General features: G+C 70.6%; 106 protein-coding genes and 3 tRNA genes (2 of these 109 only partly in view). 84 read left to right on the top strand and 25 right to left on the bottom strand.

Features of this window, described 5'->3' with window-relative positions; translation table 11 throughout:
- A protein-coding gene (locus NFR49_RS04760) for a class II fructose-bisphosphate aldolase (RefSeq protein WP_251158495.1) crosses the window boundary here: on the bottom strand, nucleotides 1-612 show its 5' portion. It extends 240 nt beyond the left edge of the window; the window shows 612 of its 852 coding nt (coding positions 1-612); it begins with the start codon at nucleotides 610-612; its stop codon lies off the left edge, out of view.
- Nucleotides 613-674: 62 nt separating this feature from the next.
- On the bottom strand, nucleotides 675-1,616 hold the full coding sequence (locus tag NFR49_RS04755) for a 1-phosphofructokinase family hexose kinase (RefSeq protein ID WP_251158494.1): 942 nt from the start codon (nucleotides 1,614-1,616) through the stop codon (nucleotides 675-677).
- Between the two features lie 258 nt (nucleotides 1,617-1,874).
- Here NFR49_RS04755 and NFR49_RS04750 point away from each other — a divergent pair, with 258 nt between their 5' ends.
- The 4 genes from NFR49_RS04750 (at nucleotide 1,875) to lacB (ending at nucleotide 4,705) form a co-directional block, all read left to right on the top strand.
- Entirely contained in the window at nucleotides 1,875-2,684 is an 810-nt protein-coding gene (locus NFR49_RS04750; protein WP_251158493.1) for a DeoR/GlpR family DNA-binding transcription regulator, read from the top strand.
- A 241-nt stretch (nucleotides 2,685-2,925) separates the two neighbouring features.
- Nucleotides 2,926-3,690, top strand: a complete 765-nt coding sequence (locus NFR49_RS04745) for a DeoR/GlpR family DNA-binding transcription regulator (RefSeq protein ID WP_251158492.1) — start codon at nucleotides 2,926-2,928, stop codon at nucleotides 3,688-3,690.
- 40 nt (nucleotides 3,691-3,730) lie between these two features.
- Complete coding sequence (gene lacA / locus NFR49_RS04740) at nucleotides 3,731-4,159, top strand: galactose-6-phosphate isomerase subunit LacA (RefSeq protein ID WP_251158491.1); 429 nt, start codon at nucleotides 3,731-3,733, stop codon at nucleotides 4,157-4,159.
- A gap of 27 nt (nucleotides 4,160-4,186) precedes the next feature.
- Complete coding sequence (gene lacB, locus NFR49_RS04735; RefSeq protein WP_251158490.1) at nucleotides 4,187-4,705, top strand: galactose-6-phosphate isomerase subunit LacB; 519 nt, start codon at nucleotides 4,187-4,189, stop codon at nucleotides 4,703-4,705.
- Between the two features lie 199 nt (nucleotides 4,706-4,904).
- On the opposite strand, the gene NFR49_RS04730 is transcribed toward lacB, so the two are convergent.
- Nucleotides 4,905-5,669 (bottom strand): DeoR/GlpR family DNA-binding transcription regulator, encoded by a 765-nt coding sequence (locus NFR49_RS04730; protein WP_251158489.1) that lies wholly within the window; start codon nucleotides 5,667-5,669, stop codon nucleotides 4,905-4,907.
- A 348-nt stretch (nucleotides 5,670-6,017) separates the two neighbouring features.
- Between NFR49_RS04730 and NFR49_RS04725 the strand changes: the two genes are divergently transcribed.
- The 8 genes from NFR49_RS04725 to NFR49_RS04690 are packed head-to-tail and all read left to right on the top strand — an operon-like array spanning nucleotide 6,018 to nucleotide 13,075.
- Nucleotides 6,018-6,449 (top strand): PTS sugar transporter subunit IIA, encoded by a 432-nt coding sequence (locus NFR49_RS04725; RefSeq protein WP_251158488.1) that lies wholly within the window; start codon nucleotides 6,018-6,020, stop codon nucleotides 6,447-6,449.
- Between the two features lie 46 nt (nucleotides 6,450-6,495).
- A complete protein-coding gene (locus NFR49_RS04720; protein WP_251158487.1) occupies nucleotides 6,496-6,978 on the top strand; it encodes a PTS sugar transporter subunit IIB in 483 nt (160 codons plus the stop codon).
- Between the two features lie 51 nt (nucleotides 6,979-7,029).
- The gene (locus NFR49_RS04715; RefSeq protein ID WP_251158486.1) at nucleotides 7,030-7,872 is read left to right on the top strand and encodes a PTS mannose/fructose/sorbose/N-acetylgalactosamine transporter subunit IIC; all 843 of its coding nucleotides are present in this window, start codon (nucleotides 7,030-7,032) and stop codon (nucleotides 7,870-7,872) included.
- Nucleotides 7,872-8,753, top strand: coding sequence for a PTS system mannose/fructose/sorbose family transporter subunit IID (locus NFR49_RS04710; RefSeq protein ID WP_135978272.1), 882 nt, complete (start codon nucleotides 7,872-7,874; stop codon nucleotides 8,751-8,753). The genes NFR49_RS04715 and NFR49_RS04710 overlap by 1 nt, the downstream gene beginning before the upstream one ends.
- 34 nt (nucleotides 8,754-8,787) lie before the next feature.
- Nucleotides 8,788-10,308 carry a sulfatase gene (locus tag NFR49_RS04705; RefSeq protein WP_251158485.1) on the top strand — a complete coding sequence of 507 codons (1,521 nt, stop codon included), beginning with the start codon at nucleotides 8,788-8,790 and terminating at the stop codon, nucleotides 10,306-10,308.
- Nucleotides 10,305-11,441: a radical SAM/SPASM domain-containing protein gene (locus NFR49_RS04700; RefSeq protein WP_251158484.1), complete on the top strand. Its 1,137-nt coding sequence runs from the start codon at nucleotides 10,305-10,307 to the stop codon at nucleotides 11,439-11,441. Before NFR49_RS04705 ends, NFR49_RS04700 begins: the two co-directional genes overlap by 4 nt.
- Nucleotides 11,432-12,241, top strand: a complete 810-nt coding sequence (locus NFR49_RS04695; protein ID WP_251158483.1) for a sulfite exporter TauE/SafE family protein — start codon at nucleotides 11,432-11,434, stop codon at nucleotides 12,239-12,241. Before NFR49_RS04700 ends, NFR49_RS04695 begins: the two co-directional genes overlap by 10 nt.
- Before the next feature lie 39 nt (nucleotides 12,242-12,280).
- On the top strand, nucleotides 12,281-13,075 hold the full coding sequence (locus NFR49_RS04690; protein WP_251158482.1) for a sulfite exporter TauE/SafE family protein: 795 nt from the start codon (nucleotides 12,281-12,283) through the stop codon (nucleotides 13,073-13,075).
- A 572-nt stretch (nucleotides 13,076-13,647) separates the two neighbouring features.
- On the opposite strand, the gene NFR49_RS04685 is transcribed toward NFR49_RS04690, so the two are convergent.
- Both NFR49_RS04685 and NFR49_RS04680 read right to left on the bottom strand, forming a co-directional pair.
- Nucleotides 13,648-14,643 carry a hypothetical protein gene (locus NFR49_RS04685; protein WP_251158481.1) on the bottom strand — a complete coding sequence of 332 codons (996 nt, stop codon included), beginning with the start codon at nucleotides 14,641-14,643 and terminating at the stop codon, nucleotides 13,648-13,650.
- Between the two features lie 920 nt (nucleotides 14,644-15,563).
- The gene (locus NFR49_RS04680; protein WP_251158480.1) at nucleotides 15,564-17,999 is read right to left on the bottom strand and encodes a glycyl radical protein; all 2,436 of its coding nucleotides are present in this window, start codon (nucleotides 17,997-17,999) and stop codon (nucleotides 15,564-15,566) included.
- A 118-nt stretch (nucleotides 18,000-18,117) separates the two neighbouring features.
- Here NFR49_RS04680 and NFR49_RS04675 point away from each other — a divergent pair, with 118 nt between their 5' ends.
- From NFR49_RS04675 to NFR49_RS04640, 8 genes are all read left to right on the top strand, one after another.
- Entirely contained in the window at nucleotides 18,118-19,086 is a 969-nt protein-coding gene (locus NFR49_RS04675; protein WP_251158479.1) for a glycyl-radical enzyme activating protein, read from the top strand.
- A 105-nt stretch (nucleotides 19,087-19,191) separates the two neighbouring features.
- Nucleotides 19,192-21,579 (top strand): LuxR C-terminal-related transcriptional regulator, encoded by a 2,388-nt coding sequence (locus NFR49_RS04670; RefSeq protein WP_251158478.1) that lies wholly within the window; start codon nucleotides 19,192-19,194, stop codon nucleotides 21,577-21,579.
- Between the two features lie 113 nt (nucleotides 21,580-21,692).
- Nucleotides 21,693-22,238 (top strand): hypothetical protein, encoded by a 546-nt coding sequence (locus NFR49_RS04665; RefSeq protein ID WP_251158477.1) that lies wholly within the window; start codon nucleotides 21,693-21,695, stop codon nucleotides 22,236-22,238.
- A gap of 60 nt (nucleotides 22,239-22,298) precedes the next feature.
- Nucleotides 22,299-22,988 (top strand): hypothetical protein, encoded by a 690-nt coding sequence (locus NFR49_RS04660; RefSeq protein ID WP_251158476.1) that lies wholly within the window; start codon nucleotides 22,299-22,301, stop codon nucleotides 22,986-22,988.
- Complete coding sequence (locus NFR49_RS04655) at nucleotides 22,988-23,878, top strand: hypothetical protein (RefSeq protein WP_251158475.1); 891 nt, start codon at nucleotides 22,988-22,990, stop codon at nucleotides 23,876-23,878. Before NFR49_RS04660 ends, NFR49_RS04655 begins: the two co-directional genes overlap by 1 nt.
- A gap of 245 nt (nucleotides 23,879-24,123) precedes the next feature.
- Nucleotides 24,124-24,705 carry a hypothetical protein gene (locus NFR49_RS04650; protein WP_251158474.1) on the top strand — a complete coding sequence of 194 codons (582 nt, stop codon included), beginning with the start codon at nucleotides 24,124-24,126 and terminating at the stop codon, nucleotides 24,703-24,705.
- Between the two features lie 38 nt (nucleotides 24,706-24,743).
- A complete protein-coding gene (locus NFR49_RS04645) occupies nucleotides 24,744-25,388 on the top strand; it encodes an ATP-binding cassette domain-containing protein (RefSeq protein ID WP_420840266.1) in 645 nt (214 codons plus the stop codon).
- Nucleotides 25,385-26,002 (top strand): DUF5028 domain-containing protein, encoded by a 618-nt coding sequence (locus NFR49_RS04640; RefSeq protein ID WP_251158472.1) that lies wholly within the window; start codon nucleotides 25,385-25,387, stop codon nucleotides 26,000-26,002. Before NFR49_RS04645 ends, NFR49_RS04640 begins: the two co-directional genes overlap by 4 nt.
- A 50-nt stretch (nucleotides 26,003-26,052) precedes the next feature.
- Here the strand turns inward: NFR49_RS04640 and NFR49_RS10145 are convergent, their stop codons facing one another.
- On the bottom strand, nucleotides 26,053-26,175 hold the full coding sequence (locus tag NFR49_RS10145; RefSeq protein ID WP_275557135.1) for a hypothetical protein: 123 nt from the start codon (nucleotides 26,173-26,175) through the stop codon (nucleotides 26,053-26,055).
- Nucleotides 26,176-26,262: 87 nt separating this feature from the next.
- Nucleotides 26,263-27,039, bottom strand: coding sequence for a GntR family transcriptional regulator (locus NFR49_RS04635; protein ID WP_251158471.1), 777 nt, complete (start codon nucleotides 27,037-27,039; stop codon nucleotides 26,263-26,265).
- Between the two features lie 136 nt (nucleotides 27,040-27,175).
- Between NFR49_RS04635 and NFR49_RS04630 the strand changes: the two genes are divergently transcribed.
- From NFR49_RS04630 to NFR49_RS04620, 3 genes are all read left to right on the top strand, one after another.
- Nucleotides 27,176-27,928: an N-acetylmannosamine-6-phosphate 2-epimerase gene (locus NFR49_RS04630; protein WP_251158470.1), complete on the top strand. Its 753-nt coding sequence runs from the start codon at nucleotides 27,176-27,178 to the stop codon at nucleotides 27,926-27,928.
- A 68-nt stretch (nucleotides 27,929-27,996) separates the two neighbouring features.
- Nucleotides 27,997-30,303 carry a pyruvate formate lyase family protein gene (locus tag NFR49_RS04625; RefSeq protein WP_251158469.1) on the top strand — a complete coding sequence of 769 codons (2,307 nt, stop codon included), beginning with the start codon at nucleotides 27,997-27,999 and terminating at the stop codon, nucleotides 30,301-30,303.
- 71 nt (nucleotides 30,304-30,374) lie between these two features.
- Complete coding sequence (locus tag NFR49_RS04620) at nucleotides 30,375-30,572, top strand: hypothetical protein (protein ID WP_251158468.1); 198 nt, start codon at nucleotides 30,375-30,377, stop codon at nucleotides 30,570-30,572.
- Nucleotides 30,573-30,673: 101 nt separating this feature from the next.
- Here the strand turns inward: NFR49_RS04620 and NFR49_RS04615 are convergent, their stop codons facing one another.
- Nucleotides 30,674-31,465 carry a GntR family transcriptional regulator gene (locus NFR49_RS04615; protein ID WP_251158467.1) on the bottom strand — a complete coding sequence of 264 codons (792 nt, stop codon included), beginning with the start codon at nucleotides 31,463-31,465 and terminating at the stop codon, nucleotides 30,674-30,676.
- 165 nt (nucleotides 31,466-31,630) lie between these two features.
- Between NFR49_RS04615 and NFR49_RS04610 the strand changes: the two genes are divergently transcribed.
- The 6 genes from NFR49_RS04610 (at nucleotide 31,631) to NFR49_RS04585 (ending at nucleotide 38,553) form a co-directional block, all read left to right on the top strand.
- Entirely contained in the window at nucleotides 31,631-32,389 is a 759-nt protein-coding gene (locus tag NFR49_RS04610) for a DeoR/GlpR family DNA-binding transcription regulator (RefSeq protein ID WP_135978290.1), read from the top strand.
- A gap of 338 nt (nucleotides 32,390-32,727) precedes the next feature.
- A complete protein-coding gene (gene pheS / locus NFR49_RS04605) occupies nucleotides 32,728-33,786 on the top strand; it encodes a phenylalanine--tRNA ligase subunit alpha (protein ID WP_251158466.1) in 1,059 nt (352 codons plus the stop codon).
- Nucleotides 33,787-33,835: 49 nt separating this feature from the next.
- Nucleotides 33,836-36,298, top strand: a complete 2,463-nt coding sequence (gene pheT, locus NFR49_RS04600) for a phenylalanine--tRNA ligase subunit beta (RefSeq protein ID WP_251158465.1) — start codon at nucleotides 33,836-33,838, stop codon at nucleotides 36,296-36,298.
- A 170-nt stretch (nucleotides 36,299-36,468) separates the two neighbouring features.
- On the top strand, nucleotides 36,469-36,900 hold the full coding sequence (locus tag NFR49_RS04595) for a hypothetical protein (protein ID WP_251158464.1): 432 nt from the start codon (nucleotides 36,469-36,471) through the stop codon (nucleotides 36,898-36,900).
- Between the two features lie 277 nt (nucleotides 36,901-37,177).
- On the top strand, nucleotides 37,178-37,882 hold the full coding sequence (locus NFR49_RS04590) for an ATP-binding cassette domain-containing protein (RefSeq protein WP_251158463.1): 705 nt from the start codon (nucleotides 37,178-37,180) through the stop codon (nucleotides 37,880-37,882).
- A 2-nt stretch (nucleotides 37,883-37,884) separates the two neighbouring features.
- Nucleotides 37,885-38,553, top strand: a complete 669-nt coding sequence (locus NFR49_RS04585) for a hypothetical protein (RefSeq protein ID WP_251158462.1) — start codon at nucleotides 37,885-37,887, stop codon at nucleotides 38,551-38,553.
- A gap of 612 nt (nucleotides 38,554-39,165) precedes the next feature.
- Here NFR49_RS04585 and NFR49_RS04580 read toward each other — a convergent pair.
- Nucleotides 39,166-39,627 carry a NanQ anomerase/TabA/YiaL family protein gene (locus NFR49_RS04580; protein WP_251158461.1) on the bottom strand — a complete coding sequence of 154 codons (462 nt, stop codon included), beginning with the start codon at nucleotides 39,625-39,627 and terminating at the stop codon, nucleotides 39,166-39,168.
- Between the two features lie 228 nt (nucleotides 39,628-39,855).
- Between NFR49_RS04580 and NFR49_RS04575 the strand changes: the two genes are divergently transcribed.
- Entirely contained in the window at nucleotides 39,856-40,680 is an 825-nt protein-coding gene (locus NFR49_RS04575; protein ID WP_251158460.1) for a hypothetical protein, read from the top strand.
- A 91-nt stretch (nucleotides 40,681-40,771) separates the two neighbouring features.
- Entirely contained in the window at nucleotides 40,772-41,509 is a 738-nt protein-coding gene (locus tag NFR49_RS04570; RefSeq protein WP_251158459.1) for a GntR family transcriptional regulator, read from the top strand.
- Here the strand turns inward: NFR49_RS04570 and NFR49_RS04565 are convergent.
- Together NFR49_RS04565 and NFR49_RS04560 are read right to left on the bottom strand one after the other, a co-directional pair.
- A complete protein-coding gene (locus tag NFR49_RS04565) occupies nucleotides 41,506-42,615 on the bottom strand; it encodes a hypothetical protein (protein ID WP_251158458.1) in 1,110 nt (369 codons plus the stop codon). The genes NFR49_RS04570 and NFR49_RS04565 overlap by 4 nt on opposite strands.
- A 361-nt stretch (nucleotides 42,616-42,976) precedes the next feature.
- Nucleotides 42,977-43,816, bottom strand: a complete 840-nt coding sequence (locus NFR49_RS04560; RefSeq protein ID WP_251158457.1) for a DegV family protein — start codon at nucleotides 43,814-43,816, stop codon at nucleotides 42,977-42,979.
- Between the two features lie 297 nt (nucleotides 43,817-44,113).
- On the opposite strand from NFR49_RS04560, the gene NFR49_RS04555 reads away from it, so the two are divergent.
- A complete protein-coding gene (locus NFR49_RS04555; protein ID WP_251158456.1) occupies nucleotides 44,114-45,313 on the top strand; it encodes an iron-containing alcohol dehydrogenase family protein in 1,200 nt (399 codons plus the stop codon).
- 395 nt (nucleotides 45,314-45,708) lie between these two features.
- On the opposite strand, the gene pyk is transcribed toward NFR49_RS04555, so the two are convergent.
- A complete protein-coding gene (pyk, locus tag NFR49_RS04550) occupies nucleotides 45,709-47,154 on the bottom strand; it encodes a pyruvate kinase (protein WP_135978301.1) in 1,446 nt (481 codons plus the stop codon).
- Nucleotides 47,155-47,265: 111 nt separating this feature from the next.
- Entirely contained in the window at nucleotides 47,266-48,264 is a 999-nt protein-coding gene (locus tag NFR49_RS04545) for a 2-hydroxyacid dehydrogenase (protein ID WP_251158455.1), read from the bottom strand.
- Between the two features lie 374 nt (nucleotides 48,265-48,638).
- Between NFR49_RS04545 and NFR49_RS04540 the strand changes: the two genes are divergently transcribed.
- From NFR49_RS04540 to NFR49_RS04350, 38 genes are all read left to right on the top strand, one after another.
- Nucleotides 48,639-51,314, top strand: a complete 2,676-nt coding sequence (locus tag NFR49_RS04540) for a calcium-translocating P-type ATPase, PMCA-type (protein WP_251158454.1) — start codon at nucleotides 48,639-48,641, stop codon at nucleotides 51,312-51,314.
- Between the two features lie 258 nt (nucleotides 51,315-51,572).
- On the top strand, nucleotides 51,573-52,769 hold the full coding sequence (gene rsgA, locus NFR49_RS04535; protein ID WP_251158453.1) for a ribosome small subunit-dependent GTPase A: 1,197 nt from the start codon (nucleotides 51,573-51,575) through the stop codon (nucleotides 52,767-52,769).
- A gap of 286 nt (nucleotides 52,770-53,055) precedes the next feature.
- Nucleotides 53,056-53,775 carry an SAF domain-containing protein gene (locus tag NFR49_RS04530; RefSeq protein ID WP_251158452.1) on the top strand — a complete coding sequence of 240 codons (720 nt, stop codon included), beginning with the start codon at nucleotides 53,056-53,058 and terminating at the stop codon, nucleotides 53,773-53,775.
- Between the two features lie 14 nt (nucleotides 53,776-53,789).
- The gene (locus NFR49_RS04525) at nucleotides 53,790-55,100 is read left to right on the top strand and encodes a CpaE/TadZ family protein (RefSeq protein ID WP_251158451.1); all 1,311 of its coding nucleotides are present in this window, start codon (nucleotides 53,790-53,792) and stop codon (nucleotides 55,098-55,100) included.
- Entirely contained in the window at nucleotides 55,100-56,410 is a 1,311-nt protein-coding gene (locus NFR49_RS04520; RefSeq protein ID WP_251158450.1) for a TadA family conjugal transfer-associated ATPase, read from the top strand. The genes NFR49_RS04525 and NFR49_RS04520 overlap by 1 nt, the downstream gene beginning before the upstream one ends.
- Nucleotides 56,389-57,300 carry a type II secretion system F family protein gene (locus NFR49_RS04515; protein ID WP_251158449.1) on the top strand — a complete coding sequence of 304 codons (912 nt, stop codon included), beginning with the start codon at nucleotides 56,389-56,391 and terminating at the stop codon, nucleotides 57,298-57,300. Before NFR49_RS04520 ends, NFR49_RS04515 begins: the two co-directional genes overlap by 22 nt.
- On the top strand, nucleotides 57,297-57,932 hold the full coding sequence (locus tag NFR49_RS04505; RefSeq protein WP_275557134.1) for a type II secretion system F family protein: 636 nt from the start codon (nucleotides 57,297-57,299) through the stop codon (nucleotides 57,930-57,932). The genes NFR49_RS04515 and NFR49_RS04505 overlap by 4 nt, the downstream gene beginning before the upstream one ends.
- Nucleotides 57,933-57,980: 48 nt before the next feature.
- Complete coding sequence (locus NFR49_RS04500; RefSeq protein WP_251158448.1) at nucleotides 57,981-58,196, top strand: hypothetical protein; 216 nt, start codon at nucleotides 57,981-57,983, stop codon at nucleotides 58,194-58,196.
- Nucleotides 58,160-58,669, top strand: coding sequence for a hypothetical protein (locus tag NFR49_RS04495; protein ID WP_251158447.1), 510 nt, complete (start codon nucleotides 58,160-58,162; stop codon nucleotides 58,667-58,669). The genes NFR49_RS04500 and NFR49_RS04495 overlap by 37 nt, the downstream gene beginning before the upstream one ends.
- A complete protein-coding gene (locus tag NFR49_RS04490; protein ID WP_251158446.1) occupies nucleotides 58,662-58,883 on the top strand; it encodes a hypothetical protein in 222 nt (73 codons plus the stop codon). Before NFR49_RS04495 ends, NFR49_RS04490 begins: the two co-directional genes overlap by 8 nt.
- A gap of 64 nt (nucleotides 58,884-58,947) precedes the next feature.
- Nucleotides 58,948-59,358 (top strand): pilus assembly protein, encoded by a 411-nt coding sequence (locus NFR49_RS04485; protein ID WP_251158445.1) that lies wholly within the window; start codon nucleotides 58,948-58,950, stop codon nucleotides 59,356-59,358.
- Nucleotides 59,330-61,384 carry a hypothetical protein gene (locus NFR49_RS04480; protein WP_251158444.1) on the top strand — a complete coding sequence of 685 codons (2,055 nt, stop codon included), beginning with the start codon at nucleotides 59,330-59,332 and terminating at the stop codon, nucleotides 61,382-61,384. Before NFR49_RS04485 ends, NFR49_RS04480 begins: the two co-directional genes overlap by 29 nt.
- On the top strand, nucleotides 61,381-61,857 hold the full coding sequence (locus NFR49_RS04475) for a TadE/TadG family type IV pilus assembly protein (protein WP_251158443.1): 477 nt from the start codon (nucleotides 61,381-61,383) through the stop codon (nucleotides 61,855-61,857). Before NFR49_RS04480 ends, NFR49_RS04475 begins: the two co-directional genes overlap by 4 nt.
- Nucleotide 61,858: 1 nt before the next feature.
- A complete protein-coding gene (locus tag NFR49_RS04470; protein ID WP_251158442.1) occupies nucleotides 61,859-62,242 on the top strand; it encodes a DUF192 domain-containing protein in 384 nt (127 codons plus the stop codon).
- Nucleotides 62,239-62,913: an FHA domain-containing protein gene (locus tag NFR49_RS04465; RefSeq protein ID WP_251158441.1), complete on the top strand. Its 675-nt coding sequence runs from the start codon at nucleotides 62,239-62,241 to the stop codon at nucleotides 62,911-62,913. Before NFR49_RS04470 ends, NFR49_RS04465 begins: the two co-directional genes overlap by 4 nt.
- A 34-nt stretch (nucleotides 62,914-62,947) precedes the next feature.
- Nucleotides 62,948-63,023: transfer RNA gene (locus NFR49_RS04460), tRNA-Phe, on the top strand.
- A gap of 243 nt (nucleotides 63,024-63,266) precedes the next feature.
- Nucleotides 63,267-64,310, top strand: a complete 1,044-nt coding sequence (locus NFR49_RS04455; protein WP_251158440.1) for a glycoside hydrolase family 5 protein — start codon at nucleotides 63,267-63,269, stop codon at nucleotides 64,308-64,310.
- Complete coding sequence (rsmI, locus tag NFR49_RS04450; protein WP_251158439.1) at nucleotides 64,310-65,191, top strand: 16S rRNA (cytidine(1402)-2'-O)-methyltransferase; 882 nt, start codon at nucleotides 64,310-64,312, stop codon at nucleotides 65,189-65,191. Before NFR49_RS04455 ends, rsmI begins: the two co-directional genes overlap by 1 nt.
- An 80-nt stretch (nucleotides 65,192-65,271) precedes the next feature.
- Entirely contained in the window at nucleotides 65,272-66,915 is a 1,644-nt protein-coding gene (metG, locus tag NFR49_RS04445) for a methionine--tRNA ligase (protein WP_251158438.1), read from the top strand.
- The gene (gene rsmA, locus NFR49_RS04440; RefSeq protein WP_135978320.1) at nucleotides 66,912-67,817 is read left to right on the top strand and encodes a 16S rRNA (adenine(1518)-N(6)/adenine(1519)-N(6))-dimethyltransferase RsmA; all 906 of its coding nucleotides are present in this window, start codon (nucleotides 66,912-66,914) and stop codon (nucleotides 67,815-67,817) included. Before metG ends, rsmA begins: the two co-directional genes overlap by 4 nt.
- Nucleotides 67,814-68,788, top strand: coding sequence for a TatD family hydrolase (locus tag NFR49_RS04435; protein ID WP_251158437.1), 975 nt, complete (start codon nucleotides 67,814-67,816; stop codon nucleotides 68,786-68,788). Before rsmA ends, NFR49_RS04435 begins: the two co-directional genes overlap by 4 nt.
- 64 nt (nucleotides 68,789-68,852) lie before the next feature.
- The gene (locus NFR49_RS04430; RefSeq protein WP_251158436.1) at nucleotides 68,853-69,572 is read left to right on the top strand and encodes a ComF family protein; all 720 of its coding nucleotides are present in this window, start codon (nucleotides 68,853-68,855) and stop codon (nucleotides 69,570-69,572) included.
- 350 nt (nucleotides 69,573-69,922) lie between these two features.
- Complete coding sequence (locus NFR49_RS04425; protein ID WP_251158435.1) at nucleotides 69,923-70,909, top strand: substrate-binding periplasmic protein; 987 nt, start codon at nucleotides 69,923-69,925, stop codon at nucleotides 70,907-70,909.
- A 150-nt stretch (nucleotides 70,910-71,059) separates the two neighbouring features.
- A complete protein-coding gene (hpf, locus tag NFR49_RS04420) occupies nucleotides 71,060-71,647 on the top strand; it encodes a ribosome hibernation-promoting factor, HPF/YfiA family (protein WP_251158434.1) in 588 nt (195 codons plus the stop codon).
- A 148-nt stretch (nucleotides 71,648-71,795) separates the two neighbouring features.
- Complete coding sequence (locus NFR49_RS04415; protein ID WP_338032523.1) at nucleotides 71,796-72,911, top strand: DegV family protein; 1,116 nt, start codon at nucleotides 71,796-71,798, stop codon at nucleotides 72,909-72,911.
- Between the two features lie 59 nt (nucleotides 72,912-72,970).
- Nucleotides 72,971-74,017, top strand: a complete 1,047-nt coding sequence (locus NFR49_RS04410) for an NAD(P)-dependent oxidoreductase (protein ID WP_251158433.1) — start codon at nucleotides 72,971-72,973, stop codon at nucleotides 74,015-74,017.
- Entirely contained in the window at nucleotides 74,007-74,450 is a 444-nt protein-coding gene (locus NFR49_RS04405) for a hypothetical protein (protein ID WP_251158432.1), read from the top strand. Before NFR49_RS04410 ends, NFR49_RS04405 begins: the two co-directional genes overlap by 11 nt.
- Before the next feature lie 48 nt (nucleotides 74,451-74,498).
- Nucleotides 74,499-75,065 (top strand): hypothetical protein, encoded by a 567-nt coding sequence (locus NFR49_RS04400; protein ID WP_251158431.1) that lies wholly within the window; start codon nucleotides 74,499-74,501, stop codon nucleotides 75,063-75,065.
- A gap of 31 nt (nucleotides 75,066-75,096) precedes the next feature.
- A complete protein-coding gene (locus NFR49_RS04395; RefSeq protein ID WP_251158430.1) occupies nucleotides 75,097-76,191 on the top strand; it encodes an isocitrate/isopropylmalate dehydrogenase family protein in 1,095 nt (364 codons plus the stop codon).
- Nucleotides 76,192-76,301: 110 nt separating this feature from the next.
- A complete protein-coding gene (locus NFR49_RS04390) occupies nucleotides 76,302-77,228 on the top strand; it encodes a SurA N-terminal domain-containing protein (RefSeq protein WP_251158429.1) in 927 nt (308 codons plus the stop codon).
- 25 nt (nucleotides 77,229-77,253) lie between these two features.
- Nucleotides 77,254-78,450, top strand: coding sequence for a purine-nucleoside phosphorylase (locus NFR49_RS04385; RefSeq protein WP_476727400.1), 1,197 nt, complete (start codon nucleotides 77,254-77,256; stop codon nucleotides 78,448-78,450).
- 48 nt (nucleotides 78,451-78,498) lie between these two features.
- A tRNA-Thr gene (locus tag NFR49_RS04380) sits at nucleotides 78,499-78,574 on the top strand.
- 342 nt (nucleotides 78,575-78,916) lie between these two features.
- Nucleotides 78,917-79,984, top strand: coding sequence for a macro domain-containing protein (locus tag NFR49_RS04375; protein ID WP_251158427.1), 1,068 nt, complete (start codon nucleotides 78,917-78,919; stop codon nucleotides 79,982-79,984).
- Between the two features lie 164 nt (nucleotides 79,985-80,148).
- Nucleotides 80,149-80,826, top strand: a complete 678-nt coding sequence (locus tag NFR49_RS04370; protein ID WP_251158426.1) for a vWA domain-containing protein — start codon at nucleotides 80,149-80,151, stop codon at nucleotides 80,824-80,826.
- A 68-nt stretch (nucleotides 80,827-80,894) separates the two neighbouring features.
- Nucleotides 80,895-81,662, top strand: a complete 768-nt coding sequence (locus NFR49_RS04365; RefSeq protein WP_251158425.1) for a copper homeostasis protein CutC — start codon at nucleotides 80,895-80,897, stop codon at nucleotides 81,660-81,662.
- A 486-nt stretch (nucleotides 81,663-82,148) separates the two neighbouring features.
- Nucleotides 82,149-82,233 (top strand) — tRNA-Leu (locus NFR49_RS04360).
- 204 nt (nucleotides 82,234-82,437) lie between these two features.
- On the top strand, nucleotides 82,438-83,400 hold the full coding sequence (locus tag NFR49_RS04355; protein ID WP_251158424.1) for a DMT family transporter: 963 nt from the start codon (nucleotides 82,438-82,440) through the stop codon (nucleotides 83,398-83,400).
- Nucleotides 83,390-84,034, top strand: a complete 645-nt coding sequence (locus NFR49_RS04350) for an HAD family hydrolase (RefSeq protein ID WP_251158423.1) — start codon at nucleotides 83,390-83,392, stop codon at nucleotides 84,032-84,034. Before NFR49_RS04355 ends, NFR49_RS04350 begins: the two co-directional genes overlap by 11 nt.
- On the opposite strand, the gene NFR49_RS04345 is transcribed toward NFR49_RS04350, so the two are convergent.
- The 5 genes from NFR49_RS04345 to NFR49_RS04325 all read right to left on the bottom strand — a co-directional run bounded on the left by NFR49_RS04345 (nucleotide 84,031) and on the right by NFR49_RS04325 (nucleotide 88,065).
- Nucleotides 84,031-84,735 carry a nucleoside/nucleotide kinase family protein gene (locus NFR49_RS04345; RefSeq protein WP_251158422.1) on the bottom strand — a complete coding sequence of 235 codons (705 nt, stop codon included), beginning with the start codon at nucleotides 84,733-84,735 and terminating at the stop codon, nucleotides 84,031-84,033. The genes NFR49_RS04350 and NFR49_RS04345 overlap by 4 nt on opposite strands.
- Nucleotides 84,714-84,974, bottom strand: a complete 261-nt coding sequence (locus NFR49_RS04340; RefSeq protein WP_251158421.1) for a zinc-ribbon domain-containing protein — start codon at nucleotides 84,972-84,974, stop codon at nucleotides 84,714-84,716. The genes NFR49_RS04345 and NFR49_RS04340 overlap by 22 nt, the downstream gene beginning before the upstream one ends.
- A gap of 132 nt (nucleotides 84,975-85,106) precedes the next feature.
- Entirely contained in the window at nucleotides 85,107-86,030 is a 924-nt protein-coding gene (locus NFR49_RS04335) for an alpha/beta fold hydrolase (protein ID WP_251158420.1), read from the bottom strand.
- Between the two features lie 59 nt (nucleotides 86,031-86,089).
- Entirely contained in the window at nucleotides 86,090-86,935 is an 846-nt protein-coding gene (locus NFR49_RS04330; RefSeq protein WP_251158419.1) for a DMT family transporter, read from the bottom strand.
- A gap of 92 nt (nucleotides 86,936-87,027) precedes the next feature.
- Nucleotides 87,028-88,065, bottom strand: coding sequence for a threonine aldolase family protein (locus tag NFR49_RS04325; RefSeq protein WP_251158418.1), 1,038 nt, complete (start codon nucleotides 88,063-88,065; stop codon nucleotides 87,028-87,030).
- Between the two features lie 167 nt (nucleotides 88,066-88,232).
- Here NFR49_RS04325 and NFR49_RS04320 point away from each other — a divergent pair, with 167 nt between their 5' ends.
- A complete protein-coding gene (locus NFR49_RS04320; protein ID WP_251158417.1) occupies nucleotides 88,233-89,270 on the top strand; it encodes a branched-chain amino acid aminotransferase in 1,038 nt (345 codons plus the stop codon).
- 199 nt (nucleotides 89,271-89,469) lie between these two features.
- On the opposite strand, the gene NFR49_RS04315 is transcribed toward NFR49_RS04320, so the two are convergent.
- From NFR49_RS04315 to NFR49_RS04305, 3 genes are all read right to left on the bottom strand, one after another.
- Nucleotides 89,470-90,240 (bottom strand): amino acid ABC transporter ATP-binding protein, encoded by a 771-nt coding sequence (locus NFR49_RS04315; RefSeq protein WP_251158416.1) that lies wholly within the window; start codon nucleotides 90,238-90,240, stop codon nucleotides 89,470-89,472.
- A gap of 9 nt (nucleotides 90,241-90,249) precedes the next feature.
- Nucleotides 90,250-90,903 (bottom strand): amino acid ABC transporter permease, encoded by a 654-nt coding sequence (locus NFR49_RS04310; protein ID WP_251158415.1) that lies wholly within the window; start codon nucleotides 90,901-90,903, stop codon nucleotides 90,250-90,252.
- Between the two features lie 73 nt (nucleotides 90,904-90,976).
- The gene (locus NFR49_RS04305; RefSeq protein ID WP_251158414.1) at nucleotides 90,977-91,804 is read right to left on the bottom strand and encodes an amino acid ABC transporter substrate-binding protein; all 828 of its coding nucleotides are present in this window, start codon (nucleotides 91,802-91,804) and stop codon (nucleotides 90,977-90,979) included.
- A gap of 240 nt (nucleotides 91,805-92,044) precedes the next feature.
- Here NFR49_RS04305 and hisS point away from each other — a divergent pair, with 240 nt between their 5' ends.
- From hisS to NFR49_RS04270, 7 genes are all read left to right on the top strand, one after another.
- Complete coding sequence (hisS, locus tag NFR49_RS04300; RefSeq protein WP_251158413.1) at nucleotides 92,045-93,364, top strand: histidine--tRNA ligase; 1,320 nt, start codon at nucleotides 92,045-92,047, stop codon at nucleotides 93,362-93,364.
- Nucleotides 93,365-93,383: 19 nt separating this feature from the next.
- Nucleotides 93,384-94,235: a hypothetical protein gene (locus tag NFR49_RS04295; RefSeq protein WP_251158412.1), complete on the top strand. Its 852-nt coding sequence runs from the start codon at nucleotides 93,384-93,386 to the stop codon at nucleotides 94,233-94,235.
- Nucleotides 94,236-94,249: 14 nt separating this feature from the next.
- On the top strand, nucleotides 94,250-95,164 hold the full coding sequence (locus tag NFR49_RS04290) for an RluA family pseudouridine synthase (protein WP_251158411.1): 915 nt from the start codon (nucleotides 94,250-94,252) through the stop codon (nucleotides 95,162-95,164).
- Nucleotides 95,165-95,595: 431 nt separating this feature from the next.
- Complete coding sequence (locus NFR49_RS04285) at nucleotides 95,596-96,045, top strand: MarR family winged helix-turn-helix transcriptional regulator (RefSeq protein ID WP_251158410.1); 450 nt, start codon at nucleotides 95,596-95,598, stop codon at nucleotides 96,043-96,045.
- Nucleotides 96,046-96,072: 27 nt separating this feature from the next.
- On the top strand, nucleotides 96,073-97,809 hold the full coding sequence (locus NFR49_RS04280) for an ABC transporter ATP-binding protein (RefSeq protein WP_251158409.1): 1,737 nt from the start codon (nucleotides 96,073-96,075) through the stop codon (nucleotides 97,807-97,809).
- Entirely contained in the window at nucleotides 97,806-99,581 is a 1,776-nt protein-coding gene (locus tag NFR49_RS04275) for an ABC transporter ATP-binding protein (protein ID WP_251158408.1), read from the top strand. Before NFR49_RS04280 ends, NFR49_RS04275 begins: the two co-directional genes overlap by 4 nt.
- A gap of 224 nt (nucleotides 99,582-99,805) precedes the next feature.
- Nucleotides 99,806-101,458 (top strand): 4Fe-4S dicluster domain-containing protein, encoded by a 1,653-nt coding sequence (locus NFR49_RS04270; protein ID WP_251158407.1) that lies wholly within the window; start codon nucleotides 99,806-99,808, stop codon nucleotides 101,456-101,458.
- Nucleotides 101,459-101,717: 259 nt separating this feature from the next.
- Here the strand turns inward: NFR49_RS04270 and aspS are convergent, their stop codons facing one another.
- Nucleotides 101,718-103,472: an aspartate--tRNA ligase gene (gene aspS / locus NFR49_RS04265; protein WP_251158932.1), complete on the bottom strand. Its 1,755-nt coding sequence runs from the start codon at nucleotides 103,470-103,472 to the stop codon at nucleotides 101,718-101,720.
- A gap of 185 nt (nucleotides 103,473-103,657) precedes the next feature.
- Between aspS and NFR49_RS04260 the strand changes: the two genes are divergently transcribed.
- Nucleotides 103,658-104,308 carry an HAD family hydrolase gene (locus NFR49_RS04260; RefSeq protein WP_251158406.1) on the top strand — a complete coding sequence of 217 codons (651 nt, stop codon included), beginning with the start codon at nucleotides 103,658-103,660 and terminating at the stop codon, nucleotides 104,306-104,308.
- Nucleotides 104,309-104,444: 136 nt separating this feature from the next.
- On the opposite strand, the gene NFR49_RS04255 is transcribed toward NFR49_RS04260, so the two are convergent.
- Entirely contained in the window at nucleotides 104,445-104,783 is a 339-nt protein-coding gene (locus NFR49_RS04255; RefSeq protein ID WP_251158405.1) for a CDP-alcohol phosphatidyltransferase, read from the bottom strand.
- A 176-nt stretch (nucleotides 104,784-104,959) separates the two neighbouring features.
- Nucleotides 104,960-105,709 (bottom strand): GntR family transcriptional regulator, encoded by a 750-nt coding sequence (locus tag NFR49_RS04250; protein ID WP_251158404.1) that lies wholly within the window; start codon nucleotides 105,707-105,709, stop codon nucleotides 104,960-104,962.
- Between the two features lie 305 nt (nucleotides 105,710-106,014).
- Here NFR49_RS04250 and NFR49_RS04245 point away from each other — a divergent pair, with 305 nt between their 5' ends.
- From NFR49_RS04245 to NFR49_RS04230, 4 genes are all read left to right on the top strand, one after another.
- Nucleotides 106,015-106,281 (top strand): FeoA family protein, encoded by a 267-nt coding sequence (locus NFR49_RS04245; protein ID WP_251158403.1) that lies wholly within the window; start codon nucleotides 106,015-106,017, stop codon nucleotides 106,279-106,281.
- Between the two features lie 50 nt (nucleotides 106,282-106,331).
- Nucleotides 106,332-106,568 (top strand): FeoA family protein, encoded by a 237-nt coding sequence (locus NFR49_RS04240; RefSeq protein WP_251158402.1) that lies wholly within the window; start codon nucleotides 106,332-106,334, stop codon nucleotides 106,566-106,568.
- Between the two features lie 102 nt (nucleotides 106,569-106,670).
- Nucleotides 106,671-109,304, top strand: a complete 2,634-nt coding sequence (feoB, locus tag NFR49_RS04235) for a ferrous iron transporter B (RefSeq protein ID WP_251158401.1) — start codon at nucleotides 106,671-106,673, stop codon at nucleotides 109,302-109,304.
- Nucleotides 109,305-109,455: 151 nt separating this feature from the next.
- The gene (locus tag NFR49_RS04230; protein ID WP_251158400.1) at nucleotides 109,456-109,716 is read left to right on the top strand and encodes a hypothetical protein; all 261 of its coding nucleotides are present in this window, start codon (nucleotides 109,456-109,458) and stop codon (nucleotides 109,714-109,716) included.
- Nucleotides 109,717-109,931: 215 nt separating this feature from the next.
- On the opposite strand, the gene NFR49_RS04225 is transcribed toward NFR49_RS04230, so the two are convergent.
- The gene (locus NFR49_RS04225; protein WP_251158399.1) at nucleotides 109,932-111,113 is read right to left on the bottom strand and encodes a PucR family transcriptional regulator; all 1,182 of its coding nucleotides are present in this window, start codon (nucleotides 111,111-111,113) and stop codon (nucleotides 109,932-109,934) included.
- Nucleotides 111,114-111,273: 160 nt separating this feature from the next.
- On the opposite strand from NFR49_RS04225, the gene NFR49_RS04220 reads away from it, so the two are divergent.
- Nucleotides 111,274-112,041 carry the 5' portion of an ornithine cyclodeaminase family protein gene (locus NFR49_RS04220; protein ID WP_251158398.1) on the top strand. It continues 255 nt past the right edge of the window, so only the first 768 of its 1,023 coding nucleotides appear in the window; the start codon lies at nucleotides 111,274-111,276; its stop codon lies off the right edge, out of view.

Below are 112,041 nucleotides of genomic sequence, written 5' to 3'. Positions count from 1 at the left end.
CAGCGGCACGTCCACGCGCTCGCGGATGGCCTTGAGGATGTCCTGCTCGATGTGGGGCGTGCCGTGGTAGACGCCGTGGGCCGTGCCCACGCCCACGGCCAGGGAGGTGCAGCCGGTGCGGCGCACGAACTCCTCGGCCTCGTCGGGGTCGGTGAAGGGGTTGCCCTGGCCGGCGTCGGGGCCGTCGTCCTCCTTGCCGCCCACCTTGCCGAGCTCGGCCTCCACGGGGATGCCGATGGAGGCGCCCACGCGGGCCACGGCCTCGGTCTTGCGGATGTTGTCCTCGAAGGTGTCGTGGCTGCCGTCGATCATGACGGAGGTGTAGCCGGCGTGCATGGCGTTCATGCAGAGGTCGAAGTCGCTGCCGTGGTCCAGGTGCAGGGCCACGGGCACGTCGGCGTTCTCGGCGGCGGCGTAGACGAGGCCCACGAAGTAGTCGAGGCCGGCGTACTTCACGGTGCTGGGGGTGGTCTGCATGATCACGGGGGAGCTCTGCTCCTCGGCGGCCTTGATCACGGCCATGACGAACTCGAGGCTCTCCACGTTGAAGGCGCCCACGGCGTAGTGGTTCTCCTGGGCGTCGAGCAGCATCTCACGGGTGGTGACGAGCATGGCGGTTCCTTTCCGGTGCGGGGTGTCGGTCTTGTCTCGGCGGGTGGCCCGCCGTCGTTCTGTCACTCGCCGTCGGCGATTCGTTCGACGACGGTCCGGCCGCGGAGCTCCTCGGCCACGGCGGGGTCGAAGTTGCCGGTGGCGGGGGAGAGGCAGTTGGCCGTGGCGGCGGCCATGGCGAACTCGAGGGCCTGGGCCGCCCCCATGGAGCGCTCCATGGCCACGGCGAAGGCGCCCACGAGGGTGTCGCCGGAGCCGACGGGGTTCACGACGTCGATGCTGGGCGCGATGCCGCGGAAGGTGCCCTCGGGACAGGCCATGACGGCGCCGTCGGCGCCCAGGCTCACCACGACGAACTCGATGCCGGTGCCGTGGAGGGCGCGGGCGGCCTCCACCACCTGGGACAGGTCGTCGCAGGGACGGCCCGTGAGCTGGGCGAGCTCGTCGGCGTTGGGCTTGACCATGGTGGGCAGCGCGCGGATGCCCTCCTCGAGGAGGGGGCCCGAGGTGTCGAGGATGACGGGCCTGTCCTCGGCCTTCACGGCCGAGACGATGCGGGCGCAGGCGTTGGCGCCGAGCCCGGCCGGCACCGAGCCGTCGACGGTGACCACGGCCGCCTTGCGGGCGAGGCGGCGCACCCTCACGAGAAGCTCCTCGAACTCCGTCTCGGTGACGGGGCGGCCGGGCTCCAGGAACTCGGTGGAGGTGCCGCTCGGGTCGAGGACGTTGATGCAGGAGCGGGTCTCGCCGGCCACCTCCACGAAGTCGTGGGGCACGCCGTCGCGGTCGAGGAGGTCGCGCAGCAGGGCGCCTGCGTGGCCGCCGGCGAACCCGCTGGCCACGACGGACGAGCCGCAGGCCGCGACGGCGCGGGCGGCGTTGAGCCCCTTGCCGCCGGCCACGTCGATGACCTCGGTCACGCGCTGGACCTCGCCCGCGGCCACGGGCGCGGCGATGCGGTAGGCCTTGTCGATGGACGCGTTGGGTGTGACGGTGACGATCATGGGCTTCCTCCCGGTGCCGTGGGGGCACGGCCTCTGTGCCTGTCGGCTGGAATGTACCGCGGCCCCGGGCGGGGGAGCCGGCGGGGCGCGGGGGCCGCGTCGCAACCAAACGAAACGCGCCGGGGTTTTCAGGGCCTGCAAAGCTTGGGTGGGTGCTGTCGGCTGCTTGCTTAGGAAGCAAAAAGCAAGTCGATTCCTTGCTAAAATGCAAGGCAAGGAAAGGAAAACGTCCACAGAACCTGCGCAAAGGAAAGAACCATGGCCCACCAGGAGTCGCAGCACGGCCGTTCGTTCGGCGAGGAGCGCCGCGCCGCCATCATGGAGCTGCTCGACCGCGAGGCCTCGGTCCAGGTGGCCGACCTCGCCGCGCTCTTTGGCGTGTCGCGGGTGACCGTGCGCTCCGACCTCGACGAGCTCGAGGCGGCCGGCCGGCTGCGCCGCACCCACGGCGGCGCCGTCTCGCTGTCCCGGGCGCTCACGGTCTCCATCCAGGACCGCAGGGTCAACGTGAACGTGGAGGCCAAGCGCGCCGTGGGCCGCGCCGCCGCCGACATGGTGGCCGACGGCGACTCCGTCCTGGTGGACTCGGGCACCACGGCCCTCGAGCTCGTGCGCGCTTTGGGCGGCCACAGCGACGTGACGGTGGTGACCTGCGACTTCACCGTGGCAGACCTCATCGACCGCTCCATGCCCTCCGTCGACGCCATCCTTTTGGGCGGCGAGCTCCGCAAGGGCCACCGCTACACCTACGGGCCCATGACCGAGCAGGCCCTGGCGTCGCTCCACCCCCAGATATCGTTCGTGTGCCCCACGAGCTACGTGCCCGGCCGCGGCCTCATGACCAACTACGCGCCCATGGCCCAGATCAAGCGGGCCATGATGGCGTGCGCCGCGCAGACCGTGGTGCTCATGGACGCCACCAAGGTGGACGCCCCAGGCCTCCTGCTGGTGGACACGCTGGCCGGGGTGGACGCCGTCGTCATGGACCGCGACCCTAACGGGCTGGTGGGGGCCGACCTCGCGGAGCAGGCCCCGGGCGCGCGGCTGGTCCTCACCGGCGAGGTCTGATCGCCGCCTGCCGTCCCGGGGCACCCTCGCTCCGGCGCCCCTCGCTCGGGTCCATCATCTTCTTGATAGGAGAATTGGCAGATGGGCCAGGCCCCTCTGTCACGCGAGGCGTCCCTGTGGCACCGGCCCTCCTCCACGGCTTCGCCATAGGTGCGCGCCGTCCCGTGCATGTGTTTGTTTTTGTGCGATAGTGCTTGATAGAACAGAGAAGAACAAAGACGAACATCCAGGAGGGACCGTCGTGCTCAAATCGGAGCGTCAGGACGCCATCCAGCACCTGTGCGACACCTTGGGCACGGTCACCGTCCGCCAGATAGCCGAGGAGCTCGAGGTCTCCGACATGACCGTGAGGCGCGACCTCGAGGAGATGAGCGGCCAGGGGCGTGTGGTCCGTGTCCACGGCGGCGCCCGGTGCGCCGTCGGCGAGCCGGGCCTCACCGTTCCCCGCGAGTTCACCCACCGGGAGAAGCGCTCCCTGCACGTGGAGGAGAAGCGCGCCGTGGCCGCCCGCGCCGCCGCCCTCGTGGAGCCGGGGCAGACGGTCTTCCTCGGTGCCGGCACCACCATGGAGCGGCTGGCCCAGGCCCTGCCCACGGGGCGCCTCCGGGTGGTCACCAACAGCCTCTCGGTCTTCGACCTCCTCCGCGACCGCCCCGACACCGAGCTCTGCCTCGTGGGCGGCATCTACCGCGCGTCCACCGACGCCTTCGTGGGGCCCATGGCCGAGAAGTCCCTGGAGCCCCTGGGCATCGACGTCGCGTTCATAGGCTGCAACGGCGTCGTGGACGGCGCCGTGTCCACCTCCAACATGGAGGAGGGTCGCTTCCAGAACGAGGTGCTCGAGCGCTCCGAGCGCCGCTATGTGGCCTGCGACTCCTCCAAGGTGGGGCGCCGCGACTTCTACACCTTCTACTCCCTCGACAGCGTGGACGCCCTCGTGACCGACCCCGGCCTCGCCGCCGAGGAGGTCGGGGACCTCTCCGCGTACACGGAGGTTCTCAACTAGTCGTTCCAGGGGCCGGTCCCCTCAGAGAAAGGATGCACCAATGCGTATCGTCATCGGTTCGGACGCCGAGGGCATGGCCCTCAAGGAGATCGTCAAGGCCCACCTCCTGGAGTCGGGCCACGAGGTGGTGGACCACTCCGAGGAGCCCTCGGCCGACCTGGTGGACTCCACGGTGGCCGTGGGCCGCGACCTCCTCGAGCACCCCGAGAGCCTGGGCTTTGCCTTCGACCGCTACGGCGCCGGCAGCTACATGGCCGCCTGCAACATGAAGGGCCTCGTGGCCTGCGAGTGCTCCGACGAGCGCAGCGCCTTCATGACCCGCCAGCACAACAACGCCCGCCTCATCTGCATGGGCGCCGGCATCACCGGCCCCGATGTGGCCCGCGGCATCGTCGACGAGTTCCTGAGCGAGCCCTACGCCGGCGGCCGCCACCAGATCCGCGTGGACATGCTCGAGAAGATGGCCTAGGCCACCCCGATCCTTAAGGAGACACCCATGATCATCGCCATCGGATGCGACCACATCGTCACCGACGAGAAGATGGCCATCGCCGACCACCTCAAGGCCGTGGGCCACACCGTTATCGACTGCGGCACCTACGACCACTCCCGCACCCACTACCCCATCTACGGCAAGAGGGTGGGCGAGCTCGTGGCCTCCGGCGAGGCCGATGCCGGGGTCGTCATGTGCGGCACCGGCGTGGGCATCACCAACGCCGTGAACAAGGTGCCCGGCGCCCGCTGCTGCCTGGTGCGCGACATGGCCCCGGCCGTCTACGCCCGCGAGAACCTCGCCGCCAACGTGGTGGGTTTTGGCGGCAAGATCTGCGGCGAGTTCCTCATCGCCGACATCGTGGACGCGTTCCTCGGCGCCGAGTACCACGCCACCCCCGAGAACGACGCCCTCGTGGCCAAGATCGACGGCGTCTGGCAGGGCGACGCCGAGGCCCAGGCGGCCCCCGACTTCTTCGACGAGTTCATCGTCAAGTGGGACGAGGGCTACTACCACGACTGACATCGCGTGACACCGGCGTGACACCGGTGCCTGGCCCATCTTACACTTCGCTAATTACATGATTGAAGACAGCGGCTGCCGGGAGGGGGACTCCCGGCAGCCGCTGCCGTGGGTGACGGACGCGCCCGGTGTGACACCGGGGCCTGGCCCGTCTGTCACTTTGCCTATTGCAGGGTTGATGGTGTGACGGGGGCGGGTCTCAGGTGAGGACCGCGGTGTACTGCTCGGTGGCCGTGCGCACGGCCTCGGCCAGGCCGCCCTCGCTCACGACGGCCGTGAGGCCGTCGAGGGAGTAGAAGCTGTAGAAGTCGCGCCGGTCGAACTTGCTGGCGTCGGCGAGCAGGTAGCGCTCGTCGGCGGCGTCCAGGGCCACGCGCTGGAGGGCGCAGGCGTCCATGTTGCTGGCGTAGGCCTTGTCCTCGTGGATGCCGTTGACGCCAACGAAGGCCTTGGTGACGCCCATGCGGGAGAGGGTCTCCTCGGCCAGGGGCCCCGCCAGGGCCCCCGTGCCCGGGCGGTAGAGGCCGCCGAGCAGGAACAGCTCCATCCCCGAGCGCTCCTCGAGGACGGCGAAGATGGGGAGGCTGTTGGTGACCACGCGCAGGGTGAGGTCGGGCAGGTTCGCGGCCATGGCCTCCACCGTGGTCCCCGACCCGAGGAAGACGGTGTCCCCCTCGTCCACCAAGGTCGCGGCCCGGGCGCCGATCTCGCGCTTGGCCTCCCGGTGCAGCAGCTGGCGCTCGGTGCGCGTGCGCTCCCGGGACAGGGTGAGGCCGTGGGCCGGCGCCGCGGAGGTGGCCCCTCCCCGCACCCGCACGAGCCGCCCTGCCTCGGCGAGCTCGTCGAGGTCGCGGCGCACCGTCATCTCCGATATGTCCAGGAGCCGGGCGGCCGCGCGCACGGAGAGGTTGCGGTGTTCGTCGGTGAGGCGCACGAGGGCGTCTTGGCGCTCCGATTTGAGCATGGCTCCTCCGATGGTCGGCCCTGGGTCCCCGCGGGGTCTCTTCCATAACAATATAGAACATGGTGCGGAGCGGCGACGGGTCCTGTTAGCAAAGATTCGCACAATGGGAGGACCGGCGGAACCGGGGTCCCAAACAAGTTGTTAGGTAGCCAAATACCTTGTCTACCTAGGGTTTTCTTTCAGATATACCACTTACCGACGAAAATCGACCGTCGGTCTCCCCAGAGGGTCATGGCGTCCCACGGATTTTTGCCGGGGGCATAATAGGCACAGATTCAAACAAAAGCTCTCTATTCCAAACAACACATCACAATTAAAAGACACCGTGACCAACGAGAAGGGGATCCGATGAAGGTAGGAGTCATCCTCGCCAGCCATGGGGAGTTCGCCCGGGCGGCCTTGGGCAGCGTCGAGATGATCGCCGGCCCGCAGCCCGACGTCCAGGCCCTGGCCCTGGGCGCCACCACGTCCCTCGAGGACTTCGAGGCGGCCTTCCGCGAGGCATGGGGGTCCCTGTCGTCTTCCTGCGACCACGTCGTGGTCCTCTGCGACATCCTCGGCGGCACCCCGTTCAACGTGGTGGCCCGGGCCAAGGCGGCGGGCCTCCCCCTCACCGCCTATGCCGGCCTGTCCCTGCCCGTGGTCATCGAGCTCCTCCTCTGCCGCGACCAGTGGGCCGACCCCGAGGAGCTGTCCCAGGCCGTCGAGGCCGCCGCTTCCCATGCCTTCCAAGCCATCGAGGTGCCCGGCACCGACGAGGGCGACGAGGGCGACCTGTAGGTTCGCCGAACCGGCGGCGCCAGCCGCCCGAAGAAGGGAGGGCTCCATGCCCATCAAGCTCGTGGACATCGACGACCGCCTGATCCATGGGCAGATCGCCACCACATGGATTCCTGAGTACGGCATCGAGCAGGTCGTCATCGTGGACGACAAGGTGGCCTCCGACCCCGTGCAGAGGTCCGTGGCCGGTCTCGCGGTGCCCCAGATCAAGGTGAGCGTCTTCGGTGTGGACAAGTTCATCGACGTGCTCAAGAAGACCCAGATCAAGCGCGACACCCTCGTGCTGTTCACCAACCCCGTGGACGCGGAGCGCCTGCGGGAGGGCGGCATGGACTTCGACTACCTCAACGTCTCGGGCATGCGATTCAACCCGAGCCGCACCCAGCTCCACAAGAACATGTCCATCACCCCCGAGGAGCGCGCCGCCCTGGAGCGCCTCATCGAGGCCGGCGTCGAGGTGTGGATGCAGCCCACATGCCGCGACCCCAAGGTGCTCGTCTCCGAGCTCCTGGCCGCCCACCCCGCCTGATCAGCAGTGAGCGGGCCCCGTCCGGCCCGTCCGTAGAGTAAGGAGCGTTCCATGATTCAAGCCCTGCTGCTCGCCGTGTGGGCGGGCCTGTGCACCTGGGACCAGTACGGTCCCCACCTGGGATTCCGCAAGCCCCTGCTCGCCTCGGTGGGCGTGGGCATCATCCTGGGCGACCTGCCCACCGCCATCATCATCGGCGCCACCATGGAGCTCATGTGGCTGGGCGTCAACAACATCGGCGCCTATGTGCCGCCCGACGTCATCTCGGGCACCATCGTGGGCTGCGCCCTGGGCATCATGTCCGGCGGCGACGTGGCCTCCGACACCGCCCTCGCCGTGGCCATCGGCATCCCCTGCGCCACCCTCGTCCAGCAGCTCAACATCCTGGTCATGACCACCAACATCACCTGGCTCCACAAGGCCGACAAGGCCGCCCTGTCCGGTGAGTTCAACGCCGTGAACAAGTGGTTCTGGGCCGCCGCCGCCTCGTTCTTCCTCACCCGTGCCGTCCCCGTCTTCATCGCCTGCGGCGTGGGCTCCTTCGTCATCGAGGACATCATGGCCTTCCTGCAGACCCAGGTGCCCTGGGTGCTCACCGGCTTCTCCATCGCCGGCGGCATGATGCCGGCCGTGGGCCTGGCGATGCTGCTCACCATGATGCTCAAGAAGGAGATGTGGGTCTTCCTCGTCGGGGGCTTCGTGCTCGCCGCCTACCTGGGGGTTCCCACCATGGGCATCGCCCTTGTGGCCGTGGCCGTGGCCGGCTTCTACGACTTCGTGAGCGAGGGCTTCAAGCGGGTCGAGGACAAGCAGGCCGTCACCAAGGGCGTCCTGTCCACGGGCCCGGTCGTGACCGATCAGGACATCGAGGAAGAAGAGGAGTACGACCTCTAATGGCTGACAACACCTGCACCCGCGCCGCCGAGTCGCCCGTCGTCTCCCAAGGCCGCGCCATCACCCGCCACGCCCTCAACCGCACCTTCGTGCGCACCCTGGGCTGCCAGTTCGCCCACAACTACGAGCGCATGCAGAGCCTCTCGCTGGTCTACTGCTTCGCGCCGGTGCTCGAGGACCTCTACCGCGACCGCCCCAAGGAGGAGCGCGTCGCCGCCATGCAGCGCCACCTCGAGTACTTCAACACCCACCCGCTGGCCATCCCGTTCATCCTCGGCATCTCGGCCGCCCTGGAGGAGACGTGCGACGAGGACCAGAAGGAGACCGTGGTCGCCATCAAGACCTCGCTCATGGGCCCCTTCGCAGGCCTCGGCGACTCCCTGCTCAACCTCACCTGGACCCCCATCGCCGGCTCCATCGGCGCCTCCATGTGCCTGGCCAACGGGTCCATCCTCGGCCCCATCGTGATGTTCCTGCTCATCAACGCCCTGTACTGGCCCCTGCGCATCTTCGGGCTCTACGGCGGCTACGCCAAGGGCATGGAGATGGTGGAGCGGTTCGGCGTGGCGGTCTTCGAGCGCCTCGGCAACCTCGCCAACGTGCTCGGCGTCATGGTGGTGGGCGGCCTGATCCCCACCACCGTCAAGCTCGCCTGCGCCATCCAGGTGCCCCTCGGCGAGGGCGACCCCCTGGTGATCCAGGACCAGCTCGACAAGGTGCTCCCCTGCGCCCTGCCCATCCTGCTCACCTTCATCTGCTACCGCCTGCTCAAGCGCGGCCAGGGCAAGAACTCCGCCCAGATCATCATCGGCTGCATCGTCTTCGCCCTCGCCTTCGCCGCCCTCGGCTACTACGTGCCCGGCCTCGCCATCTTCGGCTAGGCCACCGTCACACCCCGTCCGTCAAGGAGCCCCCATGCGCTGCGTCCTCGTTCTGCTCGACACCCTGCGCCGCAACAACCTGCGCTGCTACAACCCCGAGACCCGCGTGCAGACCCCCAACATCGACGCCTTCGCCGCCGAGTCCTGCACCTTCGACGAGCACTGGATCGGGTCGGCCCCCTGCATGCCGGCGCGGCGCGACATCATGTGCGGACGGCTGAACTTCCTGGAGCGCGGGTGGGGCCCCATCGAGCCCTTCGACGTGACCCTGCCCGCTCTCCTGCGCGACCACGGCATCTACACCCACATCACCACCGACCACTGCCACTACATGCGCACCGGCGGCGAGGGGTACCTGCAGCTCTTCAACACCTGGGACTACCATCGCGGCCAGGAGGGTGACCCCTGGGTGAGCCGCATCGACGACCCCGCCAACATGCCGGGGACCTTCTACGGCCGCGTGCGTCGCCAGTACCAGCTCAACCGCGGCCGCTGGCCCCGCGAGGAGGACATGCCGAGCCCCCAGACGTTCCAGAGCGCCTGCCGCTGGCTCGACGACAACGCCGACGCCGACGACTTCTTCCTCATGGTGGAGGCATTCGACCCCCACGAGCCCTTCGACGTGCCCGAGCGCTACATGGACCTCTACGGGGGAGAGGAGGGGCTCGACCGCGACTACTTCGAGATCCCCCAGTACAAGCGGGTGAGCGAGGCCGAGGTCCCCGCCGAGGCGGTGGACTACGTCCAGCGCCGCTACGACGCCCTCGTCACCTGCTGCGACCACTGGTTCGGGACCTTGATGGACAAGCTCCGCGAGCGCGGCGTCTTCGACGACACCCTCGTCATGCTCACCACCGACCATGGCTACTTCCTGGGGGAGCGCGACTTCCTCGGCAAGAACTACATGCCCCTCTACAACGAGCTCGCCCACCTGCCCCTGCTGGTGCACTACCCCGGCGGCGCCCGGGCCGGCGAGCGCGCCTCCCAGATCACCCAGAACATCGACGTCATGCCCACGGTGCTCGACCTGGCGGGGATTCCGGTGCCCGAGGAGGTCCAGGGCGTCTCCCTGATGCCGCTCGCCACGGACCCGTCGGCGCCCACCCGCGACTACGCCCTCTTCGGCTACCACGCCATGGACGTCAACATCACCGACGGGCGCTACACCTACATGCGGGCCCCCGTGCCGTCCAACGAGCCCTGCTTCGAGTATGCCGCCATCCCCACCACCATCCGCCGCTACCTCGGTGCCGACAGGCCCGCCGACATCGAGTGCGGGCGCTTCCTGGCGCGGACCGACTGGCCCGTGTTCAAGGTGCCCGTGGACAGGCCCGGCATCATCGACCAGTCCGACGACGCCCTCAAGGAGGTGTCGGACACCAGGCTCTTCGACCTGGCCGTGGACTACGCCCAGCTCGACGACCTCACCTCCCACGACGACCCCGCCGCCAAGGAGGCCGAGGGGCGCATGGTGGGCCTGCTGCTGCGGGCCATGGACGAGTGCGACGCGCCGGCGGAGCAGTACGAGCGCCTCGGCCTGGGCGGGGCGGCATGAGGTACCTCAGCATGCTGGTGAAGCCCGCCTCGGCGGCGTGCGACATGGCGTGCTCCTACTGCTTCTACCGCGACCTCGCCCGGGGCAGGGAGCGGGGGTGCCGCCCGGTCATGGACCGCCCCGTCATGGAGGCCGTGGTCTCGCGGGCCTTCGAGGCGGTGCCCGACGGGACGGTGGCCTTCGACTTCCAGGGGGGAGAGCCCACCCTGGCCGGCCTCGACTTCTTCGAGGCCTTTATCGAGGAGGTGGAGCGCCGCCGCGGCGGCCGCCGGGTCTCCTACGCCATCCAGACCAACGGCCTCGCCCTCGACGAGCGCTGGTGCGAGTTCCTCGGACGCAACCGGTTTCTGGTGGGGGTCTCGCTGGACGGGACCCGCCGCCTCCACGACCGCCTGCGCCCCGCCGCCGACGGCGGGGCCACGTGGTCGCGGGTGGCCGCGTCCCTAGGGCGCCTGCGGGGGCACGGGGTGGAGCCCGCGGTGCTGTGCGTGCTCTCCTCGGAGCTGGCCCGCCACCCCCAGCAGGTCTACAGGGGACTGGCCTCCCTGGGGGCCCGCCACGTCCAGTTCATCCCGTGCCTGGGGCCCGCCGAGGGCGGGGACGGCTCCCCGCGGTCGGCCGAGATGGCGTCCCACGCCCTGACCCCCGAGCGGTTCGCCCACTTCTACCGGGGCTTCCTCGACGCCTGGGAGCGGGGCCAGGCCGAGGACGGCCCCATGGCGGTGGGGCTCTTCGACGACGTCATGGGCCTCTCCCTGGGCCGCAGACCCAGGACCTGCGGCGCCCTGGGGGCCTGCGCCCCGCAGTTCGTGGTGGAGTCCGACGGATCGGTCTACCCGTGCGACTTCTACGCCTCCGACCGGTGGTGCATGGGCAACGTGTGCTCCGACCCCATCGAGGCCATGGCCGCGGGCGCCGTGGTGGAGGGCTTCCTGTCCCGTCCCCGGCGCGCCGGCTGCGACGCCCCGTGCGCCGACTGCGGCTTCGAGGGCATCTGCCACGGGGGGTGCCCCCGCCTCTCCACGGCCTTCGCGGCTGACGGCCGCTGCGGCTACCGGGAGTTTCTCGAGTACGGCTACGGGCGGCTGGCCCGGCGGGCCCGGGAGCGCGTGGGGAGGATGCCATGGGCCTGAGCCCTGCCGACGGCCTCGTGGCCCTTGTGAGCCTTGTGGCCTCCACGGTGGGGGCCGTCTGCGGCGTGGGCGGCGGGATCCTCATCAAGCCCGTGCTCGACGCCGTGTCCTCGATCGACGTGGCCACGGTCAACTTCCTGTCGGGGGCCACGGTGCTGTCCATGACCGCCTACTCCGTGGCCCGGTCGATCCGCGCGGGGTCGGGGTCCATGGACCTCTCCCGGGACACGCCCCTGGCCGTGGGGGCCGCCTTCGGAGGCCTCGCGGGCAAACAGCTCTTCTCGGCCGTGAGCGGCCTTTTTGGGAACCCCGACAGGGCCGGGGCCGTGCAGGCGGCCGTGCTGTGCGCGGTCACGGCGGGGGCGCTCGCCTACACCCTCGCCAAGGACCGCGTGGCCACGCGCCACGTGGAGAGCCGTGGCGCCTGCGTCGTCATCGGCCTCGCTTTGGGCACCTGCTCGTCGTTCCTCGGCATTGGGGGAGGGCCCATCAACCTGGTGGTGCTGTTCTACTTCTTCTCCATGGACACCAAACGCGCCGCGGCGAGCTCCCTCTACATCATCCTGTTCTCCCAGGCGGTGAGCACGGCGGCGTCCCTCCTCACCCAGGACCTGTCGGCCGTGAACCCGGCGGTGCTGGCGCTCATGGCCGCCTGCGGCATCGCGGGAGGCGCCTTGGGACGTCGGCTGAACGCCCGGGTGGACGCCCGCTTCGTGGACCGGCTGTTCGTGGCGCTCATGGTGGTCATCATCTTCATAAACGTGTACAACCTGGCGGCCTTCGGGGCGGTGCGTGGGTAGAAGTCGAGAGGCCCTGTCCCCTCCAACCGAAAGCGCCCCATGTATTGGATCATCTGGCCCGTCTGCCTCGCCGCCTGTCTCATAGGCTCCATCTGCGGCCTGGGGGGCGGTGTCATCATCAAGCCGGCCCTCGACCTGTTCGGGTCCATGGACGTGGCCCAGGTGAGCTTCCTGTCGGGGTGCACGGTGCTGGCCATGGCCCTCTACTCGGTACTCCGGGCCCGGGTCAAGGGGACGCTCTCGGCCGAGGCCCGGGTGGACACCTCGGTGGCTGTCGGCGCCGTGGTGGGCGGCCTCGCGGGCAAGCAGCTCTTCTCGGCCCTGTCGGCGGCCTTTCCCTACCCGCGCATCGTGGGCTGCAGCCAGGCGGCGGCGCTCTTTGCCGTGTGCCTGTTCACCATCGTCTACACCGTCGTCAAGGACCGCCGCGAGATCCATGGCCACAGGCTCTCGGGGTGGCTCCCGGGGTGCGCGGTGGGCGTGGGGCTGGGTGCGGTCTCCGCCTTTCTCGGCATCGGCGGCGGCCCGCTGAACATCGTGGCCATGACGTTCTTCTTTGCCATGGCGAGCAAGGACGCCGTCCAGGCCTCGCTCTACATCATCCTGTACTCCCAGACCGCCGCAACGGTCATGGCCCTCGCCACCCAGGACCTCTCCGGTGTCGACCCGGTGCTGCTGGTGGGCATGGTGGCCTTTGGCATAGCGGGTGCGGCCGGCGGGCGCACCATCAACGGGCGCCTGTCCAACGCCACGGTGGACCGGCTCTTCATAGGGCTTCTCGTGGCGATCATGGCCATCACCGTGGCCAACTTCCTCGGCTTCGCGGCGATGTAGGGGGTGGCGGGCGGTGGCGGCGTGCGGCCGGTGGCGGCCGGCGGCGGGCTTGTGGCGGCCGGCGGCCGGCGGCGGGCCTTGGCGGGCTTGTGGCGGCTGGTGGCCGGCGGCGGCGCCCGCTGACCGGCGGCAAAGGCGCTCGGGTGCGCGGACGTGCGGCGGACGTGCGCCCGGTCAGCCGGTAGGCGGCTCTCAGTGCGCGGATGTGCGGCAAAGGCGCTCGAGTGTGCGCGATGATCACGCCAAAAGCCACCCGATGCGCGACAGTCCGGTGAACGCCGCCCAATGCGCGACAAGGTCGCGGCGAACGGGCGCGGATGAGCGGAATCAGGTCCAAATCGCCCACTCGAGGCCGTTCGCCGCGGCCCGGCCGCGCACTGGACGCCTTTCGCCGGGGCGTCGCGCGCTGGACACCCTTCGCCGCAGGGACTCGCGCACCGGGCGCCCTTCACCGCAGAGAGCTGCATGTCGAACGGCCTTCTCCACAGGGAGCCGCACACCGGACGCCCCTTGCCGGCCCGTCGCGCACCCAGGGCCCTCCTCCGCAGGCAGCCGCGCACCCTCCCCGGCGATCACCACCATCGGTGGCGGCCGAAGCAGGCCCCATGGAGGGAGCTGCGGCGCCGGGCCGACGACGGCGAGAGCGGGTCGGGCCTCCGGCCGCGCAGGATGAGGGCGAGGTCGTCGACGAGCACGTCGGTCATGGACGGGATGGAAAGGGTCTCCCTGGCCATGCCGACGAGGTCGTCTCCCAGGGCCCGCGCGGCCAGGCGTCGCTGGTCGTCGCTTCCGCGGCGCCGGGGGTCGTCGTGCCACCAGCTCGAGTCGTACTCGCAGGCGAGGCGCTTCTCGGGCCAGTAGAAGTCGTAACGGATGGCCTGGTTCTCAGGGAGATGGACCCGGGCGCGCGGCGTGAGCTCCACGCGGTGGTTGAGCAGCGGGCTGGGGAGTCCGGCGCCCCCGGAGCGCCGCGGCGTCACGGCAAAGGCGGCGAACCCCGACTCCCGGGGCGACGCCGACCCGTCGATGACCCGGTCGGCGGCGCTGCGTGCGACATCCGCCCCAGGCGCCCCCGGGGCGAGGCTGTGAACCGCCTGCCGGAGGGCGTCGCCGTGGGTCTGCGGGGTCCTTGTCCCAAAGCCGCAGTCGAGGTCGGCGCGCAGCTCGTAGGTGCCGCAGAGCTGGAAGGCCAGGAGCAGCGTCTGGATCGCGTCGAGCTCGCGGCAGCGCAGCAGGAAGTGGAGGGCGGGGGAGACCACGTGGATGGGCTCCTCGCCGGGCCCGGTGCGCACGCGGCAGATGGCCCCGGGGAACAGCGGGCCCGACCACACGGGGCAGCGCAGCCTCGGCCGCCGTCGCCGTGCGGCCGCGGACGGGACCAGCACCTCCACGGGGACGTCTTGCTCGGGCACGCCGAGGAGCGCCGACGTCATGGCGAGGCAGTCCCGGTAGCGCGGCTTGCCCTCCAGGGCGCGGACCGCCCGGAGGGTGGGGAGGGAGGCGGAGAGGATCTGCGCACACTCCTCCTCCGAGTGCACCGGGGTGAGGGTCGCGTGCGAAAGGTACACGTTGCGCGCGCTTATGCCAGCCAGAACCAACGCCATGGCCGGAGCCTATCAAGGGTTCCGGGCTTTTGGGACGAAGGGGGCCGAGGTCGTTACAATCCGGTAATTTAAGTTAAGTATCTGACATATATAGTCAGAAATATGTCGAGTTGAGGTCAGTTATCAGTCGGAATTCTGCTGCGTGTTGTTGGGATGCGGCGGACGGTGGCAATCGATGGGGAGGGGCCGTTGCGGGGTCTTGGGGCTCCCTGCGGAGAAGGTCCTGGGGGTACGGGGCGTCGCGCGGAGAAGGGCGTCCGATGTGTGGCCTCTGCGGCAAAGGCCGTCCAATGCGCGGGTCCCCGGCGGTTCCCCGGCGAAGGCCGTCCGGTGCGCGATTTCTCACGGCAAAGGCCGTCCAATGCGCTGGTCCCCGGCGGGTCCCCGGCGAAGGGACCTGGGTGCGCGACAAAACCGCGGCGAAGGCGCCCGAGTGCGCGGCCCTGCGGCCAAGAGGCGTCGATGCGCGATTCAAGTGCAGCCAAAGGCGACGGATGAGCGATTTCCGGTCCTTTTCGCGCATTGGGAGGGGTTCGACGAGAATTTCCCGCGCATTCGGACGCCTTCGCCGGGCCGCCGCGCATCGAGGGCCGTTCGCCGGGCCGTCGCGTACCGGGGGGGGGCGCTCGCCGCAATCCTGCCGCAACCCACCGCGCACCGGGGCCATTCGCCGCAACTACATCGCGCACCGGGAGCCATTCGCCGTGCCGTCGGCCTCCCGACGAGGGCCTTTGCGGGGATGCGGCCCTCCGCCCCCGCCTGCCGGAGCGCGTCTTGTGCTCCAGACGGGCGGGGGCCGGGGCGTTTTGCGGTGCTCGGGCTGGGGCCGCGGCCAAGCCGGCACCCGCGCCGCCGTCCGTCCGCCGGCCCGCCCCGTCTGCCGCCTAGAGCGCCTGCTCGGTGCGGGCGATGATGTCGTCCTGGGTGGCCCGGGAGAGCACGTTGAAGAACGCGGAGTAGCCGGCCACCCGCACGATGAGGTCGCGGTGGTTCTCGGGATGCTCCTGGGCGTCCAGCAGGGTCTCTCGGGACACCACGTTGAACTGCACGTGGTAGCCGTGGAGTCGGTTGAAGTAGGCCCTGAGCATGGACTCGAGCTTGATCTTGTTCTCGGGCCTCTCCAGCGTGGACGGGTTCACCTTCTGGTTGAGCAGCACGCCGCCGGTGATCTTCTCGGTGGGCAGCTTGGTGACCGACTTGAACACGGCGGTGGGGCCGTGGAGGTCGCGGTTGTGGGCCGGGCTGCAGCCCTCGGCGAGCGGCTCGCGGGCGTTGCGGCCGTCGGGCGTGGCCATGGTGCCCATGCCCTGACCCACGTTGGCGCTGATCGAGCTCGTGCCGGCGTAGCGGATGCCGCCCACGGGCCCGCGGCCGTGGCGGGTGCTCGGGTACTTGGCCACCTCGTCGATGTAGGAGTCGTAGGCCTCCACCACCAGACGGTCCACGTAGTCGTCGTCGTTGCCGTACTTGGGGGCGTCCTGCTGCAGCATGCGCTGGATGCGCTGGTTCTCGGGGCTCTGGAAGTCGTCGAGGATGGCGTCCCACAGCTGCTGCGGGGTGATCCGCCCCTCCTCGAAGACCAGCTTCTTCATGGCCGCCAGGGAGTCGGCCATGTTGGCGATGCCCACCTGCAGGCCGCTGATGAAGTCGTAGACGGCGCCGCCCTCCTTGATGGTCTTGCCGCGTCCGATGCAGTCGTCGGTGAGGGCGCTGCACAGCACGTCGGGGACGTCGCGCTCGCTGGCCAGGTCGATGGCGTTCTCCACGATCACGGAGTAGCGGCACATCTCGCGGATGGTCTTGTCCCAGGCGTCGAGGAGCTCGTCGTAGCTGGTCATCTCGGTGAAGCGACCGTAATCCTCGGTGAAGCGGCGGCCGGTGGTGAGGTCCACGCCGCCGTTCATGCAGCACAGGAGCAGACGCGGGAAGTTGAGGTAGCTCATGCCGGTGCAGCGGTAGCCCCACTTGCCGGGCACGGCGGTCTCCACGCAGCCGATGGCGGAGTAGTCGTAGGCGTCCTCGCGGGCCACGCCCCAGTCGATGAAGCTGGGGATGATGACCTCGTCGTTGTTCATGGCCGGCATGCCAAAGCCCAGGCGCATGACCTCCACGCACTCGTCGAGGAAGGCCGGGTCCATGGCCGCGTGGTAGCGCACGGTGAGGTTGGGCTGGGTGAGGCGGGTCTGGGCCACGGAGCGGAGCACCAGCCAGGAGAGCGGGTTCACGGCGTCTTGCGGCTCGCCGTCCACCAGGCGCTGGCCGCCGATGGTGACGTTCTGGTACATGGGGGAGCCGGCCGAGGAGAGCGTGTGGGCCTGGCTGCGCACCTTGTTGACGGTGAGGCTCTTGATCCAGAGGTTGGTGAGGAGCTCGAGGGCCTCGTCCTCGGTGATGCGGCCGGCGGCGAGGTCGGCCTCGTAGAAGGGGAGCAGGTACTGGTCCAGGCGGCCGTAGGACAGGGAGTGGCCGTTGGACTCGATCTGCAGGATCACCTGGAGGAACCACACGGCCTGGACGGCCTCGCGGAAGGTGCGGGCGGGCTCGTAGGGCACGCGCTCGCAGGCCTCGGCCATGGCGAGGAGCTCGGCGGCGCGGGTGGGCTCGGCCTCGGCGGCCTGGGCGCGGGCGAGCTCGGCGTAGCGGCCGGCGAAGCGGCGCACGGCGTCGACGACCTCGAGGACGGCGTTGTAGAAGACGCGCTTGTCGATGGAAGCCGGGTCGGTGAGGTCGAGCCCCGCGCTCAGCCTGCGGGCGCGCTCCTCGTAGCCGCGCAGGCCCTCGGCGAGCACGCGGCGGTGGTTCACGGCCAGGTGGGCGTCGCCGGCGTTGAGCTTGCCCTCCATGCCAAAGAGCCCGGTCTCCATGAAGACGGAGACCTCCTCGGGGAGCAGGGCCTCGCCGCGGGCGCGCAGGTTGTTGCCCTCCCAGAACGGGGCGATGGAGCGGATCTGCTCCTTGGTCTCCTCGGTGATGTGGAAGACGTCGCCGTCGCGCTTCTCGAAGAGGTCGAGCTCGTCGAGGACGAAGCCGAGGGTGTACTCGGGGAAGACCGGGGCGTTGCAGTTCTTGGTGGCCTGGTTGCCGCAGATGAGGGTCTCGGGCTCGATGTAGACGGTCATGGCGTCGAGGATGTGGGAGAGCATGAGGGCGCGGCGCATCACGGGCGGCTGGGCCCTGGTCTGCTTGTAGGACTCCGTGCAGAGGACGGCGCGCTCGCCGTCGACGTAGGGGCGCTCGTCGAGCACGGCCTCGCGGAAGCGCCGCATGCGGGGCGTGAGCTCTCCGAAGTGGTCGAGCAGGGACTGCCGTTGGGACGTCATGGGTTCCTCCTGGGGGTGCGCCTGAAAGCCGCTTGATGCTTGCTACCATTGAGAGCATAGCCTAGTATCGCTTACGAAACAAGAATTACTTACGAACGAAAGAGATTGTGGAGCACCCATGGGGACGACGGCACCGGTCTTCAACATCCAGAAGTTCAGCCTCGACGACGGGCCCGGCATCCGCACGGTGGTCTTCCTCAAGGGCTGCCCCCTGCGCTGCGCCTGGTGCGCCAACCCCGAGAGCCAGGCGGCCTACACGCAGCTCGAGTGGGACGCGCGCTCCTGCCGCGGGTGCGGCGCCTGCGCGGCCGCGAGCGAGGCCGTGACGCTGGCCTTTGACGGGGACGGCTCGCCCCGCGTGACGGTGGACCACCGGCGCCTCGCCGCCGAGGGCGGCCAGGGGGCCGTGGCCGACGCCTGCCGGTGGGGCGCCATGACGCCCGTGGGCGCGGACCGCGCCGTGGACGAGGTGGTAGGGGAGTGCCTCAAGGACAAGCCCTTCTACGAGGAGTCCGGCGGCGGCGTGACCTTCTCGGGAGGGGAGGCGCTGCTCTGGCCCGACTTCGTCGTGGAGGCGGCGGGCCGTCTCCACGACGAGGGGGTGCCGTGCGCCATGGAGACCACGGGCCACGCGGCCCCGGAGGTCTTTGAGCGGGTGCTCGGGGTGCTCGACCTCGTGCTCTTCGACGTGAAGCACTGGGACGACGCGCGCCACCGCGAGGGCACGGGCGTGGGCCTGGAGAGGATCGGCGCCAACCTGAGGCGCGCCTTCTCCTCGGGGGTCGACGTGCTCTGCCGCACGCCGGTGATCCCGGGCTTCAACATCGACGCGTCCCTGTCCGACGACGCGGTGGCCGAGACGGCCGACGGTCTGGCCGGGTGGGTCCTCTCGGCCTGGCGCGACGCCGGCCGCGGGGGCGACGGGAGGCCCAGGCTGCAGCTATTGCCGTTCCACCAGTTCGGCGAGAACAAGTACGCGCTGCTGGGCCGCGACTACGGCCTGGAGGGGGTGGCCCAGCTGCGCCCCGAGGACGTGGAGCCGTTGGCGAGGGCCCTCCGCGAGCGGGGCGTGGACGCGTTCGTGTAGCGCGGGGGCGGGCCGCTCGCCCGACTCGCCGTCCATACAGCCCGGAGCTGATGAATCGCGCCGTGCCCTCCTCTAAGGTGAAAACCTGATATTGAGGAGGATGGAATGGTCGATAAGCCGAGACTGCCGGGCGTCTTGCTGCTCCTGTGGGGCGCCCTCCTGTTCGGGGCGGCGCCGCTGGTGCGCGAGGGCGGTCCGTCGCTCGCGGGAAGCGGGTACTGCCTCGTGGCGTTGGGCCTGGTAGGCGGCGCCGCTGCCGCGATCGTCGCCGACCGCCGCGTGGGGGAGTGGCGGCTCTCCCCGTGGCGGGCGCCGCTCCGCCGGGTCGCCGCGCTCTCGGCCGCGGCCGCCCTCCTCCTCCCCGTGGCAGTGGACGTCCTGCCCCCGGTCCTCCAGGAGCCGGCACAGGTCCCGTCGGCGAGCCCGCTCCTCCTGTTGCACCCGCCCGTCCTGTTGGCTGCGGCCTCCTTGGGCGCCTTCTCCCTCGTCGATGGGCTGCCTACGGCGGCCCCGCAGACTGCGGCCATGTCGCCCGTCATCGTGTGCGCCGACGCCGTCGTGGCCGGCTCGTCCGTGGCCGTTGCGTGGGCGACCGGCTCGGGCGCCCCGTTTGTTCCGGCCGCCGGCGGGCTCCTCTGCGTCGCGGCCGTACGCCCGCTCTCGCGGGAGGAGGCCGCACGGGCCGTGGGTGCCTTCTCCCTCGGTCCCTTGGTCGCCGGCTCCCTCGGCCGCGTCGCACCGCTCCCCGCCGTGGGGGCGCTGCTGCTGGCGGTGCTGGGGGCCCTCGTCGCGCTCGGTGTCGGTGCCCGGCTCGCCAGCCTGCGCCCCCGGCGTGAGGAGCCTGCGGCCCCGGCCTCGACCCCGGCCCCGGCCCCGGCCGTCGTTGCAGCCTCCCTCGGCCTCTCCGAACGCGAGCAGGAGGCCGTGGCCTGCCTGCTCCAGGGCATGACGTCCGAGGAGTCCGCGGCCGTTATGGGGGTCAAGGCCCCGACGGTGCGTACGTACCTGCGGCGCGCCTGCCAGAAGGCGGGGGTGACCAACGGCGACGCCCTCCGGTCCCTGTTGGGCGAGGGCCCGGCCGAGGAAGACGGCCCCGCATCCGCCGAGCCGGTCCAAGCTCCCGCCTCCGCACTCCCCGCCGCCTGGGCCCTGACGGTCCTGACCGTCCTCCTCCTCGTGGCGCCCATGGGCCGTCAGTCCGTCTGGGGGGCGGGGACGCCGCAGGTCATCGGCTGCGCTTGGGGGCTCGCGGCGTTCGCGCTCCTCGGGAGACGGGCAGGGTGCCGCGTGAGCGACCTTGTTGCCGGCAGTGCGGCGGCGCGTGCCGTTGCCGGGGGCGCGGCGGCCCTGGCCCTCACCGTGGCCTGCGCCCTCGGCGCCGCTACCCTGGACGTGACGATGCCCGCCGCCCCCTCCGTGGCGCTGACGGCGTGCCTGTCGCGTGGGGCGGCTGTGGCCCTCTGCCTGTGGGGCCTGCGCTGGGCCATCTCGGTGGCGGGCGCCTTCCCGCACCCGGCCAGGTTCGTCGTCGCCGGTGTTGCCGGGGCCGTCTGCACGGTCTCGCAGGCGGCGTGGCTCGCCGCCATGGCCGTCGCCCTCCTCGGCGTGGTCGGCTTTGGGACCATGGCCTGGCTCGAGGGGTGCCCGGGGCCCCACCAGCCCAAGGGGGATGCCCCGACACCGCGCCTGTTCACGCTTGCGGTCTGGGGTGTCGCCGGCATCGGGTCCGGCCTTCTTCTGGAGGAGGGTTGGCGCCTGCTCAACGCCACGAGCCTCGCGCACCTCGTCGTCCCCCTCGCCGCGGGGCTTGCGGCGGTCACCCCGTGGCTCGCACCGCGCTCGCTGGCGTCGCGGCCCCTTCCGAGGACAGCCCGCGCCGTATTGACGCTGATCGCTGCCACCGGCTCCGTCACGCTCGCCGCTACTCGTCCCCAGCTCCTCCTCTTCTCGGTGGTCGGACTGCTGCTCGGCACCGTCGCGGCGGTGCTCGCCCGCTCCTACGCCCCCGACGCCCGGGGCGCGTTGGGGCGCTGCGTGGCCGCCGGGACCGCCGGGGGGATGCTCGCGGCGTTCCTCGGCGCCTCGGTCCACGGCGACGTGACGGGCTACAACCAGGTGGCCCTCGAGGCCGTGGGCGGCATCGCCATGGTCCACGGGCTCGCGGCCTACGCGGTGGGAACGGTGAGCCTCGTCGCCGTGGTGGCATGGTGCGCGGCGCTCCACGGTGCAGGCGTCGACGGCGAGGCTCTGCACAGGGACGACGGTGACGCGGACGACGCTGTGCGGGCGTGGCTGGAGTCGGCGGGCCTGGGCGCGCTCCAGTGCGAGGTCGCTCTCGGAATTTATCGGAACGAGAGCGGCCCGGAGCTGTCGGAGCGCCTCAACTACTCCCGCAGCTACATCAACAACATACGCAACTCCGTCTACCGGCAGCTGGGCGTGCACGGGCGCGCGGAGCTCGTCGACGCCATAACCCGAGCTAAATCCCTGTAATCAGCAGAAGGTACGCAGGTCGGTAGCCCCTGATGACAGACGAGGACCCCTCCGGTGCCGTATCAAGGTGCCACGGGATCCCGATTGTTAGCAAGAGGAAGCGAAGGAGCGAGATGATCATGCGAACCAACGCGAAACGTGTCATCGTGACGGCGCTGTTTGCCGCAGCGGTCGGGCTCGGGCCGGCCGTCCCCGCCCTGGCCGACGTTGCCGACGGCTACACCCCGCCCTCGGTGCAGGAGGAGAACGTTCCGACGAACCCTGGGGCAATTGAGCCTATGGCCAACACGTCTGACGAACCCTATGCCTTTAGGATGGGGGCAAACGGAACGTACGCCACTCCGGGCCGTGCGAAGCAGGATGCGAGCTCCACATACGTCAAAGTCACTACCATATCTCAGGCTTGCCGTCTCTACGTTGACGGTGGTACCAGCAGCAACGGTCCCTGGTACAACCAGACGTGTTATGCCTCTACGGGCAAGTCTGGTGGGTACGCGAATGCAACTCGAGTGGGGCAGTGGCGAATTCGTCAAAATGTGTATGAGAATGGTTTCCGGTGGGCTCGCCTGTCTGCCTGGGCGAATAACGGGACGACTTACATCGCGGGCGAATGGAGCCCTGATAGCTACGGTTCGTATACGGCGATTAACGGCGGCTGAGTAACCTTTGCCCTCGGGGCGCCCAAAAAGCGCCCCGAGGGTCTGGTCCTGGAGGAGACCATGCGCATTAAAAGAGGTGAGATCGCCGCCGCCGTTGTAGTCGTCTGTGCGGTGGTGGGGATTTGGGCGTTCGGCCAGGTTCGCGCCCGTGTTGAGGACGACCAGCGGCGCTCCTTCGAAGAGACCCACAAGGAGCGCTATCCGGAACAGGCGGTCATCGTGCTGGACAGCGAGGAGCAGAGGCAGTGCGTAGACGACGAAGGCCATGCCTACTCTGCCGACTTTGGCTGGGAGGGCCGCATGGAGGCAGTCGTCGAAGAACCCGTTTTCTTTGACGACCCATCGAAGGTCCCTGGCTTGAACCTCGATGAAATGCAGGGCGGGGATGGCTCCTTTGACTCCGTTCTGGCTGTGAAGATCAAGCTGACCAACGTCAGTGCCGAGAGCCTCGACGCAAAAGACGGCGGTGCCGGTTCAGATGAGTTCCACGCGGGCATTTTCCGTCTGCAGGGTGTCTCCATCGACAACGAGGTTCTTTTGGCGGGAAAGGGCGATCTGGCTCCGACCCCCAACAATCGACTCCATTTTGTTCTTCCTCCCGGCGAATCGACGACTCTGGAGATCGCGTACGGCGTCGATGCTCCTGATGGCTTAAACCAAGCGGTTCTCAACATCGGTGCTGTCGGTTCTGGTGCCGACAAGATCTCCGTCGATCTGGCGCCGGTCTCGGTCGAGGGGGGTGAGGCGTGATGAGCATTCTTCTCTCCATGGAGCTTCGCAAGGCCTTTGGGGGAGCACCGTTCAAGATTGCGTTGGGAGTCGGGACGCTCTTGGCCTTGGTGAGTGCAGGTACCTTCGTCTTCTGGTTCTCTGGTTATGTGGTTGGAGACGACGGGTCGGTCGTTAATCTCGGAGTGTACGAGATTGCCGTTCCCGACGAGTACTACGGGATGCTGAGCCTGAACTCCCCGTTCTACGCCTGTATGTCGCGTGACAATACCGTTCCGGCATCAACGCTCTTTTTCGTTCTTGCGCCGCTGCTGTGCCTTCTGCCGTATGCGTGGTCGTACCGGAGCGAGCTGACGGATGGTTATTTGGCTCAAGTGTATGTTCGGACGTTTCGGGCCCCCTACTATCGGGCGAAGGCTGCTGCGGTGTTTTTGAGCGCATTCGTAGCGGTGATTGTGCCGCAGGTGGTCAACTTCATCGTGCTCTGTTGCATCTACCCGCTCTATACACCGACACCCGTCGACTCTTTCTATACCGGCATCAGCAATGGCAGCCCTTGGTCGCAGCTCTATTATTCAGCGCCATTGTTATATGTATCTATATATTTTCTAGTATCTTCAATACTTGCAGGTGTCTGGTCGACATTCGTGTTGTCCCTTTCGTTCTTCATCTCGAATCGGGTCGTGCTGCTGGTGGGTCCGTTCCTCGCGATGAGATTATTGTCTGCGGCATGGGTCATGGTGCTTTCGGCTCAAGGGGTCTGGGGTCCGGAGCTGGGTCTCTCGGAGCTTATGCGGATGGCAAGCGACGGCTACCACCTGAATCCTTGGATCATGCTGGGCGAATGCCTTCTCCTCGCCTTGGTCTCCATTTTTATTTCTCGTCGGCAGTTACGTGGTGACGTGGTATGAGAACCTTTCTTACGATGCTGCGGCTTGATCTGTACGAGGGCGTGAGGGCCACCGCTCGATGGTGGGCGATAGCTCTTGCGTTTGCCCTGCTCGTCCTGTTGACTTTTGTTCCACTTGCCCGGTTGTATGGCGCCGGCGCGTATCTACCTGCATCATGGGCGGACTACGTCGCGTTTCTGTTCATGGGATCACGAAGGATAGCTGACGGTCCGTTTCGCCTCCCCGTCGCGTGGCTCGGCCTCGTCATGGTCGCGCTGTTCCTCGTGCTCTGGTATCCCTACCGCGACCTCATGGGCGCCGGTCAGCGCCTTCTCGTACAGGGCGGCAGCCGATGGGCCTGGTGGGTCTCCAAGGTCGCATGGGTGACCCTCAGCGTCGCGGTCTTCTGGCTGCTGACGGCCGCGGCCGCCTTGGCGGTCTGCATAGCGACCGGCGGGGACGTGTCCTTCGAGATAGGCCAGGCCCCCGGCATCGCGGCCAACCTAGAGCCGTCCGTGCTCTCGCCGGTGCCGGGTGACGGCGCCGCGTTTGTGGCCGGGACCCTGCTTGCGCTGGTCGCGCTCGCGTTGCTGCAGCTCACGGTCTCGCTGGCGGTGTCTCCTCTCTGCGGCTACGGGGTCTCGGTGAGCCTGTTCGTGTGCGCGGTGTTCATCGACGCCCCGTGGCTGGTCCCGGTCTACCTCATGGGTGCCCGGTGCGAGCCCGCCGTCGTGGACGGTCTCGACCCCGCGGCCGGCATGGCCGTCTCCCTGGCGGTCTGCGTCGCGAGCGTCCTTGTCGGGGGCCGGATCTTCTCGACCATGAACATCCTTCCTAAGGAGCGCTGATTGCCGTGGCTGTGATTGTGAACGATGTCTCTGCGTCCATCCGGGGCGTCACGGTGCTCGACCACGTGAGCGCCACCTTTGAGAACGGGCGGATCTCGGGTCTCGTGGGCCCCAACGGCTCGGGCAAGACCATGCTTCTGCGCGTGGTCGCGGGCCTTGTGCGCCCCTGCGGCGGCACGGTGACGGTCGACGGCGCCACGCTCTGGCGCGACGTGTCGTTTCCGCCGGACGTCGGCCTCCTCATCGAGAACCCCCAGTTCCTGGACGACCGCACGGGTCTCGAGAACCTTCTCATCCTCGCCTCGATCCGCGAGGTCGTGGGTCCGGAGGAGGTTAGGGACGCGATTTCGGCGTTCGGCCTCGACCCCGACGACCCGCGCCGGTTCTCCAAGTACTCCCTGGGCATGAAGCAGCGCCTGGGCCTGGCCGCGGCCTTCATGGAACGCCCGCGCACGCTGCTGCTCGACGAGCCCACCAACGCCCTGGATTCCGAGGGGCTGCGGCTCTTCTCGGAGCGCGTGCGTTCGGCCCGGCGCTCCGGTGCCGCCGTCGTGCTCGCCTCCCACGACCGTCACCTCATCGACGAGATCGCCGACGGGGTCTGGGCCATGGGGGAGGGCCGTATGGAGAGCCCGGGTCTCGGGGCCGCGGATCCGTCCGTCGAGAGGGGTGGTGGCGCATGACAAGGAGGCGATGGGTCCTCGTGACCGTGGCCGTTCTCGCGGCCGCCGTGGTGACGGCCCGCATCCTGTACGTGAACCTCTCGGCGCCCCACGTGCCGGTGGAGCATCACCGGGTGGGGGAGCGGGTGGAGCTGGACGGCGCCTTTCTCTTCGAGCGTGACACCGAGAGCACCGACGGCTACTCCGTGACGGTGGAGAAGGCCGAGGTCGTGACCCCGGCGCAGTACCTCTCGTCCATGGGTGTCGGCGACGGGGGCGTCCCCTGGGCGGACGAGCCGTACGTCCTCGCGGTGACCATGGAGGTGGAGAACGAGGGCAACGACACCGGGTACATCGACCTGGTCACGTTGGGCGTCATCGACGGCGGCGGGGACGACATGGTCCAGGTGGACGCCGACCTGCTGTACCGCGCCTACCCCCAGATCGACGGGAACCCGGTGCTCAAGCTCGTCAGGGACTCCGAGTTCACGCTGACGGTGCCCTTCTCCCTCAAGGGCCAGGGCCCCTACTTCCAGGAGGCCACTGGCGCCTACCCGGTGCCCTTCGAGCGAGGGCGGTGCGAGCTGGTGCTCTCCAACCAGCCGGTGCAGAAGCTGGTGGACCTGGACGTGTGATCGCGGTGGCTGCCGGGGCGCGGTGCGGCCGCGCGCCCCGCGCCCCGCCGCTACCGCGAGCGCAGGTGCTGGTAGAGCGCGATGGCGAAGGCGACGGCCCAGTAGAGCGCCCAGGCCACGAGGGCGATTGCGCCGATGCATACCAAGACCATGAGCAGGGAGAAGCCGTTCACGGAGACCTCCTCGGCACGAGGGGTTGGCTACCGTTCAAAGTATACCCTGTTGAATGATTTTCTTCCAGCCGGCCCGGTCGCCGGGCCCTACTCCGCCGGGCCCCAGCTCACGCCGTCGCGCTTGAGGTGCACGGAGAAGCGCGTGTGGTCGCCCGGGGCCACCACGTGGCTCATCTCGAACGGCCTGCCCCGGCCGTCGGCGGCCGTGCGCGTGATCCTGAACGCGGCGCTGCGGCACGCCCTGCCGAGGAGCTCGGCCTCCCGCCTGCCCAGGAGCACGCTCTCGTAGATCTCGGTGGCCTGGGCCGCCTCCACGCCCCAGCCGCCGGCCAGTGCCGCGTAGAGGGACCCGGTCACGTCGGCCTCGGTCAGGCCGGGGAAGAGCCGGCAGGGCAGGTAGCTCGTCTCCAGGGACATCACCACGTCGTCGGCCATGCGCAGGCGCTCCACCCTGAACACGTCCTCGCCGGCCGGCAGCCCCAGGGCGTCGGCCACGGCCTGGTCGGGCCGCCCCGTGGAGAACGAGAGCACCCGGTTGGCCGGCTCCATGCCGGCGGCGCGCACCACGCCCGAGAAGTCGTACAGGCTGTTGAGCGTGCGGCGCATGGTGGCGGGTGCCACGAAGGTGCCCTTGCCGGCCCTCCGTGTGACCATGCCCTCGTCCACCAGGGCGGAGAGCGCCGCGCGCACCGTGGAGCGGCCTACGCCCAGGGCCTGGCAGATCTCCTTCTCGGTGGGCAGCGGGTCCTCCGGTGCCAGCGCCCCCTCCGTGACGAGGGAGCGCAGGGCCTGGGCGATCTGCTTGTAGAGGGGTTGGGCGGCGGTGGGGTCGACGGCGGCGACCAAGGCTTCCAAGGTATCCATGGCCCCCATGGTATATCACCGCGTCCCTCCAAAACCCCCGTTGCAAATGTACCAAACATTTGCCATGATGGCCCCAGGGAGAGACAGCGCCCCGGGTCCCGGCCCGGGGGTGCAGATACGAGCCCTTGGAGGAGCCATGTTCCACAGCCCGCGTCCCAACGTCCGCGACCTCGTCGACCCCATGGCGGGCGGCCTGATCGTGAGCTGCCAGGTCCAGCACGACGACCCCATCTACACGCCCGACATGGTGGTCAAGATGGCCGAGGCCGCCGCGTGGGCCGGCGCCGTGGGCATCCGCGCCAACAGCCCCGAGCAGATCCGCGCCATCAAGGAGGCCGTCGACCTGCCGGTGATCGGCCTCTGGAAGGTCTGGCACCCCGACACCGACGTCTTCATCACGCCCACCATGGCCGAGGTGGACGCCATCGTGGAGGCCGGCGCCGACATCGTGGCCCTCGACTGCACGTTCCAGACCACCCACGAGGGCACCCGCGCGGCCGACCTGCTGCCCCGGGTGCGCGAGCGCCACCCGGAGACCCCCGTCTTCGCCGACGTCTCCAACGCCGAGGAGGCCCGCCTGGCTGTCGCCAACGGGGCCGACATCGTGGCGCCCACCCTCTACGGCTACACGGCCGAGACGGCCCACATCGAGGGCGCAGACTACCGCATGTTCGCCGGGTTCTGCCGCGACCTGGGCGACAAGGCCTACGTGATGATGGAGGGGCACCTCTACACCCCCGAGGACGCCATGAAGTGCGTGTTCCTCGGCGCCCACGCCGTGGTGGTGGGCAGCGCCATCACCCGCCCGCACCTCACGGCCAAGCGCTTCGTGGACCTGCTCGGCGGCTACCGCGACAACTGGAGGGACGCCGAGCGCGCCAGCCACTGATCCGCCGCCCGCCCGCAGCCCGTAGTCCGTAGTCCGTAGCCCGCCCGCCGCTTCCGAGGAGGAGCACCATGGCCCGCACCGATGTCGAGGGCGCCCAGAACGTCGAGGTCTCGCGCCCCATCCCCTGCGAGAAGACCCCCGCCGAGCAGCTGGCGGTCATGGAGCGCTACACGGCCGTCCACCGCGACGCCACGGAGCGCGGCCTCTCGCGCCTCGAGCGCGAGGTCGCCTGCCTCGAGGTGATCTACCCGGCGCTCTTCCGATCCATCGGCGACGACGACACCATCGCCGGCCGCCTGGACTTCCTGCCCGTGGGCTTCGGCTGCGTGACGTCGCTCGGCGGCGTGGGGCACTACTGCGTCTTCCACAAGCTCCGCGCCTTCAAGGAGCGGCTCGGGACCACGGGGGAGCGCGCCCGCGTGGACGCCCTGCTCGACTACTGGCGCGACCACGACGTCAAGGCCCTCTACTGCGACGAGGTGCTCGACGACGCCTGCGTGGGCCGCTTCATCGACTGCAGCTACCCCTTCATGGCCACGGCGCGCCTCTCGGGCATGATGCTCGACTACGGCAAGCTGCTGCGCCTCGGCGTGGACGGCATGGCCGACCTCGTGGCCTCGGGGGAGCGGGGAGACTTCCGCGACGCCTGCGGCCGCGCCCTCGACCTCTTCGGCGCATGCATCGACCGCCAGGTGGAGCTCGTGGGGGAGGCCCTGGCCCGCTGCGGGAGCCGCGAGCAGGGCCGCGCCGCCGAGCTCCGCCTCATGGCCGACGACCTCCGCGCCGTGCGCCACGGCCCTCCCCGCACCTTCCATCAGGCGCTCCAGCTCTTCTGGCTCTACGCCCTCGTGTCGGGTTGCATCAACTACGGCCGCCTGGACGTCCTGCTCGGCGACTACCTCGAGGCCGACATCCGGGCCGGCCGCATCACCGAGGACGACGCCTACCGGTGGCTCCGCGGCCTCTGGACCATGATCGAGAACCGCCGCACCACCGTGAACGGCCGCATCGTCGTGGGCGGCTACGGCCGGCCCAACCCCGACGCGGCGGACCGCCTCTGCAGCATCGCCCTGCGCGTGTGCCGCGACTGCCGCTACGTGGAGCCCCAGTTCACCCTGCGCTTCTGCCGCGAGACCCCCGCCGACATCATGGACGCCGCCTACACCTGCATCGCCGAGGGCGCCACCTACCCCACGCTCTACAACGACGACGTCGAGGTGCCGGCCGTGGGGGCCGCCATGGACGTGCCCCGCGCCGTGGCCGAGCAGTACGTGCCCTTCGGCTGCACGGAGTTCGTGATCCAGGGCAAGTCGGTGGGCACGCCCAACACCCTCGTCAACCTGCTCAAGATCCTGCAGATGAGCCTCCACGGCGGCGTGGACCCCCAGGACGGCGTCCAGAAGGCCGGCCCCGTGGCCGTGCGCCCCCTGGCGGAGCTCCGCACCTTCGAGGACGTCTGGGACAACTACACGGCCCTCCTCGACCACTACCTGGACCTCGCCGAGAGCTGCCAGACGGCCAGCTACCGGGTGATGAACCGCGAGGTGGGCTTCCTGTTCGCCTCCATGCTCACCGACGACTGCCTCGGCCGCGGTCGGGCCCTCCTCGACGGCGGTGTGGAGATCCTGGGCGGCACCTGCGAGACCTACGGCAACATCAACGCCTCCGACTCCCTCTGGGCCCTCAAGACCCTGGTGTTCGACGAGGGCCGCTACACCCTGGAGGAGGTCGTGGCCGCCTGCGACGCCGACTTCACCTCCGCCGACACCGCCGAGGCCGCGCGCCTGGCCCGCATCCAGGCCGACCTCAAGGCCGCCGACAAGTACGGCAACGACCTCGAGGGGCCCGACGCCATGGCGGACCGCCTCTACGAGCACGTGGCCCGGGGCGTGCGCGACCGCGGGCGCGCCGCCGGCATGGGCTACCTGCTCATCGTCATCTCCAACAACCAGACCAACACCGACTGGGGCCTCCAGACCGCCGCGAGCCCCGACGGCCGCCCGGCCGGCCTCTACATGAACCCGGCCAACAACCCCCAGGCCGGGGCGGCGAGGAGCGGCCCCACGGCCATGCTCAAGTCGCTGGTCAGGTTCGACCCGGCGCTCCATGCGGGCTCCGTGCAGAACATCAAGCTCACGCCCCAGGCCTTCTCCTGCCACCCGGGCAAGGTGCGCGCGCTGTTCGACACCTACTTCGCCCTCGGCGGCTGCCAGCTCATGGTCACCGTGGTGGACCGCGGCCAGCTCGAGGACGCCCAGCGCCACCCCGAGCTCTACCCCGACCTGCTTGTGCGCGTGGCGGGCTACTCGGCGGTGTTCGTGGACCTGCCCCGCGAGGTGCAGGACGAGGTCATGAGCCGCATGCTGTGGGATTGACGGTCTTGAATCAGGGGACGGCCCGGCGCGGGTATCACCCACGGGAAGACAACCCGAGGAAAGGACCTGTCATGGACAACGAGACCGAGGAGATCCTGGGCGAGCACGCCTGCGACATCGACGTCGACGCCGAGCTCAAGGAGGCCGGGGAGGACCACGGCATGCTCGAGGGCGACGTCAACACCGTCGAGGGCGCCGGCAAGGACGAGGGCCACGACGGCCGCCACCGCTACGGCAAGCTCAAGGAGCACCGTCACGAGAAGCACTAACCCCCGGTGGGCAGGTGCCGGCAGCGGCCGGCGCGGAGAGGGCCGGCCACCCCGCGCGGGTGACCGGCCCTCTCTCTCGTCCGCCCGTCCCCCGGCCGCACCTAGGGCCTGTTGGGGAGGCGGTAGTCGTCCGGGGACCCCTTGCCCACGAGGTGCACGCCCAGGCGCGTGCTGTCGGCGGGCACGAAGGCCTCGGTGATGTCGAAGACCTCCCCCTCGGTGTCGCGCACGACCCGCACGATGCGGAAGGCCGCGCTGCGGTGCTGGCGCCCGAGCTTGGCGGCCACCTTCTTGGTGAGCAGCACCGCCTGGTAGTACTCGTCGGCGTCCCCCACCTCGACGCCCCAGCCCTCCTCGAGGACCCGGTAGAGCGACCCGGTGAGGTCGGCCTTCTCGAGGCCCTCGAAGCGCCAGCAGGGGATGTGCTCGATCTCGAGGGAGACGGCCAGGCCGTCGGCATGGCGCAGCCGCTCGATGCGGAAGATCGACGGGTGATCCGTAGGGAGGTCGAGGGTCCGGGACGAGAAGCCCGCCGGGTAGGTGCGCTCGAAGGACAGGACCTCGGAGTGCGGCTCCATGCCCTCGGCCCTCACGGCGTCGGTGAAGTTGTAGACGCTGCCCAGCTGGCGGCGCATGTATTGGGGGGAGACGAAGGTGCCCACCCCCGACATGCGGTAGATCTCCCCCGTGGTGCGCAGGGTCTCGAGGCCCTGGCGAACGATGGAGCGCGGCAGGGAGAGGGCGTCGCACAGCTCGCGCTCGTCGGGCAGGGCGTCGCCCGGCCCCAGGATGCCGTCGCGTATGACCTTTGAAACGGCCGTGGCCAGCTGCACGTCGAGGGAGGGGCCGCCGGTCTTGTCGATGTGGGCGGCGATGTGGTCCAAGGTGTCCATGACACAATTTTATCTAAAACGGCATCCCGTGTCAGTATTATTTCAATGAATGCCAGGGGCCGCCTCGCCGTGGTTTCCGGTGGGGCTTCGTTCGAAACCTTGATACCATGGAAACGTTTTCCGGAGAGCGTCCAAAACTGACGTTCACAACCCAAGGAGGAACCCATGGGAAAGCGCGACGCCCGCATCCTCGAGGTGCTCACGGAGCGCAAGCGCGTGGAGGTGGCGGAGCTCGCCCGGGAGCTTGGCGTGTCGTCGGTCACCATGCGCAAGGACCTCGACGAGCTCGAGGCCCGCGACGTCATCAAGCGCGAGCACGGCTACGCCCTGCTCGGCAGCCCCAACGACATCAACGGCCGCCTGGCCTACCACTACCAGACCAAGGGCGCCATCGCCCGGGCCGCTGCCGACCTCGTGGCGGACGGCGAGACGGTCATGGTGGAGTCGGGCTCGTGCTGCGCCCTGCTCGCCCTGGGGCTCGCCCAGGCGGCCCGCGGGGTCTCCGTCGTCACCAACTCCGCCTTCATCGCCAGCTACGTGCGTCGGGAGCCCGCGGCCAAGACCGTGCTGCTCGGCGGCGCCTACCAGAACGACTCCCAGGTGAACGTGGGGCCCATGGTGGCCCAGTGCGCCCAGAACTACTGCGTGGAGCGCCTGTTCATAGGCGTGGACGGCTACGTGCCCGGCCAGGGCTTCACCAACAGCGACCAGATGCGCGCCCAGGCCGTCGTGGACATGGCGGCCCAGGCCGAGCGCGTCGTGGTGCTCACGGAGTCCGACAAGTTCTCCCGCCGCGGCGTGGTGCCCATGCACCTGGGCGACAAGGTGGACTGCGTGGTCACCGACGACGGCGTGGACGACGCCGTGGCGGCCGCCATCGAGGCCGCCGGCGTGGAGCTCGTGCGGGTGCCCCGCTCCGACTGACAGGCGCCGGCCACCTCCCTCCTGTGCTATCCTGCTGCGAAGGCGATGACGGAGAGGGTGCGGCCCCGCGTGTCGTGCGGACAGAGAGGGAGCCCCGGGTTGAGAGGTTCCCACGCGCGACGAGGCCCCACGTTCACTCCACCAGCCGCGACCTGAACGGCGCCGACGCGCCCGGTAGGGGAGCCGTCAGGCCCACGGCACGGGCCCAAACGAGTGGTCGCTCGGGAGAGAAAACTCAAGCGTCAATCAAGGTGGTACCGCGGATTCCGTCCGTCCTTGGCCCAGTCAGCCAGGGGCGGTTTTTGTTTGGGCCGGGGGACCGGCCGGGAGGGAGAGACATGTCGATGATCGACGAGCTCGACCGCATTGCGGCCGAGGCCCGGGAGAAGGTCGCCCAGGCGGTCGACCTCGAGGCGCTGGACGCCGTGCGCGTCGCCGTGACGGGCAAGAAGGGCAGCCTCACGGCGGTGCTCCGCTCCATGGGCACCGTGCCCCCCGAGGAGCGGCCCCTCGTGGGCAAGCGCGCCAACGAGGTGCGCCAGGAGGTCGAGGGCGCCCTCGCCGAGCGCCGCGAGCAGCTGGCGGCCGACGAGCTCGCCGCCCGCATCGAGGCCGACGCCGTGGACGTGACCCTGCCGGGGCGCCGCCCCCACGTGGGCACCGAGCACCTCATCAGCCAGATCGTCGACGAGGTCGAGGACATCTTCATCGCCCTCGGCTACACCGTGGCCTCGGGCCCCTACGTGGAGACCGAGTACTACAACTTCACGTCGCTCAACGCCCCGGCCGACCATCCCAGCCGCTCGCCGCGCGACACCTTCTACGTGGAGGACCCCACGAACCCGTCCGCGGGCTCGCTGGTGTCCGACGTGCTGCTCCGCACCCAGACCTCCCCGGTGCAGATGCGCACCATGGAGGCCGAGGAGCCGCCCATCTACATGATCAGCCCGGGCCGCGTGTTCCGCCCGGACACGGCCGACGCCAACCACCTGCCGCAGTTCACCCAGATCGAGGGCCTGGTGGTGGACGAGGGCATCACCTTCGGCGACCTCAAGGGCACGCTCGACCACATGACCCGCGAGCTCTTCGGCCCCGACCGCGCCACCCGCTACCGCCCGCACTTCTTCCCGTTCACCGAGCCCAGCTGCGAGCTGGACGTCTCCTGCGGCGTCTGCGGCGGCAAGGGCTGCCGGTTCTGCAACCACACCGGATGGATCGAGATCCTGGGCTGCGGCATGGTCGACCCCAACGTCTTCGGCTACGCGGGCATCGACCCGGAGCGCTACAGCGGCTTCGCCTTCGGCATGGGCGCCGAGCGCATCGCGGCCCTGCGCTACGACCTCCCCGACCTGCGCATGCTCATGACCGGCGACATGCGCTTCCTCCGGCAGTTCTGAGCCCCCGGACCCCTTACGCAAAGAGCGAGCTGCGAGAAAGGCAGTATCCATGCGAGTTTCCTACGAGTGGCTGAAGACCATGGTCGATCTGCCCGACGATGTGTCGGACCTGGTCGCCGAGCTTGTCCGTACCGGCACCGAGGTCGAGGCGGTGGAGGCGGTGGGCGCGGACCTCGACCACGTGGTCACCGGCCGCATCCTGTCCTGCGAGCCGCACCCCGACTCCGACCACATGCACGTGACCATGGTGGACGTGGGCATGCGCAACGTCGACGGGAACGGCGACCCCGCGCCGCTGCAGATCGTGTGCGGCGCGCCCAACGTGGCGGCCGGCGAGCACGTGGTGGTGGCCATGGTGGGCGCCGTCCTGCCCGGCGACGTCAAGATCAAGAAGAGCAAGCTCCGCGGCGTGGAGTCGTGGGGCATGAACTGCTCGGCCCGCGAGCTCGGCCTCTCCGGCGACCACGAGGGCATCATGGTGCTGCCCGACGACGCCCCCGTGGGCGTGCCCGCCGGCGAGTACCTGGGCGTCTCCGACGTGGTGCTCGACTGCGAGATCACGCCCAACCGCCCCGACTGCCTGTCCATGACGGGCTTCGCCGTGGAGGTGGGCGCCACCCTGGGCGAGGACACCCACATCGAGCTGCCCGCCGTCCGCCACGAGGCGGGCCCCGCCGCCAAGGACTCCGTGTCGGTGGCCGTCGAGGACCCGGAGCGCTGCAGCCGCTACTGTGCCCGCGTGCTCCGCGGCGTCAAGGTGGGCCCGTCGCCCGAGTGGCTGGCCCGCCGCGTGACGGCCGCCGGCAGCCGCCCCATCAACAACGTGGTGGACGTCACCAACTACGTCATGTACCTCACCGGCCAGCCGCTCCACGCTTTCGACCTGGCCAAGGTCCCCGTGGTGGACGGCAGGCACGCCGTGGTGGTGCGCCCGGCTCGCGACGGCGAGCACATCGTGACCCTCGACGGCCAGGACCGCGAGCTCACGCCCGACATGACCGTGATCTCCGACGGCAACGGGGAGGCCATCGCGCTCGCCGGCGTCATGGGAGGGGAGAACTCCGAGGTGGAGGAGTCCACCTGCGACGTCCTCCTCGAGAGCGCGTGCTTCTCGCCCGGCCACACCAGCCGCACGAGCCGCGACCTCGGCCTCATGAGCGAGGCCTCCATCCGCTACGAGCGCAAGGTCGACGCCGCCGGCTGCGACGAGGCCGCCGCCATCGCGTGCGCGCTCTTCGAGGCCTGCTGCGGCGCCGAGGTGGCCCGCGGCGTCGTGGACGTGTACCCCGAGCCCGTGAAGGCCGCCACCGTCGCCCTGCGCCCGGCCCGCGTGCGCGAGCTCTGCGGCGCGGACATCCCCACCGACTTCATGGTGGAGAGCCTCGCCCGCCTGGGCTGCGTGGTGGTGCCGTCGCGCCTGGGCGCCTACCTGGACGTCGTGCCCCCCACCTCCCGCCCGGACCTGGAGCGCGAGATCGACCTCGTGGAGGAGGTGCTCCGCCTCTGGGGCATGGGCGAGGTCGAGCCCACCATCCCCGGCGCCGCCAACCACTCGGGCGGCCTCACCCGCCGCCAGCGCCTGGACAAGGCCGTGGGCGAGGCGCTCAGGGCCGGCGGCCTCTGCGAGACCCTCACCTACAACTTCGCCGAGTCTGGCGACCTCGAGCGCCTCGGCATGGCCGAGGACGGCCGCGGCCAGGCCGTGCGCATCCTCAACCCGCTGACGGCCGACCAGGGCGAGATGCGCCGCAGCATCGTGCCGGGGCTGCTGCGCTCCGTGGCCTACAACCTGGACCACGGCGTGGACGACGTGATGCTCTACGAGCAGGGCCGCGTCTTCTTTGGCAGCCCTGACGCCGCACAGCCCGCCGAGCCCCGCTACGTCTCCGCCGTGCTCTGCGGCGCCTGGGGCCCCGACACCTGGGACAGCAAGCCCCTGCCCCTGGACTTCTTCGACGCCAAGGGCCTCGTGGAGGAACTCTGCCGCCAGCTGAAGGTGGAGCGCCTGCGCTTCAAGGCCGCCAAGCCCGAGCGCTACCCCTGGCTGCAGCCCGGCCGCGCCGCCGAGGTGCTCTGCGGCAAGCAGCGCATCGGCTGGCTGGGCAACGTGCACCCGAGCTCGCTGGCGCGGTTCGGCATCGAGCGCGACGTCGTGGCCTTCGAGCTCGACCAGGACGCCCTCCTCGACCACGCCCAGGACCAGCTGCCCTATCGCGACATCCCCACGCTGCCCGGCGTGGAGCAGGACCTGGCCATCGTGGTGGACGAGGACGTGGACTACGAGACCTGCGTCCAGCGCATCCAGAGCGCCGGCGGCAGGCTGCTGGCCGACATCCGCCTCTTCGACGTCTACCGCGACCCCGTGCGCGTGGGACCGGGCAAGAAGTCCATGGCGTTCGCGCTCACGTTCCGCGCCCCCGACCGCACCCTGACGGCCGCCGACGTGGAGAAGGCCATGGAGAAGCTCGTGGGCAAGATCTCCAAGTCCCTGGGCGCGGAGGTGCGCAGCTAGAGCGGCGTGGCAAACGCTTATAGGCAAACGCTTCCGGGTTTTTCTGCGCCTGAAAGCGGCTGAGGGCACCCTCAACCGCTTTCAGGCGCAGTTTTTGCCATGGCGGAGTGCAGGTAGAGGTCACCACCTCGGGCGCCGTGAACACGGATAGTACCTACAGGGTGCTCGACATGCTCGCCATCCAGGGCTTTGGTGTGCAGGTGAGTCTTGACGGTCTTGAGAAGCGCCATGATGCTATCCGGGGGGTTCCGTGGGCTTTTGCGAGTGTTGAGCACTTTGTGAGAGAAGCTGTGCGCAGAGGCGTGCGCGTGGCCTGTGCCATGGCGCTGATTGACCAGTCGAGCGGCGAGGCCGAGGCAACCTGTGCACTGGCTCGCTCATGGGGTGTCTCTTCGTTTCGGTTGGCTTCCGTGCTGTCAGAAGGAAGAGCGGCGGGGCTGGAGGGCGAGCGTCTGTGGCGCCCGTCATCTGTGCGCAGGCTCCTACGAAGCCTGCAGGAAAAGTTTGAAACCGAGGGCTTTTCGGTTGTGCTGGCCGACGAGGAGGCTGTTTCTAGCCCAGAGGCATTGGCCTATGGGTGCGGCACGGGAGAGCGTCTCTGATATGTAGAGCCTGACTTTTCCGTCCGGCCATGTCCGCTTTTGCCAGAAATAATTGGCAATTTATCGTGTCAATCTGTTGAAACGGTTAGACGGAACGGGGCACACAAAATAAGAGCCATCTCCGACCCATCTCCGGGGCGGTGCGGCGGCTGTGATTATGCAATCGAATGCAAAGGTTGCAGGGCCATGGGCCGGGCAGCCGCCCATGGAGAGAAGAGCGGCTGTTGTCCTTGGTGGGACGCTTGTTTGAAAAGTCTAGACGCTGAGGGGTGAAACCGTGCCATCCATCAACGTGTCCGACATCTCGTTCTCGTATAGGACGCTGCTGCGCAAAAAACAAGTGTTTGACGGACTCTGCCTAGATACCGACGGGGGCGTCTGTTGCCTTTTGGGCCATAACGGCGCGGGAAAGACCACGCTACTCAAATTGATTTATGGGGCGCTCAAGCCGTCTCGAGGCACCGTTGCCGTGCATATGACCCGGATGGACGGCATGGCGCTGGTAACGGGGCCATGGGGCGTTGAAGAGCGTTTGTCGCCTAACGAGAATCTGCGGTTCAGAGAAGAATACTTAGGCACCTCCGACGTTGCGGCTCAGGGAGAGCGATGGGCGCGGCGAATGGGGATTGCCGGCTACATGGACACGCCCTGCCGCGAGCTTTCCTCCGGCCTGTTCGTGCGGGCCGCCCTGGTTCTCGCGTTGTCGGAGTCGCCCGAAGTGCTGCTCCTTGACGAGCCCACCGCTGCCGTCGATCCCGAGACCCGGGTAGTGGTGGCTCAAGCCGCGGCCGAGATGGCGGGTGCTGGGGGTGCGCTGGTGGTGGCTACCCACGACTTTGATCTTGCCCACAAGGTTGGGGAGAGGGCCGTTGTGCTCGACGGGGGCTGCGTGGTTGACGACTTTCCGCTTGCGGAGTGCTCCCGTGATGAGCTTGAGCAGAGGTATTTTGCGACGGTGCGTCACGAGGGGGAGGGGGACTGACTGTGGTCGGTGCGCTCTTTTATAAAAGTCTGATGTTTATAAAGAGGTCTTCCAGGGAGGCTGTTTGGATAGGATTTGCATACTTCTGGTTTTTTGGGCTCATCGCGACAAAGCCATTTTGGATAACAGCTTTTTTTATAGGATATCAATCTGCCGAGCTATTCATTTATGGCGGTTCGATTCTGGCCGTGTCCATGCAGTTCTATTCCCTGATTGTAAGAGATGATATAAAGTCAGGATTTTTGCAGCGTGTCTGCTTGGAGAAGCGCCCCTTGCTGGGCTACATCGTGGGTGCTGCCGCGCTGCCGGCTTTGATGGGGTTTGCGTTTGGCATTTCCCTGATCGTTGTCTACTGTGCGGTTGACGGATTCTCGGCCTCTGCGCTAATACAATATAATGGTATAAATGTTATTATACTCATATCAGGACTTGTGACTCTTGCCGCATCCTCGGCCCCTTCTTGGGGGCTTGTCTTCGGCGACTCCGATGAGATGCAGGTTGCCTATATTGTCACGGTGCTGGCTGTGCTCATGGTAGCGGTGCTCGCCTTCTTGCCTCGCTTCGGGGTTCTTGGGGTGTCTGTTGGCTTGTGGGCGGTGTCAGTGGTCTTCTTCGGGCTTTTCTGGATGCTGTCTCGCCATCGCTTTCGTTCGACGGGAGTGCTTCCGTGATTGGAGAGCGAGAGACTCATCTGTGCCGGACCACCCTGTTCAACGGGTGCCTTGCGACGTCCTGTGACGTGAGGGCTGGCGTGTGGGAGTCTTCTTCAGCCGGCGTATTCAGGGCCTCTGGCACGTCACCGAGAACAGGTCGCTGCGATCCTCTCGAGGTGACCGAGGCCCTTTTTCCTTCACGGCAGAAGGAGGTGGAGAAAGAGCTTGGTCGCCTGATCGATGGTTCCGACTGCGGTGATAAAACCTCGGTGTCCATGCTCTTTGAGGAGAGTCGGGAGCGGGTTGCATTTGGGCCGGTTGCGGACGAGCGCAAGTGCTCGTTCTTGCGGTTTATTATTCGCACGAAGGGCATGCCCCATTTTGTGCGGGATTGGGTTCTTCGCGAGTGCACGCTCGACGAACTCCTAGCTGCTGCCAGCGGAGCGATTCACCGGGCCGCTCTTGACCAAAATCGGGGCCTAGGTTGCCCACGAAGTGCGTTTCGCCGCCGAGAGATCCTGCCTCTTCGCCCCCCTGCGCCTGAAAGCCGTTGAGGGTGCCCTCAACGGCTTTCAGGCGCAGGGGGGCGGTGACAAACCAGCCTGGTATCTTGTCTGCCTGGCGCAACCCCTAGTCGGCGATGCGGACCTTCACGCAGGCCTTGAAGAGCGGGGCGGGAGCGTCGAGGCTGCAGCCGGGCTTGTGGGCGTCGGCCGGGGCGGTCAGGCAGAACTCGCCGGCCTGGGTGACGACCCAGCTCTCCAGCTCGGGCTGCTCCACGAGGACGAAGTCGTTCTCCTCGTCGAAGGCGCCCTTGGGGGTGCAGTCCTTCATGCGGGCGATCCCCATGAGCTCCACGCCCGAGAAGACGTAGTGGATGTCGATGTAGTCGCGGTGAGCCTCGTAGTCCTTGGTGTCGGCGGGGGCGGTGTCGAAGCGCATGACGTTGGCGAAGACGTCGTCGCCGTCGATGTCGTTGCGGCCGAGCTCGAGGGTGGCGGGGTCCACGGTGCGGCACCAGTCCATGGCGCGCTCGATGCGCTCGGAGGTCACGGGGCCGAAGGCCTTGGCGTCGATGGATGCAGAGATCACGGGTGCTCCTTAGGTGGGGGCGGAAACGGGCGTCTCTCTGTATGCCCCTCCGGGTCCCTTTCTAAGCGCCGGCCGGCACGCTGTCCGGCCGGCCGGCGACCCTGCATGCCGCCCCCGGCCCACGGTGGCCCACGGCACGCCCCCTGTCCGTGGTCGGGGGCGACCGTCTTTGCACTATCCTGTGACTACACGCCTCTACCTGCAGTCTCGATTCCCGGGAGCCAGCCCATGCCCTCTTGGAACATCCACACCGGCCTCGTCGAGCACGTCCTGGCGCCCGGGGACGCCGCGGCCCTCGGCATCCGCGACGCCAACCTGTTCCTCTTCGGCAACCTCGTGCCCGACATCTACGTGGGCTACATGGCGCCGGACGTCTCCCACACCCTCCGCTACATCGACACCCACTACGGCCAGCCCACGCACATCCCCGTGCCCGAGGTGGACCGGTTCTGGGACGACTGGGTCGCCCCCGCGATCCCCCGGGGCGGCGTGGACGACGTGGTGCTCGGCGCCTGGGCGCACCTGCTCGCCGACAACCGCTACAACGCCTGCGTCCGCACCTTCAACGAGGCCCACTCCATCCCCAGCGGGGAGCGGACGCGCATCGCCAAGCAGGGGGACTTCGACCTCTTCGGCCACTCCCTCGGCATCTCGTCCACGGTGGAGGTGACGCCCGCGCTCATCTCCGCCGCCGCGCGCTTCCCCCAGTACGCCGTCGAGGCCGCGGACGTGGCCCGCGCCGCCGCGGCCGACCGCGCCATCGTGGAGGCCGCCCGCCGGCCGCCCGAGCGCACCGCGTACGAGCTGCTGCCCCGCGACCTCATCCAGGAGGTCTTCGACTCCGTCGTGGCGGAGACCCGCTCCGGCCTCGCCGCCTACACGGCCGCCCTTCGCGAGGCCGGGTTCGACCCGTCGGCCCCGGCGCCGGAGCTGCCGCTGCACCGCCCCGACCTCTGGGTGGGGCCCGCGCCCGCCATACGTTTTGCCGAGGACCCCCAGGCCGGCGCCGCCGTCAATGACCCGGTGGAGGGCGCGGCGACCCATGCCCGCTGACGGAGTCTGACGTGCGGTCCGGACGCTCCGGTCCGCTAAACTGTGACAGGTCCCGTGCGTGCCCGGGCGAACGCTTTTGGGAGATGATTTCATGGCCGATTTCGAGAGGGACGACTCCAGCCTCCTGTACATCCAGGTGGCCGACTACGTGCGCGAGAAGATCTACAGCCACGAGTGGGGCGTCGACGACCGCATCCCCTCGGAGCACGAGCTCATGGCTATGCTGCACCTCTCCCGCGGTACCGTGCAGAAGGGCATCCGCGCCCTGGTGGACGAGGGGCTCCTCGTCCAGCAGCGCGGCCGCGGCACCTACGTGGTCCAGCCCATCATGGCCCGTCCCACGTCCAACTACCTGCTGTCGTTCGCCGAGTCCATGGCCTCTCAGGGCATCCCCTACGAGACGCGCCTCGTGGAGAAGCGCGTGGAGCCCGCCAACAAGGCTTGCGCCTGGGCCCTGGGCCTCGACCGCGGCGACCCCTACCTGTACGTGGCCCGTGTGCGCTCGGTCTTCGGGGAGCCGGTCATGTTCATCGAGAGCCACGTGTCGCTGGGGGCCTGCCCCGGCATCGAGGACGCCGACTTCGAGCACGAGGGGCTCTTCGAGGCGGCGGTGCGCACGAGCGGCCACGAGGTGGGCCGCTCCAACCAGGTCTACTCCGCCTGCGTCTGCGGCAAGCGCCGTGCCGAGTGGCTCGAGTGCGACGAGAAGTCGCCCGCCCTGCAGCTGGAGCAGACCGTGTTCCTCGACGACGGGCGCGCCTTCGAGTGGGGCTGCGTCTGGCTGCCCGCCAACCGCTGCGTCATCAGCGCCAGCACCGAGCGCGCCTAGGCGGCGTCCCCGGGGCCGCCGGCCGTCGCGTGCGGGGTGCCGCCTCGGGCCGGGATCGCGAGGTAGCGGCCGGGGTTCACGAGGAACCCGAGCTTCCACAGGCGGTCCATGGCCACGTTGACGGCCACGGGCAGCCCGTAGGCCACGGCCAGCGTGCCGGCGACGAGGAGGGGCACCGGCGGCGACGCCGGGCCTGCCAGGTAGAACCACACCGCGAGGAACATCGGGTGCATGAGCCAGATGCCCTTGGTGTAGCCGTCGACGGCCGAGAAGAACCCCCACTGCCCGCGCCCTGCCGAGAAGAGGCGCCCGTAGAGCGCCGTGGCCGCCCAGAGCCCACCGGTCGTGAGCAGGGCCTCCATCGCGGGTGCGGCCACGAGCCCGGCCCGGGAGGCCCACAGCAGGGCGACCGCGGCCACCGCCCAGGCGCCCCAGAGCGCGCGGGGGCTCCCGAGGGCCGTCAGGGGGCGGCCGTCCCCCTCGGCCGCGGCGAGGGCCATGCCCCCGCAGAACCAGATGCCGTTGGCACAGCCGTTGAGCACCACGTAGGGGAGGTGCGCCACCGCCGCCTGCCCACCCGGCAGGGACTGTGCGACGACCAGGGCGACCTTGAGGGCGGCGGCCACGGAGACCGTCAGGGCCGCCTGCCTCCGGGAGCGCAGGGTCGGGACGACGGCGTAGAGGGCCAGTGCCACGAGGAAGAAGCCCACGGGGACCACCGGCTCCACGAGCAGGGCGCGGCCGAGGGCGGCGGGCGAGAGGCCCGGGCCGGCGCCGGTCCAGCCGTCTACGAGGAGGGTGGGGACGGTGACCGCCGCGAGGGGGACGAGCATGTAGACGAGCTCGCGCCCCATGGAGACGAGCCACGAGCGCCCGCTGTCCACCAGCCACTGGCGCTGGTAGAGGTAGCCGTACCCGAAGTAGAAGACCGGCAGCTGCACCGGCAGGAGGCAGCGGGTCCAGAAGTCGAGCACGGGGCCCGCAGACAGGACATGGCGGGCGACGAGTGCGGAGACGACGCTGCCCAGGGCGAGGAGCAGCGAGGCGGTGGACTCCAGGTTGTAGATCCAGGTGGTGTCCGTCGCACGCGGGGACCTGCGTCTCATGATCGTCCCTCGACGTGGGCGGGAGAAGCCAGATGGAGCCCGGGCCTCAGCGGAGAGAAAGCAGAGAGAGATGAGAGAGAGCGCTGAAGCCCGGGCTCCTCCAAGGCGACGATGGGGTCCTGCAGTGCCGGGGGAGCGTGTGCAGGTCGTCCGCCTTGGTGCTTGTCTCGCTCATTCCCATAAGGGACACCGATATGCCAGATATGCCGGCGCCGTCACGTTTTGGACAGAGCGCTTGGACAAACCCAAACCCCCGCCGCCGGCCGCCCTCCTGTCCCATCACCCGGACACTTTTGTCCCAATGGTCGGGCACTTCTGTCCCACATCGACGCGGCGAAGGCACGGCCCGCGGGTTGAAAGCTCAGTCGCTGAAGAACGCCACCGCGATTGCCCCGGGGCCTCCGTGGGTGCCGATGGTGGGGCCCACCTGGTGCACCGGGAGCTCCTCCACAAGGTCTTCCCACAGCCAACCGGCGTCCTCGATGTACTTGCGCAGGAGCGTGTCGTCCAGGCCGGTGTAGCCCAGGGCCAGCGGGCGCGAGACGTCGATGCCGTTGCCGCGCTGGATCTCCTTCACCAGCAGGTTGTGGCCGTTCTTGGAGCCGCGGGCCTTGCCGATGACCTCCACGGCGCCGTCGCGCACGGCCACCACGGGCTTGATGGAGAGCATGCCGCCGACGGCCGCCGACGCCGCCGAGACGCGGCCCCCGCGCCTGAGGTACTCCAGGGTGTCGAGCAGGGCCACGAGGCGGACGTCGCCCTTCTCGGTGTTCAGGCGCTCGGCGACCTCCCCGGCCGAGAGGCCCTCGTCCACGAGCTGCAGCGCGCGGTGCACGAGCACCGACTCGCCCACGGTGACGTTCTGGGAGTCGACCACGAACACACGGCCGTCGAATCCCTCCGCGGCCAGGCAGGCGCTCTGGTAGGTGCCCGAGAGGCGCGACGATATGGTGACGCACACGACGTCGCTGCCGTCGGCCGTGGCCTCCTCGAAGGCCTGGGTGAAGGCGCCGGGGGAGATCTGGCTGGTGGTGGGGACCTGGTCGCCCTCCACGAGGAGCTCGTAGAAACCGTTGGCGTCGAGGTCGACGCCGTCGCGGTACTCGGTCTCCCCGAAGGTCACCGTCATGGGGACGACGGTGACGCGTGGGTGGGAGGGGGCGATGTCCGAGGCGGAGTCGGTGATGATGCGGATGGCCACGGGGAGCCTTTCTGTCCGGTTCGCAGGCCGCGGCGGCGACCGTACGGTTCACATAGTGAACGGTCGTATTGTAGGCGACGGGCAGGGGCGTTCAGCTGCCGGTAAGGTCGTACATGGAATCGACAGCCCCCGGCGGACCTGTCCGGCGCGGGCGATGAGGGTTCGCCTTCAGGTGCCTCGGCCGCAACTGACAGGTCTGTCAACAGGTGGTGACGGCTGAGCGCCGCCTCGGCCGGGCGCCCCTACAATGGCCCCTACTTGACGGGGCCCGCGGGCCCGGACGAAGGGAGAGCCGTCATGGACCGAGCGAGGTCGGAGTTCCTGCCCTGCTACACCGTGGGGACCGACGCCTACGAGTCGGTGGCGTCGATCGTGTCGCCCTACGGCACCCGCGCGGTGCTCATCGGCGGCAGGAAGGCCCTCGCGGCGGGGGAGGGGCGTCTGCGCGAGGCCCTCGCAGGCACCGGCGTCGAGGTCGTGGCCACCGAGTGGTACGGCGGCGAGTCGTCCCACGCCAACGCGCGGCGCCTTGCCGCCATGGAGGCCGTGGCCGGCTGCGACATGGTGTTCGCCATGGGCGGCGGCCGCGCCGTGGACTGCTGCAAGGAGGTCGCCGAGCTCGTGGGCAGGCCGCTCTTCACGTTCCCCACGGTGGCGTCCAACTGCGCCCCCGTCACGGCCATCGGCGTCTTCTACAGGGACGACGGCTCGGCCGACGACTACTTCTTCCCCTCGGCTCCTCCCGCCCACTGCTTCATCGACCTCACGGTGCTCGCCCAGAGCCCCGACGAGCTGTTCTGGGCCGGCGTGGGAGACGCCCTGAGCAAGGGTCCCGAGGTGGAGCTCGCCAGCCGCGACCTCGTGCTCGAGGCCACCCCGGCCATGGGCAGGGCCATCGCGGCCACCTGCGAGGGGCCGCTCTTCTCGGACTCCGAGGAGGCCTTGGTTGCCAAGCGGCGCGGGGTGGTGACCGAGGCCTTCGAGGCCGTGGTGCTCGACATCATCGTGACCTGCGGCATCGTCTCCAACATGACCACCTCGATGGTGGACCCCGACCATGCCTACTACTACAACTCCTCCGCGGCCCACGCCTTCTACAACGCGTGGACGGGCATCTCGCCCGAGTTGGTGGAGGAGCACCCCCACGGCGCCGTGGTGGCGTTCGGGGTGCTGGTGCTTTGGGCCTTCGATGGGCGCATGGACGCGCTCGCCCGCTACGCCTCCCTCAACCGTCGCCTGGGGCTGCCGGTGACCCTCTCGGCCATCGGTGCCACGGCCGAGGACGTGCCCGGCATCGTGGGGCGCGCCCAGGCCACCAACGAGTGGGGCCGCGCGCCCTACGGTTACACGGTCGAGCGGTTTGGCCAGGCCGTCTTGGACGCGGACTTCTACGGCCGCGCCCTCGAGGCCGACGACCCCTTGGCCGAGGAGGCCGCCCGCATCCGCGTGGAGCGCCACGCCCCCACGCCCGAGACCGCGGTGCCCCGGCGCGTGTAGGGGGTGCATCCCTACCTACACCAAGTGGCTAGTTGGTGCACCTCTTGGCAAGGGAAGGGCTCCCCGACCTGCGCCAAGTAGCTAGTTGGTGCACCCCGCGGCCGAGAGGTGCCTCCCAACCTGCACCAAGTAGCTACCTGGTGCACCAATCGGCCGGAAAAGGACCCCTCAACATGCACCAACTAGCTAGTTGGTGCACCTCTCGGCAGTGAGGCGCCCCTCAACCTGCACCAGGTAGCTACTTGGTGCACCTTTTCATCCGGAAGAGGGTTTCCAACCTGCACCAGGTAGCCACTTGACGCACCCCTCGGCCGCCCTGCCGCACAAAGAAGGCGCCGCCCCCGGGATGGGGACGGCGCCTCGGCGGTGCGGGGTGTCTGCCTGCCTTGGGAGGCTTAGGAGACCTGGGCCACCATCATCATGTTGGTGCTGGTGATGTAGTCGCCCTGGCTCGGCGAGGTCTGCGGGTCGCCGGCGGTGACCACGGCGAGGTCGCCGGTGTCCACGCGGCCGTTCTTCTTCATCACGTTGAGGGCGTCGTAGATCGTGGCCGACAGCGTGCCCTGGGTGGTGGACTTGAAGGCCTCCACGCCCCAGTAGAAGGAGCACTTGCGGATGGTGATCTCGGACGGGGACACGGCGTACACCGGCAGCTTCGGGCGGAAGTTGGAGACGATGCGCGCGGTGCGGCCCGTGGCGGTGGGGGCGATGATGCAGATGGCGCCGCAGCGGTCGGCGGTGGTCACCGAGGCGAAGCCGATGGCGCCGTTGACGTTGCGCACGCCGCCGCGGTCGAAGTAGCGGTGGCGCTCCTCGAGGAAGTGCTCGGTCTCGGTGCACACGGAGGCCATCATCTTCACGGCCTCCACCGGGTACTTGCCGGCAGCGGTCTCACCGGAGAGCATGACGCAGTCGGTGCCGTCGAGCACGGCGTTGGCCACGTCGGTGACCTCGGCGCGGGTCGGGCGCGGGTTGCGGATCATGGAGTCGAGCATCTGCGTGGCGGTGATGGCCGGCTTGTAGGCCTCGTTGCACTTGCGGATGATGGCCTTCTGGATGTGCGGCACCTTCTCGGGGGGAATCTCCACGCCCAGGTCGCCGCGGGCCACCATGATGCCCGAGGAGACCTCGAGGATCTCGTCGAAGTTGGTGACGCCCATGGCGCACTCGATCTTGGGGTAGACCGAGACGCGGGGGCAGCCGTGGTCGGCGCAGAGCTGGCGGATGACGCGCACGCCCTCGGCGTCGCGGATGAAGGAGGCGGCGATGGCGTCGATGCCCATCTCGCAGCCGAAGGCGATGTCGGCCTTGTCCTGCTCGGTGACGGCGGGCAGGCCCACGTTCACGTTGGGGACGTTGACGCCCTTGTGCTCGCCCAGCTCGCCGCCGTTGGTGACCACGCAGTAGATGTCGTTGCCCTCCACGTGGTCGACCTCGAGGCCGATGAGGCCGTCGTCGATGAGGATGACGGAGCCCTTCTTGACCTCGGAGGGCAGGGCCTTGTAGTCGAGGGAGAAGCGCTCGGCGTTGCCGGCCACGTCGTCGTCGGTGGTCACGACCACGTGGTCGCCGGTGGCCAGCATGACCTTCTTGCCGTCCTCGAGCAGGCCGGTGCGGATCTCGGGGCCCTTGGTGTCGAGGAGGATGGCCACGTTGGCGCCGAGCTCGTCGGAGATGCGGCGGACGCGCTCGATGCCGGCCTTGTGGTACTCGTGGGAGCCGTGGGAGAAGTTGAAGCGGGCCACGTTCATGCCGGCCTTGATGAGCTCGCGGAGAACGTTCTCGTCCTCGGTGGACGGGCCCATGGTGCAGACGATCTTGGTCCTCTTGGTCTGTTGCATGTCATTCCTTCCGGTTCAGACCTGGCGCTCCGGCTTTTCTTCTCTTCCTGCGCAGCGCCTACGAAAAAACACCTTCCCGGGTCTTACCCGGGAAGGAGGGTGACTGCTCGGTTAGCAGACGACGTTGGGCTTGGGGAGCTGGTCGACGGTGCCGTTGACGTAGGCCATGGCGTTGTCGAGGGTGGTGTGGGCGATGGCGTCCAGGGCCTCGCGGGTGAAGAAGGCCTGGTGGGAGGTGACCACCACGTTGGGGAAGGCGCAGAGGGTGGAGGTCACCGACTCGAAGACCGCGGAGGAACGGTTCTTGAAGACGTTGGGACCCTCCTCCTCGTAGACGTCGATGCCGGCGGCGCCGATCTTGTGGGAGCGGATGCCGCGGATGAGGGCCTGGGTGTCCACGAGGCCGCCGCGGCCGGTGTTCACGAAGACCACGCCGTCCTTCATCTTGGCGATGGCGTCGTCGTCGATCATGTGGTAGTTGCTCTCGAAGAGCGGGCTGTGGAGGGAGATGAGGTCGGACTGGGCGAGCAGCTCGTCGAGCTCGACGTACTCCACGATGCCCTCGAGGGAGGGGTTGGGGTACGGGTCGTAGCCGAGGACCCTCATGCCGAGGCCGGAGACGATCTTGCACATGGCGGCGCCGATCTTGCCGGTGCCCACGATGCCCGCGGTCTTGCCGTGGAAGGTGGTGCCGAGGAGGCCGGAGAGGGAGTAGTCGTTCTCGCGGACGCGGTTGTAGCCGCGCACGATGTGGCGGTCGGCGGCGAGGGCGAGGCCGAGGGCGAACTCGGCGATGGCCTCGGGGCTGTAGCCCGGGACGCGCAGGACGCTCATGCCGAGGTCGCGGGCGACGTCGAGGTTGACGGCATCGAAGCCGGCGCAGCGCATGAGGACGAGCTTGATGCCGAAGCCGGCGAGGATCTCCAGGGTCATGGCCTTGATGTCGGAGTTCACGAAGCCGCAGACGCCGTCGTAGCCGTTGGCCAGGGTGGCGGTCATCGGGTTGAGGTCTGCCTCGAGGAAGTCGATGGTGATGTCGGGGTAGTCCTTGAGGGCGTTCTCGAAGGACGACTTGTCGTAGTCGAACGTGTCGTAGAACAGGATCTTCATGGGATGCCTTTCTCTCTCCTAGGCCTTGCCCTCGCAGGGTCGAACTCGATTATTCCAACTGGCTATTCTAGGTGCCGCCGGTCCCTCCCTTTTATGCGAATCCCACACAACATGAGAAAAGTTGCCCACGCTGCTGCGACATCTAGCTGGATGTTTTCTGATTGTGATGGGAAGCGCCGGGCAGGGGGCCTGGCCGCCGGTTTGGCGAGTCCCTGTGCTTTCTCCGCCTGCGGCGACCCTCGGCGTCTTGCTGGGTAGAATCGCCCCATTGCCCATGCCGCCGCCATGGCAGCCTTGGTGAGCCCTTGCCCCTCCTGGGGAATTATGATCGGGCACCGATCTGGCCGCGGCCGAAAAACCAGGAGGGAAGAGATTTGAAACCGTACCTGCAAACCGCCGACGAGGTGGCCCAGGGCCTCTCCACGGACGTGGAGACCGGCCTCACCGACGCCGAGGTGGCCAAGCGCCTCGGCCAGTACGGGCCCAACAAGCTCGACGAGGCCAAGAAGGACCCGCTGTGGAAGCGCTTCCTGGCCCAGCTCGCCGACCCCATGATCATCCTGCTGCTCGCCGCCGCGGTCATCAGCGCCGTGGCCGGCGCGGCCCAGGGCGAGTCCGACATCGCGGACGTCGTCATCATCCTGTTCGTCGTGGTGGTCAACGCCGTCCTCGGCGTGGTCCAGGAGTCCAAGGCCGAGGAGGCCCTGGAGGCCCTCCAGCAGATGGCCGCCAGCACCTCCAAGGTGGTGCGCGACGGGAAGATCGTGGACGTGCGCTCCGAGGAGCTCGTCCCCGGCGACGTGGTGGTCCTCGAGGCCGGCGACGCCGTGCCGGCCGACTGCCGCGTGGTGGAGAGCGCCAGCCTCAAGGTGGAGGAGTCCGCGCTCACCGGCGAGTCCCTGCCTGTGGACAAGATGGTGGACGCCCTGCTCGCCGAGGGCGACGACGTGCCCCTGGGCGACCGCAGGAACATGGTCTACATGGGCTCCACCGTGGTCTACGGTCGCGGCCGCGCCGTCGTGGCGGCCACCGGCATGGACACCGAGATGGGCAAGATCGCCGACTCCATCAACGAGGCGGTGGACGAGCAGACCCCGCTCCAGCGGAAGCTCGCCGAGCTCTCCCGCATCCTCACGATCGGCGTCATCGGCATCTGCATCTTCATCTTCATCGTCGACTTCATCAAGCACGGCGCCGAGTTCATGGCCGACCCGCGCCTCGTCATCGACACCTTCATGGTCGCCGTCTCGCTCGCCGTGGCGGCCATCCCCGAGGGCCTCGTGGCGGTGGTCACCATCGTGCTGTCCATCGGCGTCACCAAGATGAGCCGCGAGTCCGCCATCATCCGCAAGCTCACCGCCGTGGAGACCCTGGGCTGCACCCAGGTGATCTGCTCCGACAAGACCGGCACCCTCACCCAGAACAAGATGACCGTCGTGCGCCACTCCGGCGCCGACGAGGACGAGCTCGTGCGCGCCATGGCCCTCTGCAACGACGCCCAGTGGGTGCTCGCCGAGGAGTCCGCGAAGGGCGAGCCCACCGAGGCCGCCCTCGTGGCCGACGCCGCCAAGCACGGCCTGCCCAAGACCGACCTCGACGCCGAGTACGTGCGTGTGGGCGAGGCCCCGTTCGACTCCGGCCGCAAGATGATGTCCGTGGTGGTGCGCTCCGCCGAGGGCGAGGTCACCCAGTACACCAAGGGCGCCCCCGACGAGGTGCTCAAGCGCTGCACCAAGGTCGTCACCGCCGACGGCGTGGCCGACCTCACCGACGACGTGCGCGACGCCATCCTGCAGGAGAACAAGGCCATGGCCGACGACGCCCTGCGCGTGCTCGCCGCGGCCCGGCGCTCCTGGCCCGAGGCCCCGGCGTCCGAGGACGCCGACCACCTGGAGCAGGACCTCACGTTCGTCGGCCTCTGCGGCATGATCGACCCGGTGCGCCCCGAGGTGGGCCCCTCCATCGCCGAGGCCCACGGCGCCGGCATCCGCGTGGTCATGATCACCGGCGACCACATCGACACCGCCGTGGCCATCGCCAAGGAGCTCGGCATCGTGACCGACCGCTCCCAGGCCATCACCGGCGCCGAGCTGGACAGGCTCTCCGACGAGGAGCTCGCCGAGAGGATCGGCGACTACGGCGTGTACGCCCGCGTGCAGCCCGAGCACAAGGTCCGCATCGTCGAGGCTTGGAAGAAGCAGGGAAAGATCGTGGCCATGACCGGCGACGGCGTCAACGACGCCCCGTCCATCAAGCGCGCCGACATCGGCGTGGGCATGGGCATCACCGGCACCGACGTCACCAAGAACGTCGCCGACATGGTGCTCGCCGACGACAACTTCGCCACCATCGTGACGGCCGTGGAGGAGGGCCGCCACATCTACGACAACATCCGCAAGGCGATCCAGTTCCTCCTCTCCAGCAACATCGCCGAGGTCATCGCCGTGTTCGTGGCCACCATGATCGGTTTCGTGATCCTGGAGCCGGTGCACCTGCTCTGGATTAACCTCATCACCGACTGCTTCCCGGCCCTCGCCCTGGGCATGGAGAAGACCGAGCCGGGCATCATGGGCCGCAAGCCCCGCGAGGCCTCCGACGGCATCTTCGCCGGCGGCATGGGCGTCGACGTGGTCTTCCAGGGCGTGGTGATCTCGCTGTTCACCCTCATCAGCTACTTCATCGGCGTGTCCCACCAGTTCGGCACCGTGGACCTCGGCTTCATCGCCTCCCATCCCGAGGCCGGCGTCGAGGGCATGACCATGGCGTTCCTCACGCTGTCCATGGTGGAGATGTTCCACTCGTTCAACATGCGCTCCCGGCGCCAGTCCATCTTCAAGCTGGGCAACCACAACCTGTGGCTCTGGGGCTCCTTCGCCCTGTCCCTCGTGCTGACCTTCGTGGTCATCGAGGTGCCCCCGGTGGCCCAGGTCTTTGGCTTCGCCGAGCTCGACGCCCCCAACTACCTCATGGCCATGGGCCTCGCGTTCCTGATCATCCCGATCATGGAGCTCTACAAGCTCTGCTGGCGCGTCCGCGACAACGCCGCCTAGGGGCCTTCGCCCCTCGTGTCCGGGGTTTTGCATCATCGGTCGTGACTCGAACGGGCCCGTGCATCTGGCGATGCGCGGGCCCGTTCTCAGACACGACCTTACGATGCAAAACCCCGGACCGGCTGTGACCCCTCGGCTTTACCGCCTGGGGTACTCTTCAGGGGTTGTACCTTTATCACTTTGGCCGGGCGCTCGGGGTGTCACACGCGGGGTGCGGGCATATATCCTTGGTGCGGAACGGTGAGAGAGGGGAGGACCATGGCGAAGCGGAGCAAGAGGCGGCAGGCCCGGGGCGGCCGCCGCGGCAACGGGCAGGAGACCGTCCTGCCGGACGTCTCCACGTTGGCGGACGTCCCGGGCTGGGGCGACCTCGCGCCCACGCCCCTGCAGGACGAGGCCTTCGCCGCGTGGCGGGGCGCCTCGGAGGACCCCGACGGCCTGGAAGAGGGCTGTGTCTGCCGTCTCGACCGCGGTTTCCCCGCCGTCCTCACGGCGTCCGGTCCCGTGCGCGCCGAGCACGCCGTGCGCATCGCCAAGGAGGCGGACGCGCTCAAGCCGGCCGTGGGCGACTGGGTGGCGCTGCGCCGCCCCGCGGGCCACGACATGGCCGTGATCGAGGAGGTCCTGCCCCGCAAGAGCGAGGTCGCGCGGTGGCGCGGCGGATCCCGGGGCGAGCGCCAGGTGCTGGCCGCCAACGTGGACGTGGTGCTCTGCGCCCAGGCCGAGGGGCGGCGCGGCATCTCCCTCGACCGCGCCGCCCGCGCCGCCACGGTGACGGCCGACTGCGGCGCCGCCTGGGCCGTCGTGCTCACCAAGGCCGACTGCGCGCCGTCGCCCGCGGCGCTCGCGGCGGACGTGGCGGCCCTGAGGGCCATGCTCGGCCCCGGCACCCCCGTGGTGGTGTGCGCGAGCCTCCTCGAGGACGGCGGGGAGCCCGAGCAGGATGCGGGCCTCGAGGCCCTCCGCGCCGCGGTGGAGGGGGCCGGCGGCTCCTGGGGTGTGGGGGCGGTCCGCGCGCTCGTGCCCGAGGGGCGCACGGGCATGGTGCTCGGCGAGTCCGGGGTGGGGAAGTCCACCCTGCTCAACGCGCTGCTCGGCCACGAGGCCCTCGAGACCGGCGCCGTGAGGGAGCGCGACGGCGCCGGCCGGCACACCACGGTCACGCGGCGCATGGTCAGGCTGCCCGGCGCCGGCGTCATCATCGACTGCCCCGGCCTCAGGAGCCTGCCCCTCGTAGGCCACGAGCGGGGCCTCGCCAAGGTGTTCCCCGAGGTGGCGGCCGAGGCCGGCAGCTGCAGGTTCAGGGACTGCACCCATGGCTCCGAGCCCGGGTGCGCCGTGGTGGAGGCCGCCTCCCGGGGCGCCTTCACGGCGGAGGCGCTGGACGCCTGGCGGTCCCTGGCCGCCGAGATGCGCGAGAGCGCCGGGACCCTCGACCCCGACGTGCGCCTCTGAGCCGGGCGCCCCGGCCGGACCCCTCTCCCACAAAGCTCGTCCCGAACAGGCCCGGGGGTCGCCCCCGGGCCTGTTCATGTATGGGGACGGCTTGTGGATCTTAGGCAACCGGTTGCGTTGCCGCGGGGCCGTGTCAGCGCTTTCGTGCAGCGCGTCTGACGGACGGCGTCAGGTCCCGGTCAGGCGAATGTCAGAACCCGGGCAAACGAATTTGCAGGTACATGCCGATTTCCTCGAGCCGGTGGCCCATGATTGGGGTCGACCGGGACCAGTGGAGGAGGCGGGTATGTCCAAGCGATTTCGAATTGTCGCAGCGAGCGCGTTCGCCGTGCTCGCGCTTCTCTCCGCCCTGGCCTACGGCGAGCAGGTGCGCGACCAGGCGGAGTCCCGGCGCAACGAGGCGCTGGAGCGCTACGGCGGGGAGGTCGCGCAGGTGGTCGTCGCCACGGAAGCGGTGTCTGCGGGTGACGAGCTCGGTGCCGCTAACTGCGCCCTCGAGGAATGGCTCGTCGACCTCGTTCCCGAGGGCGCGCTCACGTCGCTCGACGACGTCTCCGGGGTCCCGGTCGCCTCGCCGCTCTCCCGCGGCATGCCGGTGTGCGACGTGCACCTCTCAAAGGGCGGCGAGTCCGTGGCCGTGCCGTCGGGCAAGGTGGCGGTCACCGTGCCCGTGGGCGACCGCACGGGGGTGCCGGCGGAGGTGGGCGCCGGGACGGTCCTGGCGGCCTTTCGGTGCTCCGACGGGACGACCCGCCTCTTGGCCCGGGACGTGTCCGTCCTGGCTGCCTCGGGGCAGCGCGGCGGCCAGGGAGGGTCGCTCACGCTCGCGGTGCCGGCCGACGACGTGGCCCCGGTGGTCACGGCGAGCGCGGACGGGACCCTCCGCCTCGTGCGCCCCGCCGACGACGTGGGGGACCTCTCGGCGAGCGCGGCGCCCCAGGCCGTGGGGCCCGAGGATGCCGGCGGCGCCGGCGATGGGGACGTGGACGCGCCCGAGGGCGCTTGAGGAAGGGGGTCGCCATGGGTGCGACGTGGCTGGTGTGTGCCGGCGAGGGGGAGCGTGCCGAGATATGCGCCCTGGTGGGGCGGCTCGTCCCGGGGTGCCAGACGATACGGTCGGGCGACCCCGTGCTCGCGCGCTCGCTGGCGTCGGGCCTCGACCCGGCGCCCTGCGTGGCCGTGGGGGCGGGGCTGCCGGTGGACCCGGTGAACGTGGCGGCCGCCGTGGCCGCCGACGGCCGGGCGCCCCGGGTGGTGCTGGCCGTCCGCGGGGCGTCCGGGTCGCTCGTGAGCCGTGCGGCCAAGGCCGGGGTGACCGAGGTGCTCGACCCGCGTGAGGGGGTGGAGCCGGCCCCTCGGGAGGCAGCAGTGGGAGGGGGTCTCCCAGAGCCGCGGCCGGAGGGGCCGGCAGCGCCCCCTGCGGCCGACGGGCTCGACGAGCCGGACTGCGTGGCGGTGGACACACCCGGGGAGGACGGCGACGCCCGCGGGCGCGTCCGGTCGCTCCCGGCCGGTCACGGGCGCCTCGTCTGCGTGGCGAGCGGGAGGGGCGGCGTGGGCAAGAGCTCCGTCGCGGCCCTCATGGCCCTCGCCTGCGCCCGCTGGGGCCTCAAGGTGGCCCTCGTGGACCTCGACCTCACCTTCGGCAATCTGTTCGGCTACTTCGGGCTGCCGGGTCCCGCCGACCTCACGCCGGTCTCCGACGGTGCGACGGGGGCCGCACTCGACCGCTGCGGGGTGCGCGTGGCCGAGAACCTCGTGCTGTTCGGCCCGTGCGAGCGGCCAGAGTACGCCGAGGCCGTGGCGCCCCGCGCCGCGGAGCTCCTCGGAGCCCTGCGCGACAGGTTCGACCTCGTGGTCGTCGACACGTCGTCGGCCTGGGGCGACGAGGTGGCCGCCGCGGCCCAGGGGGCGGACCGCCTCGTGATCGTGGGCGACGAGCGCGCGGGCGCCATCGGGTCGCTCGCCCGTGCCGCGGCCCTGGCCGTGCGCCTCGGGGTGGCCCGGACGCGCCTGGTGCGGCTCATGAACCGCTGCGACCCGCGCCGCCGTGACGAGGAGTTCATGACCCGGGCGTCCATGGGGCTCGAGGGCGCGCGCTCGTTCAGGGTGCTCGAGGGGTCGCTCGACGTCGCCGAGCTCCTGAGCGCCGGCCACGCGCCCGACCTCGCGGGGCTGGACAACGACTTCTCCACGTCCTGCGCGTCGGTGGCGGCCAAGCTCCTCGCCGACCTCGGGTGCCTGCCCGACTGCGAGGGCGCGCGCAAGGCCCGCGACGCCAAGGTGGTGCGCCGCCGCTCGGTGTTCAGCTTCGCCAAGGCGGCCGGCTGATGGGCCTCCTGGGGCGGGTGCGCTCCCAGGGAGGGGGTGTGCCCGCGGGGGACCCCGAGGGCCCGGTCCGCGAGTCCCTGCGCCGCGACCTCGTCGACCGCCTGGGCCTCGCCGACGTGGCCCGGCTCGTGCGCGAGGAGGAGCCGGCGCGCGCCCGGGAGGAGCTCTCCGTGGCGTGCGACGCGCTGCTCAACGGCGAGGGCTACGGGGGCCTCTCGCCCGAGGCCCGGGGGCGGGTGCGGCGCGAGGTGCTCGACCAGATTCTCGGGCTCGGGCTCCTCCAGCCGCTCATGGACGACCCGTCGGTCACCGAGATCATGGTCAACGGCACGCAGTCGCTCTACTTCGAGCGAGACGGCCGCATCGTCGAGGCGCCCCGCGTGTTCGAGTCGCCCGACCAGATCATGCTCGTGGTCGACCGCATCCTCGCCCCGCTCGGGCGCCGCCTCGACGAGTCGTGCCCCATCGTGAACGCCCGCCTCGCCAACGGCGACCGCGTGAACGCCGTGATCGCGCCCGTGGCGGTGGACGGCCCGGCCGTGACCATCCGGCGCTTCACGGGGCGCATCGGGTCCCTGGACCGGCTCGTGGAGCTGGGGTCGGTGCCGGCCTGGTACGCCACGCTGCTCTCGTGGGCCGTGCGCCTCCGGCAGGACGTGGCCGTGGTGGGCGGCACGGGGTCGGGCAAGACCACGCTCCTGAACGCCCTGTCGCTGGAGATCCCGGCCGGCGAGCGGATCGTCACCATCGAGGACTCCGCGGAGCTCGCCTTCGACCCCAGCCTGCACGTGGTGCGCCTGGAGGCGCGCGGCGCGTCCATCGAGGGCACGGGGGCGGTGACCATCCGCGACCTCGTGACCAACGCCCTGCGCATGAGGCCCGACCGCATCGTCGTGGGGGAGGTTCGTGGGGGCGAGGCCGTCGACATGCTCCAGGCGATGAACACCGGCCACGACGGGTCGCTCACCACCCTGCACGCCGGCAGCGAGCACGAGGCCGTGGTGAGGCTCGTGCTCATGGCCCGCCTCGGCATGGACGTGCCGGCCTCCCTCATAGAGGAGCAGGTGGCGAGCGCGCTCGACCTCGTGGTCATGGGCAAGCGCCTGGCGGGCGGTGCACGGCGGGTCACCTCGGCGAGCGCCGTAGGACGCGCGCCGGGCGGCACCGTGGAGCTGGAGCCCCTGGTGGCCTACGACGAGGTGTCCGACCGGTGGGAGCTGGTGCGCGAGCCGGCCTTCGTGGCCGAGGGCCTCGCGGGCGGCCTCTTGGACGAGGGGGAGGTGGCGGCATGGCGCTCGAGCTTGGGCTGACGGCCGCCGCGGCGTTCGCGGCCGCGGCCTGCGCGATCCCCGGCAGGCGGGGCGTGGGCCCCCGGGCCCGCGTGGGGCGCCTCCTCGCCGCGGTGGGAGGGTCCCGCCCGGTGCGGGCGGCCCTCTCGGCCCCGTGGGTCCCCGCGGGGTTCGGGCTCGCCGTGGGGCGCGTCCTGGCCTCCGGGCGGGTCCGCGGCGCCGACGGCGCCCGGGGCGCGGTCGCCCTCGCGGGGCCTGCCGCCGCGGCGGCCGGTGCGGCGGTGACCCTGGACGCCGCCGGGGCGCTCCTGGGGCTCGCCCTAGGCTGGGGCGCCGTGGCGGCGTGGGGCGCGGCCGAGGGGCGGCGGGCCGCGCAGGAGGAGGCCCGGGCGGTCCCCGACGCGTACCGCTCGCTCGCCAGCGGCCTGGCGTCGGGCCAGACCATGGCCCAGGCCATGACCTACGTGGGCCGCCACGGCCGGGGGACCGTGGGCGAGGCGTTCCTCCGCGGGTCGTTCGAGCTCGACTGCGGGTCGTCCGTGGCCCGGGCGCTGGACGTGGCCGCCTCCGGCGTGGCCGACCCGTCCATGGGGCTCCTGTCGTGCGCGCTGGTCATCTCGCAGCGCACCGGCGCCCCCATGGCGGGGCTCCTCGAGCGCTCCGCGGTGCTCGTGGAGGAGCGCGAGGGCCTCGCGGGCCTGCTCCGCACCAAGACGGCCCAGGTGCGCCTGTCGGCGGCCGTGGTGATGGTGCTGCCCGTGCTGCTCGTCGCGGCCCTCGCCCTGATCTCGCCCGACTTCAGGGCGGGCTGCGCGACGCCCGTCGGCGTCGGGTGCCTGGCCGTGGCCGTGGGCCTGGACCTCTGCGCCCTGGCGGCCATGAGGGCGATCATGGCGCGGGTGGAGCCGTGAGCCCGTGGCCGCCGCTGGCCGCCGCCGCGGCGTTCGGGGCGGCGTGGGCGCTCACGGCGGGAGGGCCGGCCCTGCCGGTGCGCAGGGCCGGGGCGGACCCGCTCGCCCGCGCCGTGCGCCTCGTCGCGGGGCTCGCCCCGGTGCGCCGCATGGGGGAGGCGTCCCGCGCCGCGGCCGAGCGGCAGGCGGCCACCCAGGAGATGCCGGAGCTCTTCGACATCCTCGCCCTGGGGCTCCATGCCGGGCTGTCGTTCGACGGGGCGCTGGCCCTCTACCTCGAGCGGCACGACACGGTGCTGGCCGCGCGGCTCGGGCAGGCGAGGCTCTCGTGGTCGCTCGGCCTCGAGACCCGTGCGGACGCGCTCCGGCGCGTGGCCGACGAGCTGGGGAGCCCGGCGCTGCTCCGCTTCGCCGACGCCGTGGCCGAGGCCCTGGAGTTCGGCGTCCCGCTCGCCGCGACGCTGGAGCGGCAATCGGGGGCCGTGCGCCGCGACCGCCGCCTGCAGGTGGAGGAGGAGATCGAGCGCGTGCCTGTGAAGATGCTGCTCCCGCTGGGGGTCCTGGTGGTCCCGGCCATGTTGCTCGCCGTCCTGGGCCCGCTCATGGCCCAGGCCCTCGGGTCGCTGGGGTGAGCGGGTGCGGTAATAGATGCAAGCCGATTCGTGTGGAAAGGGGTCGACATGGTGAGGGATCTGCTGGTGACGGTGGCGTGCGGGGTCGGGGCGTGGGTGCGCGGGGCCGCGGGGGCGGCCGCCGAGGAGCGCGGCCAGGGGACGACGGAGTACGCCATCCTCGTGGGCGTCCTCGTCCTCATCGCCATCGTCGCGGTCATCGCGTTCAGGGGGAGGGTCGAGGAGCTGTGGAACTCCATCGCCCAAGGCATCAACTCGCTCTGACGGCCGTCCTCGCGGCCCTGATCGCCGGCTGCCTCTGGGTCGCCGCGGCGCCCCGGGTGGACGGCGCGGCGACAGAGGGCGCGGCGACAGAGGGCGCGGCGGGCGAGGCCGGCGGCGGCGCCGGGTCCGGGGGCGTGCCGCAGACGGGAGGGGTGCCCGACGCGGGCTCTTCCGGGACGGCGGAGCCCTCCGTGGCGGCCGCGCTCGAGGCGGCCGACGACGTCCCGTGGGAGAGCGAGGAGGTGCCGTCGGGTCTCGCCGACGCCGCCGGGGACGAGCTCGAGGGGCTCCGCGACCGCGGGTTCTCCCTCGTGCACGGCGGCTACCTCGACCTCCTCGGGAACGTGTGGGGCTGCGTGGCCCAGGGCGCCGACGAGGTGGTGGTCTGCGTGGTGTCCGAGACGGCCGGGGGCACGTCGGTGGTGAGCCGTCTGACGTTGGGGGTGGACCGATGGGAGGGGCTCTGTGGCTGAGCGCGGCGGGCGGCCGCCCCTCGCGGAGGAGCGCGGGCAGTCGACGGTGGAGTACGCCCTCGTGCTCGGGGCGTTCCTGGCCATGGCGGTGGCCCTCGCGGCGCTCTGGCGGTTCCTCGGCCAGGGGGCGGCGGCGGACATCGCCGCCAGGGCGGCGTCCCACGGGCTGGGCGCGGGCACGGTGTCCGCGCTTCAGGACGTCCTGCTCTACTGAGCGGGGCCCCGGGACGGCGCGCGCCCTCGCGGAGGAGCGCGGCCAGTCCACGGTGGAGGCGGCCGTGACGCTGCCCTGCGTCCTGTTCTGCGTGGCCCTGCTCGCCCAGCCCCTCTGCATCCTGTACACCCGCTCGGTCATGGCCTCGGCCGCCTGCGAGGGCGCGCGCCTCCTCGCCACGGCCCCGTCCTCGTCGGAGGACGACGTCCGGGCCTTCGTGCTGCGGCGTCTGGCGGCGGTGCCGGCCGTCGGGATCTTCCACGAGGGGGACTGGGAGGTGGAGCTCTCCGGCGCGCGCACGGCCGAGGTCGCGGTGCGCGTCGAGGGCGCGGTGGCGCCGCTGCCGCTGTTCGGCCCCGTCGTGCGCGCGCTTACGGGAGGGCGTCTCATCGAGGTCTCGGTGGAGGCGAGGGAGCGGGTCCGTCCGTCGTGGTTGGGGGGTTCCTATGCAGATTGGGTCTCGATCTGGTCGTGAGGGCGGCCTGCGGTGGGGCGTCTCCGCCTTCGTGGACGACGAGGGCGGCCACACCTCGGTCGCCGTCGCGTGCGCCCTGCTCGTGAGCCTGGCCCTCGTCTTCTCGCTGGCGCAGGTGCAGTGGGTGGCGGCCCGGTCCGCCGACGCGCAGGCCGTGGCCGACGCCTGCGCGCTGTCAGGGGCGAGGGCCGTGCGCGCCTTCTCCACGGTGGCCCAGGTGGTGGACGCGACCGTGCTCTCCCTGGGCGTCTGCGGGCTCACCGTGCTGGGCGCCGGCATCGTCACCGGCCTCGTCCCGGGCATGGGGGCGGCCGGCGTCTCCATCGCGGACGCCGGGCGCTCCATCCTCCAGGGGCGCAGGGAGCTCGCGTCGTCGGCGTCCGAGGGGCTCAAGGCCCTCGAGGCCGCCCTGCCCGCCGCCGTGGCCTCCAACGGCTGGGCCACGGTGGAGGCCAACGGCGCCGGGTCGGTGCGCTACGCGGGCGTGGCGCTGGCGTTCCCCGCGGAGTCCCGCTCTGTGTGGACGCAGGTGGGCGACGTCGACGACGCCGCGCTGGCCGGGGCCGCGGACGACGCCGCGGGGCTTTCGGACGAGGCCGCCGAGCGCCGCCGGGAGGCCGACGCCGCCCTGGAGGCCGGCTGGCGGGCGGACTGCGTGGACGCCCCGTCGTGCCTCTGGGGGAGGGCCTCCTCGCTCGCGGGGCTGCCGGCCGGCGCGAACCCTCGCCACCTCCATGTGGAGGGGTGGAACTTCGGGGTCCCGCTGCTCCGGGCGCGGGCCTACTACGCGGCCCGCCTCGCCGCGGAGACGCCCGACGGCGACGGTGCGGCCGCCCGGGCCGACTCCGCCCGGCGCCGCGCCTACTACGCCTACGCGCTGGCGGAGGTCCGGTCCGGCGAGTACCGCGAGAACGCCGACGGCACGGTCACGGTGCGGCTGCCCCGCCTCGCCCACGACGCGGCGACCACCCGGGCGAGCGACCTGTTCGACGCCGTCCGCTGGCCCTGCACGTCGGAGGGCGGCTCGCCGAGGCTCCATGCCTTCGACGGGTGCCCCGGCGCCCGGGGGCAGCGCATGGACGATGCCACCGTGGCCCAGGCGGAGGCAGGCGGGTGGCAGGTGTGCCCGGACTGCGACATGGGTCTGGTCTCGCTGTCGCGGGTGGCGTCCGCCTCCACCAACACGTCGAGCGGCTTCGAGCACTACTGGCGCCTGGTCTGCGACGCCGCCGAGGCCTGGGAGCCGGCGAGAAACGCCTGTGCGGAGCTGGACGGACGCCTCCGCGAGGTGGCGGAGGGCGGGGCCGACCTCTTCGAGCGCGCGCTCGCCCAGCTCGCCGTGGCGCGGCCCAGGCTCTGCCCGCCGGGCGCCTACGGCTGCATCGGGGTGGTCGCCGCGGCGGGCTCGGCCGTGCCGTCGGGGCTCGCGGGCCCCTTTGCCGGGGAGGCCTCGCTGCCGGGTCGGGTCGCCATGGCCGCGGCCACGCTCGCCCCCGACGACACAGAGCGGTCCGGGATGCTCAAACGGTTCTTCGACGGGGCGTCGGGGGGTTCGGGAGGGGGTGTGGCAGGCGTGCTCGGCGGGGTCACCGCGCTCTGGGGGCAGCTGATCGAGGGGTACGGCGACGCCTACGGTGCGGTGGCCGACGCCGCCGGGCGGCTCTTCGACGGCCTCGACGCCGTGGGGGCCGGCGGCGTGGCCCGGTGGCTGGGGGACAGGCTCTCGCAGGTCGTGGCCGCGGCCGGGCTCGAGCCGGCGGACCTCCGGCTCCGCAAGCCCGTGCTCTGCCACACCCAGGAGGTGCTCGACAAGGACGGCTCCACCGACGCGGCGCGGATCCGCCAGGGCATCCAGGCGCTGCCGGCCGACGGCACGCCGGCCGAGATGCTCGCGGCCTTCGGGCGCCAGGTGGCGGACGTCGCGGGCGAGACCGAGGTGGACCTCGGCGAGCTCTCGGTCCCGGGGCTCCCGCTCAAGATCCCCGTCAAGGTGCGCCTGTCCACCCTCCTGGGAGGCGCGTCGTGACCGGCCGGGCGGCACGGCTCCTCCGGGAGGAGCGCGGCCAGGCCGTGGTGGAGCTTGCCTGCGTGGTGCCGGTGGTGCTGGCCTGCGCCCTCGTCGCCGTGAACCTGGGCGTCTACATCGAGCGGTGCGCCCGGTTCGACCGCGTGGCCCCCGACATGGTGCTCGCCCACGGCGTCGCGCCGGCCGACGAGCAGGACGCGTCGTCCGCCGTCCGGCAGGTCAGGGAGGCCGTGGAGGAGGCCATGGGCGACCCCGGCCTCGAGGTCGACGTCCGTGTGGAGCGCCTCGACCCCGAGGAGGACGGCCTCCTGCCCGCGCTCTCGCCGGGGCGCGTGCGCTTCGTGTGCTCCATGGGGTTCCGGCCCCGGCCGTCGACGTTCTCCGTGGCCGGGGCCGCCTGGACCGCGCCGGCGCTGCTTGTCCACGAGCGCTCCCTGGTGGTGGACATCGGGACGCTCGCGGGAGGTGTCTGACGTGGTGCCGGCCGAGGTGCGCGTGCGTGGCCCGGGAGGGGAGCGGTCGCTCGACGCCCTCGTCGTGGGCGGCTTCCGGGAGCGGCTCGTCGGGCTCATGGGGGACTTCCCTCCGGGTGTGTGTCCGGTGCTGGCGTTCCTCGCGTGCCGGTCGCTCCACACGGCGGGCATGGGGAGCCCAGTGGACATGGCGTTCGTGGGGCCGGACGGCACCGTGGCCCTGTCGAGGAGGGCCGTGCCCCCGTGGCGGGCGGTGTCGTGCCCCGGGGCCGCCTGGGCGCTGGAGCGGGTCGCGGCGGACGCCCCGTGGCCCGGGGAGGGTGACGGCGTGAGTCTGTGCGTTCAAACGGGCCGGGAGGCCCCGAGAGATAGGAGAGGGTCATGAACATGACGGTGGTCGAGGGCGGTTGCGCCCAGGGACAGGGGCACTGCCATGGCGGGGGCGCCCACGGGTGCGGCGTGCCGGGCGTCAAGGTGTGCCCGCAGTGCGGCGCCGCCGCCTTCGAGGACATGGACGTGTGCTACGGGTGCCTCCACCGCTTCGGCGCGGCGGTGCCTGCGGCGGGGATGCCGTACCCGCCGGCCGAGACGGCCGCGTACGGCGCGGGGCTCGACCTGCGGTGGGCCGTGGAGGGACCGCTGGCCGGGCTCCCCGCCGAGTGGGACGGCCCGCTCTACGACGACTTCGACCCGGCCGACGCCGAGGTGGACGAGGCCGACGAGACGGGCGACCTGTCCGAGGTCGCGCGCAGCCCGCGCTGGGGCCTGGTGATGGAGTGGCGCGGCATGAGGGCGCCCGTGGCGCTCCCGGTCGGCGGCCTCTCCATCGGCCGGGCGTCCGACAACGACGTGGTGCTCAAGGACGCCTCGGTGTCGCGCCGCCACGTGGTCGTGGCGCCCGACGAGGGCATGGTGCTCGTCCACGACGCGGGGGCCACACACCCCGCCACGCTGGACGGGGAGGAGGTCGTGGACTCCATGCCGTGGCTGCCGGGAAGCGTGCTCGAGATATGTGGCGCGAGGTTTTCGCTCGAGCTGCTTGACCCCAGGAGGTGACGTGTTATAGTTATCGGGCGCTTGAGGCGCTTTTGGCTGGGTAGCTCAGTTGGTAGAGCAGCGGACTGAAAATCCGCGTGTCAGGGGTTCGACTCCCTTCCCCGCCACCACATGTTCGCGGGCAGTCGGTCTCACCGGCTGCCCGCTTTTTCGTCCGCGACAAGGCATCCGGTCGGCTTGGCCGGAAGGGCACCACGGTGGTGCAGGTTTCGGCCTTATCGGCCTTTCCCTGCACCACGGTGGCGCGATCCGGGAAAGTTGCACCATCCTGACGCGATTGAAAGGTCTTTCCCGGCCTGGGAATGATAGCGTGGAGAACGTCGACGTACGCGCCCTGCAAGGAGGATCTGCCGGTGGATCACGCGATGCTGCACGGGGTCAACCTCGCCGGTTGGCTGGTGCTCGAGCCCTGGGTAACCCCGTCCCTGTTCGCCTCGTCGGGGGCCTTCGACGAGAAGGGCCTCGAGGCCGCCCTCGGGCACGACCGCTATGTGGAGGTCGTGGCCGGCCACCGCTCCACCTTCATCGGCGAGCGCGACTTCCGCCAGATCGCCGACCGCGGCTACAACGCCGTGCGCATCCCCGTGCCCTGGACGGTCTTCGGCAAGGACGGCCCCATGCCCGGTGTGGACGAGGGCTGCATCGAGTACGTGGACCGCGCCTTCACCTGGGCCGAGGCCGCCGGCCTGCAGGTGCTGCTCGTGCTCGCCGCCATGCCCGGCGGGGACGACGACCCCGAGGCCCTGAGCAACGTCATCGCCATGGGCTCCACCCTGCGCGACCCGGTCATCGAGGTCGTGGCCCGCCTCGCCGAGCGCTACGCCGAGCGCGACTGCCTCATCGGCATCGAGCCCCTCGACGAGCCCGTGGCCCAGCGCCGCCGCGGCCTCTCGGTCACGCCCGGCGTGCCCATGCACATGCTCCGCAACTTCTACCGCGACTGCTACGAGGCCGTGCGCGACCGCGCCGGCGACCATCCCGTGGTGGTGTTCTCCTGCGCCGGCCGCCCCGACATGTGGAACCTCTTCATGGCCCAGTCCCGCTACCGCAACGTGTGGCTGGACCTGCACCTCTACCACTACAACGACGTCGTGGACGCCTCCGGCCCCTCCGGCACGCGCCGCCTGGTGGAGCGCTCCTCCGACGCCATCGCCCGCGCCCGCCGCAGCCGCCTGCCCGTGGTGGTGGGGGAGTGGTCGAGCTCCCTGCCCGTGGGTGCCGGCACCCCCACGCCCGAGGGCCTCAAGGCCATGGAGCGCGTCTACGCCGCGGCCCAGATCCAGGCGTTCCGCGACTCCTCCGGCTGGTTCTTCCAGACGTGGAAGACCGAGAACAAGCTCTCGGCCTGGGACGCCCGCGTGGCCCTCTCCTCCTTCGAGCGCGGGATGTTCGACTGATGCCCCAGGACGACCCCCGGCCCTCCGGCGCCGGCATGCTCTCGCTGGTGGGCACCCCCATCGGCAACCTGGGCGACCTCTCCGGCCGCGTGCGCGACACCCTCGCCGCGGCCGACGTCGTGCTCTGCGAGGACACCCGCGTCACCGGCCGGCTCCTCTCGGCCATGGGGCTGCGCCGTCCCCTGGAGCGCTGCGACGAGAACGTCATCGCCTCCCGCGTGCCCGCCGTCCTGGAGCGCCTCTCCTCCGGCCAGCGTGTGGCCTTTGCCTCCGACGCCGGCATGCCCGCGGTGAGCGACCCGGGCCGCAGGCTCGTGGACGCCGCGCTCGACGCCGGCCTCCCCGTGGAGGTCGTCCCCGGCCCCAGCGCCGTGACCTGCGCCGTCGCGGCCTCGGGCCTCGACTGCTCCCACTTCTTCTTCGAGGGGTTCCTGCCGAGGAAGGCCGGCGCCCGCCGCGAGCGCCTCGACCTCCTCGCCCGCGTGCCCGGCGCCGTGGTGCTCTACGAGTCGCCCCATCGCGTCGCCGCCACCCTCGCGGCCGTGGCCGAGGCCATGCCGGGGCGCCGCGTCGCCCTTGTCCGCGAGCTCACCAAGCTCCACGAGGAGTGCCTGCGCGGCACGGCCGCCGAGCTTTCCGCCGCCGTCGCCGAGGCGGAGGCCCAGGGGCGCCCCGTGCGCGGCGAGTGCGTGGTCGTTGTCGAGTCCCCCGGCGCCGACGCCCCGGCCCCCGAGGCCGAGGCGGCGCCCGAGCCCCGGGCCCTGGCCTCGGGGCTCCTCGCCCAGGGTATGTCGCCCTCGGCCGCCGCCAAGGAGGTCGCGCGCCGCTGCGGCCTGGCCCGATCGGCTGCCTACGACCTCGTGGTGTCCCTCAAGGCCTAGGCGCCGCGCCCGCCGGTCCTATCGGGCTACAATGGCCCGAGGAAACAAGCTTAGGACCCCACCGAGAACGGACGCGCCCCATGGACACCGTGCAGCCCTCGTACTACATCACCACCCCCATCTACTACGTCAACGCGGCCCCGCACCTGGGGACCTCCTACACCTCGGTGCTGGCCGACGTCCAGGCGCGCCTGCGTCGCGCCACCGGCCACAACGTGATGTTCCTCACGGGCACCGACGAGCACGGCGAGAAGGTCGCCGAGGCCGCCGCCGAGCACGGCATGACCCCGCAGGAGTGGTGCGACTCCCTCGTGCCCGCCTTCAAGGAGCTCCTCCAGCTGCTCGACGTCACCAACGACGACTTCATCCGCACCACCGAGCCCCGCCACGCCGAGGCCGTCCGGCGCCTCATGTCGACCATCAAGGACAACGGCTACATCTACAAGGGCTCCTACGACGGCTGGTACTGCGTGCCCGAGGAGACCTACTTCACCGACACCCAGGTCCGCCACGCCGACGAGGAGCGCGGGACCGAGGGCGAGCACCTCTGCCCCGACTGCGGCAGACCCCTCCAGCGCGTGCAGGAGGAGAGCTGGTTCTTCAAGCTCAGCGCCTTCCAGGACCGCCTGCTCGAGCTCTACCGCGACAACCCGCACTTCGTGGAGCCCGAGATCCGCCGCAACGAGGTCGTGAGCTTCGTGGAGGGCGGCCTCAAGGACCTCTCCATCAGCCGTACGAGCTTCGACTGGGGCATCGAGCTGCCCTTCGATGACGGCCACGTCACCTACGTCTGGTTCGACGCCCTCATCAACTACCTCACCGCCGTGGGCTACGGCGCCGACGAGGGGGAGTTCGCCTACCGCTGGCCCGCCCAGGCGCACCTCGTGGGCAAGGACATCATCCGCTTCCATTGCGTGATCTGGCCCGCCATGCTCATGGCCGCGGGGCTCCCGGTGCCCGAGGAGGTCTTCGCCCACGGCTTCCTGACCGTCAAGAACGAGGAGACCGGCGCCACCGAGAAGATGTCCAAGAGCCGCGGCAACGTCGTCTCGCCCGCCACCGTGGTGGACCTGCTCGGCGTGGACGGCTACCGCTACTACTTCATGACCGACGTCAAGCCCGGCACCGACGGCGGCATCTCCTGGGGCCGCATGGAGCAGGTCTACAACACCGACCTCGCCAACTCCTGGGGCAACCTCGTGAGCCGCACGCTCAACATGAGCGCCAAGTACTTCGACGGGAGGACCCCCGCCATGCCTGAGGGCTGGGACACCGTCGAGAGCCCGCTCTCCCAGGTGGCCTCCGGACTCGTGGACCGCTACCTCGAGGCCATGTACCGCTTCGCCTACGACGAGGGCGCCGCGGCCGTCATGGAGCTCGTCCACGCGGCCAACCACTACATCGAGGACATGGAGCCCTGGAGCCTGGCCAAGGACCCGGCACGCGCCGACGAGCTGGCCTTCGTCATCGGCTCGCTCGTGGAGGCCATCCGCGTCTCGGCCCACCTGCTCGCCCCGCTCATGCCCACCACCTCCGCCGAGGTGCTGCGCCGCCTGTCCGCCGGGGACGAGGTGGGCACCCGCGACCTCAAGGCCGTCTGCGCCTGGGGCGGCTTCGCCCAGGGCGCCCCGGTGACCAAGGGCGACGCGCTGTTCCCGCGCCTCGTGGCCGAGGGCGCCGCCCAGAAGGGCGACAAGGCCAAGGCCGCCAAGGGGGGCAAGTGAGCTTCTCGCCCCTGGCAAGCCCCGGCGCCACCCGCGCGGTGCTCGAGGCCCACGGCCTGGCCACCAAGCACCGCTTGGGCCAGAACTTCCTGGTGAACGACCACGTCATCGGCAGGATCCTCGACCTTGCCGAGCCCTCCCCCGACGACCTGGTCTTCGAGGTGGGTCCGGGCATCGGCACGCTCACCTGCGCGCTGCTGCCCCGGGCGGGGGCCGTGGTGGCCGTGGAGGCCGACCGCTCCCTCGCCCCGGTGCTCCGGGCCACGTGCGCCGCCTGGCGCGACAGCTTCGCCCTCGTGCTCGGGGACGCCCTCCGGGTGGGGGCCGACGACCTCCGCCGCGCCGCCGCCTCCCTCGGCCTGGCCGGCGTGCCCACGGACCCCACCATGCTCGTGGCCAACCTGCCCTACCAGGTGGCGGCCACGGTGATCCTGGACACCCTGCAGCAGATGCCCTCCGTGGGGCGCTGCGTGTGCATGGTGCAGAAGGAGGTGGCCGACCGCATCTCGGCCGTGCCGGGCACGAAGGCCTACGGCGCCTACACCGTCAAGCTGGGGCTCTACGCGGAGGTCACCGGGCGCTTCGAGGTGGGCCCAGCCAACTTCATGCCTCCCCCGCACGTGGACTCCTCCGTGGTGCGCCTGGACCGCGTGCGGCCCTGCGACCCCGCCACGGGCGAGCCGCTCACGGACGCCCAGCGCGCCCTCTGCGCCGGGGTGGTGGACGCCGCCTTCGCCCAGCGCCGCAAGACCATCCGCAACTCCATGGGCGCCCGCGGCTTCGACAAGGACGCCGTCGACGCGGCCCTCGCCGCCGTCGGGATCCCGGGCACCCGCCGTGCCGAGACCCTCTCCGTGGCCGACTTCGTCGGCCTGGCCCTCGCCCTCGAGGAGGCTTCATGAGCGCCATAGACGACCTGCTCGACGACGGCGAGCTCTTCCGCGACCAGAAGGGGCGCCCGCGCCCATGGCCGCGCCCCCTCGCGCCCCTGGCCGACACCCACGGCCACCTCACGGTCTTCCGCGGCCACGACCCGGCCCGCGCCGTGGCCCGCGCCGCCCTGGCCGGCGTGCGCCTCCTCGTGGTGCCGGCCGACCCCACCGAGGACGCCACGGACGCCCGGGCGTTCCTCCGCTCCCTCGACGGGTGGGTGGAGGGCGCGCGCTCCCTGCTCGCCGCGGCCGCAGCGGAGGGGCCCGCGCCGCCGGCGTTTCCCGGCGTCCCCGACCTCTGCGACAACGTGCGCGTGGTTGCCGGCATCCACCCCTACGGTGCCGCCTGGGCAGACGACGCGGCCATGGCGAGCCTCTCGGAGCTCCTGGCCGACCCCCGCTGCGCGGGCGTGGGCGAGATAGGCCTCGACTTCACCTGCGACGTGCCCGTGGACGTGCAGCGGGACGTCTTCTGCCGCCAGCTGCGGCTGGCCCGCGAGCTCGCCGTGCCCTGCGAGCTGCACATCCGGGACGACCGCGACGACCCGGAGGCCGCCGCCCACGCCATGGCGCTCGAGGTCCTCGACGAGGTGGGGGTGCCCGAGGCCGGGGTGGACCTCCACTGCTACACGGGCGACCCGGCCGTGATGCGCCCCTTCGTGGAGCGCGGCTGCCTCGTGGCCTTCGGCGGCGCCGTCACCTTCAGGCGCTCCGACGAGATCCGCGACGCCGCCTGCGCCTGCCCCCTCGGGCAGATGCTCACCGAGACCGACTCCCCCTACATGGCGCCGGTGCCCCTGCGCGGCCTGGAGTGCGAGCCGGCCATGGTGTGCCTCACGGCCCGCTGCCTCGCCGACGTTCGCGCCGAGCGCGGCGTCTCCGACCCGGGCGAGACCTACGCGGCGCTCTGGGAGAACGCCTCCCGGCTCTTTCCCCGCTGACCGTCCCTCCCTTTTCCGCTAGAATCCACACCACCCCCTCCCACCTGCCGAGGGGGTGGTGTGCATGGACGTCTCCGCAGGCCTCGCGGGCGCGGCCGAACTGGCCCGGGACCTGCTCTGGCCCGCCCGCTGCGCCGGGTGCGACGGTCCGGGCAACCTGCTCTGCGACCGCTGCAGGCACCGCCTCCCCTGGATAGACCAGCGCCGCTGCTGCCCCGTGTGCGGGGCGCCGGGCGGCTGGCTCGTGTGCACCGAGTGCGACGGCCCCTGGGAGACCGAGGCCTGCGTGGCCGCCCTCTCCCTCGAGGGCCCGGCGGCCCGCCTCGTCAAGGTCTACAAGGACGGCCACGAGCGCCGGCTCGCCCCGGTGCTGGCCGCCGCGTGCGCCTGCGCGCTCGACGAGGCCTCGGCCTGGGACCGCGGCCGCGTGGACCCGGGCTCGCTGGACGCCCTGTGCTTCGTGCCCTCCACGGCCGAGGCGTTCCGGCGCCGCGGGTTCGACCCCATGGCCGACGTCGCGGCGTGCCTCTCCGCCATGGAGGGCGTCCCGCTGGCCGACGCGCTCTTCCGCGGCCGCGCCGCCGACCAGCGCTCGCTGGGGAGGGGGGAGCGGGCCGCCAACGTGGCCGGGACCTTCTCGTGCGCCCAGGACGTGTCCGGCTGCCGCCTGCTCCTCGTGGACGACGTGGTCACCACCGGCGCCTCGGTGCGTGAGGCGGCCCGGGCCCTGCTCGCCGCCGGCGCCGCGGGTGTGTGGGCCGTTTCCGTGGCCCGCACGTGGTGATTATCAGACAGCGCTCAGCTGATGGTATAGTTCCTAACGTCTTTGCCGGGTCTGTGGTTGCGGGCGCCACCCACAGGGCGCCCTAGTCCATGGCAGACGAGGCCAAAGGGATCCACGTAAGCCGCCGCGTGCGCGCGGCGGCGATCACGGCTCGTCCTAGAAGTAAGCCGCACCTCCCGTCAACCGTCTGCGGGGCCCCATGGCCCCCCGGGGGAGAGGGTGGGTAGTGAAGGCGCCGCGGCGCCCGAGCGAGAGCCCCCGTGCGCGAGTGTGGGGTCGAAGACCAGGTCAGCCGGCAGAGACGGCCCGGGGCCCACGACCCGGGTACTTGACAACGACAGGAGGAGCCCATGTCCCCCGCCCGATCCAAGGCCCTTGGGGCCGTCCTCGCCCTCGTGTTGGCGGCCCCCCTCGGCGGATGCCAGGCGCCGGTCACCACAACCGTGGACGAGGCCCAGGCCCTGCGCAGCGCCCAGGCCCAGGCCCAGGTGTCGGTCGCGCCCCCCGTCATCCAGCGGGACGGGGTGCTGAGGGTGGCGGTGCTCTCCAGCGCCGGCACGCCCCATGTCATGGAGGCCGCGGACGGCACGATCCAGGGCATCGACGTCGACGTGGCCGCGGCCCTCGCCCAGCAGATGGGCCTCTCCCTCGACCTCGTGTGCGTCCCCTCCGTCGAGGACGCCTCGGCCCAAGGGGTCGACGTGGTGCTGGGGGTGGGCGCCCAGGACGGCACCGGCCTGTCGGTGGTCTCCAGCTACATGGAGGAGGCCGTGGGGGTCTTCGTGGGCGAAGACCAGGGCCCCTTCGACGCCCAGGACGTCCTCGGCCGGGGGGTGGCCGTGGTCCAGGGGTCCCCGGCCCAGATCGCCCTGGCCTCCGTCGACCTCCTCGCGACGGCGGGGCGCCCCTACGACGACATCGACTCGGCCTTCGAGGCCCTGGAGCGGGGCGAGGTGGCCTGTGTGGCGTGCTCGGCCTACGAGGGGGCCTACGTGGCCCTCGAGCACCCCGCCGTCGACCTCCTCGGCACCGTCGACGTGCCGCGGTCCGTGGGGGCGGGCGTCGACCCGTCCAACGGCTCCCTGGTTGCCGCGGTCCAGGAGGCCCTCGACGCGGTGGGGTCCAACGGCGTCCTCAGCGTCATCCGAAGCCGGTGGGTGGGCGACCTGCCCGTCCTCGGCGCCGACTCCCTCATCGAGCTCGCGTCGTCCGGCGGCCTTGCCGACGCCTCGGGCCCCATGGCGGACCCGGGCTCCGACGGCGCCTCCTCGGTGCCGTCCCCGGGGTCGGGCGACGGGTCCTCGGCCGGCTCCAACGCCGTCACGTCCATCGGCTGACCCTTCGCCGCCCCACCGGCCCCGTCGGCCGTGTTCTTCTACTGTCGACGATGTTTTCACGGGAGTTTCAGAAGTAAGCGGGTATAGGAACCTCAGCAACACGGCGGCCCGGCCGCCAAGACCCTGGCAACCTACGAGAAGGGATCCACCATGGCAATCACCGTCTATGGACGCAAGATCCAGGTCACCGACGCCCTGCGTGACCACGCCGAGCAGAAGGTCGGCGACGCCCTCAAGGTCTTCGACATCAAGCCCCTCACCGCCGACGTCGCCCTGCGCGTGGAGCACTACAAGAGCGGCATCAACGAGCACATCTGCGAGGTCACCGTGCGCGTGCGCGGCACAGTCATCCGCGTCTCCAGCGCCGGCGACGACATGTACGCCGCCATCGACGAGGCCGCCCGCATGGTCACGCGCCGCATGCGCAAGTACAAGACCAAGGTCGTGGAGCGCCGCCAGCGCGCCGGCCGCGCGGAGGGCATGGAGACCGTCCGGGCCGACACCGCTTTGGAGGCGGAGGTGCTCGGCGACGAGGCCGAGGCCGACGAGGAGCTCGTGCGCACCAAGTACATCGAGTACACCAAGCTCACCGAGGAGGACGCCCTCGTCCAGGCAGACCTCCTGGGCCACGACTTCTTCGTCTTCCGCGACATGGTCACCGGCAACGTCCATGTGATCTACCACCGCAGGAACGGCGGCTACGGCATCCTCAAGCCCGAGGACGAGCGGGAGGGCTGAGTCCCCTCGCCATCATCGGCGGCACCGGCGGGCGCCGACCCCACGAGGGGCCGGCGCCCGCATCCGTGTGGGGTCTTCGGCCACCGTCGCCCCGGCGGCGCCCAACGGGTAAAATCAAACGCTGTATGCCTATGAACGGGAGGGCCCTGTGACCACCGACAACGCTGATACCGCCCCCACCAAGGGACAGGCCAAGGCCGAGGAGCGCGCCAGGAGGGAGGCGGAGCGCCAGGCCCGCAAGGAGGCCGACACCCAGGCCGCCGAGCTCCGGGAGGCCGAGGAGCGCGCCCGCGAGGAGCACGTGCGCCGCTTCCGCAGCAGCCGCAACAACGTACACATCATCGTCGACTCGTGCGGCGACTTCGACCCGGCCATCGCCCAGGCCCTCAACGTCGAGGTGATCGGGTTCCCCTACGTGGTGGACGGCGAGGAGCGCACCGACGACCTGTTCCAGTCGGTGACGGCCAAGGAGTTCTACGACTCCATGCGCCGCGGCACCTACCCCACCACGAGCGCCGTGACCCCCGGCCACTACTACGAGGTCTTCAAGCGCGCCGCCGAGCAGGGCAAGCCCACCATCTACCTTGGGTTCACCGAGGCCCTCTCGTCGTCGGTGCGGGCCGCCGAGGAGGCCGCCCAGATGGTGCGCGACGAGTACCCGGGCTTCCGGCTGGCCGTCGTGGACAACCGCTGCCCCTCGGCCGCGGCCCAGCTGCTGGCCATCGAGGCCGTGCACCAGGCCAACCTCGGCGCCTCCTTCGACGACCTCGTGGCCTGGGTGGAGGAGGCCCGCAACTTCATCCACGGCTTCTTCACCCTCGACAGCTTCGACGCCCTGGCCCGCGGCGGCCGCATCCCCGCGTCGGCCGCGAGCCTCGGCGGCAAGCTCGACATCAAGCCGGAGCTCTCCTACGACCCGTCGGGCGCCCTCACCTTCAAGCGCATGTGCCGCGGCCGCAAGAAGGCCATCCGCGCCATCGTGGAGGACTTCCGCGACGCGAGCGACGGCGAGCGCTCCATGCCCGTGGGCATCGTCACCGCCGACGCCGAGAAGGACGGCGACTGGCTCGAGGGGCTGCTGCGCAAGGAGAAGGGCTGCGAGGACATGATCGTGGTGCGCAGCTCGGTCTCGCCGGTCATCGGCAGCCATGTGGGCCCGGGCATGGTGGCCCTCGTCTTCTGGGGCCGCGACCGCCGTGAGCACGGGTCGCTCTCGGAGCGCATCGCCTCCAAGGTGGGCGGCCGGCGCACCAAGGACCGCTGAGCCCGACCGGCCCCGCCGCCTTCGAGGGGGCGGGGCCCGATTTCCAAGAGAGGTACTGGATGAGAAAGATCGAACGCATCGGCTTCGTGGGCTGCGGCATCATGGGTGCCCCCATCGCCCGGCACCTCCTCGAGGCCGGCTTCGCCGTGACCGTGTGCACCCGCACCCCCGAGAAGGCCCGGCCCCTCCTGGACGCCGGCGCCCGGTGGGCCCCCACCCCCGCGGCCGCCTGCGAGGGCGCCCAGGCGGTCTTCACCATGGTGGGCATGCCGGAGGACGTCGAGGAGGTGTACCTGGGCCGCGACGGCCTCCTGGCCGCCGCCGAGCCGGGCACGTTCCTCGTGGACCTCACCACGTCGCGCCCGGAGCTCGCACGGGAGCTCTCCGAGGCCGCCGCGGCCATGGACGTCACGGCCTTCGACTGCCCGGTCACCGGGGGCCAGGAGGGGGCCGAGGCGGGCACCCTCACCCTCATCGCCGGCGCCACCGAGGCCCAGGCGGCCCCGCTGCTGGGCGCCCTGGAGGCCTTCTCCAACCGCATCTTCTGGTTCGGCCGCCCCGGTGCCGGCCAGGCCGCCAAGCTGTGCAACCAGGTCTCGCTGGCGGGCGCCATGGTCGGCGCCTGCGAGGCCGTGGCGTTCGCCCGCGCCCAGGGCCTGCCCGTGGGGGAGGTTTGCGAGATGGTGGGCTCCGGCATGGGCGCCACCCGCGCCCTCGGGGCCTTCGCCGCCAAGATGGAGGAGGGCGACTGGAAGCCCGGGTTCAAGGTGTGCCACATGGCCAAGGACCTCGGCCTGGCCGTCGAGGCCGCCGACGACGAGGGGCTTGCGCTCCCCGGTGCCGAGACCGTGCGCGCCCTGTACCGCGCCCTGGAGGGCATGGGCGGGGCCGACCTCGGCACCCAGGCCCTCGAGGTGCTCTACGAGGAGGAAGCCGACGCCGCGGCGGCGGGCCTCGACTGGTCCCACGCGGCCCTGGACGACGAGGGCGACGGCGACGGTTGCTGCGGCGGCCACCACCACGGCGACGGCCACGACGGCTGCTGCGGCCATCACCACCACGGCCACGACGGCTGCGGCTGCTCCGGGGAGGGCCATGGGCACTGACGGCTTCGCCATGGCGGTGGTGGGCCTCATGCTCGCCATCTTCGGCATCGTGCTGGGCTTCGGGATCGGCAGCCGCCTCGCCGAGGACGTGACCGACCGCAAGACCTACTGGAAGTACAACGCCGTCGCCTACGCCGCCGGCATCCTCGTCTCGGCCCTCGTCTGGGCCACGGGCTGGTCGGTGCTCGCCTTCGGCACCGTCGGCTGCCTGGGCGGCGTGATCGCCGGCCTCAAGATGGGCTACGGCGAGGCCGTGGGCCCGTGGGTCACCCACGACCGCTTCCTGGGACTCAACACCAGGAAGGGCCGGCACCCCCGGCCCAAGAGGACCGCCTCCACCGGCACCGGTTGGGCCAGGCGCAGGCCCGAGGGTGAGGGGGAGTCCGACGAGCCCGAGCTCATGTCGGTCTCCGATCCCGAGAAGCGCCGCTGACAGATCGCGGGCGCCGGAACCGCGGCGCCCAGAAAGGAGGGCCTACCCATGGCCGACAACGACATCGAGAAGCTCATCGAGGACCTCTCCGCCCCCGGCAGGCGCGCCCGCCAGGACGCCGCCCACGCGGTGGCCGCCCTCGCGGCGGAGGACCCCGCGGCCGTGGCGCCCCACGTCGAGGAGCTCTGCGACGCCCTCGAGCGCCCCGAGGCCCAGACCCGCTGGGAGGTGCTCTCTGCCCTGACCTCGCTCGCCGCGGTGGACAAGGAGGCCTGCGCCGCCGCCGTGGAGAGCGCCGAGGCGTCGCTCTTCGACGAGGACTCCTCCATGGTGCGCCTCGCCGCCTTCCGCCTCATCGTCCAGGCCGGCCTCGGGGGCGCCGAGGAGGCCGAGCGCGTGTGGCCCGTCCTCGACGAGGCGGTCCAGTGCTTCCACGGCGACCCGGAGTACCGCGACATGCTCGTGGCCCTCGTGTCGTTCGCCCAGGGCCCGGCGCCCAAGGACGTCCGCGACGCCCTCGCCGAGCGCGTCTCGTTCGACGCCGAGAAGTCCACGCTGCCCTACATCAAGGCCTACTCCCAGGAGATCGTCGAGGCCGCCAAGGCCGACCGCTGACGGTCCCGCGGAGCAGAGAGAGGAGAGTCCCGTGACCCACGACGTCACCCTCATCCCCGGGGACGGCATCGGCCCCGAGATCGCCGCGGCCATGGAGGAGGTCGTCGCCGCCACCGGCGTCGACGTCCGCTGGAGGCGCGAGCGCGCGGGGGCCCAGGTCTACGAGGAGTGCGGCACGCCGCTGCCCGACTCGGTGCTCGAGGCCGTCGCCGAGACGAAGGTCGCCATCAAGGGCCCCACCGCCACCCCGGTGGGCTCCGGGTTCCGCTCCATCAACGTGGCCCTGCGCCGCGCGTTCGACCTCTACGCCTGCGTGCGGCCGTGCCTCTCCATGCCCGGGGACGGCAGCCGCTACCGCGACGTGGACCTCGTGGTGGTGCGCGAGAACACCGAGGACCTCTACGCCGGCGTGGAGTTCGAGGCCGGCACCCCCGAGGCGGGGCACATCATCGCCTCGGTGAACGAGCGCACGCCCGGAGCCATCAGACCCTCCTCGGCCATCTCGGTCAAGCCCATCTCGCCCGAGGGCTCCGAGCGCATCGTGCGCTACGCCTTCGAGTACGCGCGCAGCCGCGGCCGCAGGAGGGTGTGCTGCGTGCACAAGGCCAACATCATGAAGGCCACCGACGGCCTGTTCATGCACGTGGCCGAGCGCGTGGCCGAGGACTACCCCGACATCGCCTTCGAGTGCCGCATCGTGGACGCCTGCTGCATGGGCCTCGTGTGCGATCCGGCGGACTTCGACGTCCTCGTGCTGCCCAACCTCTACGGCGACATCGTGAGCGACCTCTGCGCCGGCCTCATCGGCGGCCTGGGGCTCGCCCCCGGCGCCAACATCGGCAGCGAGTGCGCCATCTTCGAGGCCACCCACGGCTCGGCGCCCGACATCGCCGGCAAGGACATGGCCAACCCCACGGCCCTGATCCTCTCGGCGGCCATGATGCTCGACCACCTGGGGGAGCCCGGCGCCGCCGACGCCGTGCGCGACGCCGTGCGCGAGGTGCTGGCGGAGGGAACGAGCGTCACGGCCGACATCCGCCGTGCCCTCACCGGCTCCGCCGAGGGGGCCGTGGGATGCGCCGCGTACGGCCACGCCGTGGCGGAGGCCGTCAGGTCGCGTGTGTAGGGTTGTGGTTCCCCCTCGCATTTAAAGGGAGTTTTTGGTTTCCTATACAGAACCTGTCAAAATCATCGCATTGCATCGATGCAAGTGACCGAGGAGAAGGGATTCGTCTCATGGCAGACGAGAAGAAGAAGGACGCCCTGCCGCCCCTGGGCGACGACAAGGGGGGCAAGGCCAAGGCCCCCAAGGCCCCCAAGAAGCCGGCCGAGAAGCGCTTCACCGTGCCGGTGTTCGCGGTCTGCGTCGTCGCGGCGGCCGTGATCGGCGTGCTCGTGGGCAAGTTCCTGCTCGGCGGCCTCGTCGGCGGCGCCGTGACGGGCAAGACCACGCTCTCCGAGGGCGAGCTCGACAGCACCGTGGGCTCCTACGTCTACCAGGGCCAGACCCACGCCATCACCGCGCGCCAGGCCCTCGAGGCCGCCACGGGCGTGGACGCCGCCAAGCAGGACGACGGCACCTACACCATGCCCTCCGCCGACAACGTGCTCGACTACGCCCGCAACCAGGTGCTCGCCGTGGCCGTCAAGGCCGAGGGCATCGAGGTCTCCGACGAGGACATGGCCACCTACGCCAAGGACACCCTGGGCACCGACGACTACGCCAGCCTCGCCTCCACCTACGGCATGAGCGAGGACGAGGTCAAGGAGGTCGTGCGCCAGTCCGCCGGCGTCAAGCGCCTTTACGACAAGGTCGTGGGCTCCGACGACTCCGCCCAGGCCCCCGAGACCCCGGCCGAGCCCGCCGAGGGCTCCGAGGACGCCGCCACCGCTGACTACGGCAAGTACATCGTGGGCTTGCTCGGCGACGAGTGGGATGCCGACAAGGGCACCTGGGCCCGCGAGGACGGCCCGTACTACGCGGCCCTCAAGGACCAGAGCTTCTCGGCCGACTCCGCCACCTACGACCAGGCCATGACGGCGTATTATGTGGCCTACCAGCAGTATTCGCAGCAGGCCAGCAGCCAGTCGGCCACGTGGAGCCAGTACGTGAACGGCCTGCTCGCCAACGCCTCGATCTCCATCGGGGAGCTGGTGTCGTAAGGCCGCGCCTCCGATTGGCTGACCCATGGACATCCTGGTGAGCAACTGTCTTCTTGGCGCCCCCTGTCGCTACGACGGGGGCGCCAAGCCCGTTGACGGGGTCATCGGGCTCTGCTCGCGGCCGGGCGTCACCGCGCACCCGGTGTGCCCGGAGTGCGCCGGGGGCCTGCCCGTCCCGCGCCCGCCGGCCGAGATCCGCGACGGCCGCGTGTACCTGGAGTCGGGTCGGGACGTCACCGAGGAGTTCGAGGCCGGCGCCCGGGCCACGCTGGAGACGGCGCGGCGCGTGCGGCCGGCCTTCTGCGTGCTCAAGGCCAAGAGCCCCAGCTGCGGCCGGGGACGCGTCTACGACGGCACGTTTTCCGGCAACCTTGTGGCAGGCGACGGCATCGCCTGCGACCTGCTCGTGAAGGAGGGGTTTTTCGTGACAGACGAGAGGACGGTCGAGCGCTGCCATCCCACCATGGAGCATCCCGTGGCCATCTGCCTGGGCAGCGGCCTGGGGTCGGTGGCGAGGCTCGTGAAGCCGGTGCGCCGCATCCCGTACGCCGACATCGACGGCTTTCCCGCGGGGGCGCGCCCCGTGGCAGGCCACAGCTTCGAGGCCACCGTGGGCACGCTCGACGGCGTGCCGGTGGTGGTCTACCCGGGCCGCGTGCACCTGTACCAGGGCTACTCCGTGCGCGAGGTGACGAGCCTCGTGCGCCATGCGCACCACCTGGGCTGCCGCGACATCGTGTTCGCCGCGGCGGCCGGCGCCATCGACGGCCAGGCGCCGCTCGGCCTGGGCCTCGTGAGCGACCAGCTCAACCTCACCGGCCAGAACCCCCTCGTGGGCGACGAGGGCCTGCGCGGCGTGGACAACGCCTTCGTGGACATGAGCGACGCCTACACGCCGTACCTGCGCCAGGTGGCCAAGGCCGTGGCCGGGGACCTGGGCGTCGAGCTCTCCGAGGGCGTGCTGGCGGGCATCTCCGGCCCGAGTTTCGAGAGCCCGGCCGAGGCGCGCGCCATGGCGCTCTGCGGCGCCAGCTACACGGCGATGTCCGTGGTCAACGAGGTGGTGCTGGCCCACGCCCTGGGCATGGAGGTGCTGGGCGTCACGCTCTCCGCCAACAAGGCCGGCGCCGCGGGCGTGAGCCACGAGACGGTGCTTGCCTACGCCGAGGGCCACGAGGCGGACTTCGAGGCGCTGCTGAGGGGCGTGCTCACCAGGCTTTGACGGCCGGGGTTGAAATCCCGGGGATGAGCCCGTATACTACGAGGTCGCGCCAGTTTAGCTCAGTTGGTAGAGCACCGCTCTCGTAAAGCGGGGGTCATCGGTTCAAGTCCGATAACTGGCTCCAGTGAAATCGCAGGTCGGAGGGTGTACTAGCCCTCCGACCTTTTTTATGGCACGAGTTTGCAGCGGTTTGCACGTGCCGCGCTGGCGATTTGGTACTTTGCACGTGCAGCGCTGGCGGTTTGGTACTTTTCTTCGGGAGTGGGGCCCCAAAACCACCAAACGGGTGCCCGTTTGGTGGTTTAGATGAACTCATTAACGAAAAACTACCAAACGGCCTCGGCCGGCGCGCAGCCGGTTCCTGGCGCACCCGGCACCCGGCGCCGCTTCCCGGGACGCTGCCCCGGCGCCCTCAATCTGTCACCATGCAAACCAGCCCCATCCCATGCCGTCCGAGAGGAGCCCCATGCCGTTCCAGCTGCGCCACGGCGACCTGGTCGAGACCCCGGCGGACGCCCTGGTGAACGCCGTCAACGAGCGGCTTGCCCCTGGAGGGGGCGTGTGCGGGGCCATCTTCGAGGCGGCAGGCCCCGCCGAGCTCGACGCCGCCTGCCGCGCCGTGTCCCCGTGCCCCACGGGATCGGCCGTGGCCACCCCGGCCTTCGGGCTGCCGGCCAGGCACGTGATCCACGCCGTGGGCCCGCGGTGGCAAGACGGCCGCCATGGCGAGCGGGAGCTCCTGGCCTCGGCCTACCGGTCGGCCCTCGCCGTGGCCTCCTCGCTGGGCGACCGGTCGGTGGCCTTCCCCCTCATCTCCGCCGGCATCTACGGCATGCCGCGCGAGACCGCCCTCGAGGTGGCCACCGGGGCCATCACCGGCTATCTCGCCGACACCGACGACTCCCTCGAGGTCTCCCTCGTCCTTTTCGACGAGCCCGCGGCCCTGCGTCGGACCCTTCCCCCCGGTCTCACGGCCTACCTCGAGGAGCAGGGCGTCGACGTCGGGTCGTCGCCGGACCTGGACCGCTCCATGGCCCCGGGGGACACGGGCGCCTTCTATCCCCAGGCGGCGCCCGCGATGCCGCAGGCAGCCCCCTGCGCAGCTCCCCGGGACGCCGCCGGACCCCGGGACACCGCAGTGCCGCCGAGGCGGCGCTCTGTCAAGGACCTGCTCTCCCGGCGCCTCGCCTCCCTCGACAAGGGCTTCTCCGAGACGCTCCTCGACCTCATCGACGAGCGCGGCCTCGCCGACTCCGCCGTGTACCACCGCGCCAACATGAGCCGGCAGCACTTCTCCAAGATCCGCTCCAACCCCGACTACCGCCCGGGCAAGTCCACGGTCCTGGCCCTCGCCGTGGCGCTGGAGCTGCCTCTGGCCCAGGCCGAGACCCTCCTGGCGCGCGCCGGCTACGCGTTCAGCCCGTCGTCGGCAGCGGACGTCATCGTGCGGTGGTTCATCGAGGAGGGCCGCTACGACATCTTCGAGATCAACGAGGCCCTCTACGCCTACGACCAGCGGCTCCTCGGCGCCTGACCGCATCCATCAACAAAGAAATATGCGAAGTGACAGATGGGCCAGGCACCGCTGTCACGCGCTGCCGCGGCGGTGCGATGTCGCCCGGCAGGTTACCTTCGCCAGGCCGTGCCCCCGTAGGCTGTGATCAGTCGACGGGGCACCGCCCCAGAAGGGAGCCAGCCATGAAGGGTCACAACGAGGAGCTCGTGTTCGTCATCGACAAGAGCGGGTCCATGTCCGGGCTCGAGGCCGACACCGTGGGAGGGTACAACTCCGTGCTCGACCGCAACCGCACGGGGGAGGGGAGCGCCTGGGTCACATGCGTGCTCTTCGACACGGGGTTCGAGGTCGTCCACGACCGCGTGCTCATCGAGACCGTCGAACCGCTCAGGCGCTCCGACTACGTTCCCGGCGGCTGCACCGCGCTGCTCGACGCCGTGGGCCGCACCATCGAGCGCGTGGCCCTTGTGCAGAGCCACCTGCCTGACGGCTTCAGGCCCGACCACACCACTTTCGCCATCATCACCGACGGCGAGGAGAACGCCAGCGGCAGCTTCACCTACCCCATGGTCAAGGAGATGATCGAGGGCAAGGAGCGCGAGGGTTGGGAGTTCCTGTTCCTGGGCGCCAACATCGACGTCGCCTCCCACGCCGCGTCCATGGGCATCCGCCCGGCCATGGCCACGAGCTACTCGGCCGACGAGACCGGCACCTGGGCGGCGTTCGACTCCTTTGCCGGCGCCGTGGCCCAGGCCAGGTCCTGCGGGGCGGTGGACGGCTCCTGGTCGGCGCCCACCAAGGCCGACGAAGGCCGCCGCCGCGGTGGGAAGGGCCGCGGTCGTGGGCGCTTCCGCCGGTAGCGGACGGTGCCGTCGTCCGGCGGCTCGGCTACCCTTGGGTGAACGCCTTCATGCCGAGAGGAGCCGCCGTGAGCCGCGTCGCGCCTGACCGTCCCATAACCGTCGAGGTCTGCTGCGGGGGTGTCGCCGACGCCCTTGCGGCCGAGGAGGGCGGCGCCGGGCGCGTGGAGCTCAACGCGGCGCTGCCCCTGGGCGGCCTCACGCCGACCGCGGCCGCCGTGGAGGAGGTGCGTCGGATGACGGGGCTGCAGGTCGTGGCCATGGCCCGGCCCCGCGCCGGTGGCTTCTGCTACGGGGACGCCGACTGGTCCCAGCTCCTGGCCGAGGTGGACGCCCTGCTCGCGGCCGGTGCCCACGGGGTGGCGTTCGGCTGCCTGACGCCCGAGGGTGCCGTGGATGCAGCGCGCGTCCGCGAGGTGGTGGGCCGGGTCCACGGCGCGGGGGCGGAGGCCGTCTTCCACCGGGCCTTCGACCTGGTGCCCGATGCCGACGGGGCCATGGCCGTCCTCGCCGGTGCGGGGGTGGACCGCCTACTCACGAGCGGCCAGGCGCCCACGGCCCCGGAGGGCGCGGGGCTCATCGCCCACCTGCAGGGGGCGTGGGGTGCGCGGGTACAGGTCCTGCCGGGATCCGGCGTGCGCCCGGGCAACGCGGCGGCCCTCGTGGCTGAGACGGGCGTGGGGCAGGTGCACTCGTCCTGCTCGGGGTTCGTGGCCGCTCCCGGCGCCGCGGCGGTGGCCCACGGCGTGGACTTCTCGGTGCCGGGCTGCGGCCCGGAGCGGTTGCCCTGCGTGGACCCGGGGACGGTCCGGGAGCTGGTGGCCGTGCTGCGGTAGGGGGAGCGGGGGCGGCGTGGTCCACGGTTTTGCGCGAAGGACCTTCAGTGCGCGATAGGTCTGGCATGAAAGGCTGTCAATGCGCGATTTTGGGTCTGAGAAGCTCGTTTTTCGCGCAATGGCGGCGTTTCATGCCAGTGGAACCGCACATCGGAGCCTCTTCGTGCCAAGCCGCACACTGAGGGTGTTCGCGCCACGGCGTGCCGTCGACCCCTCGCCCAGTGAGCGCGACACTGAAGCCGGTTGTTTTTCCTTGAGGCTGAGACACTGTGCACTATGCAATCCTCCATCGCAGCGTCGTTGCCGGTGGGTCATCACCTACAGGCTGGCCCATCGGCAAGATAACCCCCCAAGGGCACTGCCAGGTAGAAGTGACAGATGGGCCAGCCACCGCTGTCAGAGGTCATCGAGAGAAAGAAATAGCGGGCAGAGCCAGACGGTACGAAACCGTCCTCTCTGAAACCCGCTACTTGCTTTATACCGCATCGGCCCGTGGCGGAACAGGGGGACGCGCACGCCCTAGGAGCGTGTGGGGGGCAACCCCATGTGGGTTCGAATCCCACCGGGCCGACTACACCCCTCCTGCGTCCAACGGTCAGGACGCCGTGGAATGACAGACGAACCAGGCACCGCCCCACCCCGCACGCGCCCGTCCGGAACATCATCATCGCAACATGCTAAGTGACAGATGGGCCAGGCATCGCTGTCACGCGTCCCGTCGCGGGTCCCCGCTATACTGGGACGTCGGCCCCGCACCCCGTGCACAAGGAGAACCATGGCCCTACCCGCAGGCTTCTTCCGCCGCGCCGTCTCGTCGCCGACGGCGGCCAAGCTCATGCTCGTGGCCTGTGCCGTCATCTGGGGGTCCTCGGCGTTCATGATGAAGGACGCCACCGAGTCGCTGCCGGTCTTCTGGCTCCTTGCCATCCGGTTCGGCATGGCCGCCGTCCTCATGCTCGTCGTCTTCTTCAAGAACGTCCGCGCGCACCTCGACCGCCGCACCATCGGCGTAGGGCTGCTCCTCGGCCTGTGGGAGTGGGGCGGCTACGCGGTGCAGACCGTGGGCCTCACCATGACCACGCCCGGCAAGAGCGCCTTCATCACCGGCAGCTACGTCGTCATGGTCCCCTTCATCGCCTGGGCCATGGGCATGGGCCGGCCCCACCGCTGGGACCTCGCGGCGGCCGCCGTGTGCCTGGCGGGCCTCGGCTTCGTGGGGCTCGACGGCGGCGGCCTCGTCAACCTCGGCGACGTCCTCACCGTGGTGTGCGCCCTGCTCTTCGCCCTGCAGTTCGTCGAGGTGGCGCGCCGCGGCGGCGAGCTCGACATCTGGGCCCTCACGGCCTGGCAGTTCATCGCCATGTTCGGCCTGTCGGCGCTGCTCGCGGTCTTCGAGCCCGCCCCGTCGCCGGCCACCTTCACGCCGCCGCTGGTCCTGCAGCTCGTCTACTTCGGCGTCGTGTGCTCGTTCGTGAGCCTCGCCGCCATGAACTACGCCTTCACCCGCGTGCCCCCGGCGGAGGGGTCGCTCCTCGCCTGCCTCGAGTCGCCCGCGGGTGTCCTCTTCTCCGTCATGGCCGGCCACGAGATCCTGTCGGGGCGCCTGGTCCTCGGCTTCGCCCTGATCTTCGCCGCCGTGCTCATCTCCAACGGCTGGCCTTGGTACCGCGAGCGCCGGGCCAAGGCTGCCGAGCAGCCCGAGCAACCCGAGACCCCTGGGAGGAACCATGCGTCCTGAGACCATCGAGGCCGTCTGCTTCGACTTCGACGGCACCCTGGCCGACACCGAGCCCCTCGGCATAGAGCTCGACCTCGAGGCCTACCGGTCCCTTGGGCTCGACGTGCCGCTGGAGGAGGCCCACACCGTCTGCGGCACCGACGGCAAGGCGTCCGTCGAGGCCATCCTCGCCAACCACGGGCGCCCCGACCTGACGGCCGAGGACTTCGAGGCCCGGCGCCGCCCCAGCTCCCAGATCTACCGCTCCATGGACATCACGGTCTTCCCCGGGGCCTTCGAGTGCGTCCGCTCGCTCAGGGCCGCCGGCGTCAAGTGCGCCGTCGTCTCCACCACGGCCGCCTGCGACCTCGCCTACGGCCTGTCGCGCATCGGCGCCATGGACTGCTTCGACGCCATGGTGGGCGGCGACATGGTGGAGCACCGCAAGCCGGCACCCGACCCGTACCTGCTGGCCCTGTCGTTCCTGGGGGTGGACGCCTCCCGCGCCCTCGCCGTGGACGACTCCCCGGTGGGCATCGCGAGCGCCAAGGCCGCCGGCCTCCACGTCGTGGCCTTCACCGGCTCGCAGATCCGGCAGGACACCTCCGCGGCCGACGAGACGCTGGCCGCCTGGCCCCTCGACCTGGGGCTCTAGAGCTCCTCGGCGGGCGTGAGCCGCAGCTCGACGTCTGCGGGCAGCCGCCGCTCCAGGCATCGGCGCACGTTGAGTGAATCCGACGCCTCGAAGAACCGCTCGGCGTCCGGGCGGGTCATGCCCCCTGCCACCTTGCGGCCCACCAGACGCTCCCTGAGGAGGGCCGGGTCCACCTCCACCCACACGGTGAGAGGGGAGAGGGGCGCCAGGCCGCGCCACGGCTCCTCGTCGAGGAGCAGGTAGTTGCCTTCCACGATGTAGGTGGGGCAGGTCACGGCCACGGTGTCTCCCACCACGTCGTGGGCCACCCGGGAGTACACGGGCCAGGGGTCGGGATGGATGAGGGCGCGGCGGAGCCCGTGGAAGTCGTAGGTCTCCGGCGCCCCCTTGCGCCCCCGGAGCCCATGGGCCTCGAGCCAGGCGTTGGACCGGTGGAAGCCGTCCATGGACAGGGCGGGGACCCGCTTTCCCTCCGCCATGCAGAGCTCCTCGAGCACCAGGGCCACCGTCGTCTTGCCCGACCCCGGCGGCCCGGCCACGAGCACGGGGCCGGGGCCGGCCAGGATGATGCGGTGGGCCAGGGGCCTGAGGGCGCCGTCGATGTCCTCCTTGGCAAAACGGGCCGCCTGGGGCAGCCCGTTGACCGTGAGGTGGAAGGTCTCGGCAGGGATGGTGCGGCTCACAGCAGGATGAACAGGCATACGGCGGCAAACACCACCAGGGTGGCCCACACCATGTTGGCGATGCGGATGCCGCGCTTCATGAGGGCCCGGTCGGCCGCGCGGTCGAAGGCGCGTGCCTCGCCGCTCGGGGCCGGGGTGTCGAGGTCGGGCTGGATGGGGTGGCGGTGCAGGGAGAAGTCGAAGCGCAGCTCGGACCCGCAGGTGGGACAGAAGCCCGTTTGGTCGGAGACGTCGTGGCCGCAGTTGATGCACTTCATGGGGTGCCTCTTCCCATAGGGTGCGGACAGGTATGCCAGTGGCCCCATTTTACAGCGCGATTTTCATTTGTGAACCCTTTTTGTAAAGCCGATACCGCCAAGGGTTCCATTTCAAAAACCTGTGGCGGTCTGCTACACGCCGCAGGCCTCCTCGACGAAGGCCAGGACGTCGTCGAACACCTCCTGGGCCCCCTCCTCGTTGAGGATCTCGTGGCGCATGCCGGGGTAGAGCTTGCCCGACACGTTGCGGTAGCCGCGGTCGCGCAGGAAACCCTGGGCGTCGTTCCAGGCCCTCTCACCCAGCGTGACGGGGTCGTCGGCGCCGGCGATGAACAGGATGGGCAGGTCCGGGCGGCTGACGGCCCAGCCGTGGATGTCGTAGACGTCGCGCACGAGGGAGAGCAGGTTCTTGTAGCCGTTGAGGGTGAACACGAAGCCGCAGAGGTCGTCCTCGTCGTAGGCCCGCACGTTCCGCTCGTTGGCGGAGAGCCAGCGCAGGGGGTGCTCGCCAGGGAGCCCCTTGCCGTAACCCCCGAAGACCAGGCTGTTCACGAGGGGCGATTTGGCCCGGGGCCCTTTGACCATGGAGAGGGCGTTCACCAGCACCATGGCGGCGTCCTTGCCCGGGTTGTCCCCCGGGGCCCCGCACACCACGAGGCCGTCGATGGCGTCGTCGGAGTCCTTGATCAGGCTCCTCACCACGAGCGACCCCATGGAGTGGCCGAACAGAACCAGGGGGAGCCCGGGGTGGGCCGCCTTGAAGTGCTCCTGGACGCAGAGGAGGTCGCCGACGATGGCCCGGCCCGTCTCGTCCCCAAAGAACCCGAGGTCCTCACTGCTCGCCACGGACGCCCCGTGGCCCCGGTGGTCGTGGACCACGGAGGCGAACCCATGGTCGGCCAGCCACTCCATGAAGGGGTAGTAGCGCTCCTTGTGCTCCTCCATGCCGTGGGAGATCTGGACGAGGCCTTTCAGGCGCCCCTCGGGCACGGTCTCGGCACAGGAGAGCTCCAGACCGTCGAAGGGGGAGGAAAGGGTGAACAGGCGCGGTTCCATGGGACTCCTCGGGTGGAAGGGGGCGTGCGGTTGCGACCTCCCATCATAGGCCCCCGGGGTCAGCGCCGGACCCTGGCGGGGGTCTCCACGAGCCAGATGCCCAGGCACACCACGGCTATGGAGGCCAGGGCCGCCGCACCCAGGGGGTGCCCCTGGTCGCCCAGGGTCAGAAGGGATATGACCACGCCGAACAGCGGCAGGGTGAAGCTGTAGGCCACCACGGAGCTCACCGGGTGCGACGCCAGAAGGACGCTCCAGACGGTGTAGGCAACGGCCGAGACGGCCACGAGCCACGCCAGGACGGCCCAGGCGCCGGCGCCGGTGGGCGACAGCCGGCCGCCGAGGGCCCCGCCGAGGGCGGCGAGGACGGCCCCTCCCATGACGAACTGCCATCCCGCGAGAAGCACCGGGTCGCTCTCGCGGGAGTAGCGGGAGGCCAGGACGCTCGCCACGGCGGCGAACACGGTGGCGAGGGCGAGCAGCCCCTCCCCGCCGAGGGAGAAGCCCATGGCACCGCCCCAGTTGAAGAGGGCGAGGCCGGCCACGCCCGCGAGGGACCCGGCCACCTTGCGCCCGGTCAGGGCCTCGGTGTGGAACACGCAGGCCCCCACCACCAGCGCCACAAAGACCTCGAGCCCCTGGATGAGCGAGGCCGACACCCCGGTGGCGTGGGCAAGCCCCAGGTAGTAGCAGGTGTACTGTCCCACGGTCCAGGTGAGGCAGAGCTTGGCGGCGCTGCGGGTGCCGGCGCGGTCGAGCAGGGGAGGGACCCCTGCCTGCGCCCAGCGGAAGGCCAGGATGCAGGCGCCCGCCAGGAAGAAGCGCACCCCTGCAAAGAGCATCTGGCCCCCGGCGTCGGCACCCCCGATGCCAAAGAGGCCGTAGCCCAGGGAGACCCCGGGCACGGCGCTTCCCCAGAGAAGGCAGCAGGCGAGGGCCCCGACCGCCAGGCCCGGGCGGGTGCCGAGGAACCCGCCGACCCCCTCGTCCGACGCGCTCACCGGGGCAGCCCGGAGCAGAAGGCGACGAGCTCCGCCACGTCGGCCTCCTCGGTGGCCCAGGAGCACACGAAGCGCACCACCTGGCGCCCGTCGGGCAGGGTGAGGAAGACCTCGCAGCCGCAGGCGTCCTCGAGGGTGCGGGCGAGCCCGGCGTCCACGGTGAAGAACTGCTGGTTGGTGTCGCTTCGCAGGTAGGGCTCGTAGCCGGCGGCCACCAGGCCGTCGCGCAGGGCGAGGGCGCACTCGTCGGCGTGCCGGGCCAGGCGCCAGTAGAGGCCGTCCTCGAAGGCGGCGGCGAACTGCACCCCCAGGAGGCGCCCCTTGGCCATGAGACCGCCGCGCATCTTCTGCAGGTAGGGGAAGTCCCGCCGCAGGTCGGGGTCGCGGATCACCACGGCCTCGCCAAAGAGCATGCCGTTCTTGGTGCCCCCGATGGTGAAGGCGTCGGCCCGGCTGGCCATGTGGCCCAGCGACAGGTCGTTGGCGGGCGACTCCAGGGCGGCCCCCAGGCGGGCGCCGTCCACATAGACCTTGCAGCCGTGCCCCTCGGCCCAGTCGCAGACCTCGTCGAAGCGCCTGCGGTCCCACACCCCGCCGAACTCGGTGGAGTCGGTGATGTAGACCAGGGCCGGCCGGGTCATGTGGCGCCCGCAGCTGGTCTGGAACCCCCAGACGTGCTCGGCCTCCTCCACCGAGAGGAACCCGTCCCTGTCGCGGGTGGGGAGCATCGTGCGCCCGCAGGCCCCTACGGCCCCGGTCTCGTGGGTGTTGATGTGGGCGTCGGGGGTGCAGACGACCCCCTCGTAGTCCCGGAGCATGCCCGCCACGCAGATGAGGTTGGCGCTGGTGCCGCCGACGCAGAACTCCACCGCGGCGTCGGGCTGGCCGCAGGCCTCGCGGATGAGGGCCCGGGCCCGCTCGGTGTGGGGGTCGCCCTCGGTGTAGCCCACGGTCTGCTCGCCGTTGGTGGCCACGAGGGCCGCCAGGATCTCGGGGGCGGCCCCCTCGGAGTAGTCGTTCTTGAAGCTGCGCATGGTCCTCCCTGCTGCCGGGCGTCTGGTGGCACGGGGTCAGTATAGCGACCGGGCCCGCGGTCCCCCCATTACGGCCGGGGCCATGGTTGCGCCTCTGTGACGGGGCCCGTCGGGGGGCGGCCCGGCGCCGTAGAATGGCCCGAAGCCGGCAAACGAGAGGACCTGTCATGGAGAAGAAGGACATCGACTGGGGCGAGCTCACCTTCAGCTACCAGCCCTGCGACTACAGCTACGTCTGCGACTACGAGGACGGCGCCTGGGGCGAGGGCGGCCTCACGCCCGACCACACCGTCACGCTCTCGGAGTGCGCAGGCATCCTCCACTACTGCCAGGAGTGCTTCGAGGGCCTCAAGGCCTATACCACCGAGGACGGCTCCATCGTGTGCTTCCGCCCCGACCTCAACGCGCGCCGCATGGCCGATTCTGCCGAGCGTCTCGTCATGCCGCCGTTCCCCGAGGACCGCTTCGTGGACGCCGTGAGGCAGGTCGTGGCCGCCAACGCCGCCTGGGTGCCCCCCTTCGGCTCCGGCGCCACGCTCTACGTGCGCCCCATGATGTTCGCCACCGGCGAGGTCATCGGCGTGCGCCCCGCCGACAGGTACCAGTTCCGCATCCTCGTGACGCCCGTGGGCCCCTACTTCAAGGGCGGCGTGAAGCCCATCACCATCTGCGTGTCCGAGTACGACCGCGCCGCGCCCCACGGCACCGGCAACATCAAGGCCGGCCTCAACTACGCCATGAGCCTCTACCCCTACGAGAAGGCCCACGAGAGGGGCTTCTCGGAGAACCTCTACCTCGACTCCGCCACCCGCACCTACGTGGAGGAGACCGGCGGCGCCAACGTGCTGTTCGTGGACGGGGAGGGCCGCCTCGTGGTGCCCCAGTCCGCCACGGACTCCATCCTGCCCTCCATCACCCGCCGCAGCCTCGTCTCCGTTGCCCGGGACATGCTCGGCATGGAGGTCGTGGAGCGCCCGGTGCGCTTTGACGAGGTGGACGACTTCGTGGAGTGCGGCCTCTGCGGCACCGCCGCGGTGATCAGCCCCGTGGGCCGCATCGTCGCCGGCGACCACGAGGTGGTGTTCAACGGCGGCGCCGACGAGATGGGCCCCGTCATGACCAGGCTCCGCGACACCCTCACCGGCATCCAGGCCGGCACCGTGGAGGCGCCCGAGGGCTGGATCGTGCCGATCCCGGTGGAGTAGGGCCGGTAGGGGCCTCCCCGCCGCGCCGCCCGGGCGTGACAGCGGTGTCTGGCCATTCTGTCGCCTCGCATATTTCCCTGTCGATGTCCGACGGGGACCGGTCTGCCGCCGCGCCCGCGGGCGCGGCGTCTCTCCCTCACGCAGGGATGGGACAAAAGTGCCCGACCGTTGGGACAAAAGTGTCCGGGTGATGGGACAGTCAGTAGCTGGCCAGGAACTCCCTCGTGCGCTCCTCCGCCGGGTGGTCGATGACCTGCTCGGCCGGGCCCTCCTCGACCACGCGGCCGCCGTCCATGAAGACGACGCGGTCGGCCACGTCGCGGGCGAAGGCCATCTCGTGGGTCACGATCACCATGGTCATGTGCCGGGCCGCCAGCTCGCGGATGGCGCGGAGCACGCCCTGGGTGAGCTCGGGGTCCAGGGCGCTCGTGGGCTCGTCGAAGTAGAGCACCTGCGGGTCCATGGCCAGGGCGCGGGCGATGGCCACGCGCTGCTGCTGGCCGCCGGAGAGCTCGCAGGGCACAAGGCCCTCCTTGCCGGCCAGGTCCATCTGGGCGAGGAGCTCCCGCGCCCGGGCCTCGGCCTCGCCGCGGGGCACGCCCTTGACCACCTGCGGGGCGTCGGCCACGTTCTGCAGCACCGTGCGGTGGGGGAACAGGTTGAAGTTCTGGAACACCAGGCCGAACCGCTCCCGTGCGGCCTTGAGCTCCGGCGCCCTGGCGTACACGGCGCGGCCGCCCTCCCCGCGCGCCACCTCGAGGTCCCCGTAGGCCAGGGACCCGTCGTCCAGGCGCTCCAGCAGGGTGAGGCAGCGCAGCAGCGTGGACTTGCCGCCGCCCGACGGCCCGATCACGGCCAGCACGTCGCCGGAGTTCACCTCGAGGGAGATGTCGCGCAGCACCTCGGTGTCGCCGAAGGCCTTGCGCCCGTGGGAGAGGCGCACCACGGCGCCGTCGCGGTTGTCGGTCATGGCGACCCCCTAGTCGTGGTAGTAGGACAGGCGCCTCTCGATGGAGGAGAGCGTCGCCTCGATGAGCAGGTTGATGCCCCAGTAGACGAGGCCGGCGACGAGGTAGGGGACCATCGACACCTCGCGGGCGGCGAGGGCCTTGGCGGCGTTGAACATCTCCATGATGCCCAGCACGAAGGCCAGCGACGTGTCCTTGACCAGCGTGATCACCTCGTTGCCGATGGCCGGCAGGATGCGCTTGACCACCTGGGGCAGCACGATGCGCAGGAAGGTCTGGGAGCGCGTGTAGCCGAGCACCTCGGCCGCCTCGTACTGGCCGCGCGGGATGGACTGGATGCCGGAGCGGTAGATCTCGGCGAAGTACGCGGCGTAGTTGAGGATGAAGCCCACGGCGCAGGCCACGAACTTCCAGTCGGGGCCCATGTTGAGGCCGAAGAGGTAGTACGGGCAGAACATGATGGCCATGAGCTGCAGCATGAGCGGGGTGCCGCGCATGACCGAGATGTAGAGCCGCACCAGGGCGGCCACGGGACGGCAGCGGCTCATGCGCCCGAGCGCCACCACGATGCCCAGGGGCAGGGCGCCCACGAGGGTCACGACGAAGATCTCGAGGGTGAGGACGAGTCCCTGGAGCAGGACGTCCATCATGACTGCGAACTCCATCCGGTGCCTTCCTTACGGAAACGGGCCCCGGCACGCGCGCCCGGGGCCCCGATGCCATGTCTGTCGTGCGGGCCTACCCGAGGGTCCAGTTGCCGTCGTAGTCCACGCCGTACTCGGCGTAGCGCTCGCAGATCTCCTTGGCGGTGCCGTCGGCGGCGAGCTCCTTCAGGGCCTGGGTGACCTTCTCGGCGCGCTCGGTGTCGCCGAGCTTGAAGCCCACGGCGTAGTGCTCGGAGGAGAGGGGCTCGTCGAGCATGACGAAGGCGTCGGGGTTGGCCGAGGTCTGGTAGGCGGCGATGGACAGGTCGCAGGCCACGGCGTCCACCAGGCCGCTTTCGAGCTGGGCGAAGGCGTTGTTGTAGTCCGTGATCTGGTCGAGGGAGCCGAAGGTGGCGGCGAGGTCGGCCCGGTCGTTCTGGAGGACCTCGAGGGCGGCGGAGTCCACCTGGGTGGCCACGGTGCGTCCGGCCAGGCCGTCGTAGCCCTCGATGCCGGAGCCCTTCTTCACCACGATCACCTGCTCGTTGAGCATGTAGGGCTCGGAGAAGGTGTACTTGTCCTCACGGCCCTCCATGGTGAAGCCGTTCCAGATGCAGTTGATGGACCCCTGGTTCATGAGGGCGTCCTTGGCGTCCCAGTCGATGGCCTGGCACTCCAGCTCCCAGCCGAGCCTGTCGCAGACGGCCTGGGCCAGGTCGAGGTCGAGGCCGCAGGGCTTGCCGTCGTCGCCGATGAATCCGTAGGGCGGGTAGGAGTTGTCGTAGCCCACCACGAGCTTCTCGGTGGACGCCTCGGCCTCGGGGGCGCCGCCGGGCGCCCCTTGGGAGCAGGCGGAGAGCCCCACGAGGGCGAGGCATGCGAGGGCGCAGCAGACGAGGGTGGGGAGCAGCTTCTTGGCCATGGGTCCTCCTCGGGCGGGGGTGGTCTGTGGCCTGTCACTTTATCACAGTAAAGCGTCTGGGCGGTTTCCGTCACCTCCTGGCAACAATGGCGGGACCGGGCGGCCGCCGCAGCCGGGCCGCTGCAACCCGGCCGCGCCGCCCCCGTGGCAAACCGGCCCGGTGCCTTGTCTCGTCCCCGCCTGCGGTGGGAAGATGGGAGGTCGACCCCATCGATCCACCCAGAGCCGCCGGGAGGCCCCATGCAAGCCAAGAAACCAGAAGGAACCGAGGACCTCTTCGGGGCGCGCATGCGCGCCTGGGAGCGCATGCAGGCCGTCGCCCGCGAGACCTTCTCCCGCTACTGCTTCAGTGCCATCGAGACGCCGGCCATGGAGCAGGTGGACGTCTTCGTCCACGGCATCGGCACCTCCACGGACGTCGTGCGCAAGGAGATGTTCCGCGTCTTCTCGGGCGCCAACTTCGCCAATGTGCTCGAGAAGGGCTCCGAGGCCGGCCTCAAGCCCGGCAAGCGCCTGGCCCTGCGTCCCGAGGGCACGGCGGGTTTCGTGCGCGCGGCCGTGGAGAACACCTTCGTGCCCCAGGGCGGCGCGCCGGTGAAGATGTGGTACGCCGGCCCCATGTTCCGCGGCGAGCGCGTGCAGAAGGGGCGCCTGCGCCAGTTCCACCAGATCGGCGCCGAGGTGCTGGGCGCCTCCGACCCGGCCCTCGACGCCGAGGTCATCGTCATGCTCATGGACTTCTACCGTGCCCTGGGCCTCGACATGTCCCGCGTGCGGCTGCTGGTCAACTCCATGGGCGACCCCGCCTGCCGCCCCGCCTACCGCGAGAAGATCAGGCGGTTCATCCTCGACCACGCCGACGAGATGTGCGACGAGTGCGCCGTCCGCGCCGACACCAACCCGCTGCGCGCCTTCGACTGCAAGAACGACCGCTGCCGCGAGGTCATGGCCGCCGCGCCCAAGATCGCCGACGAGCTCTGCGACGAGTGCGCCGATCATTACGCCCGCGTGAAGGCCTACCTCGACGAGGCCGGCGTGGCCTACGAGGAGGACCCCACCCTCGTGCGCGGCCTCGACTACTACACGCGCACGGTCTTCGAGGTGCAGGTCACGAGTGGCATGGGCTCCCAGAGCGCCATCGGCGGCGGCGGCCGCTACGACGGCCTCATGGAGCTCGAGGGCGGCAAGCCCACCCCGGGCATCGGCTTCGCCGTGGGCTTCGAGCGCATCATGCTCGCCCTGGAGGACCAGGGCGTGGACCTCGCCGGCCCCGAGCCGTCCTGCGTCTACGTGGCCTGCGCCGCCCCCGAGTGCCGCGACGCGGTCTTCTCGGCGTGCCTCGCCCTGCGCCGTGCCGGCGTGCGCGTGGAGGCCGACTACCAGGGCCGCTCCCTCAAGAGCCAGTTCAAGCAGGCCGACAAGCACAGCGCGCGCCTGTGCGTGGTCATCGGCCCCGACGAGCTCGCGGCCGGCGCCGCCACCGTGCGCGACATGGCGAGCCACGAGCAGGAGCAGGTGCCCATGGACGGGCTCGTGGAGGCCGTCCGGAACCTCGTCTGAACCCGATAGGGGGCGCGCCGTGATCTTTCATCTCGTGGACCCCGCGACGGGGGAGGAGGCCGAGCCCGACGGCCGGCCCGTGGTGGCGTTCCTTCCCCCGGAGCTCTGCGGCTGGTGGGCCGTGGCGCCCCTGTCGTCCAAGCTGCCCGAGGGCCTCCTCGCCCTGCTTGCGGGCTGGGACGGTTGGGGCGAGGCCGCGGGCGGCGCGTTCCCCGGCATAGCCGCCGAGGCGGGCTCCCTCCTGGACTGGGCCCGCGCCCACGGGCCCCTGGCGGCCACGGTCGGCTGGGGCATGGGCGGCCAGGTGGCCGTGGAGGCGGCCTTTTCCGGCACCGGGGCGACCGGCCCCCTCCTCGTGGGCGACGTGCTCTGCCGCGAGGTGCCGGGGTCGCGCCCCTCGGCCTGGCTCACGGGCCTCGCCTGGCGCCTCATGGGCGGCCCGGCCCTGATGCGTCCCGGCGGGGCCGAGGCCCTCGACAGGGCCGTGGGGGCGGCGGACCGCGCCCTCAAGCGCGTGGCCAGGCGGCGCCGCTACGTCGCGAGCCAGATGGACGGGCTGGCCATACCCCGGGCCTACCTGGACCGCTTCGCCGCCGACGTCGCCGTGACGCCGCGACCTGTCGTGGAGGCCATGACGGCGGCCGTGGAGGGGTGGCGCGTGCCCGTCGGGGCGGCCCCGGGCCTTCGGGCCGTGGTCGCCCTGGGCGGCCTCGACGGCCGCCCCTACCGCGAGAGCGCCGACGACCTTGCCCGCGCCCTCGGCGCCCCCGCCCCCACGGTGGCCCGCGACCTCTCGCGCAACGAGCTCTGCCTGCGCTACCCCGCCAGGGCCATGGAGGTCCTGCGCCCGCTGCTCCCTGTGTCCCGCTGATCCGAGGAGGCCCCGTGGCCCGCCGTCCCTTCCGCGTCCTGTCCGCATCCGACGACGCCGTGCGCCTGGCCGTGCGCGGTGCCTGCACCTGCCGCGAGCTGCTCCTTGCCGCGGGGGTGTCCCGCTCGGCCGCCGCGGCCGCCGAGTCGGCCCACCGGGTGCGCCGCGAGGGCGTGCCGCTCCAGGCGCCGGTGGCCCTGGAGCCCGGCGACGTGGTGGAGCTCCTCTTGGAGCCGGCGGACCCGGAGTTCCCGGACGTCGAGCCCGCCGCCGTGGCCTGGGAGGACCCGGCCGGCCTGCTCCTCGCCGCCGACAAGCCCTGCGGCCTGCTCGTGCACTCCGACGGCACCGGCGCCGAGTGCCTCGTGGACCGCGTGCAGGCGCGCCTGGCCGCCGACGGGCGCGTCAGGGAGGCCCACCCGGTGCAGCGCATCGACGTGGACACCTCGGGCCTCGTGCTCTTCTCGCTGGCGCCGGAGTTCCAGGCCGCCGTGGACGCCCAGGTGGCCGACGGCTCCATGGAGAAGGTCTACCTGACGCTGCTGGCCGGCTCCGTGGACCACGGGCTCACGGTGGAGCGGCCCGTGGGCCGCGACCGCCACGACGCGCGCCGCATGCACGTGGGGGCCGGCCGCCCGGCCCTGACGTGCATCTCGCCCGTGGCCCCCGTGCGCCTCCCCGGCGGCAGCGAGGCCACGCTCTGCACGGCCTCCATCCACACGGGTCGCCGCCACCAGATCAGGGCCCATGCGGCCTGGGCGGGCCATCCCGTGGTGGGCGACCGCCTCTACGGCGGCCCCGCGGCCAGCGGCCTCATGCTCCACGCGTGGCGGGAGGCCTTCACGCACCCGCTCACGGGGCAGCGCGTCCACGTGGAGGCGCCGGTGCCCGACCGCATGGCCCTCTTCGTGCCCGAAGGCGCCCTCTAGGGGAGGGACGCCGTTCCGGGAAGTGCACCAAGTAGCCACCTGGTGCATATCGGGGCGCCCCTCTCGTGCCGAAAGGCGCGCCAAGTAGCCACTTGGTGCAGGTCGGGGCGCCCTTCTCATGCCGAAAAGTGCGCCAAGTAGCCACTTGGTGCAGGTCAGGGCGCCCTTCTCGCGCCAGTAGGTGCACCAAGTAGCCACCTGGTGCATGTCGCCGGCCCCGGTGCCGAAAAGTGCGTCGACCGGCCACCCGGTGCAGCTCGGCGCCCCGTGGGCCGCCCCACCCTCCGTCTCCTGTGACGATTTCATGGACGAAAGACCCGCCCCGCCCGCGGCCCAGAACCATCCGAACTCATACAGTATGATTTCGGACCGTTGGCCCTCGGGTGCCGCGGCACCCCTCGGCCGCCGCCATCGTCGAGAGGGGGCCACCCATGGCAGAGTCCAACGAAGACGGGTCCGTAGAGACCTTCCGCGACACCTACGCCGCCATCGACCGCGTCTACGACATGTACGCCCGCAGCTGCGGCGTGTCGCCCACGGAGTTCTGGTGCCTGGCCGCCGTGGCCGACAACGGCCTCACGAGCCAGGCGGAGGTGGCCGACCACCTCGGGGCGAGCCGCCAGACCGTGAACTCCGCCTTCAAGCAGCTCTGCTCCCGGGGCCTGGTGGTGCTCGAGCCCGACCCCGACAACGGCCGGGTGAAGCGGGCCCGCCTCACCGGGGAGGGGGACGCCTTCGTGGAGCGTCACCTCGTGGCCCTCGACGAGGCGGAGAAGGCCGTGTGGGAGGCGCTGCCCGCCGCCGACCGGACCATGCTCAACCGCGTCATGGGCCGCTACCTCGCCGCCCTCGCCCCGTCACTGGCCTCGCTGAACCGCTGAGGCCCCGTCCGCAAGAAAGGAGAACCAGTGCGGCTGATCCTTCACTTCCTGAAGCCCTACCGCCTCAAGTTCCTGCTCATCTGTCTCTTGCTCTCCGTGGACGTCGTGGGCACGCTCGCCATCCCCACCGTCGCCGCGCGGGTCCTCAACCTGGGCACCGCCCACGCGTCGTTCTCGCTGCTCGTCGAGGCCGGCCTGCAGATGTCGCTCGTCGCCCTCGTCACGGGCGTCGCCACCACGGCGGCCGCGGCCCTCTGCGCCGGGCTCTGCACCTCCGTGGGGCGCGACATCCGCTGCGCGCTCTACGCCAAGTCCATGAGGCTCTCCGTCTACGACTTCCGCCACTTCGGTGTGGCCTCCGTCACCACCCGCACCTCCTCCGACGTCACCACGGTGCAGACCCTGCTCACCCAGGCCATCCTCATGGTGGTGCCCGTGCCCCTCATGGCCGTGGCCGCGCTCGTGATGACCTTCTCGGTGGACGTCACGGCCGGCTGGTTCCTCGTGGCGTCCATCGCCGTGCTCATGGTGGTGGTGGGCGCCATCCTGCGGTCGGTGTCGCCGCTGTTCACGCGCCTGCAGAAGCAGCTCGACGCCATGACCCAGGTGCTGCTCGAGAACCTCTCGGGCGTGCGCGTGGTGCGGGCCTTCAACCGCCAGCGCCACGAGAACGGGCGGCTCGACGCCTCGTTCGCCGCCTACGCGGAGACCGCCATCAAGGCCAACAAGCTCTTCACCAACGTGGACGGGTTCCAGTACGTGGTGATGAACGTCTTCGTGATCGCCGTCTACTGGACCAGCGGCGCCCGCATCGCCGTGGGCGAGCTGGGCATCGGCGACATCACGGCGCTCGTGGAGTACGCCATCATGGTGCTCATGTACATCCTGATGGCGCAGTTCGTGTTCATCATGGTGCCCCGCGCCCTCGAGTGCGCCAGCCGCATCCAGGAGGTGCTCGACTACGCGCCGGAGATCGACGACCTCCCGGACGCCGTCGACCGACCCTCGCCCGAGGAGGGCGTGCCCACCCTGCGGTTCTCGCGCGTGCGCTTCCGCTACCAGGACGCGCAGGAGGACGCCCTCACGGGGATCGACCTCGAGTGCTGGCCCGGCACCACCACCGCTATCATCGGCGGCACGGGCTCGGGCAAGTCCACCATCGCGAGCCTCATCATGCGCTTCAACGAGGTGACCCAAGGCTCCCTCGAGCTGGACGGCGTGGACGTCCGCCGCCTGACGCAGCGCGCCCTCAGGGGGCGCATCGGCTACGTGCAGCAGAAGGCGTGGCTTGCCTCGGGCACCATCGCGGAGAACCTCCGCTGGGAGCGTGCCGACGCCACGGACGACGAGCTCTGGCACGCCCTCGAGGTGGCCCAGGCGGCCGACTTCGTGCGCGGCCTGCCCGAGGGCCTCGACGCCCCGGTGGCCCAGGGCGGCTCCAACTTCTCCGGCGGCCAGCGCCAGCGCCTGGCCATTGCCCGCGCCCTCGTGGCCAGGTCGGAGCTCTACGTGTTCGACGACTCCTTCTCGGCCCTGGACTTCAAGACCGACGCCGCCCTGCGCGCCGCCCTCGCGGGGGAGACCGCCGAGGCCGCGGTGCTGATCATCGCCCAGCGTGTGAGCACCATCCGCCACGCCGACCAGATCCTCGTCATCGACGAGGGCCGTCCCGTGGGCCTGGGCACCCACGACGAGCTCATGGCCGCGTGCCCCGTGTACCGGGAGATCGTGGCGTCCCAGACCAAGCAGGAGGTGCAGTCATGATGAACCACGGATCCCGCCTCGGCGTCGCGGGCCGCCTCTTCGGGCAGCTGGGCCCCCAGCGCCCGCGCCTCATGGCCGTCCTCGTTCTCCGCGTGCTCTACCTCGTGGTCTTCATATGGGCGCCCTTCCAGAGCGCCGTGGCCGTCAACGACCTGTGGGCCGCCGTGCAGCCCGCCCTGGCGGGGGAGGGGTCCTTCTCCATCGCCTGGGACCCCCTGGGCTCGTCGCTCGCCCTCCTCACGCTGCTCTACGTGCTCCAGGTGGTCTTCTACTGGGCGTCGGTGCAGCTCATGGCGTCGGTGGCCGAGACCCTCAACCTGCAGCTCCGCGAGTCCATCGCCGCCAAGCTCAACCGCCTGCCCCTGCGCTTCTTCGACGGCCACCAGCCCGGCGAGGTGCTCACCCGCGTGACCGGCGATCTCGACAAGATCAGCGAGACCATGCAGACGGGCCTCCTCCAGCTCATCACCGCCGTGGGCACCATCGCGGGCGTGCTCGGCGTCATGCTCTACTACTCGGTGGGCCTCACCCTCGTCTACCTGGCCTTCATGGCGCTCTCGGGCGTCCTCTGCGGCCTCATCTCCAAGCGCACCCTCAGCGCGGCCGACGAGCGGCAGGAGACCCTGGGGGCGCTCACCGGCCTTGTGGAGGAGTACTACACCGGCCGCAACGTCATCCGCGCCTGCAACCAGGAGCAGGCCACCTACGACGAGGTCCGCCGCCTCGCCGACGCCAACCGCGTGGCCACCCGCCGCGCCGACATCGCCATGAACTCCATGAACCCGGTCATGCGCACCATCCAGCGCGTGGCGCTGGCCGTCATCGCCGTGTCGTGCGGCGGCATGATGCTCTCGGGCGCCATGACGGTGGGCGTGGCCCAGGCGTTCTTCCAGTACGTCAACATGGCCGCCGAGCCCTTCGTCCAGGCCGCCTACATGGTCAACTCGCTCCAGAGCGCCCTCGCCTCCGCCCGGCGCACCTTCGAGCTGCTGGACGCCCCCGAGGAGGAGCCCGACTGCGACCACCCCATGGTGGTGGCCGACGCCTCCGGCGCCGTGACCTTCGAGCACGTGCGCTTTGGCTACGACCCCGAGAAGCCCCTGATGCGCGACGTCTCCTTCGGCGTCCTGCCGGGCCAGAAGGTGGCCGTGGTTGGCCCCACGGGCGCCGGCAAGACGACGCTCATCAACCTCCTGATGCGCTTCTACGAGGTCGACGGCGGCCGCATCACGCTCGACGGCGTCCCCACCCGCGAGCTCACCCGCGACGGCCTGCGCGACAACTTCGGCATGGTGCTCCAGGACACCTGGCTCTTCGGCGGCACCATCGCCGACAACATCGCCTACGCCAAGCCCGACGCCACCCGGGAGGAGATCGTGGAGGCCGCCAAGGCCGCCCGCGTGGACCACTTCATCCGCACGATGCCCCAGGGCTACGACACCGTGGTGGACAACGACGGCTCCAACCTGTCCCAGGGCCAGCGCCAGCTCATCACCATCGCCCGCATCTTCCTGCGCAACCCGCCGGTGATCATCCTCGACGAGGCCACCTCCAGCGTGGACACCCGCACCGAGGTGGAGATCGGCCGCGCCATGGACCGGCTCATGCACGGCCGCACGAGCTTCGTCATCGCGCACCGGCTGTCCACGATCCGCGACGCCGACCTGATCCTCTACATGGACCACGGCACCATCGTCGAGCAGGGCACCCACGACAGCCTCCTGGAGGCCGGCGGGGCGTACGCGACGCTGTACAACTCCCAGTTCGCGTAGCCCCCGTGTCCCACCACCCGGACACTTCTGTCCCAATGGTCGGGCACTTCTGTCCCACCGCCGGCACCGTGTCGTCTCCCGCGCCCCGGTGCCGGCGGGCATGTCTTTTCCCGCACGGCAGCGGCGTTCCCGTCTCCACCGCCCCGGGCGTTCGCGGCGCGTATCATGAAACCACTATGCCGAGAGTCCGCGCCGCCCGCCCCGGGCGGGGGAGAGGAGCGCCCATGCCCGACACCATGCGAGGGGTCTACACCAACCTGACCAAGATCCGCCGCCGGGTGTTTCGCGAGGTGGCCCGCGCGGCCTACCTCGCCGGAGACGTCAACCCCGACTGGGCGGACCGCCTCCCCTACGAGATCCTCCCCGGCGACAAGGCCACGTACCGCGAGAGTATCTTCATCGAGCGCGCCATCGTGGGCGCCCGCATCCGCCTGGCCATGGGCCTCAACCTCCTGCCGGTGGACGAGCCCAACAAGATCTCCGACGGCCTCAAGGAGGCCGAGCGCCCCGAGGCCTACTACGAGCCGCCCCTCATCAACATCATCAAGTTCGCGTGCCACGCGTGCCCGGAGAACTCCTACAAGGTCACCGACCAGTGCCAGGGCTGCCTCGCCCACCCCTGCCAGGAGGTGTGCCCCAAGGACGCCATCTCCTTCGTGAACCACCGGGCGCACATCGACCAGGACAAGTGCATCAAGTGCGGCCGGTGCGCCGGCGTGTGCCCCTACAGCGCCATCGTGCACCGCAACCGCCCCTGCGCCGCCGCATGCGGCATGCACTGCATCGGCTCCGACGAGCAGGGTCGCGCCGACATCGACTACGACCGCTGCGTCTCCTGCGGCCAGTGCCTCATCAACTGCCCCTTCGGCGCCATCGCCGACAAGAGCCAGATCTTCCAGGTCATCAAGGCCATCAAGAGCGGCGCCGAGGTGATCGCGGCCGTGGCCCCGGCCTTCGTGGGCCAGTACGGCGGCCGCGGCGACGTGGGCAAGCTGCGGGAGATGTTCGAGATCCTGGGCTTCTCCGGCGTGGAGGAGGTGGCCATCGGTGCCGACCTCTGCACGGTGCAGGAGGCCGAGGACTTCCTCGAGGAGGTGCCCGAGAAGCTCCCGTTCATGGCCACGTCGTGCTGCCCGGCCTGGGCCTCCATGGCCAAGAAGGAGTTCCCCGACAACGCCAACTGCATCTCCATGGCCCTCACGCCCATGACCCTCACGGCACGGTTCCTGCGCGAGCAGCACCCCGACGCCAAGATCGTGTTCGTGGGGCCCTGCTCGGCCAAGAAGCTCGAGGCCATGCGCACCTCCGTGCGCTCGGAGGTGGACTTCGTCCTCACCTTCGAGGAGGTGGCGGGCATGATGGAGGCCCTGGATGTCGACTACACCGCCCTCCCCAAGCCCGACGACAACGACTTCGAGGCCGCCAGCGCCGACGGCCGCGGCTTCGCCGTCTCGGGCGGCGTGGCGAACGCCGTGGTCAACGCGGTCAAGCGCATGGAGCCCGAGCGCGAGGTCAACGTCTTCGCCGCCGAGGGCCTCGACGAGTGCCGCAAGATGATGCGCGACGCCGTCAAGGGCAAGTATCCCGGCTACCTCATCGAGGGCATGGCCTGCCCCGGCGGCTGCGTGGCCGGCGCCGGCACCCTCCAGGGCATCAAGAAGTCCCAGGCCCAGGTCAAGGCCTACATGAAGCGCTCCCCGCGCAAGAACGCCACGGAGAACGGCTACCGCATGCAGCTCCCCGAGCTTCTGGCCATGGGCCGCGACGAGCCCGACGACGCCCCGGTGCCGCCCCGCAACGAGAGGCGGGTCCCGGCCCCCGAGGAGCTGCGGGAGACGCTGTCGGTGGAGACGGTGGAGGAGCCCGCGGAGCAGTGACGCCGCCTGGGCGTGATGCCACCCCTGACGGTATCGCCACCTAGCAGTACCGCCACCTGAATGCGATTGAGGGCGGCTTCCGACGTGGTTCTGCGTCGGAAGCCGCCCTCATCGGTGTTCAGGGACGGGAAATCCGCCCTCAGCCGCGTTCAGGTGCGGAAGACGGCGCCCCCGGTCGCGTTCAGGTTCCGACCGGGGGTGCCGCCGGGGGTCGGCGCCGTGACGGGGGTGCCGCCGTCGGGGGTGCCGCCGCCGCGACCTAGTCCACCCGCAGGCTCACGTCCTTCAGCTGGGCCGACGAGACCTGGCTCGGGGCGCCCTGCATGAGGTCGGAGCCGCTCGAGGTCTTGGGGAACGCCATGACGTCGCGGATGGAGTCGGCCCCCACGAGCAGCATGCACACGCGGTCGAGGCCCAGGGCGAAGCCGCCCATGGGGGGTGCGCCGAAGGAGAGGGCCTCGAGGAGGAACCCGAACTGCTCGCGGGCCTTCTCCTCGGTGAAGCCCAGGCGCTCGAGCACCTTGAGCTGCAGCTCCTCGTTGTGGATACGCAGGCCGCCGCCGCCGGCCTCGAAGCCGTCCATGACGAAGTCGTAGGTGTAGGAGCCCACGGCCAGCGGGTCGGAGTCGATGAGCTGGATGTCCTGCTCCACTGGGAGCGTGAACGGGTGGTGCTCGGCGCTGTAGCGGCCGGTGGCCTTGTCCTGCTCGAACATGGGGAAGTCCACGACCCAGAGGAAGTCGTGGCCCTCGCGCTCGATGCCCAGGGCGTCGGCCATGTGGCAGCGCATGCCGCCGAGGATCTCGTCGGCCTCCTTGCGGGCGCAGGCGGCGAACATCACGAGGTCGCCGGGCTCCACGTCGGCGCGCGCCTTGAGGGCGTCCATCTCGTCGTCGGAGAAGAACTTGACGATGGGGGAGTTCACGGAGCCGTCCTCGCGGAAGGCGATCCAGGCCAGGCCCTTGGCTCCCAGGGTCTTGGCCACCTTCTCGAGCTTGTCGATCTGGGCGCGGGGCCATGCGCCGGCACCCTTGGCGTTGATGCACTTGACGCACTCGCCCTCGGTGTTGGCGGCGCCGGCGAACACCTTGAAGCGGCTGGCCTTGAAGATGTCGCTGACGTCCATGAGGTGCATGCCGTAGCGGGTGTCGGGCTTGTCGGAGCCGTAGGTGTCCATGGCCTCCCAGTAGGGGATGCGGCGCAGCGGGGTCTCGAAGTCCACGCCCACGGCCGAGAAGGCCTCCTTGAGCACGTGCTCCACCATGGCCATGACCTGGTCCTGGGTGACGAAGCTCATCTCGAGGTCCACCTGGGTGAACTCGGGCTGGCGGTCGGCGCGCAGGTCCTCGTCGCGGAAGCACTTGGCCACCTGGTAGTAGCGCTCGACGCCGCCCACCATGAGGAGCTGCTTGAGCAGCTGCGGGCTCTGGGGCAGGGCGTAGAAGTTGCCGGGCTGGATGCGCGAGGGGACGATGAAGTCGCGGGCGCCCTCGGGGGTCGACTTGGCCAGCGTGGGCGTCTCGACCTCGAGGAAGTCCTCGCCGTGGAGCGCGGAGCGGATGGCGAAGGTGAAGTCGTTGCGCAGCTTCAGGTTCCTCTGCATCTCCGGGCGGCGCAGGTCGAGGTAGCGGTAGCGCAGGCGCGTGTCCTCGGCGGTGTCGATGCCGTCCTCGATCTGGAAAGGCGGGGTCTTGCTGGTGTTGAGCACCACGACCTCGTGGACGAGCACCTCGACCTCGCCGGTGGGCAGGTTGGGGTTGGCGGTGTCCTCGGGGCGGGCGCGCACGGTGCCCGAGACCATGATGGGCCACTCGGGACGGATGGCCTCCGCGGTGTGGAAGGCCTCCCCGCCGGAGTTGTCGGGGTCGAACGTGAGCTGGGTGACCCCGTCGCGGTCGCGCAGGTCGACGAAGATGAGGCCGCCGTGGTCGCGGCGGCGCCACACCCACCCGCACAGGACGACGTCCTGACCGATGTCGGACGAGCGGAGCTCGCCTGCGGTGTGGGTGGCCATGCAGAACTCTGACACTGTGGTTCCTTTCGTCTTGCCGCCCCGTGCCGGTGCGGGCGGCTTGCTCCAAGACGGCGCAGGTTGCGTAGACGGCGTAACGTGCGCACGGTCACCTATCATAGCAACGGGTGCGACCGGCGAGGCCACGCCCCCGGTATCCCCAGCACCCCGAAAGGAAGCCGAAACCCATGTACGCCGCAGCCGTGTTCGACCTCGACGGAACCATCCTCGACACCCTGGACGACCTGCAGCTCGCCCTCAACCACACCCTGGACGCCCACGGCTTCCCGCCCTACACCCGCGCCGAGGTGCGCGCCATGGTGGGCAACGGCCTCAGGCGCCTCATGGCCGACGCCTGCCCCGAGGGCACGCCCCAGGCCGAGGTGGACGCCGTCTTCGAGGACTTCTGCGCCTACTACGCCGACCACTGCAACGACCACACCCGGCCCTACGCGGGCGTCGTGGCCATGGTGGGGCGCCTCCGCGCCGCCGGCGTGCGCTGCGCCGTGGTGTCCAACAAGGGCGACTTCGCGGTCCGCGAGCTCATGGACCTGCACTTCCCGGGGGTGTTCGACTTCGTCCTCGGCCAGCGCGACGACATCCCCCGCAAGCCCGACCCCGACATGGTCTACGCCGCCATGGCGGCCCTCGAGGCCGACCAGGCGAACTCCGTCTACGTGGGCGACTCCGAGGTCGACGTGGCCACGGCGGCCAACGCCGGCATCCCGTGCCTCTCGGTGACCTGGGGCTTCCGCGACCCGGAGTGGCTCTCCGCCCACGGCGCCACGGAGCTCGTGGACTCCGTGGAGGGGCTGGGCGACGCCGTCCTGGCGGGCTGAGCGTGTCTGCGGGGGCCGCCCGCCGGGGCCCCGCCGCGCCATGAGAAAGGCGGCGGGGCCGAGTCTGCCCGCCGCCGTTACCGGACACGATTCTAACCGATTCACGTGCCCCTTATTCAATCGTTTGGATACGCCCCTACGCCTCCGCCGCTGCGGCCTCCTCGGCCTCGACCTCGGAGCGGGGCTTGGTGCTCGCGTAGAACGTGACCTCGTCCGCGACGTCGGCGACGGTCCTGCCGTCGAGCCACGGGAGGCCGAGGAACTCGCCGATGGTGGGGACGAGCTCGCTGCAGTCGGAGTAGTGGCCCTTGTGGTTGAGCTTGGAGGTGTCCTGGGCGCGCCAGTAGTGGGCGTTGACGTCGGTGAGGTAGTACATGGCGTCGCCGAGGGCCATATAGACCGAGTGGTTGTGGCTCAGGTAGTCGGCGAGCCCGTCGTAATTGAGGTCGAGGGCCTCTTCTGCACGAACACCCATGGGCTGTCCTTTCCTCGGGGGGATGCGGACGGCACGACCGTCCGCGCCTGTGGCTGAAACCGTACCTAAAAACAGTCCCTACCGAGCGCTTGGCCGTCGCCCAATCCGCGAACGGCCCCGGACCGCACGGAGACGGTCCGGGGCCGCATGGGGGCGCGGGTCGTGCGCGGCGCGTGCTACGACGAGGTGAGGAAGCAGTCCGGGAAGTCGGTGAGGAGCTGCTCCAGGTAGGTGGTGTAGCTGCTCAGCTGCTCGTGGATGGCCGTCGCGGCCTCCTTGCGGTTCTCGCCACCCGAGGCGAGGAAGCCCACGACCTGGCGCAGGGTGGACACGGAGGGGACCGTGTAGCCGAACAGGACTCCCATGTTGAGGGTGCGGTCGAACGCTGTGCCCGTCTTCTTGAGCGACTGCCACACGTAGCCCTTGCCGGCGGCGCGGTACAGGGTGTCGTGGAACACCTCGTTCAGGCGGATGAACTCCGCCTCGTTGAAGCGCGACTCGGCCACCTGCTCCATGGCGTCCACCATGGAGGAGAGCTCGGCCACGGTCTCGGGCGAGACGTTGCGGGCGAGCTGCGTCACCACGAGGGGCTCCACGGCCACGCGCATGTAGAACGACTGCCGGAGCTCGCTCACCGAGATGCGCGAGACGTGCGTGGCGCTCTGGGGCGCCACCTCCACGAGCGAGCGGTCGCGGAGCAGGCCCATCGCCTCGTGGACGGGCGTGCGGGAGACCTCGAGGATCTCGGCCACGGACGACTCGCGGATCCAGGCCCCGGGGGGCATGTAGAGCATCATGATGTTGTAGGAGAGGATGCGGTAGGCGTAGGCCGACCCCGACTCCTTCTCCTCGCGGGGGAAGATGCGCATGCAGTCCGCCGCGCTCACTCCGGCGCGGCCCACGAGGCGCGTGCGCGGTTCTGGCATAGATCTCTCCATCCACGGTCGGTGATATACCAACGGCAGAATATCAGTGCCGGCGGACCTTGTCCCGGCCGGTCGCCGTTTCGTCCCCAAACAACACGTTCCCCGTGCGCGCCGACGGGCCCGGTCGGCGGCCGCCCGACCGACGGGGTGCGGCGGCCCCTCTCGTCCCGTGCCCCGGCTCGCCGGCCACGGCCTGCCCCACTGTCCCCGAAAAAAGTAATCCCGGGTTTACTTGTGACGAGTTAGCTGTAAGATACTCTCGAGTTAACGACGCGATACTTTTTGGAGGTCCCATGGAGGCAGTCATGGAGAAGAGAGGCGTCCGCTGCGGCGGCCCGTCCATCCCGGCCATGCCGCTCTCGGTGGCCAAGGTCGGCGAGACCGTGACCGTCCAGGCCGTCAAGGGCGGCGAGCGCGTGGTGCGCCACCTGGCCACCCTCGGCTTCGTCGAGGGGGCGGCCGTGCGCGTCGTGGGCCAGGCGGCGTCGGGGACGGTGGCCCAGGTGATGGGCACCCGGCTCGCGCTCGACAAGGCGACGGCGCGCAGGGTCCTCTGCGCTCCCGGTGCCTGAGCCGCGCAACCAGTCGTACAGCTGCCAGACAAGCAGAGAGAGGAGAAGCCATGGCCGAGGTCATGACCCTCGCCGACGTCGCGGTGGGGGAGGCCTGCACCGTGAGCAGGCTCACCGGTTCGGGGCAGGTCCGCCGCCGGATCATGGACATGGGGATCACCAAGGGGACCCGCGTGGCGGTGCGCAAGGTCGCGCCCCTGGGCGACCCCGTGGAGCTCACCGTCCGCGGCTACGAGCTGTCCATCCGCAAGGACGAGGCCGCCCGTGTGGAGGTAGTCCCCGCCTAGCCGAGGGGAGGGCCGGGCGGGGTGCCCGACCGCAGGAGAGAGAGGGCCCCGCACGGCGGGGCAGGGGGTCGCCCGCCCCCGGCACTTCGAAAGGGATACCCAGTGGACAAGACCGTGCACATCGCCTTGATAGGCAACCCCAACTGTGGCAAGACGACACTGTTCAACGAGCTCACCGGCTCCAACGGCTACGTGGGCAACTGGCCCGGCGTCACCGTGGAGAAGCTCGAGGCGCCGCTGCGCCGCGACCCGTCGGTGGTGCTCACCGACCTTCCCGGCGTCTACTCGCTCTCGCCCTACTCCCCCGAGGAGGTCGTGAGCCGCGACTACCTGCTCGGCGGCGAGCCCGCGTGCGTGGTCGACGTCGTCGACGCCACCAACCTCGAGCGCAACCTCTACCTCGCCACCCAGGTGCGCGAGTGCGGGGTGCCCTGCGTCGTGGCGCTCAACATGTGCGACCTCGTCGAGAAGCAGGGAGACTCCATCGACGTCGACGCCCTCTCCGAGCGCCTCGGCTGTCCGGTCGTGGGCATCAGCGCCCTGCGCCGCACCAACCTCGACGCCCTCGTCGAGGCCGCCGTCGAGGCCGGCCGCCAGGGCACGGCCTCCCCGGCGCCCGCGTTCCTCACCGGCGAGGTGGCCGACGCCGTGGACGAGTGCTCCTCCATCGTGGCACCCCATGTGGCCGACAAGGCGCGCCTGCCCTGGTACGCCGTCAAGGCCTTCGAGGGCGACGGGGCCGCCCTGGAGCCCCTCGGACTGCCCGCGGCGTCCGTGGCCGCGCTCGACGCCGTGCGCTCCGGCGTCGAGGCAAGGCTGGACGACGACGCCGAGTCGCTCGTCACCTGCGAGCGCTACGACTGGATCGAGGCCACCGTCGCCGACTGCGTGGTCAAGGCGCCCCCGCGCCTCACCGCCTCCGAGAGGATCGACCGCGTGGTCACCAACCGCTGGTTGGGCCTGCCCATTTTCGTGGCGGTCATGGTCCTCGTGTACTACCTCGCGGTCTCCACCGTGGGCACCTGGGGCACCGACTGGGCCAACGACGGCGTCTTCGGCGACGGCTGGTTCCTGAGTCCCGCCTCCGCGGCCGCCTACGACGAGGCGTCCGAGGAGTATGCCGACAACGACTACAGCGGCCAGGTGGACGCCTACCTCGCGGCCGCCGAGGAGGCCGGCGTCTCCACCGAGGGCGTGGCCGACGCCGTCGAGGAGGGCGACACTGCCGTCGTCGAGGACTTCGCCTCCCGTGCCCAGGCCGCGGGTGTCGTGGCCACCGACGTCCCCGTGCACGACGCCGACGGCAACTTCCTCGACAGCGAGGGCAACGTGGTGCTCACCGACGCCTCCGACGAGCCCCGGCTGGCCGCCGGCCAGACCCTCGCCTACCACGACGACGTCGACGCCGCCGCGTTCCTCGCGGCCTCCGAGGCCGCCGAGCCCGTCCCCGGCGAGTACGGCATCTACGTGCCCGGCATCCCCGTGGTCGTCGAGGGCTGGCTCGACCAAGCCGGCGCCTCCGACGTGGTGAAGTCCCTCGTCCTCGACGGCATCGTGGGCGGCGTGGGCTCCATCCTCGGCTTCGTGCCCCAGATGGTCGTGCTGTTCCTGCTCCTGTGCTTCCTCGAGGACTGCGGCTACATGAGCCGTGTGGCCTTCGTCATGGACCGCGCGTTCCGCCGCTTCGGCCTCTCCGGCAAGAGCTTCATCCCGCTGCTCATCTCCAGCGGCTGCGGCGTGCCCGGCATCATGGCCACCAAGACCATCGAGAACGAGCGCGACCGCCGCATGACCGTCATGCTCACCACCATGATCCCCTGCGGCGCCAAGACCCCGATCATCGCCCTGCTCATGGGCGTGCTCATCGGCGGCACCGAGGGCTGGTGGATCGCCCCGTTCTTCTACTTCCTGGGCCTCGCCGCCGTCATCGTGTCGGCCATCATGCTCAAGAAGACCAAGCCCTTCGCCGGCGAGCCCGCCCCGTTCGTCATGGAGCTGCCCGCCTACCACCTGCCTGCCCTCAAGTCGTACCTGCTGCACGTGTGGGAGCGCGTCTCCGCGTTCATCAAGAAGGCCGGCACCATCATCTTCGTGGCCTGCGTGGGCGTGTGGTTCCTCTCCAACTTCGGCTTTGCCGGCTGGGAGGGCGGCGACGGCGCCTTCGGGTTCCTGCCCTCCATGGGGGCCGTGCCCGAGAACTACATGGACTTCTCGCTGCTCGCCGCCGTGGGCGGTGCCATCGCCTGGATCTTCGCGCCCCTGGGCTTCGGCTCCTGGCAGGCCGCCGCGTGCTCGCTCTCCGCGCTCATCGCCAAGGAGAACCTCGTGTCCACGTTCGGCGTGCTGTTCGGCCTCGGCGAGGTGGGGGAGGGCTCCACGCTCCTCTGGGCCACGTTCCAGCAGATGTTCACCGTGGCCGGCACCTTCTCCCTCGGCGCCATGATCGCCTTCGTGGCCTTCAACATGCTCGACGCCCCGTGCTTCGCCGCCATCGGCACCATCCGGCGCCAGATGAACGACACCAAGTGGTTCTGGGCGGCCGTGGGCTACCAGTGCGGCTTCGGCTGGGTCGTGGGCCTCATCATCAACCAGCTCTGGGAGCTCTTCGCCCTCGGCCGCTTCGGGGTCTGGACGGTGGTGGCGTTCGTCGCGCTGGCCGCCATCCTGTTCCAGCTCTTCCGGCCCATGCCCAAGGCGCGCACGGGCCATGCCGAGACGGCGAGGGAGGCCGCCTAGCGGCAGCCTTCCAGCCACGGTCCCGACCGACCGACCCATAGACGCCTACCCCGCTCGGCGCCCCCGGACCTCCTCTCCCCGGGGGCGCCCTCCTGTTCTTTGGCCCCTCGATGGGGAACAAACCCGCGAACCGCCGAGGAAAGGACAGGCCATGGCAAGCTGGCAGGAGCGTTACGAGGCGTCGAAGTGGATCAACATCGTGTTCTGGGTCTGGCTCGTCGCCGAGGTCCTGCTCACGGTCCTGAGCTATGCGGGCGTCGTGCCCCTGGCCGACTACTGGGGCATCTGGTTCGTGGGCAACGCCGTAGTGGACACCGTGTTCGTGGTGCTCCTGGCCATGGCCGGCCAGAAGGGCATGGCCGTCGCGTTCGCCGTCGTCTCGGTGCTCATCCTGGCCCCCTGGCCGCTGTAGGGGGCGGCTGGGGGCCGGTACCCGGTCGTGTCCCATCACCCGGACACTTTTGTCCCAATGGTCGGGCACTTTTGTCCCACCTGGCTCCAGCCGTCGGACCGCCGCCGCTTTGGTCGGGCTCTTCGGGTATCACGTTTCTTTTTTATAAGGACACACCGTGACTGCGTCTCCTCGCGCGGGGTGGCTCTCCCCGCCGCCGGGGCCTTCCGGACCGATCACGCCTTCAGCCCTCGGCAGAACGCCGCCGCGCAGGCCAATGACAGCTGCTGGCAGTCGGCCGCCGATCGCCAGTCCAGGCCCGTCGCGGACCGTACGCGGTCCAGCCGGTAACGTACGGTGTTGGGGTGCTGGTCCAGCGCCGCGGCGGTCTCGGCCACCGACTGTCCGGCCTCCCACCAGGCCATGAGCGTGGTCTCGAGGGAGCTCCCGTGCTCGTCGTCGAGGTCGCGCAGGGGGCCGATCACCCCGGCCGAGAATCGTGCCATGGACGGCTGCCCTGCCAGCGGGAGCACCGCCCGCAGCAAACCGAGGTCGCCGTGACATGCCCGACGCCCTCCCCGGGCGCGGGCCACGAGGGCGGCGTCCACCGCCTCGTCCACGGCGCATCCGAGCCCCTCGAGTCGGTCGTGGCCCTCGCTCAGGCCCAGCACCGCGTCTTCCCAGCCTGCAGCCTCGGGGAGCACCCGTTCCGCGAGGCGCGCGGCCACCGTTGGGGCGTCGGGCACGCGGTCGTCGCTCGTCACCACGACGAGCGCGCCTCCGTCGTAGGGCGCGACGGTGCAGGCCGGCGATGCCGCGCCGGCCGCGTCCCAAGCTCGCTGGAGGGCGTCGACCTGCGGCACGCCCGCCGGTTCGTCGGGTTGCACCCATGCCGCCACGCACCCCTCCTCGAAGGAGGGGCACAGCTGCAGCGCGAGCTCCCTGCGTTTTGCGCTGTCCGTGGTCCGGCGCAGGTCGTCGACGGTGCGTTGTGAGAAACCCGCCTCGGCCATGGCCGCGGCGGCGGCCGCCACGTCGTAGACGATGTGGTCGAAGAAGGCGTCGTCGCTTGTGGTGAGGAACAAGGGAAAATCACGTGCATTGGCGTATCGGACAGCCTGCTCGGGGATGGGCAGGTGTAGCACGTTCTTGATCACGAGGCCGCTCGACCCTTTGGCGACGAGCCGGCGCACGGCCTCGACGATGAGGTAGGGGTCGTCCTTGGCGTAGAGGAACGTTGAGAGGACCAGCTGGTTCTCGTGGAAGTTGTCGCGCTGGTAGCGGTCCTTGAGCCCGGCCATGAACTCGTAGTCGAGGATGCCGACGTCCGCTACGGGCCGTGCGAGGCCGCCGGACCCCGCCACCAGGCGTACCTGGTGGGCATGGGATGCGAGGAAGTCGGAGACGGTATAGCGCATGGCCTGCTCCAAGGGTCGCGACGATTTTATGGGCAGCCATAATCTACCAAGTTCATATTGGTTGTTGGAAACAACAATTCGCTTCGACTTCCGTCGTGCCGCCGTGCACCATGGGGGCCATCGAGAACCGCTGCCCCGCAGCCGGACGAGAGGACCTCCCATGGCAAAGCTGCTCGTGCTCTCCGCCCAGGACGTCTCCCAGGTGTTCACCGTCACCGACGCCCTCGCCGCCGTCGAGGACGCCTACGTGCAGAAGGCCCGCGGCACCGCCACCGCGTGGCCCATGACCTACGCCGCCTTCGACCCGGGGGTCTCCGACATGGACATCCGCTCCGGCGACCTTGCCGGTTCGGGGCTCTTCGGCCTCAAGCTCACCGCGTGGTTCTCGCAGAACCCGGAGCGCGGGCTGCCCGACATTTTCGGCACCACGCTCCTCGCCGACGACCGCACCGGAGAGCCCATGGTCCTGCTCAACGCCTCCGCCATCACGGGCCTTCGGACCGGTGCCGCCTCGGCCCTCGGTATCCGTGCCCTTGCCCGTTCCGGCATCTCCGTGCTCGGCGTTGTCGGCATGGGTCACCAGTGTCCCTACCAGGTTGCCTGCGCACTGGCCGCCGTGCCTACGTTCGACCGCGTGCTGCTTTGGGACCCGCGTTCGGCCGAGCCGCGCGCGGACCGTGCCCGCGAGGTCGCCGCGACGGCCCACGGGCTCCTTGGGCAGGCGGGCGCCGACAGGCCCTTCACCGTGGAGGCCGTCGCGGACGGGTCGGCGGCCGTGGCTGCCGCCGACGCCGTGGTCACCGTCACCCCGGCCACCGAGCCGGTGGTGCTCGACGCCTGGGTGGGCCCCGGCACGCACCTGTCGGCCGTGGGGGCCGACATGGAGGGCAAGCAGGAGCTCGAGGACGCCCTCGTGGCCCGGGCCCGC

The organism is Caniella muris (assembly GCF_943193035.1).
GTDB classification, from domain to species: Bacteria; Actinomycetota; Coriobacteriia; order Coriobacteriales; family Atopobiaceae; genus Granulimonas; species Granulimonas faecalis.
The sequence above is the reverse complement of the archived record's forward strand: the minus strand, read 5'-3'. Positions and strand labels throughout refer to the sequence as shown.

What these genes read in the sequence shown, in the direction of transcription:
- NFR49_RS04755 (WP_251158494.1), bottom strand. Translation starts at nt 1,616, where the DNA reads ATGATCGTCACCGTCACACCCAACGCGTCCATCGACAAGGCCTACCGC.
- NFR49_RS04750 (WP_251158493.1), top strand. Translation starts at nt 1,875, where the DNA reads ATGGCCCACCAGGAGTCGCAGCACGGCCGTTCGTTCGGCGAGGAGCGC.
- lacA (WP_251158491.1), top strand. Translation starts at nt 3,731, where the DNA reads ATGCGTATCGTCATCGGTTCGGACGCCGAGGGCATGGCCCTCAAGGAG.
- lacB (WP_251158490.1), top strand. Translation starts at nt 4,187, where the DNA reads ATGATCATCGCCATCGGATGCGACCACATCGTCACCGACGAGAAGATG.
- NFR49_RS04730 (WP_251158489.1), bottom strand. Translation starts at nt 5,669, where the DNA reads ATGCTCAAATCGGAGCGCCAAGACGCCCTCGTGCGCCTCACCGACGAA.
- NFR49_RS04725 (WP_251158488.1), top strand. Translation starts at nt 6,018, where the DNA reads ATGAAGGTAGGAGTCATCCTCGCCAGCCATGGGGAGTTCGCCCGGGCG.
- NFR49_RS04720 (WP_251158487.1), top strand. Translation starts at nt 6,496, where the DNA reads ATGCCCATCAAGCTCGTGGACATCGACGACCGCCTGATCCATGGGCAG.
- NFR49_RS04715 (WP_251158486.1), top strand. Translation starts at nt 7,030, where the DNA reads ATGATTCAAGCCCTGCTGCTCGCCGTGTGGGCGGGCCTGTGCACCTGG.
- NFR49_RS04710 (WP_135978272.1), top strand. Translation starts at nt 7,872, where the DNA reads ATGGCTGACAACACCTGCACCCGCGCCGCCGAGTCGCCCGTCGTCTCC.
- NFR49_RS04705 (WP_251158485.1), top strand. Translation starts at nt 8,788, where the DNA reads ATGCGCTGCGTCCTCGTTCTGCTCGACACCCTGCGCCGCAACAACCTG.
- NFR49_RS04700 (WP_251158484.1), top strand. Translation starts at nt 10,305, where the DNA reads ATGAGGTACCTCAGCATGCTGGTGAAGCCCGCCTCGGCGGCGTGCGAC.
- NFR49_RS04695 (WP_251158483.1), top strand. Translation starts at nt 11,432, where the DNA reads ATGGGCCTGAGCCCTGCCGACGGCCTCGTGGCCCTTGTGAGCCTTGTG.
- NFR49_RS04690 (WP_251158482.1), top strand. Translation starts at nt 12,281, where the DNA reads ATGTATTGGATCATCTGGCCCGTCTGCCTCGCCGCCTGTCTCATAGGC.
- NFR49_RS04680 (WP_251158480.1), bottom strand. Translation starts at nt 17,999, where the DNA reads ATGACGTCCCAACGGCAGTCCCTGCTCGACCACTTCGGAGAGCTCACG.
- NFR49_RS04675 (WP_251158479.1), top strand. Translation starts at nt 18,118, where the DNA reads ATGGGGACGACGGCACCGGTCTTCAACATCCAGAAGTTCAGCCTCGAC.
- NFR49_RS04670 (WP_251158478.1), top strand. Translation starts at nt 19,192, where the DNA reads ATGGTCGATAAGCCGAGACTGCCGGGCGTCTTGCTGCTCCTGTGGGGC.
- NFR49_RS04665 (WP_251158477.1), top strand. Translation starts at nt 21,693, where the DNA reads ATGATCATGCGAACCAACGCGAAACGTGTCATCGTGACGGCGCTGTTT.
- NFR49_RS04660 (WP_251158476.1), top strand. Translation starts at nt 22,299, where the DNA reads ATGCGCATTAAAAGAGGTGAGATCGCCGCCGCCGTTGTAGTCGTCTGT.
- NFR49_RS04655 (WP_251158475.1), top strand. Translation starts at nt 22,988, where the DNA reads ATGAGCATTCTTCTCTCCATGGAGCTTCGCAAGGCCTTTGGGGGAGCA.
- NFR49_RS04650 (WP_251158474.1), top strand. Translation starts at nt 24,124, where the DNA reads ATGGTCGCGCTGTTCCTCGTGCTCTGGTATCCCTACCGCGACCTCATG.
- NFR49_RS04640 (WP_251158472.1), top strand. Translation starts at nt 25,385, where the DNA reads ATGACAAGGAGGCGATGGGTCCTCGTGACCGTGGCCGTTCTCGCGGCC.
- NFR49_RS04635 (WP_251158471.1), bottom strand. Translation starts at nt 27,039, where the DNA reads ATGGATACCTTGGAAGCCTTGGTCGCCGCCGTCGACCCCACCGCCGCC.
- NFR49_RS04630 (WP_251158470.1), top strand. Translation starts at nt 27,176, where the DNA reads ATGTTCCACAGCCCGCGTCCCAACGTCCGCGACCTCGTCGACCCCATG.
- NFR49_RS04625 (WP_251158469.1), top strand. Translation starts at nt 27,997, where the DNA reads ATGGCCCGCACCGATGTCGAGGGCGCCCAGAACGTCGAGGTCTCGCGC.
- NFR49_RS04620 (WP_251158468.1), top strand. Translation starts at nt 30,375, where the DNA reads ATGGACAACGAGACCGAGGAGATCCTGGGCGAGCACGCCTGCGACATC.
- NFR49_RS04615 (WP_251158467.1), bottom strand. Translation starts at nt 31,465, where the DNA reads ATGGACACCTTGGACCACATCGCCGCCCACATCGACAAGACCGGCGGC.
- NFR49_RS04610 (WP_135978290.1), top strand. Translation starts at nt 31,631, where the DNA reads ATGGGAAAGCGCGACGCCCGCATCCTCGAGGTGCTCACGGAGCGCAAG.
- pheS (WP_251158466.1), top strand. Translation starts at nt 32,728, where the DNA reads ATGTCGATGATCGACGAGCTCGACCGCATTGCGGCCGAGGCCCGGGAG.
- pheT (WP_251158465.1), top strand. Translation starts at nt 33,836, where the DNA reads ATGCGAGTTTCCTACGAGTGGCTGAAGACCATGGTCGATCTGCCCGAC.
- NFR49_RS04595 (WP_251158464.1), top strand. Translation starts at nt 36,469, where the DNA reads ATGCTCGCCATCCAGGGCTTTGGTGTGCAGGTGAGTCTTGACGGTCTT.
- NFR49_RS04575 (WP_251158460.1), top strand. Translation starts at nt 39,856, where the DNA reads ATGCCCTCTTGGAACATCCACACCGGCCTCGTCGAGCACGTCCTGGCG.
- NFR49_RS04570 (WP_251158459.1), top strand. Translation starts at nt 40,772, where the DNA reads ATGGCCGATTTCGAGAGGGACGACTCCAGCCTCCTGTACATCCAGGTG.
- NFR49_RS04565 (WP_251158458.1), bottom strand. Translation starts at nt 42,615, where the DNA reads ATGAGACGCAGGTCCCCGCGTGCGACGGACACCACCTGGATCTACAAC.
- NFR49_RS04555 (WP_251158456.1), top strand. Translation starts at nt 44,114, where the DNA reads ATGGACCGAGCGAGGTCGGAGTTCCTGCCCTGCTACACCGTGGGGACC.
- pyk (WP_135978301.1), bottom strand. Translation starts at nt 47,154, where the DNA reads ATGCAACAGACCAAGAGGACCAAGATCGTCTGCACCATGGGCCCGTCC.
- NFR49_RS04545 (WP_251158455.1), bottom strand. Translation starts at nt 48,264, where the DNA reads ATGAAGATCCTGTTCTACGACACGTTCGACTACGACAAGTCGTCCTTC.
- rsgA (WP_251158453.1), top strand. Translation starts at nt 51,573, where the DNA reads ATGGCGAAGCGGAGCAAGAGGCGGCAGGCCCGGGGCGGCCGCCGCGGC.
- NFR49_RS04530 (WP_251158452.1), top strand. Translation starts at nt 53,056, where the DNA reads ATGTCCAAGCGATTTCGAATTGTCGCAGCGAGCGCGTTCGCCGTGCTC.
- NFR49_RS04525 (WP_251158451.1), top strand. Translation starts at nt 53,790, where the DNA reads ATGGGTGCGACGTGGCTGGTGTGTGCCGGCGAGGGGGAGCGTGCCGAG.
- NFR49_RS04520 (WP_251158450.1), top strand. Translation starts at nt 55,100, where the DNA reads ATGGGCCTCCTGGGGCGGGTGCGCTCCCAGGGAGGGGGTGTGCCCGCG.
- NFR49_RS04515 (WP_251158449.1), top strand. Translation starts at nt 56,389, where the DNA reads ATGGCGCTCGAGCTTGGGCTGACGGCCGCCGCGGCGTTCGCGGCCGCG.
- NFR49_RS04500 (WP_251158448.1), top strand. Translation starts at nt 57,981, where the DNA reads ATGGTGAGGGATCTGCTGGTGACGGTGGCGTGCGGGGTCGGGGCGTGG.
- NFR49_RS04480 (WP_251158444.1), top strand. Translation starts at nt 59,330, where the DNA reads ATGCAGATTGGGTCTCGATCTGGTCGTGAGGGCGGCCTGCGGTGGGGC.
- NFR49_RS04465 (WP_251158441.1), top strand. Translation starts at nt 62,239, where the DNA reads ATGAACATGACGGTGGTCGAGGGCGGTTGCGCCCAGGGACAGGGGCAC.
- rsmI (WP_251158439.1), top strand. Translation starts at nt 64,310, where the DNA reads ATGCCCCAGGACGACCCCCGGCCCTCCGGCGCCGGCATGCTCTCGCTG.
- metG (WP_251158438.1), top strand. Translation starts at nt 65,272, where the DNA reads ATGGACACCGTGCAGCCCTCGTACTACATCACCACCCCCATCTACTAC.
- NFR49_RS04435 (WP_251158437.1), top strand. Translation starts at nt 67,814, where the DNA reads ATGAGCGCCATAGACGACCTGCTCGACGACGGCGAGCTCTTCCGCGAC.
- NFR49_RS04430 (WP_251158436.1), top strand. Translation starts at nt 68,853, where the DNA reads ATGGACGTCTCCGCAGGCCTCGCGGGCGCGGCCGAACTGGCCCGGGAC.
- NFR49_RS04425 (WP_251158435.1), top strand. Translation starts at nt 69,923, where the DNA reads ATGTCCCCCGCCCGATCCAAGGCCCTTGGGGCCGTCCTCGCCCTCGTG.
- hpf (WP_251158434.1), top strand. Translation starts at nt 71,060, where the DNA reads ATGGCAATCACCGTCTATGGACGCAAGATCCAGGTCACCGACGCCCTG.
- NFR49_RS04410 (WP_251158433.1), top strand. Translation starts at nt 72,971, where the DNA reads ATGAGAAAGATCGAACGCATCGGCTTCGTGGGCTGCGGCATCATGGGT.
- NFR49_RS04405 (WP_251158432.1), top strand. Translation starts at nt 74,007, where the DNA reads ATGGGCACTGACGGCTTCGCCATGGCGGTGGTGGGCCTCATGCTCGCC.
- NFR49_RS04400 (WP_251158431.1), top strand. Translation starts at nt 74,499, where the DNA reads ATGGCCGACAACGACATCGAGAAGCTCATCGAGGACCTCTCCGCCCCC.
- NFR49_RS04390 (WP_251158429.1), top strand. Translation starts at nt 76,302, where the DNA reads ATGGCAGACGAGAAGAAGAAGGACGCCCTGCCGCCCCTGGGCGACGAC.
- NFR49_RS04385 (WP_476727400.1), top strand. Translation starts at nt 77,254, where the DNA reads ATGGACATCCTGGTGAGCAACTGTCTTCTTGGCGCCCCCTGTCGCTAC.
- NFR49_RS04375 (WP_251158427.1), top strand. Translation starts at nt 78,917, where the DNA reads ATGCCGTTCCAGCTGCGCCACGGCGACCTGGTCGAGACCCCGGCGGAC.
- NFR49_RS04370 (WP_251158426.1), top strand. Translation starts at nt 80,149, where the DNA reads ATGAAGGGTCACAACGAGGAGCTCGTGTTCGTCATCGACAAGAGCGGG.
- NFR49_RS04355 (WP_251158424.1), top strand. Translation starts at nt 82,438, where the DNA reads ATGGCCCTACCCGCAGGCTTCTTCCGCCGCGCCGTCTCGTCGCCGACG.
- NFR49_RS04350 (WP_251158423.1), top strand. Translation starts at nt 83,390, where the DNA reads ATGCGTCCTGAGACCATCGAGGCCGTCTGCTTCGACTTCGACGGCACC.
- NFR49_RS04345 (WP_251158422.1), bottom strand. Translation starts at nt 84,735, where the DNA reads ATGCCTGTTCATCCTGCTGTGAGCCGCACCATCCCTGCCGAGACCTTC.
- NFR49_RS04340 (WP_251158421.1), bottom strand. Translation starts at nt 84,974, where the DNA reads ATGAAGTGCATCAACTGCGGCCACGACGTCTCCGACCAAACGGGCTTC.
- NFR49_RS04335 (WP_251158420.1), bottom strand. Translation starts at nt 86,030, where the DNA reads ATGGAACCGCGCCTGTTCACCCTTTCCTCCCCCTTCGACGGTCTGGAG.
- NFR49_RS04325 (WP_251158418.1), bottom strand. Translation starts at nt 88,065, where the DNA reads ATGCGCAGCTTCAAGAACGACTACTCCGAGGGGGCCGCCCCCGAGATC.
- NFR49_RS04320 (WP_251158417.1), top strand. Translation starts at nt 88,233, where the DNA reads ATGGAGAAGAAGGACATCGACTGGGGCGAGCTCACCTTCAGCTACCAG.
- NFR49_RS04315 (WP_251158416.1), bottom strand. Translation starts at nt 90,240, where the DNA reads ATGACCGACAACCGCGACGGCGCCGTGGTGCGCCTCTCCCACGGGCGC.
- NFR49_RS04310 (WP_251158415.1), bottom strand. Translation starts at nt 90,903, where the DNA reads ATGGAGTTCGCAGTCATGATGGACGTCCTGCTCCAGGGACTCGTCCTC.
- NFR49_RS04305 (WP_251158414.1), bottom strand. Translation starts at nt 91,804, where the DNA reads ATGGCCAAGAAGCTGCTCCCCACCCTCGTCTGCTGCGCCCTCGCATGC.
- hisS (WP_251158413.1), top strand. Translation starts at nt 92,045, where the DNA reads ATGCAAGCCAAGAAACCAGAAGGAACCGAGGACCTCTTCGGGGCGCGC.
- NFR49_RS04285 (WP_251158410.1), top strand. Translation starts at nt 95,596, where the DNA reads ATGGCAGAGTCCAACGAAGACGGGTCCGTAGAGACCTTCCGCGACACC.
- NFR49_RS04275 (WP_251158408.1), top strand. Translation starts at nt 97,806, where the DNA reads ATGATGAACCACGGATCCCGCCTCGGCGTCGCGGGCCGCCTCTTCGGG.
- NFR49_RS04270 (WP_251158407.1), top strand. Translation starts at nt 99,806, where the DNA reads ATGCCCGACACCATGCGAGGGGTCTACACCAACCTGACCAAGATCCGC.
- aspS (WP_251158932.1), bottom strand. Translation starts at nt 103,472, where the DNA reads ATGGCCACCCACACCGCAGGCGAGCTCCGCTCGTCCGACATCGGTCAG.
- NFR49_RS04260 (WP_251158406.1), top strand. Translation starts at nt 103,658, where the DNA reads ATGTACGCCGCAGCCGTGTTCGACCTCGACGGAACCATCCTCGACACC.
- NFR49_RS04255 (WP_251158405.1), bottom strand. Translation starts at nt 104,783, where the DNA reads ATGGGTGTTCGTGCAGAAGAGGCCCTCGACCTCAATTACGACGGGCTC.
- NFR49_RS04250 (WP_251158404.1), bottom strand. Translation starts at nt 105,709, where the DNA reads ATGCCAGAACCGCGCACGCGCCTCGTGGGCCGCGCCGGAGTGAGCGCG.
- NFR49_RS04245 (WP_251158403.1), top strand. Translation starts at nt 106,015, where the DNA reads ATGGAGAAGAGAGGCGTCCGCTGCGGCGGCCCGTCCATCCCGGCCATG.
- NFR49_RS04240 (WP_251158402.1), top strand. Translation starts at nt 106,332, where the DNA reads ATGGCCGAGGTCATGACCCTCGCCGACGTCGCGGTGGGGGAGGCCTGC.
- NFR49_RS04230 (WP_251158400.1), top strand. Translation starts at nt 109,456, where the DNA reads ATGGCAAGCTGGCAGGAGCGTTACGAGGCGTCGAAGTGGATCAACATC.
- NFR49_RS04225 (WP_251158399.1), bottom strand. Translation starts at nt 111,113, where the DNA reads ATGCGCTATACCGTCTCCGACTTCCTCGCATCCCATGCCCACCAGGTA.